Source organism: Bradyrhizobium sp. Bra64 (assembly GCF_024519875.1).
Classification (GTDB): domain Bacteria; phylum Pseudomonadota; class Alphaproteobacteria; order Rhizobiales; family Xanthobacteraceae; genus Bradyrhizobium; species Bradyrhizobium japonicum_G.
Map to the genome: position 1 here is coordinate 57,268 of NZ_JALJRD010000004.1, position 111,815 is coordinate 169,082.

Here is a 111,815-nt window from a genome sequence, read left to right on the forward strand (position 1 = left end):
TGGCGAAGTGCATCATGCCGGCGGTCGCGAGCGCGCCGCTGATCGCGCCGACGCTCGCCGCGATCGCCACGACCGCTGCCATCGCCGACAGACGGCGCTTGCCGCCGGTCTCGCGCGGCTCGTCCGCCTTCACATGCGGAGCAAATTCTTCACGCTCCCAGGAGCGCTCCGACGGGGCCATGACGATGAGCTTGCCGGGCTTCGGCTCGGACTTGGACTCAGGCTTGGACTGAGCCTTGGGCTCAACCGCGAGCTGGGCACTGAATTTCGGCACCTCGATGCGGGGCGGCTGAACAGCGGGGGCATCCGCCTTGACCGGATCGGGCTTGGGCGGCGCCTCGTGGTCGGGGGCGATCGAGGGGGCCTCGATGCCGGCGGCGGCTTCGACGGCCTGCGGCGCGGTCGCAGCGACTTCAACGACGCCTGTATCCTGGGCAGCCTGCTCGGCCATTGGTTCGCTCACGGCTCAAATACTCCAGTCTGGGTTGACCTTTTGGTAACTTTCATTGCTTGCGAAATCCTTACCTGTGGACCCGCTTACCGAAATTTTAGGAACTCATCCGGGGCCGAATTTGGCCGGGAAAATGGAACCGGTGTGGCACCGTGCAACAGATTGTCAGCCGATGCTGCCCTGCGGGAGGCCGCCATCACCCAAGGGCGTTGCTTGCCTGAAGCAATTCCCCGGCTAACATGGCTTACCGTCCCGACAGGCAGAAAGCCCGGGGGTGCCAGGAGAGGCACGATGACGATCGAGAAGTGCATCAACACGTTTGATGTCGATGACGTCATCTTCGAGGAGGGCTCGACCGGCCGCGAGTTGTTCGTCGTGCTCGATGGCGAGGTCGAGATCGCCAAGATGAACGACGTCGGCAAGACCAGCATCATCAAGCTTGGCAAAGGCGAGTTCTTCGGCGAGATGGCCGTCATCGACGGCTCGGCGCGCTCGGCGACTGCGATCTCATCTGCGCCGAACACCAGGGTGATGAGGATCAACCACGCCCGCTTCGTCTATCTCGTCAGCCAGCAGCCGGCGTTCGCACTGATGGTGATGGACGCGCTCGCAAAGCGCCTGCGCGCCTCCAACGCGGTCACCTACAGGGCTACACAGCCATGAGCGACCGCAAGCCGACGGCCTTCCCGGTCCTGATGAAGAACGACACCTGCTCGCTGATCCAGGCGACCGATGACGTCTTTCAGATCCGCTTCTCCAACCGCGCGGCGAACGCCTATCTCGTGCGCGGCTCGGCGCGGACGATCCTGATCGACGTCGGCCTGTCGTCGAACTTTCCGGCGATGGTGGAATGCCTGAACTTTGCCGAATGCCCGCCCGAGAAGATCGACATGGTGGTGCTGAGCCACGAGCATCTCGACCATATCGGCGCCGCCTGGCATTTCAACGAACGCCGCACCTATGTCGCAGCCCATCGCCTGGCCGCCAACAAGATCATGCTGCGCGACGATTTCTCGATGCTGCGAAAGATGTTCAACGAGCCGAACATGCCGATCAACGTCGACATCTGGCTCGAGGAAGGCAATCTGATCGACCTCGGAAACTTCCGCCTCAACGTGATGTACACGCCGGGCCACACCTCGGCCTGCATCACGCTGTTCGACCAGGACAAGGGATTGTTGTTCGCCGCCGACACGTTGATGCCCGGCGGCGTGATGGGCGGCGTGTTCGGCTCCGGCAGCATCGCCGACTACATCCAGTCGCTGGAGCGGTTGAAAGGGCTGAACGCGAAGCTCCTGCTGTCAGGCCACGGGCGGCTGTCGGACACGCCGCAGGAGGACGTGCGCATCGCCATCGCGCGGTCGCACGGCCTCTTGGAAGACACAGCACAATTGTTCGACGCGCTTGATGCGCGCTCGAATTTCGAGCCGATCATGCAGTCGGTGCGGGACCTGAACAAGCTGGACGATTGAAACCGTCGTCCCGGCGTCAGAGAACCACAGGCGCATCCGGCAGCTCGTTCGGGTGAGACTCCTGCGGCGGGAAATACCGCGCCAATTCACGTGACACCGCCGCGATGCCACCCAGCACGCCGCGCTCGAACTGGCCGGACCTGAACTCGGCCTCCATCGCGCGGCAGATCGTCTCCCAGCCCTCGGCACTCACCTTCGCGTCGATGCCGCGATCGGCGATGATCTCGACGTCGCGGTCGGCGAGCAGGAGATAGATCAGGACGCCGTTGTTGTGGGCGGTGTCCCAGATGCGCAGATGCGAGAACACGTCGAGCGCCCGCTCGCGGGCCGGCTGGTTGCGGAACAGCGGACCGCCGTCGAGCGCGCCTTCGACGACGAAGCGGATCTGGCCGGAATGCGTGGTCTCGCTTTGCCGGATTGCCTGCTCTATGCGGCCCAGCACGTTTGGCGGAAACACCCGCTTGGCGCGCCAATGGTGATGAAGCAGATGCCTGCCGATTCGCCCGATGCCCATGACCTACCAGCTCCCCGAGGCGCCGCCGCCGCCGAAACTGCCGCCACCGCCGCTGAATCCGCCGCTCGACGACGATCCGCTGCTCCAGCCACCTCCCGAGGACCCGCTCTGCCACGAGCCTCGACGCGACGCTCCCGTGCCTGGTCCCATCGCCGAGAACAGGTCGGCGATGAATCCGATGATGAAGCCGAGGGCTCCGAGAGCGATGGCGAGCGCGAAGGAACCTAGAATGAGCCAGGTCAATGCTGCGACGATGCCCCCGGTCGCCAATGATCCGAGCAGCCGCCCCAGCATGGCCCGGAAGAATCCTCCGACGCCGATCGAGGCGAACAGCGTCACGATGAAGAGCGGCGCGATATCGTCCAGATTGCCGAAATTCACGCTGGGCGAGGGAACCGGCAGCGGCTCGCCGTCGATGACGCGGATCATCCGATCGACGCCATCCGAGATGCCGCCACTGAAATCGCCCGTTCTGAACTTCGGCGTGACGATCTCGTCGATGATGCGCCGCGAGGTGACGTCGGTGAGCGCGCCTTCGAGGCCGTAGCCGACCTCGATGCGAAGGTGCCGGTCGTTCTTGGCCACGACGAGGATCGCGCCGTCATCGACCTTCTTGCGTCCGATCTTCCAGGTCTCCGCAACGCGGATCGAGAACTGCTCGATCGTCTCCGGCTGTGTCGTCGGCACGATCAGGACGGCGAGCTGGCTGCCCTTGCGCGTCTCGAAGTCCTGCAGCTTTTGTGACAGCGCGGCGATGTCGCCGCTGGAGAGCGTGCCGGTCTGATCGACCACACGCCCGGTGAGCTGCGGCACCGCGACGTCGGCGGCCGCTGCGGACGCCCATATCAGGACGATCGCAATCAGGAAGCCTTTGATGGAGCGCATCGTCAGCCGACGGCGCTATTTCGAGGGCGCGGGCGACGGGTTGAAATCAACCTTCGGCGCGGTCGAGATTTCCTTCTCGTTCTCGACCGAGAAATTCGGCTTCTCCTTGTAGCCGAACATCATCGCGGTCAGGTTGCTCGGGAACGAGCGGATGGTGACGTTGTACTCCTGCACCGCCTTGATGTAGCGGTTGCGCGCTACCGTGATGCGGTTCTCGGTGCCTTCGAGCTGGGACATCAAATCCTTGAACAGCGCATCCGATTTGAGCTGCGGATAATTCTCGGTGACGACAAGCAGGCGCGACAGCGCGCTCGAGAGCTCGCCCTGCGCGGCCTGGAACTTCTGGAAGGCTGCTGGGTCGTTCAGCACCTCCGGCGTCGCCTGGATGCTGCCGACCTTGGCACGGGCATTGGTGACGCCGAGCAGAACGTCCTTTTCCTGCTGCGCAAAACCCTTCACCGAGTTGACGAGATTGGGCACGAGATCGGCGCGGCGCTGATACTGGTTCACGACCTCGGACCAGTTGGCCTTGATCTGCTCGTCCTCGCTCTGGATCGCGTTGTAGCCGCAATTGGTGAGGCTCAGCGAGGCCAGGGCCGCCAGCACGGTCAGTATCTTGCGCATCAAATTTCTCCCGGTGGAATCCGGTGCAAACTACCAGATTGAGTGCGCGTGGTGCCAGACATCTTGCGCCGGCGGCGCGAAAAGCAGCCGACTGACGCAAGCCTCTTGCCTATCCTTGGCCGACATAGTCAACTTAGCGGAACAACAAGATCAAACCGGAAACGCCAGAGGGAACGCGATGTCCTCGTTCGAGACCATCCTCATGGAGCGGCCGGAGCCGGCAATTGCCCGGATCGTGATGAACCGGCCCGATGCGCGCAACGCGCAGAACCTGCAAATGACCTACGACCTCAATGCCGCCTTCGACGAAGCGGTGCAGGACGACGCGGTCAAGGTCATCGTCCTCGCCGGCAACGGGCCGCACTTCTCCTCCGGCCACGACCTTCGCCCTGGTGGCAAGAATGCCGCAGGCGTCGATTTTCCACCGGTAGGAAATTGGGGCGGCTTTGCCGAGCCCAACGCCCATGGCCGCTTTGCGCGCGAGCAGGAAATTTATCTCCAGATCACGCGGCGCTGGCGCAACCTCGCCAAACCCACCATCGCCGAGGTGCACGGCAAGTGCATCGCCGGCGGACTGATGCTGGCCTGGGCCTGCGACCTCATCGTCGCCAGCGACGATGCGCAGTTCTGCGATCCCGTCGTCACCATGGGCGTTTGCGGCGTTGAATGGTTCGTGCATCCCTGGGAGCTTGGCCCGCGCAAGGCCAAGGAGTTCCTGTTCACCGCCGATGCCTGGAGCGCACAAGAGGCGCATCAGCTCGGCATGGTCAATCGGGTCGTGCCGCGTGCGGAGCTCTCGGCGTCCGTGCTGGAGCTGGCGCGCAGGATCGCATCGAAGCCGTCATTTGCACTGAAGCTGACCAAGGAAGCCGTCAACCGCTCGGTCGACGTGATGGGCCAGCCGGCCGCGATCGACCAGGCCTTTGCGCTGCATCAGCTCTGTCACGCGCATAATCTCCAGGAGTTCGGCATGGTGGTCGATCCGTCCGGACTGCATCCCTCCGTGCGCAAGCCGCCGGCGGCCGCGGAGTAGCGCCATGGACCTCAATCTCAGCGACGAGCAACGGCTGCTGCGCGAAAGCGCGGAACGCTTCGTGGCCGAAAGCTACGATGCCGATCACCGCCGCAAGATGGCGAACGATCCGCTCGGCTTCAGTCCTGCGGTGTGGAAGCAGTTCGCCGAGCTCGGCTGGCTGGCGCTGCCGATACCTGAAGAGCTCGGCGGGCTCGGCGGCGGCGCGGTCGAGATCGGCATCCTGATGGAGGCCTTTGGGCGCGGGCTGGTGTCGGAGCCCTACATCGCGACCGTGGTGCTCGGTGCCGCCTTGATCGAGAAATGCGGCAACTCGATGCAAAAGCAGGCGAGCCTGCCGAAGATCGCAGACGGATCGTTGAAGCTCGCATTCGCGCATTCCGAGCGCACCGCGCGGTTCGATCTCGCCAAGGTCGCAGCGACCGCGAACAAGACCGCGCAGGGCTGGCGGCTTGCCGGCAGCAAGATCGCGGTGCTCGACGGTCATGCCGCCGACGAGATCATCGTCTCCGCGCATATCCACGATCATCAGGGGCCGTCGGGACGGATCGGCCTGTTTCTTGTGCCAGCGACGGCGCCGACCCTCGTCGTCAGCGACTATGAGCGCCTCGGCGGTGGGAGGGCCTGCAATATCGAGCTGGCGGACGTGCAACTGCCGGGGGATTCTCTGCTCGGCAACGGCAGCGACGCGTTACCAGCGATCGAATGGGCGATCGATCGCGCCATCGCCGCGCTCGGTGCGGAAGCCGTCGGCATCATGCAGACGCTGCTCGACACCACGCTGGAATACACCAAGATCCGGAAGCAATTCGGCCGGCCGCTCTCGGCGAACCAGGTAATCCGCCACCGCCTCGCCGACATGGCGATGCAAGTGGACGAGGCGCGATCGATGGCGTTGCGCGCAGCGCTGAAGGCAGATAGCCCGCCGGTCGAGCGGGCGCGAGCGGCCTCGGGCGCGAAAGCGAAGATCGGAAAATGCGCGCGCTTCGTCGGCGAGCAGTCGATCCAGCTCCACGGCGGCATGGGCGTCACCGAGGAGCTCGAGGTCGGCGCCTATTTCAAGCGCCTCGTCGCCTTCGACACGCTGTTCGGCGGCAGCGCGCATCATTATGGCCGCCACGCCCGGCTTGGCCGCATCACCATTCCGGCCTGACCAGAGGATCGCATCATGGACCTGTCGTTCAATGCCGAGGAGCGCGCCTTCCAGGACGAGGTGCGCGGCTTCATTGCGAAGAATCTCAACGACGAGATGAAGCGCGCGACCGCACTGACGCCGTCGGTGTTCTCCGACCCTGACATCGGCATGGCCTGGCAGCGCGCGCTGCACAAGCAGGGTTGGGGCGCGCCGGGCTGGCCGGTCGAGCATGGCGGGCCGGACTGGACGCCGGCGCAGCGCTGGATCTTCGAGACCGAATCCGCACGCGCCGGGGTGCCGAACGTCAACGTGATGGGCGTGAAGATGGTGGGGCCCGTCATCATCGGCTTCGGCTCGCCGGAGCAGAAGAATTTCTATTTGCCGCGAATCCTGTCTGGCGAAGACTACTGGTGCCAGGGCTATTCCGAGCCGGGCTCCGGCTCCGACCTCTCCTCGCTGAAGACCCGCGCGGTGCGCGACGGCGACGACTACATCATCAACGGCACAAAAATCTGGACCACGCACGCCCACCACGCCAACCGCATGTTCGCGCTGGTGCGCACCAGTGACGGGCCGCGGCAGCAGGACGGCATCAGTTTTGTCCTGATCGACATGAAGACGCCGGGCATCACCACGCGGCCTATCCTCACCATCGGAGGCGACCACGAGGTCAACCAGGTGTTCTTCGACGACGTCCGCGTGCCCGTGGCCAACCGCGTCGGCGAGGAAGGCAAGGGCTGGACCTACGGCAAATATCTGCTCGAGTTCGAGCGCGGCTCGGGGATTGCGTCAGCGAAACTGCGCGAGGGGCTGAAGGCAATCGCGGAGCTCGCCGAATCCGACCTGACCGGCCGCGCGATCGACAGCCCCGACATCGCAACGCGCATCTCGGAGGTCGAGATCGACATCGACGCGCTGGAGATGACGGAGCTGCGCGTGCTCTCGGCGCTGCAGACCGGGCAGAATCCCGGCGCGGTGTCGTCGATCCTGAAGCTGCGCAACAGCGAGATCCGTCAGGCCGTAACGCGGTTGGGCGCCGATGTGATCGGCCACGACGCACTCGTCGTCGAGCCGATGCGCCCGCTCTACAAGCTCAACCACGAGCCGGCGATGCCGGAGGAGATGCTGACGGTGGTGCCGGAATATCTCAACGGCCGCGCCTACACGATCTTCGGCGGCACCTCGGAGATCCAGCGAGACATCATTGCGAAGATGATGCTGGGGATTTGACGGGATACGCCTCTCTCCTTCGTCATTGCGAGGAGCCCTTGCGACGAAGCAATCCAGAATCCTTCCGTGGAGGGACTCTGGATTGCTTCGCTGCGCTCGCAATGACGTCGTGGCAATAGCGCGGGCCCGGATTTCGCTGCGCTCCATCCGGGCTACACGCCGCGTAACTAACCCGCCGCCCTCGCGTCCCTGATCGCCTTCCAGATCTTCTGCGGCGTGAGCGGAGTGTTGAGCTGGGTGATGCCGAGCTCGGCGAGCGCGTCCATCACGCCGTTGGTGACGCAGGGCGGACCGCCGATGGCGCCGGACTCGCCGCAGCCCTTGGCGCCGAGCGGGTTGGTGCGGCACGGCGCGGAATCGTCAAGCGTCACCTCGATCGGCGGCACGTCGTCAGCGCGCGGGATGCAGTAATCCTGGTAGCTCGCGGTGAGGAGCTGGCCATCGGCATCGTACGAGACGCCCTCATACAGCGCCTGGCCGATGCCCTGCGCGACGCCGCCATGGATCTGGCCGGTCACCAGCATCGGGTTCACGGCGACGCCGACGTCATCGACCGTGGTGTAGCGCACCACCTTGGAGACGCCGGTCTCCGGGTCGATCTCGACCTCGCAGATATGCGTTCCGTTCGGCCAGCTCGGCCCATCCACCTCGCCTTCGGAATCGACGCTGAGCCTGGCGCCGCTCTCCTTCTCGGCGAGATCGAACAGGCTGATGCGGCGGTCGGTGCCGACCACGGTCAGCATGCCGCCCTGATATTCGATGTCCTCGACCGACGTTTCCAGCACGTTCGCCGCCTTCTCGCGCGCTTTCTGGATCATGTCGTTGGAGGAGACCGCAACCGCGGTGCCGCCGACGAACAGCGAACGCGAGCCGACGCTGCCAAAACCCATGGCCAGATCAGTGTCGCCCTGGACCACGTCGATCTTGTCCATGGCAATTCCGAGCGTGTCGGAGATCATCTGGGTGTAGGTGGTCTGCAACCCCTGTCCCATCGCCATGGTGCCGGAATGAAGCACGACGCGACCCTGCGAGGTCGCATGCAGGCTGACCTTCTCGGTGTGAGCGCGGCCGCCGGTCCATTCGATATAGGAGGTGAGGCCGCGTCCGTAGAGCAAGCCCTTCTTCTTCGCGGCCTTCTTGCGCGCGGCAAAGCCGTCCCAGTCCGCAAGCTTCACGGCGCGGTCGAGCATGTGGGCGAAGGCACCGGAATCGTAAACCTGGCCCGCCGCGTTGGTGTAGGGCAGCTGCGCCGGCTTGATGTAGTTCGCTTTCCGGATCGCGCGCGGGTCCATGCCGATTTTTCGCGCGGCGGCATCGAACAGGCGCTCGACGATGAACACGGCCTCCGGCCGGCCGGCGCCGCGATAGGCACCGACGGGCGCGGTGTTGGTCATCACCGACTTCACCTCGAAATGCACCAGCGGCAGGTCGTAGACGCCGGTCTGCACGAACGGTCCGAGCACCAGCGGAATGATGTTGGCTGCGCCTGAGGAATACGCGCCGGTACAGCCGATCGACTTGACGCGATAGGCCAGCACCTTGCCCTTCTCGTCGAGCGCGAAGGAGGCGGTGGAGGTCAGATCGCGGCCATGGGTGCCGCCGACGAATTCGTCGGTGCGATCGCCGCGCCAGCGGATCTTCCTGTTCAGCTTGGTCGCGGCATAGGCGACGATACCGTCCTCGGGATAGAGGTTGGTCTTCTGGCCGAAGCCGCCGCCGATATCGCCGACCAGCACGCGGACGCTGTCCTTCGGGCGCTTCAGCACGGCTTCCGCCAGCACGTCGCGGGTCGAGGCGGGCGTCTGCGACTGCACGTGCAGGAGGAGCCGTCCGGACGTCTTGTCGATCTCGGCAATGGTGGAGCGCGGCTCCATCGCCGACGGCACGAGGCGCTGGCTGACGAGGTCGAGCTCGACCGTATGCGCCGCGCTGGCAAAAGCCTCGTCCACCTTGGCGGCGTCGCCATAGCTCATCGCGCCGACGATGTTGTCGGGCGCCTCCGGCCACACTACGGGCGCGCCGAGCTTGACCGCCTCGACCGGATCGACCACCGCCGGCTGCACGTCGTATTCGACCACGATCGCTTCGGCCGCGCTCTGCGCTTCCGCGCGAGAGGCCGCCACCACCGCCGCAATCGCCTCGCCGGCGTAGCGCACGACCTCGTGGGCCAGCAGGCGCCGCGGCGGCACGGTCATCGGCTTGCCGTCGGGGCGCTTGAAGATGCTCAGGGTCGGGATGGTGCCGATATCGTCCTTGACGAGGTCGGCGCCGGTGTAGATCGCGGTGACGCCGGGCATCGCGGCCGCCGCGCCGGTCTCGATCGAGACGATCTTCGCGTGGGCATGCGGCGAGCGCAGCACGTGCAACCACAGCGCGCCATCCTCCGGCTTGTCGTCGATGAACTGCCCCTTCCCGGTGAGCAGCCGCTGGTCTTCCAAACGCCTGACGGGCTGCCCCGCTCCGAAACGCAAATTGCCGGGAAGAATGTTCATTCCGCTGGGTCCTCGAGGTCTCTTGAAATGCGGCAGCCTTTTAGCGGATCGAGGCAGCCGAGACCAGCCGGGGTTTTAGGCGGCATATCCACGATTTCGTCATGCCGGATGCGCTATGCAAGCTCCAGCAGCGCCGCTTCCACCACCTTGCGCGCATCGGCCGTCAGGGCCGCCTGCGGAGGGACGGGGTCGCCGACGTCGTAGCCCTGGATCGCCAGCCCCGCCTTGATGCAGGCGGCGAGGTTGAAGCGGGCGAAGGCCTCGTTGATGCGCCACAGCCTGCGCTGGAGCGCCATGGCCTCGTCCCAGCGGCCGGCCTTGCACAGGTCGTAAAGCGCGACGCTCTGACGCGGGACGATGCAGGCAGGTCCCGCCATCCAGCCGAGGCCGCCGATCAGCATCACCGCGGCGGGGATGTGGGCGGAGGCCGAGAACACGCGCAAGGCATCGCCGCAGCGGTTCATGATCGAGAGCAGCCGGCCGGTGTTGGTCGAGGCATCCTTGATGTAGCCGATGCGCGGATGCCCGGCGAGGCGCGCGATGATGTCGAGCGTCAGATCGGAGCGCTGGAATTGCGGATTGGTGTAGATGACGACGGGGATATCCACCGCGTCGGCAATGCTGCGGAAGTAGGATTCGACCTGGGCATCGGCGAGCGGAAAATAGGCTTCCAGGATCGCCAGGATGCCGTCGGCGCCGAGCTTCTGGTACGCTTTCGCCTGTGCGACCGCATCCGCCGTCGTGGTCGCGGCCACGCCGGCGACAACCGGCACACGTCCCTTCGCCGCCTCGATCGTGGTCTGCACGATCGCCGTGCGTTGCACGGCGTTGAGATAGGCGAATTCGCCGGTCGAACCGAGCGGCGTCAGCCCGTGCACGCCGGCGCCGATCAGATCGTCGCAAAGTTTTGCAAGTACGTTCGTGCGCACCGTGCCGTCGGCATCGACGGGCGAGACGAGATAGGGGAAGACGCCGTGAAAATCGGACATGTCAGGTGTGGATCCCGGAAACTGGCTGAGCGCCTGACCGGTATTACCAACGCTCGCGCCCGCGATCAAACCCCGATCAGGCGCACCCGCGTGCCCCAGGGATCGATCGCCTCAACGCCATTCGCGAGCGCCGTGACCTTCGCGCCGCCCTTGCGCAGGCGCTCCTCCTGGGCGGCGAGCAGATCCGGCTTCGCCGTCACCAGTGAGAACCAGGCGAGGCCGGTTGCCTGATCGTCGCGTTGGCCGGCGCCCTGGCTCTGCCAGACGTTCATGCCGAGGTGATGGTGATAGCGGCCCGACGACAGGAACGCGGCGCCGTTGCGCTTGCGCGTCGGATCGAGGCCGATCGTGCCGTGATAGAAGCTCTCGGCCTGCGCGAGATCGCCGACGCGCAGATGCATGTGACCGATGCGCAGACCGTCCGGCGCCTTGGCGTAGTCGGCGACGCGCGTGTTGGTCAGCGACAGCAGGTCGGGGATGTTGAGCTCGTCGGTCGCCATCTTCACGCTGCCCTCGCTCCACTGCCATTGCGAGGGATCGCGGTCGGCATAGACCTCGATGCCGTTGCCTTCGGGATCGTCGAGATAGACGGATTCGCTGACGAGATGATCGGCGAAGCCCGACAGCGGCACGCGATGCGAGGCCGCATGCACCAGCCAGCGCGCGAGGTCCTTGCGCGTCGGCATCAGGAAGGCGGTGTGGTAGAGGCCGGCGGCGTCCCGCGGCTCGATTGCGGCGTCGGGGCGGGCCTCCAGCACCAGCAGCGCGATGCCGGCCGTGCCGAGCGTTGCGGCCGCAGCCGAGCGTTGCATGACGGTGAGTCCGATCACGTCGCGGTAGTAGCCCGCCACCTTGTCGAGATTCTTCACCCGCAGCGTCACCATGCCGACCCGCATCGGCGTACGGCTGGCATAGGTCGGCCCCCCGCCCTGCGGCATACCCTCGGCGCGCGCCGCGGCCGCGGCCATCGCCAGCGAGGTGGCGCCGGCGAGTTGAAGCATGGTGCGGCGGGTGAGGTCGATGGTCATCAATCGGGGCTCGCTGGAAACGCTTGAGCGCCGTGCGGCGCAGTGTCGGCCGATTGCTACACGTTCCCGTGAGCGCCTCCCAATCACATGTTCGTCGGCCGTGGTCTTACGGATCAGCTTGCTTGGCCATTTTTCCTGGCCATTTTCCTGGCCATGCGGCCAGTTACGCGATCGGCCGCGACATCCCAGATTGAGGACAACTTACAGGAGCCAGCCATGACCGACCCAACTCCTCTGTCCTCACTGTCGTCCGCTCTCGCGGATGTGGTGGCCCGCACCGCACCGTCCGTCGTCTCCGTGCACTCGCACCGCTCCCGCGCGACCGGCTTCGTCTGGAAGCCAGGCCTGATCGTCACTGCAGACGAGGCCCTGGCTGACGAGGGGGAGGTCGAGATCGGCCTCCCTGACGGCGGCACCGCGGCCGCAACGATCGCCGGCCGCGACCACACGACCGATATCGCGCTGCTGCGCATCGATGCCGGCCCCGCGCCAGTCAAGCTGGCCGCCACCATCCCATCCCTTGGCGCGCTGTCGGTCGTGGTCGCCACCCATCGCGACGCGCCGAGCGCCGCGCTCGGGATGGTGTCGCTGTCCGGCAAGAGCTGGCGCAGCCTGCGCGGCGGCGACATCGACGCGCGGATCGAGCTCGACGTCCGCCTGCGCTCCAGCCAGCAGGGCGGCCTCGCGCTCGATGCATCGGGTGAAGCTTTCGGCATGGCCGTGCTCGGCCCCAGGCGCGTGCTGGTGATCCCGACGGCGACAATCGAGCGGGTCGCGGCCCAGCTCGAGACACGCGGCCGCATCGCACGCGGCTATCTCGGCCTCGGGCTCCAGCCGGTGCGGCTCGACGACGGAATCGGCGCGATGGTGATGAACGTCGACAAGGCCGGACCTTCGGCCGCGGCCGGCATCCGCCAGGGCGACGTCATCGTCGCGGTCAACGACCAGAAGCTGTCCGGCGTACGCGCGCTGTCGCGCACCCTGGGTCCGGCGAGCGTCGGCGCGGTGGTCGATGTCGCAGCGCGTCGCGGCGGCGAGCCGGTCAGCTTCAAGGTCACGGTCGGCGAAAGGCCGGAGGCGTGAGCGAGGACGAGACGAAGACGCCGGAGATCGTGCTGTCGCTTGAGATCGACGATCCCGCCCTCGCCGACCGCCTGGCGACGCTGCTCGGCAATGTCGCCGGGCTTCGCCTTGCCGCGCCCGGCGAGCAAGCGGCTGCGACGGTCGTCGCCCGCGACGCGCGCACCATGCCCGACGACATCGCGCTGACGCAGCGCGAGCTCGACGTGCTGGCGCTGATGGCCGAGGGCGGCTCCAACAAGATGATCGCGCGTCAGCTCGGCATCTCCGTGCACACCGTGAAGTTTCACGTCGGCTCGCTGCTGGACAAGCTCGATGCCACCGGTCGTACCGATGCGGTGGCGCATGCCGCGCGCCGCGGCGTGATCGAGCTATGATGTCGCCGGGAAGGTGAGCTGGACCGTGAGGCCCGGCGCATTGTCGTGCAGCGCGATCTCTGCGCCGTGGAGGCCGGCAACGGCGGCAACCAGGCTCAAGCCCAGGCCGTTGCCCGGGGTATAGCGGCTCTGTTCGAGCCGGTAGAAGCGCTTGAAGACGTGATCGCGCGCCTCAACTGGAATGCCCGGACCATCGTCCGCGATCGCGATCGTCGCCCCGCCACCGGCGCCGGCGCCGCGACAGGTCACGGTGACCTGCCCTCCCGTCCGCCCGTGCTTGATCGCGTTATCGACGAGATTGGCGATCGCGTCGAACAGAAGGTCGCGATCGCCCGTGATCGCCACCTCGCGGTCGCCGCCAAGGCTGAGCCGCGTCGCGACCTGTTCGGCTGCGGCATCGTAGAGCTCGACGACCTCGCCGGCGACCTCGGCGAGATTGAGCGCGCGAAAGGCGCTCCTGCGGGCGCGGGTCTCGATCTCCGAGATCCGCGTGATGGAGGCGAACATGCCCAGCACGGCGTCGAGATCGGCGATGGTGTCGCCGATCAGCGCCGCATCTGCCTCGCCTGCGCGCGGGGCATGATAGGCCTTCTCCAGCCGGCCCCGCATGCGTGTCAGCGGCGTGCGCAGATCGTGAGCGACGTTGTCGCTGACCTGCTTGACCTCGCCCATCAGCGTCTCGATGCGATCGAGCATATGGTTGAGGTTTTCCGCCACGCGGTCCCACTCGTCGTGGCTGCCGCGCAAGGGGATGCGCCGGTCGAGACCGGACAGCATGATGGCGCGGCTGGTGGCATTGATCTCCTCGATCCGCCCGACCGTCCGGCGCGTCACCAGCACGGCCGCCAGCCCGGCGAGCACCAGGAGCAACAGGGCGACCGCGACCATCGCAAGCTCGATCATCGCGGTGAAGCCGCCGTGATCGCCGGCGTCACCGACCCGGCTCCGCACAAAGGCAATGGTGCCGAAGTAGACATACGCCATGATCGCGGCGACGATCAGCCCGAACGCCGCGATCGCGATCAGCGCGAGGCGGAAGGTCGAGGAGCGGAGCGTCTTAACCAGGAGCACGGAGGCAATATCCGATGCCGCGGATGGTGTGGATCAACGGATAGGCCTGGGCATCGTCGACCTTGCGGCGGACGCGTCCGACATAGACGTCGATGATGTTGGTGGAGGGATCGAAATGCAGGTCCCAGACGTGCTGGAGCAGCATCGCGCGCGAGACGACGCGGCCCTCGTTGCGGACGAGATATTCGAGCAGCTGGAATTCCCGCGGCAGCAGCGGGATTTTGCGGCCGCGGCGGCTGGCGTTGCGCGCGATCAGGTCGATGGCGAGGTCGCCGACCCGCAAGATCGTCTCCTTGGCGACGGTCTCGCTGCGGCGGCCGAGCGCCTCGAGCCGCGCCAGCAATTCGGTGAAGGAAAACGGCTTGACGAGATAATCGTCACCGCCGGCGCGCAGACCCCGCACGCGATCATCGACCTCGCCGAGCGCGGAGATGATCAGGAACGGCGCGGCGATGCCGTCGTCGCGCAATTGGCGCATCACGGTGATGCCGTCGATGTCAGGCAGCATGCGGTCGATGGTGATCACGGCATAGTTGCGCGCGATGCCATGACTCAGGGCTTCGCGCCCGCTGGCTGCGAGATCGACGTCGTAGCCGGAGGTCGTCAGCTCCTCGACGAGCTGGCCTGCGGTTTCCGGATCGTCCTCGACGACCAGGATGCGACGGTGGCCTCCGGTCATGGCAAACTCCCCGCGACGATCGCCACCAGACTATCCCGTTCCGGGGCTGAGCGGAACCGCCCGATGGCGATCGCGACAATGGTGCGGTACGGCGATGCGACTACCAGTAGTCTCCGCACACATTGACCCATTGCAATCCATAGGGCGTCCAGCTTCTGCGCCAGCAACCATCATTGTAGCCGGCGTAGTAATAAGGCGCGCCGAAGACGGCGAAACGGCGCAAGTGATGGTGATGGAAGAAGGCGTGGTGGCCGTGCCAGCCGACGCCGGCGAAGCCCGGCCCGATCGCGGCATGAGAGAACCGCGCGCCGCCAAACGCCGGCCCGCCGACATGGGCGAAGCGCGCACCACCCATACCGCCGACATGCATGCCACCAAAACCGCCCGCGTGCATGCCGCCGCCGAAGCCGCCGTGGCCGCCGCCACCGAAACCACCACCATGGCCGCCGCCACCGCCTCCACCGCGGGCGAGAACGGGCGAAGCGACTGCCAGCGTCGCAGCCACGGCCGCCGCGACGATGCCCGTGAGAAGCCTTTTGTGCATCGGAAGATCCTCCTTGTCGCGGCGACAGTCTCGCCGCTCCAGGGGATCAGATGAGGAAAATGCGCCTCACCTTCAACTTACAAATGCGCCAGATTCTGACGCGCGTGTTAGGGACGCAGGCTCTCTCCTGGTCATTGCGAGGAGCCCTCGCGACGAAGCAATGACGACGTGGATAGAACTCTCTAGATGTCGAGCAGCTCAAGGCGGGGAGAGTCTGCGACCTCTCCCCGCAAAGAGCAGGGAGAGGCTAAAAGCTCACGCCCGCTTGCCGCCGTTCTTCTCGGCCGCGCGGCGCAGGGCTTCGGCGAGGGCGCCGCCGCCGGAGGATTCCGGCTTGCGCGGGGCCGACGAGGTCATGCGAGCGGGGTTGCGCGAATTGTTGTCGCGCTCCATGCCGGGGGCGTCCTTCTTGGCGCCGACCTCGTCGTCGAGGCGCAGCGTCAGCGAGATGCGCTTGCGGGCGACCTCGAAGTCCAGCACCTTGACCTTGACGATGTCGCCGGGCTTCACCACCTCGCGCGGATCCTTGATGTAGGTCCTGGACATCGCCGAAATGTGCACGAGCCCGTCCTGGTGCACGCCGATGTCGACGAAGGCGCCGAAGGCGGCGACGTTGGTCACGGTGCCCTCGAGGATCATGCCCTTCTTGAGATGCTTGATCTCCTCGACGCCCTCCATGAACACCGCGGCCTTGAACGCCGGACGCGGGTCGCGGCCGGGCTTCTCGAGCTCGCGCAGGATGTCGGTGACGGTCGGCAGGCCGAAGGTCTCGTCGACGAAATCCTTCGGCTTCAGCGTGCGCACGATCTCGCTCGAGCCGATCAGCGCCTTGATGTCGCTCTTGGTGGCCGCGAGAATCCGGCGCACCACCGGATAGGCTTCCGGATGCACGCCGGAGGCGTCGAGCGGATCCTCGCCGCCGAGGATGCGCAGGAAGCCCGCGCACTGCTCAAACGCCTTGGGTCCGAGCCGCGGCACCTCCTTGAGTGCCTTGCGCGACTTGAACGGGCCGTTGGCGTCGCGGTGCGCGACGATGCTCTGCGCCAGGCCGGAGCCGACGCCCGACACGCGGGCGAGCAGCGGAGCCGAGGCGGTGTTGACGTCGACGCCGACGGCATTCACGCAGTCCTCGACCACCGCATCGAGCGACTTGGCGAGCTTGGCCTGGCCGAGGTCGTGCTGATACTGGCCGACGCCGATCGCCTTGGGCTCGATCTTGACGAGCTCGGCGAGCGGGTCCTGCAGCCGCCGCGCGATCGAGACCGCGCCGCGCAGGGTGACGTCGAGACCAGGCAATTCCTCCGAGGCGAAAGCCGAGGCCGAATAGACCGACGCACCGGCCTCCGACACCACGATCTTGGTCATCTTCAACTCGGCGAGGCCCTTGACGAGATCGGCCGCGAGCTTATCGGTTTCGCGCGAGGCGGTGCCGTTGCCGATAGCGATCAGCTCGACGCGATGCTTGAGCGCAAGCTTGCCGAGGATTGCAAGCGACTCGTTCCACTGCCGCTGCGGCTCGTGCGGATAGATCACGGCGGTATCGACGACCTTGCCGGTCGCGTCGGTAACGGCGACTTTGACGCCGGTGCGGTAGCCGGGATCCAGACCCATGGTGACGCGGGTGCCGGCCGGCGCCGCCAGCAGCAGGTCGCGCAGGTTCGAGGCGAACACGCGCACGGCCTCGGTCTCGGCCGCATTCCACAGCCGCATGCGCAGGTCGATGTTGAGATGCACCTGGATCTTGGTGCGCCAGGCCCAGCGGACCGTGTCGACCAGCCAGCGGTCGCCGGCGCGCTTGAGATCGGCGATGCCGAACCGCTTCATGATCTTCAGCTCATAGGCGCTCGGCACGCCCGGCGGCGGCGCCTCGGTCTCGGCCTGGATCTGCAGATCGAGAATCTCTTCCTTCTCGCCGCGGAACATCGCCAGGATGCGGTGCGAGGGCAGTTTCGTCAGCGGCTCGGAAAACTCGAAATAATCGGCGAACTTCTCGCCCTCGGTCTTCTTGCCGTCGCGCACCTTGGAGGCCATGCGCGCATTGGTCCACATCTCCTCACGCAGCACGCCGATCAAATCGGCGTCCTCGTCGAAACGCTCGACCAGGATGGCGCGGGCGCCGTCGAGTGCGGCGGCGGCGTCGGCGACGCCCTTCTCGGCATTGACATAGGCCTCGGCCACGACCTTCGGATCGTTGCCGGACTCTGCCACGAGCTGGTTGGCGAGTGGCTCGAGGCCGGCTTCCTTGGCGACTTCCGCCTTGGTGCGGCGCTTCGGCTTGAACGGGAGATAGATGTCTTCGAGGCGCGCCTTGCTATCGGCGGCGAGAATGGAGGCTTCCAGCGCGGCATCGAGCTTGCCCTGCTCGCGGACCGATTCGAGGATGGCCTTACGGCGGTCTTCGAGTTCGCGCAGGTAACCCAGGCGCTCCTCCAAGGTGCGCAATTGCGCGTCGTCGAGCGCACCGGTCGCTTCCTTGCGGTAGCGGGCGATGAAGGGAACCGTGGCGCCGCCATCGAGCAGCGTCACCGCCGCCTCGACCTGCTCCGCCCCGACCCCAAGCTCCTGCGCAATCTTCTGGTTGATATTTGCCACGCGCGAATCCCTCTATCCAAGCACGCAATGCGGGGACGAACCACCGGCTGCGGGACGCCGCTTATGGACCAACCGGGGTTGATTCATCAAGGTGCGGCGCGCAACCGTCGACAGGGGATTTTTTGTCGCCCAGATGCGATCTCGCCACAATCGTGGATTTGCCGCCGGCGGTCATTATGTTCTTGTCCCGGACGCGCTGCAACGCTCTTGCATTGCGACGCAGAGCCGGGATCCAGAGGCGCCACTGTATGCGGAGACGTGGGCCCCGGCTCTGCGGCGCACCGTCGAAGGGACGCTGCGCCGCGTCCGGGGCACGAGAACGCGAATGGAAGCGCTCGCGTGTTTTGCTCGTCGGGCAGCGCAAGGGATTGTGAGAGACCATCGCTTGCACCTTGACAGCCGCCTCCGTTCGACGACTGTTTGCTCCGCCGGACCACCGAACTCCACGCGAGGACTCCAATGCGGACTTCATCGGTCGGCGTCTTCAAGATCGCCACAAGGGGACCCGGCGACGTTTCCGGCCTCATGGCCATGATCGGCTCCGGCGAGATCGAACCGGCATCGATCCTGGCGATCCTCGGCAAGACCGAGGGCAATGGCGGCGTCAACGACTTTACCAGGGAGTATGCGGTGGCAGCGCTGTGCACGGCGCTGGCGCCGCGGCTCGGCCTTTCCGCGCACGAAGTCGAGCAGCGCATCGCCTTCGTGATGTCGGGCGGCACCGAGGGCGTGCTCAGCCCTCATATCACCGTGTTCACGCGCAGCGAGGTCGCGCAACGGCCGCCAGGCATCTCGGGCAAGCGCCTGAGCATCGGCATGGCGCACACCCGCGATTTCCTTCCTGAAGAGCTCGGCCGCGCCGCCCAGATCACGGAGACGGCGAAAGCCGTGAAAGCCGCGATGGAGGATGCGGGTATCACCGAAACCGCCGATGTCCATTTCGTGCAGATCAAGTGCCCGCTGCTCACCAGCGAGCGAGTCGAGGCGGCAGCCGCGCGCGGCCACAAGACGGCGACGACGAGCGCCTACAGCTCGATGGCCTATTCGCGCGGCGCCTCGGCGCTCGGGGTTGCGGTCGCGCTCGGTGAGGTCGCCTCCGACATCCAAGACGACGACGTGCTGCGGCGCTACGATCTGTTCTCCTCAGTTGCGTCTACGTCATCCGGGATCGAGCTGATGCACAACGTCGTCATCGTGCTCGGTAACTCCGCGTCGTCGGCAAGCGGGTTCGAGATCGGGCATTCCGTGATGGACGACGCCATCGATGCAGCGGCGGTGGTGTCGGCGCTGAGGAGCGTCGGGCTTGGCGTCCAACTTGGCGTCGCGCCGCAAGCCGCCGCGGGCCGCGAGCTCGTCAACATCTTCGCCAAGGCCGAAGCCTCGCCTGACGGCAGCGTGCGCGGCTTCCGCCACACCATGCTCGAAGATACCGACATCAGCTCGACGCGCCATGCCCGCGCCGCCGTCGGCGGCTTGATCGCGGGCCTTGCCGGCACCGGCGCGGTCTATGTTTCCGGCGGCGCCGAGCATCAGGGGCCGGCGGGCGGCGGGCCGGTTGCGGTAATCGCGCGGCTGCCCTATTGACGCGGACCTCTCCGCCCGGCGCAACCCTGCCCCTCGCGCCGGCTCAGTTGATTCACGCGGGCCCTTGCGAAAAAGGTGGAGCCGCATCTCAAGGGATTTTGACTTCATGACTTTGCCGATGAGCTGGAACGAATGGGCGCAGCACGATGGCGTGGGGCTGGCGGCGCGCGTCCGCAAGGGAGAGCTGACGGCAAAGGAATTGGCTCGCCAGGCCGCCGCGGGCGTTGCCAAGGTCAATCCGGCGCTGTCGGGCGTGGTCGAGCTGTTCGAGGACGTAATCGCCGACCCCGCCAAGGACGGCGCCAATCTCGCCGGCCCGTTCGCCGGTCTGCCCTTCCTGATGAAGGATCTGGGACCGACCATGAAGGGCCGGCTCCAGGAGATGGGCTCGCTGCTGATGCGCGGCAATCGCGCCGCTGCCGACACGTTCCTGACCGGTAAATTCCGTCAGGCGGGGCTCAACCTGATCGGACGCACGACGACGCCGGAATTCGGCGTATGCAGCTCGGCGGACAATCCCGCCGTCTATGTCACGCGCAATCCCTGGGACACCGACTACACCACTTGCGGCTCGTCGGCCGGGAGCGCCGCGATGGTGGCCGCCGGCGTGGTGCCGATCGCGCACGCGACCGACGGCGGCGGCTCGATCCGCATTCCCGCCGGCGTCAACGGCAATATCGGGCTGAAGGTTTCGCGCGGCGTGTTCTCGCTCGCGCCGCACATGTCCGACCTCACGGGCCTGGTCTCGATCCAGGGCTGCCAGTCGCGCTCGGTTCGCGACACCGCCGCCTTCGTCGACCACGCCCGCGGGCCTGCGCCCGGCGAGTTCATGCCGTTCTGGACCACGGCTCAGCCCTATTCCGAGATGATCAAGCGCGACCCGGGCAAGCTCCGGATCGCGCTGTCGCACAGCTGGGGCGACTACACGGCGACGCCGCACATCGCCGCCGAGCTGGAGAAGACCGGCCGCTTCCTCGAGGGCCTCGGCCATCACGTCGACTACGCGCTGCCCGAGCTCGATTTCCGCGCCGCGTTCGAGGCGCAGACGACCTGCTACATCTCGAATTTCGCCGTGGTGATCTCCAACATGCTTGCCGCGCGCGGACTGGAAAAGCCGCCGGAAGATCTCATCGAGCCCATGAACATCCGTATCTGGGAAGCCGGCCGGCAGACGAGCTTCGCCGAGCGGGCGAAGATGCAAGGCGTGTTCAATACGACCTCACGCGGTTTCGGCGCGTTCTTCGAGCAGTGGGACGTGATCCTGACCCCGATCACGGCGCTACCGACGCCGAAGGTCGGCACCAGGGAATACCTCACCATCTCCGACAATCCCGACGTGCTCGACTGGTTCGGCAATCTCTGGCGCTTCTTCGCCTTCACGCCGCTCGCCAATCTCTGCGGCATGCCCGCGATCTCGATGCCGATGGCGACCCACGAGCACGGCCTGCCGCTCGGCATCCAGGCGATCGGCAAGCAGGCCAATGACGGCCTGTTGCTGCAACTCGCCGCCCAGATCGAGCGCGCGCTCGACGGCAAGTGGAACGGCGGCAGGAAGCCGAAGGTGCATGTGAGCTGAGCGAGTTGATCGCATTGACTTGCGATCGCGCCGCCTGCCTCAATTCTTGACCGCCGGTATTTCCTCCTCCGCCGGCTGCTGCCGCCCCTGCTGATACATCGCGAGCGCCTTGTCGAGAGCCTCGCGCAGCGCCAGCGCCGCGGCCACGCTGCAACGTAAGTGCGCGGTCTGGACCACGTCGACCCTGACGGCGGCGCCGACCGGCATCAAGAGGTTCGCCGCGAGCTCGATCTGGATCGCGCCGTTGTGGTGGCCAAAGCAGGACGCGCCGTCGAAATAGATGATCGGCGCCCGCTCCGAGCTGGAGCTCGAAATGGTGACGGGCCCCTGGCTGGTGGCGGGCGTTTCGGGGTCGGCCATGAGCACTCCTTACAGCTAGTCGAGAGACGATGCGCTCACCATCGTTGCTTCGGCCCGCCCTGTCGAGGCTAAACCGCCCCGGCGGGAGCGCCCTGCCACGCGCAGTCGGGGTTTTGCGCGGCGCCCGCCACTGGTCTAGAACGTCGTCATGTCCACATCACCAACGCCCACTCCACCCGCCACGCTCCCGTTCGAGGAACTCGCCGAAGCGATCAAGGGCCGCCGCTCCGATTACGGCCATATCAGCGGGCTCCAGCTCGACCGCTTCGCGCCGGCCGAGGCCTGGTCCAGCCTCCCCTACCGGCCCGTCTTCGTCGGCGACACCGAGACCGGCGTGCTGCATGGCGGCGTCGTCACCGCGATGCTGGACGAAAGCTGCGGCATGGCGGTGCAACTTGCGCTCGACGGCACGCGCGCCATCGCAACCCTCGATCTGCGGATCGACTACCAGAAGCCTGCGACGCCGGGTCTCGCCATCAAGGCGCATTCGGTCTGCTATCGCACCACGCGCTCGATCGCCTTCGTGCGCTCCACCGCCTACCAGGAGTCCGAGGACGATCCGGTCGCGACCGCGACCGCCTGCTTCATGATCGGCGCCAACCGCACCAACATGCTCGCGGACCGCAGAATGGATGCGCGCAGCATCCCGACGCTGGAAGCGCCGGAGGATCAGGACGGCCCGTTCGCGAACAGCCCGTTCGCGCGCTGCCTCGGCATCCGTGTCAACGACGACGGCACGCTGACGATGCCGTTCTCCCCGCAGATCATCGGCAACCCGATCCTGCCCGCGATCCATGGCGGCATGACCGGCGCCTTCCTCGAGACCAGCGCAATCGTCGGCGTGGCGCGCGAGCTCGGCGTCACCGCGCTGCCGAAGCCGATCGGCCTCACCGTCAACTACTTACGCTCCGGCCGCGCACTCGACACTGTTGCCAATGTCTCGATCGTGAAGCAGGGCCGGCGCATCGTGGCCTTCGAGGCGCGGGCCTGGCAGGACGATGCCAACAAGCCGATCGCCACCGCTTTCGGCCATTTCATGCTGCGCCCGACGCCCGGAAGCGACGAGGAATAGGCGTATTTTCCCTTGACGGCCGGGGGCCGGGCCACAACGATAGCGCGTTCCCGCGAGAGGTATTGGGTTGCGGCATCCGCTCGACATTATCGCCATGTTCGCCGCGCTCTGGCTGCTGGCGTCGATGATGCTCGACGCGCTGACGCCGAAGGAGCTGACGGCGGTGATGATCGGCATCGCCATCGGACCCGCCATCGTCATCACCGCCGTATTCTACTATCTGCGCTGCCCGCGCACCGATTTCGCGGTGATGTTCGCAGCGCTCTGGCTGATCTCCGACATCGCCATCGCGTTCATCTCGCCGACCCAGCTGCCGCATTTCCTGATCGCGCTCGGCTTCGTGCCGGCCCTGCTGATCGGCATCGTGCTGCACTGGCAGCGCTTCCAGCGCCGCCACGAACGGCTGCCGCTGCCGTCAGCCAAACGCAGCTAGAGCATGATCCGGAAAAGTGTGACGCGATTTTCCGAAAAGATCATGCTCAAGATAAAAAGCTAAAGCACGATGACTTGATCGCGCATTAGCGCGGCAGCAAATTCGTCTTCGCTAGATCGAGCACCTCGTCGCCGCGGCCGTTCATCACCGCGCGCAGCACCCAGAGGCTGAAACCCTTGATCTGCTCCGGCGTGATGGTCGGCGGCATCGACAGCTCCTGCTTGGCGGTGACGACGTCCAGCAACGCCGGTCCGTTGTGGGCCAGCATCTCCTTCATGGCATCCGGGAGTTCGCCGGGATCCTCGACGCGCTTGGCGAAAATACCCATCGCGCGCGCCATCGCGGCGAAATCGGGATTCTCCAGATCGACATTGGTGTCGACGAAGCCCGCCGCCTTCATCTCCAGCGCGACGAAGCCGAGCACGCCGTTGTTGAAGACGACGATCTTCACCGGCAGCTTCATCTGTGTCAGCGTAATTAGATCGCCCATCAGCATGGTGAAGCCACCGTCGCCGGAGAGCGAGATCACCTGCCGGCCAGGCTGCGCGGCCTGCGCGCCGATCGCCTGCGGCATCGCATTGGCCATCGAGCCGTGCACGAACGAGCCGATCAGCCGGCGGCGGCCGTTCATGTCGAGATAGCGCGCGGCCCACACTGTGGGCGTCCCGACATCGGCGGTGAACACGGCATCCTCGGACGCATGGTCGCTGATGACTTTCGCAAGATATTGCGGATGGATTGGCTTGGCTCCCGGGGTTCCCCTGGCAAGCGAGTCCAGGCCTTCGCGCGCTTTCCTGTAATGCGCGACTGCATCGTCGAGATGCTTGCGCTGCGTCTTCTTCCTCAACAGCGGCAGCAGCGCCTCGATGGTGAGCTTGACGTCGCCGACGAGGCCGAGATCGATCTTGCAGCGCCGCCCGAGATTTTCCGGACGAATGTCGATCTGCACGATCTGGCAGTCGGTCGGGAAGAACTGCTTGTAGGGGAAATCAGTGCCGAGCATCACCAGCGCGTCGCAGGCGTGCATGGCGGCATAGCCCGAGGAAAAACCGATGAAGCCGGTCATGCCGACGTCGTAGGGATTTTCGTATTCGACATGCTCCTTGCCGCCGAGCGCATGCACGATCGGGCTCTTCAGGGCTTCCGCAAGCTGCATCAGCGGCGCATGCGCGCCGGCGCAGCCGCGGCCGCAGAACAGGGTGATCCGCTCGGCGCCGTTCAGCAGTTCCGCGAGCGCCTTCAGCTCACACGCCTGCGGCACGACCTTCGGCGCCGACAGCGCAAGGCCGCGTGTCGTCGATAGCGCGCGCTTCGGGGGGCTACGGAAAGCGACGTCGCCCGGCATGGCGACGACGGCGACGCCGCGCAGACCCACGGCCGCGCGGATCGCATTCTCCAGCACATAAGGAAGCTGGCTCGGGTCCGAAACCAGCTCGCAATAATGGCTGCACTCGCGGAACAGGTTCTGCGGGTGAGTTTCCTGGAAATAGCCGCTGCCGATCTCGGCCATCGGGATCTGCGCGGCGATCGCCAGCACGGGCACGCGGCTGCGATGTGCATCGAACAGGCCGTTGATCAGATGCAGATTGCCCGGGCCGCAGGAACCGGCACACACCGCAAGGCTCCCGGTCATCTCGGTCTCGCCGGCAGCAGCGAAGGCCGCGACCTCCTCATGCCGGACATGGATCCATTCGATGGTGCCGCGGCGGCGCAGCGCCTCGGTGAGGGCGTTCAGGCTATCCCCGACGATGCCGTAGATGCGCTTGACGCCGGCCTGTTCGAGCGTTGCCACGAACAGATCGGCTACGTTGTTGATCGCCATGTCGGTCTCCTGATCTCGCGAGTGCGGCAAGATAGGATAAAGCGCGACCGTGACGGCATCACGGCTTGTTTATTGCGGGCTCAGTCTTTCGCAATCGCCCGATCGTAGGCCGCAATCGTCAACTTCGCGCGAGCGGCAACATCCGTTGCCGTCATGCCGGGCTTGTAGAGGTTGGAGCCGAGCCCGAACGCCGTCACGCCGCCCTTGATGTACTCCGCAAAATTCTGGTCTGAGACGCCGCCGACGGCGGCGATCATCACACCGGCCGGCAGCACGGCGCGGATCGCGGCGATGCCGGACGCGCCGAGCACGCTCGCCGGAAAGAACTTCAAGCCCGATGCGCCGGAGCGCGCCGCAAGCAGCGCCTCGGTCGGCGAGAACACGCCCGGCAGCGTCACCATGCCGTGCTGATGCGCGCGCGTGAGCACCTGCGTATCCACATTCGGCGACACCATGAGCTTGCCGCCGACATCGTTGAGACGATCGACATCCGCGGCGGTCAGCACCGTGCCGGCGCCGATCAACACGCCGGCCGGCGCCAGTTTCGCAGCGGTGGCGATCGAGCGGAATGGATCGGGCGAGTTCAGCGGGATCTCGATCGCGGTCATGCCGGCCTCGATCAGCACGCCGACGATGGCCTCGGTCTCCTCCGGTTTCACACCGCGCAGGATCGCGACCAACGGACGCTTCATCGGCGGAAAGGGAATGCTCATCTCAAGGGTCCTTCTATGTGGTCCAGATCGACGCAGCCGCCATCGACAGGCCGCGGCGGACCGCTTCATCCGCATCGACCGGCTGCACTGCGACCGACAGTGCCTCGAAGGCGTGCTGGTACAGCATCGCGAGCCGCCCCGAGGCAATCAGCGTGATGCCGGATTTCGGCACAGCGCCGGAGAGCCCGGCCGCCAGTTCGACACCGATCAACGTGCCCGACAGCGTCTCACGCGCTGCAGCCGGCGTGCCGCCGAACAGAAGCTGACGCGACCGCGCGCCGAACAGGAGATTGGCCGCGAAGGCAGGCGCCTTGAATGCAGCAATTACCGCCGCCTTGAAGCTCGTGACATCTTCGGCATCATCGGCGCCGGCGACCGCGAGCGACAGAATCGTCTCGCGCGAGACCACGCTGAAGAGTTCACCCGTCATGAACGTGGAAAAGCGCTCGACCGTGCCGTCGGTCACCCGCACCCATTTCGAATGCGTGCCGGGCATGCAGACGAGCGCCTCGCCTGCGGCATCGAGACCGAGCGCGCCGAGCAATTGCGTTTCCTCGCCGCGCATCACGTCAGGCGCGCCTGCATCGCGCTGGGCGATGCCGGGCAGGATGCGGATGTCGCGCGCTTCGCCCGGCACGCGCGCTGCCTGCTTCAGGACGGCAGAGAGTGGCGCCGGCGTGTCGACATAGCCCGCCTCGACCCATCCCGTGCGGGCGCCGGCCATGCCGCAGACGAGAACCGGCAGATGGCCCGGCGCATCGACGGCGGCAAGATGCGATTGCAGCACAGCAGCGAAGCCGGCCTTGGCCGCCGCCAGCATGCCCTCATCGCTGCGGCGCTCGGCCAGCACCTGACCGGTGCGATCGACCAGCCAGAGCCGAAAGCTGCTGGTGCCCCAGTCCACCGCGACATAAGCGGGTTCGGTCATCTCGAAACTGTCCTCGTCTCATCGACAAGACACCGTCTCGCGACAATGAGACGAGGCCTTGCAAATCCGCCCCGGGATATCGGCTATTGCCGCCACAAACCAGCGATTTCTCACCGGCCCGAGGGGCACTCCGCGCTGGCACACGGCTTGCTCAAGTGTCCCCGCTCACGTCCGTGAACCGCGCAACAAGACGCGTCAACATCAGATGAGGAAACCATGGAGATCGGGTATTTCACGATGCCTTCGCATCCGCCGGAGTGCGGCCTGAAGGAAGGAAACGACTGGGACCTGCAAGTCATGCGCTGGCTCGACGAGCTCGGCTATCTGGAGGCCTGGGTCGGCGAACACCACACCGCACCCTGGGAACCCAATCCCACGCCGGATCTCCTGATCGCGCAGGCGCTGATGCAGACCAAGCGCTTGCGCATCGGACCGGGCGGCTTCCTGCTGCCCTATCACCATCCGGCCGAGCTCGCCAACCGCGTCGCCATGCTCGACCATCTCTCCGAGGGCCGGCTCAATTTCGGCGTCGCGGCCAGTGGCCTGCCGAGCGACTGGGCGATGTTCAACGTCGACGGCATGAGCGGGCAGAACCGCGACATGACCCGCGAGGCGCTGGAGATCATCCTGAAGATGTGGAGCGATCCCGCGCCCTGGACCTACAAGGGCAAGTTCTGGACGGTGACCAAGCCGGACACGATGTTCGACTTCCTCAAGCCGCACATCAAGCCGCTGCAGGCGCCGCATCCGCCGATCGGCGTCGCCGGGCTCTCGAAGAACTCGGACACGCTGAAGCTTGCCGGCGAGCGCGGCTTCATTCCGATGAGCCTCAACCTCAATCCGGCCTATGTCGGCAGCCATTGGGACTCGGTCGTGGCGGGCGCCGCCAAGACCGGCCGCAAGCCGAACCGGCAGGACTGGCGGCTAGTGCGCGAGGTGTTCGTCGCCGACACCGACGAGGAGGCGTGGAAGCTCTCGACCGGCGACATGATGGGCCGGATGATGGGCGAGTACTTCCTGCCCCTGCTCGGCCATTTCGGCTTCAAGGACTATCTTAAGCACGCGCCGGACGTGCCCGACAGCGACGTGACGGTCGAATATTGCGCCAAGCGGAACTGGATCGTGGGCTCGCCCGCCACCGTCGCCGAGAAGATCGAGAAGATCTACGAGGAGGTCGGCGGCTTCGGCGTGCTGCTGGTGTTCGGCTTCGACTACAAGCACAAGGCGGAAGCCTGGCATCACTCGCTGTCCCTGCTGAAGAACGAGGTGCTACCGCGCCTGAAGCATCTCGGCTCCGCGCGCAAGGCGGCTTGACCGGAGGCGGGTGCGGCGCGATCGTGCCGCACCCGCAACATTTCGGAGATTTCGGCGTGAGCGTCGACGCAAAGGATTTCAAGCAGGCGATGCGCCAATGCGCCGGCGCCGTCGCGCTGGTCACGGTCGGCGCCGAGCACGGCAAACGCACGGGACTGACGGTGACGTCGGCCTGCTCGCTGTCGGACAATCCGCCGTCCCTGATCGTCTGCGTCAACCGCAACGCCAGCGCCCATGCGCGCATCCGCGAGGAAGGCGCGTTCGCCATCAACTTCCTGCACGAGGATCATGCGCTGCTGGCGCTGACCTTCAGCGGCCAGAAGGGCGTCAATGGCGACGACCGATTTGCGTTCGGGCAATGGACGCGCGGGACCACCGGCGCACCGGTACTGACCGACGCCGTCGCCGCCTTCGACTGCATGCTGGCGCAGGAGTTCGAGACCGCGACGCATTCGATCTTCGTCGGTGAAGTCCGCGGCGTGTCGTACGGGGCGGAAGCGACCCCGCTGATCTATCTCCGCAGCAGCTTCCACACGCCGCGCGAGATGCGCGGCACCGTGACGGTCGGCGACCTCGATTCGCGGCATCTGAGCTGGAGCGATTTCTCCTAAAGAACGGCGCCTACTGCGCCGCCTCGATCTTCATCGCTTTGATCTTGCGATACAGCGTGGCGCGGCTGAGCTTCAACGCACGCGCTGCCTCGGCGACCCGGCCGCCGTGCTTGCGCAGCGCCTCTGCGATCGTCGCGCGTTCGGCCGCTGCGAGATCGGGCTCCGCTGCTCTTCCGCCGAACGGCGGCAGATCGAGGTCGGCGTCGGTGATGACGCGATCCTCGGCCGTGCAGCCGGCGAGCCGCAACACGTGGCGGAGCTGGCGCATGTTGCCGGGATAGGGATAGGCCGAGAGCAGCGACCAGGCCTCGTCCGAGAGACGGCAGTCCGGCGCTTCCTCGCGCGCGATCTGCCGGATGATATCGTCGCGGTCGACACGTTCGCGCAACGCCGGGAGCCGCACCTCCATGCCGCGCAGACGGAAATAAAGGTCGGCGCGGAAGGCGCCCTCCTCCGCCATGCGGCCGAGATCGCGATGGGTGGCGCTGATCAGGCGGATGTCGACCGGCACGGGCTTGAGCGCACCGAGCGGCCAGACCTCGCGGTTCTCCAGCACGCGCAAGAGGCGCGTCTGCAGCGCGATCGGCATGTCACCGATCTCGTCGAGGAAAAGCGTGCCGCCGTCCGCCTGCACGATCAGGCCCTTCGAGCCGTCGCGCCGCGCGCCGGTGAAGGCGCCGGCCTCGTAGCCGAACAGCTCGGCATCGATCAGGCTTTCCGGCATCGCCGCGCAGTTCAGCGCCACATAGTTGTGGCGCGCGCGATTGCTGGCGGCGTGAATGGCGCGGGCGAACACGTCCTTGCCGACGCCGGTCTCGCCATGCAGCAGCACCGGCAGATTGTGATCGCCGATGCTCCGCAGCCGCTTCACGCTCTTGATCAGCTCGGGATCGCGACCGGCAAGCCGATGCAGCGCGTCGAAGCGATCGACAGCGACGTCACGATGCTGCGTGGACGGCCGTACCCGCAGCGGCGGCGCGACATGGCCGTGCCCCAGCGGACTGCCGTCGGCCCGGCGCAACGCGACGATTTCGTCCGCGTTACGTGCGGGGTGATCGAACTTGATGTAGCGTGACAGATCGATGCCGGCTGCGATCAGGCCGTCGGTGAGGCCCAGCAGAGCGCGCGCCGATCGGCAGGCCCCGACGATGCGGCGATCGTCGTCATAGGCGAGCAGACCGCTTCCGCCGTCGCCCGGCACGGTGGCGATCCAGGCGTTGCGGAAATGACCGCGGAAGATCACGCCCTCCATCCGCCGCGTCGCCTCCATCGTCACCGCGAGCGCGAGCTGGTGCGCGGCCCGCTCGAGATCCTCGCGGCAGGAGGTGATGTTGATGGCGCCGGCAAGACGTCCGGCCTGGTCGAACAGCGGCGCCACCGCACAGGAGAACATGTGCCACTGCGCACGAAAATGCTCGTCGCGATGCACCAGGATCGGCTTCTGCTCGGCAAGCGCCGTGCCGAGCCCGTTGGTCCCCTCAAAGGTTTCGGCAAAGTTCGAGCCGGTATAGATCTTCCAGTCCATGAACATCTTTGCGTCGGCCTCGCCCGGCAGACGGCTGAACAGCATGGTTGCGTTGACATCCGCCAGATTGACGCAATAGCCGGCGTCGCGCAGCACGCGGGCGAGGTCGTCGAGCTCGGGGGTAACGAGCCTGATCGTCTCCTCCATCGGCTCGGCAACATGCCGGACCTCCGCCTCGGTCAGCGTCTGCGGCGGGCCCTGGCGGGCGGGGTCCAGCTTGTGGCTGATCAGGCAGCGCCGCCATGAATCGGCAATGCGCGAAGAGGCATCGACGTCGGCCACCTGGTTGGCGACGGACAAGACACGGGCGACATGGTTCGAGGCCGAAAGGCTGGCCATCGCGGACGTCTCCACCCTGTATTATTGTGCAAAGTCTGGCACCACAGGCGGGGATGTCAATCGGGAACCGAAAACGCGGCTATTGCTGCACTGCGCTCACCACGTGTCGATGCAGGGCCGCTTCTTCTCCGTCCGCACGGGCGGCTTCGGCACAGACCTTAGCCCCGCCATGATCCAGCGCCGCGTTTCCGCGGGATCGATGACGTTGTCGATCTCGAACACCGAGGCGATCGAGACGGCCTTGCCGTTGGCATAGAGCTCGGCGACCTTGTTGCGATAATAGGTCTCGCGCTCGTCGGGATCGGCGATCGCTTCCATCTCCTTGCGGAAGCCGAGGCGGACATAGCCTTCGAGACCCATGCCGCCGAACTCGCCGGTCGGCCAGGCCGCGGTGAAGAACGAGGCGTGGAAGCCGCCGCCGATCATCGACTGCGCGCCCAGCCCGTAGCCCTTGCGCAGCACGATGCCGAACAGCGGCACGGTGAGGCTCGCGCCCGTGACGAACATGCGCGAGACGTGACGGACGATCGCGGTCTTCTCGGCCTCGGGGCCGACCATGAAGCCGGGCGTGTCGCAGAGCGAGACGATCGGCAGATCGAACGCGTCGCAGAGCTGGAGGAAGCGCGCCGCCTTGTCGCCGGCATCGGCATCGATCGCGCCGCCGAGATGACGTGGATTGTTGGCGATCAGGCCGAACGGCTTGCCCTCGATCCGGATCAGCGCGGTGATCATGCCGACGCCGTAGTCGCGGCGCAGCTCCAGCACGGAATCCTTGTCCGCGACGAGATCGATGACGCTGCGGATGTCGTAGACGCGCAGGCGGTTCTCGGGGATCGCGCGACGGAGCAGGCGCTGGTCTGCGGCGTGCCACTCTGTCACCGAGCCCTGGAAATAGGACAGGTATTTTTGCGCAGCGCGCGTCGCCTCCTCCTCGTCCTCGACGAGAATGTCGATGACGCCGTTCGGTGACTGGAACGAGACCGGGCCGACCTCCGCCGGATGATAGACGCCGAGGCCGCCGCCCTCGATCATGGCGGGGCCGCCCATGCCGATCGAGGCATTTTTCGTGGCGATGATCACGTCGCAGCAGCCGAGCATCGCGGCATTGCCGGCAAAGCAATAGCCGGAGACGATACCGATCACGGGCACGAGACCCGACAACCTCGCGAACTGCACGAAGGACGGACCGTCGAGGCCGGTCATGCCGAGCCGATCGGTATCGCCGGGCCGACCGCCGCCGCCCTCGGCGTAGAACACCAGCGGCACGTGCCAGTCTTCCGCGAGCGTCAGCATGCGGTCGATCTTCTTGTGGTTCATGTGGCCCTGCGTGCCCGCGAGCACGGTATAGTCATAGGCCACGACGATGCAGCGCCCGCCGTCGGGACCGAACTTCTCCGCGTTGACGGTCGCGACGCCCATCACGAGACCGTCGGCCGGGGTGTTCTTGACGAGATCGTCGAGCTTGCGTCGGCGCCGCTGCGCCGCGATCGCGAGGCTGCCATACTCCATGAATGAGCCGTCGTCGACGAGCTGGGCGACGTTTTCGCGCGCGGTGCGCTGGTTGGTGTTGCGGCGGCGCTCGACCGAGGCCGGGCGGTTCTCGTCGAGCGTGTTGGCCTGGCGCGCGATCATCTCGGCGAGATCGGGACGGATGTGATCCAGATCGATGTCGGCTTCCGCCGCTGACTGATCAGCTGCGACGTCGAGCGGCTCGAGGTAGAGGATCGGCTCGCCGTGCAGCAGCGTGACGCCGTCGCCGGCGACGAGCTTCATGACGCGGCCGCCCTGCTCCGCCATGACCAGATGTTCCATCTTCATGGACTCGATCACCGCGAGCTGCTGGCCCGGGCGCACGATCTCGCCTTCCTTCACCTGGATGGTGACGACGGTGCCTTGCAGGGGTGCGGCAATCATCACCGCGCCTTCGGGCACCGCTTGTGCGACGTGAGCTTCGGTGCCGTGACCGCCGCTTCGTTCGGTCGGGGCGAAGAAGAGCGGTTTGGCCGCGCCATCGGCCGCCTCGACCAGCTTTGCAATGTTGCGATCGATGAAATCGGTCGCGATGCGGTTGGTCCTGAAATCTGGATGCGCGAGCACCGCCTGGAGGAAGGCGATGTTGGTGACGACGCCGTCGATCCGGAACTCGCGCAAGGCGCGCGAGGCTTTGGCCACGACGTCATGCCAGGCCTCGCCCGGCGTATGCACGATGACCTTGGCCAGCAGCGAGTCGAAGGCAGCACTGGTCTTGTAGCCGGCGTAGCCAAAGCTATCGACACGGACGCCCGGCCCCGACGGCGGTTCGAACACGGCCAGCACGCCGCCGGTCGGATGGGTCGCACCCGTCTCATCCAGCGTTTCCATGTTGACGCGGAGCTGCATCGCAAAGCCGCGCGGCTTCGGGATGGACCCCTGCGCCAGGCCGAGCGAGGCCAGCGTTGCGCCGGCGGCAACCGCAAGCTGGGCGCGGACGAGGTCGAGCCCGAGCACCTCTTCGGTGACGGTGTGCTCGACCTGGAGCCGTGGATTGGCCTCGATGAAGGCAAAGCTGTCGTCAGCGGCGCCGTCGACCAGGAACTCGAACGTGCCGAGATTGTCGTAGGACGCGGCCGCGGCAAGCTGCTTCGCTGCCTCGATGATGCGTCCGCGCAGGGAATCGCTCAGCGACGGGCTCGGTGCCACCTCGATCAGCTTCTGGTGCCGGCGCTGAATGGTGCATTCGCGTTCCCAGAGATGAGAGATCGCGCCATGGCGATCGCCGATGATCTGCACCTCGATATGGCGCGCCTGCCGGATCAGGCGCTCGGCATAGACGCCGTCGAAGCCGAATGCCGCCTTGGCCTCGGACCGGCAGCGCGCATAGGCCTCAGCGAGATCGGCGGCGCTCTCCACCACGCGCATGCCGCGGCCGCCGCCGCCGGCCATCGCCTTGATCACGATCGCCGCGTTGCTGCCGAGCGAGGTGAAGAACGCCGCGATGTCCTCCAGCGAGGAAGGGCCGCTGGTGCCGGCGATGATCGGCACACCGCAGCGCTTTGCCAGTTGCCGTGCCGCAACCTTGTCGCCGAACAGTTCGAGCGCCGCGGCTTTCGGTCCGACGAAGGCGATGCCTGCGTCGGCGCAGGCCTTTGCGAACGCAGCGTTCTCACTGAGGAACCCGTAGCCGGGATGCACGGCGTTGCAGCCGGATGCCATTGCCGCCTTGACCACGGCCTCGATGTCGAGATAGGCCCGCGCGCCGCGGCCGGGGATTTCGACCGCTTCATCCGCAACGCGCACATGCAGCGACAGCGCATCATCCGCGGGGTGAACCGCGACCGTCGCGATGCCGGCATCGGCTGCCGCACGCGCGATGCGGATGGCGATCTCGCCGCGATTGGCGATCAGGAGTTTTTTGAACGACATGCAGCGTCTCCATGCCCGCGAGCCGGGGCGCGGGTCGACAGGCCCGATAGTTCTGCTTCGTCACTTTAGCCGAGGCCGTCAAGGGCAAGAACGCCGGCCACGATGACCGCTCCCGTCGGCCGGAATATCAATCGGCCGCGCGCGAGGTGATGAGGCGAATAATCCGCGCCACGGCACACGGGATCGGCGCGACGACGGGGACATTGAACATCGGCTGAAGCTGGCGCGCGGCTTCGCCCAGCGGCCCGCCGCCGATGACGACCGCCCCGGCACCATCGAGGGCGATGCAGGCCTCGACCGCGCCGGCAAGGGCTGCGCGTAGCCGCGCCGGATCGCGCATCAGCTCTTGCGGATCGCCGTCGGCGAAACGGGCGCCGGTGTAGCGCGCTTGCAATCCCAGCGCGTCCGGCAAGGCGTCGATCTTCGCCCTGAGCATTGGCGTCGTGGTCGCCACACCGAAGCGGCGGCCGTTCTCGGCGGCTGCCAGCATCGAGGACTCGCCGATGCCGACCGCCGGCAGCTTCACGCTGGCCTTGATCCCGGCCAGGCCGGGATCGCCGAACGCCGCGACGATGATGCCGTCGCATGCGTGCCGATGTGCCTGCGCGATCTCCAAGACTTCAGGCGCAGCCGCGTCCAGCGCATCCGGCGTCACGATCATCGACGACGCCCGCGTTGCCGTGGCGCCGACGACGTCGAAACCGTCCGCGGCGGCGGACGTCGCAATGGCGACCATCATCGCTGTGGTCGCCTCGGTGCTGTTTGGATTGATCAGGAGGACGCGCGCGCGCCCACGGAGGTGTTGGCCCATCCCCCTGCTATACTAGGCCGCCCGCACTCCCGCAACGAAGGTGCTGACCTCGTTTTCCAGCGATTGCAGCTTCTGCGACAGCCGGCCGCTGGACTGCAGAACGAGGCCGGCGACCTGGCCGGTTTCCGCAGTGGCGTCGGTGACGCCCGAGATGTTCTGCGAGACCTGATCGGTGCCGGCGGCCGCCTCCTGCACGCTATGGGCGATCGCCTGCGTCGCGGCGCCCTGCTCCTCGACCGCGGCCGCGATCGACGAGGAGATCTCGTTGACCTCCATGATGGTCTTGCGAATGCTCTCGATGTTGCCGACAACCTGATTGGTTTCGGCCTGGATCGCGGTGATCTGCGCACCGATCTCGTCGGTCGCCTTTGCGGTCTGGCTCGCCAGCGACTTGACCTCGCTCGCGACCACGGCAAATCCCCTGCCGGACTCGCCCGCACGTGCCGCCTCGATGGTGGCGTTGAGCGCGAGCAGATTGGTCTGCGAGGCGATCTGGTTGATGAGGTCGATGACCTCGCCGATCTTGTGCGCGGCCGCGGCCAGCCCCTGCACGGTATCATTGGTGCGCTGACCGTCGGCGGCGGCCTTGTCGGCCACGCTCGCAGCCTGTGCGACGCGCTGGCTGATCTCGGTGATCGAGGACGACAGCTGCCCCGCGGCGGAGGCCACCGTCTGCACGTTGCTCGAGGCCTGCTGGCAGGCGGTGGCGACGATGCTCGCGCGATCGGTCGCCTTGTTCGCGGTCTCCGACATGCCCTGCGCGGCCTGCTGCATTGCGCGCGCTTCGTTGAAGACCTCGCGGACGACGGCCTGAACGCTCGCCTCGAACTTGCCGGCAAGGTCGGTCATGGCCTTGCGCTTCTCCTCGTCGGCCCTCTGCTTCAGTTCCTGCTGCTCGGCATGCATCCGCCCCACCGCCGTCGCATTGTCCTTGAACACGGCGAGCGCCTTGGCGAGCCCGCCGACCTCGTCGCCGCGGCCGGTGTAGGGCACTTCGAACGCGCCGTCGCCCGCCGCGAGGCGCTCGGTCAGCGCGGTGATCCTGGCCAGCGGCCGGGTGACGCTGCGGCCGATCACGAAGGAGGCGCCGAGCACGAGCGCCAACACCACGAGGCACACCAACGCGAAAGTCATCGCATCCTGACGGAAGACGGCATCGACGTCGTCGAGATAGATGCCGGTGCCGATGATCCAGCCCCAGGGCGCAAAGCCCTTCACATAGGAGATTTTCCCGACCGGCTGGTCGAAGCCGGGCTTCGGCCAGAGGTAGCTGTAGAAGCCCGCACCCTGCTTGTTGACGACGTCAACGAAGCCCGAGAACAGCCGGTTGCCCGTCGGGTCCTTCATGTCCGAGAGATCCTTGCCGTCAAGCTCGGGCTTGATTGGGTGCATGATCATCTTCGCGGCCATGTCGTTGAGCCAGAAATACTCGACCTTGTCGTAGCGCAGGCTTTTGATCTCCGCGATGGCGGCGGCCTGGGCCTTCTCGCGCGGGAGTTTGCCCTCGCTCTCGAGCTTCTGGTAATGCGCCAGGATGCCGTAGCCGACATCGACCATATGCTGGGTCTTGGCCTGGCGGTCGGCGATCATCTGTGCGCGCAGGGTCGAGAGCGCGATCGGCGCGAGCGCGACCATGCCAAGGAGGCTGATGCCGACGATCAGGACCAGCTTGAAACTGATGCGGGAGAAAAACATCGATGCTCGCAGAATTGGAAGGGTGATATGCAAGTTTATCCCACGCCCCTTAGCAAAGCTTTAAGCATTCGGGTTCCCGGCCTCCGCAAATTGCGGCGGGGATGCTGCCGTCCTACTGCGCACGGCGCCATAGGCTCGCGAAGCCGGATGCATCCGAGATGCGAGTTCTTCAAAACTAGAAGAGCTCGATATCGCCCCTCCGGGCGTTGACTTGCAGGAGGCTCTGGCGGAACGATCGGCGCAGATCATCAGCGCCAGCTGTGGCGTGAGCGCAGCCGGAGGCCAGAGGCTCAATGCATCAATCGACATCGACAGGGTCCCTCGACCTTCCCGCGCTCGGCGCGGCGGAGCGGCTCTTCATCTGGGGATTTCGGGCCAAGGCCTGCGGCGGAAGCGCCGTTCCGACCGCGACCGACATCCAGCAAGTGTACGACCACTTTCGCGTGGGCGATGCCGTGCCCTCGCTGGAATCGATCATCGAGATCTTTGCCTGCACGGCGCATACGGCCATCGAGGTGCATTGCCCGACTTGTCCGCGCATGTCCGACAGCGAGCACGGACTGTTGCGGGCGATCGCCGCGGCACAGCAGCAGCGTGTCGACGTCGCGCGCGAGCAGTTCGAGTCCTGGCTGCCGCCGGTCGGCGCCGACTGGGCTCTCGCGCCTGTGCGCGGGCTTGCAACGATCTTCCGCATGGCGGGTCTCATCCTTCCCGACCGGCACGTTCCGTCTTTCGATCATGAGCGGACGATGGCGATGAAGAACTGGCTGGTCGGCAGCCCCACGTTGCACTGACAAGGGCGTTCATGATGCAGGATGCATGCGGCCTTGTGCCTGTCACGGAAGCCGGCCAGCCGCGGCACTGTCCGCTCCAGACCGCACTGTCGTCGCGTCCATGCGTCGAGAACTACGATGATTTTTGCCGCATCGCGCTGTCGCTGCTCCGGTTCATCGGCGCGGCCTATGCGACCGGCGCTTCCGACTGCTGGGAGGCTGCCTATCGCTTCGCCGACGAGGCGCCTGATATCGCCGACAGCCCGCTGCTGGTGGCGCGGGCTGCCGCGCTGGTACGAATCCTGCGCAGCGGCCGGCCGTGCGAGCTGTGCTTCATGCCGCCGTCGTGCCGGCGCCTGTCGAAGGACGAGGCGGAGTTGATGCGGCTGTTGGCGGTCGCGCGCAGCAGGCAGCCTGGCGAGCTCAAGTCCGTGGTCTGCCAGTTCGTCGGCAACGAGAACGAGATTGCAACGACGCAGGCCTTCGACGCGCTTGCCTGCTGCTGATGCTTCGATGGGTTCTACTCGCATCCAGATCCGTCTTGCGACCTAGCGGGCCTTCTTGTCGAGCATCAGGTCGATCGTGTGGGCGGCGATCTTGCGCAGCTGAGCTTCGTCGCCGAAGGCACGTTCGATCACGGCGAGACCGCGCGTCACGGTGATGATGTGCAGCGCTGCTGCCGCGGGATTGCCGCTGAACTCGCCGCGCACGGCGCCCGCCGACAACGCGTCCTGAACCAGGGTGGTAATGCGCGAGATCAGGCTGGCGAAAGCCTCGCGCGCGTCCTCGTCGAGCCCCTCGCCTTCGACCGCGCCGAGCTCCATCAAGCCGCGCGTGGTCGGACACCCCCGCGGCGGCGAGCCCGAGCGGAAGTTCGTGATGGTGAGGTCGAAGAACGCGGCGAGGCGCCTTCGCAACGAGCCCGCGCCTAGCGCCTTTTGCAGAGCCAGGAGATATTCGCCGGCATAGCGTTCATAGGCCTGGAGGAACAGCGCCTCCTTGCTGCCGAAGGCATTGTAAAGGCTGCCGCGCTGAACACCGGCGTCGCGGGCGATGTCCGACAGCGACGTGCCGCGCACGCCCTTGCGCCAGAACTGGTCGAACGCGATGCGCAGGACATCGTCGTGGTCGAATTCGCGCGGCCTCAACGTTTGCTCCACTGTCCGGCAATGCCGGGCTTTCACCATATTTGACACGATGTCAAAAACATGGTTTCTGGACATCGTGTCAAAAATCAATCGGGATTGATAGCCCGTTTTGTCGATGGGCCGAACCGCCGGCACGGACCATGCGTCCGGCCGGTCGGGCCCGCATGCAAAGGGATCAGCTCATGCCTCTCCTCCACATCTCGATGCGCGCGGGGAAGCCGGACGCCTACCGGCAGGCGATCCTCGACGGTCTCTATCGCGCCATGCGCGAGGCGCTGAATGTGCCCGAAGGCGACGAGTTCATGACCATCAGCGAGCTTGCGCCGGCAAACTTTCGCTGCGGCAACGCCTACGGCGTCGAGCGCAGCGACGACGCCGTGCTGATCCAGATCACCATGTTCGCCACACGCACCGCCGAGCAGAAGAAGGCCCTGTACCGGCGGATCGCCGAGCTGCTCGGCGAGAGCCCGGGCATCCGGCCCGAGGACGTGTTCGTGAACGTGCTCGACGCGCCGGCGGAGAACTGGTCCGTCGGCCACGGCCTCGCGCAATTTGCGTGAGTTTGCCGGGCCTCCGAACATCCTCTTGAGAATTGCCGGCCGGCAGGGTCTGATAGGCCGCGGAGTAGACCTCCGCCGAGCCGAACCCGGGACCTGAACGGCATGACCATGTCGGTCGAGCAATTGTGGAGTGCGCGGGGAACCATCCGTCGCGCGCTTCGATCTACCCAACGCGCGAAGCTTTGCCACCGCGTTCTGCAAGATCTGCAGCAGCCCGATGCCGCATTTGACCCGCAGCGGGCGCGAAGCGATCATCCACGCCGGCGCGTTCGACGAGCCGCTTGGTGCGACACCCGACCGGCATGTGCAGTGGACCTCGCGCGCGGAGTGGTACGTGCACGGCGATGCGCTGCCGGTCGAGGGTTGAAGCGTCGCGCGATTTGACCGGGCACATCGGCAATGGCGTGAACTGCGCTACTCATTCCGCAACGCACGCCGCCATAATCTCGTCGAGCTCCGCCTTCGGGAGCACACCAAGCTCGGCGATGAAGACGATCCGCGCGCGCGGCACGCCCGGCGTCGGCGCCTCGCCCGGAGCGAGCGTCGCGCGGCCGGCGGCGAATTGAAACACCATCTGGCGTCCGGGCTGCTCGACCGTCTCAAGCAAGCCTTTTGCGCGGGCGAGTTTTGGAGCAAGGCGGCCGATGGCCTGCTGCAGGCGAGGCAGCGAGAGCGGCTGGTCCGAGGTCCAGCTCAATGTCTCGAAGCGCTCCTCTGCCGGCCGCCGCGGTCCCGGCTCGCGTAACGCGGGCGTACGATCGGCGATCGCGGGGAACAGCAGCGCGGACGGAATCTCGCCGTGCTTCGCATCGACCACCACGGCAGGGACGCGCTGCGCGCGAATGGCCTCGCGCATCCGCCCAGCCGCACCCCCGCCCGCCAGATCCAGCTTGCTCAATGCCACGATATCGGCGACTCGCAATTGCGAGCGCTGGAGCGCATCGTCGAGGGCAGCCGTCGGCGTCGCTGCATCCATCACGCACAGCACCGTCTCCAGCGGCGCCTCGCGCAGGATCACGGGATCCATCAGATTGCGGACGATGTCGGCGGGATCGGCGACGCCGCTGGTCTCGATAACGATATAGTCCGGCTTCGGATCGCGGCGCAGCAGCGTCGAGAGCGTGCGCAAGAGATCGCCTTCGAGCGAGCAGCAGATGCAGCCATTGGCGAGACTGACCACGCCGTCGCTGGCGCCCGCGATCAGCTCCGCATCGATGTTGATCGCGCCAAAATCGTTGACGATTGCGGCGATCCGCCGTCCCTCCGCGTGCGCCAGCAGATGGTTGACGACCGTGGTCTTGCCCGCCCCCAGAAAGCCCGTGACCAGGAGAACGGGGACCGGCATGGGTCAGCCCTCGACGACGGGGCGGCGCACGGGGCGGCCGGGGCGCGCCGCCACGTCCAGCACGCCATCGGTGATGAGCGGCTGGCCGCTGACGATCAGATGCCGCACGCCCTCGGAGGGGCGGTTCATCGCCGTGAAGGTCGCGCGATCGCTGAGCTTCTCGTAGTCGAACACGACGATGTCGGCATCGGCGTCCTTCGCGAGCTTCCCCTTGGCGCGCATCGCGGGTGTGCTCTGCGACAGGATCTCCGCGGGGATCAGCGCGCATTTGCGCACGCCTTCGAGCAGCGACACTGTCTTGCGCTCGCGCACCCATTCGCGGATGAATTTCGTGAAGCAGCCGGCCGAGCGCGGATGCGAGGTGGCATCATCCGGCAGCGGCCAGGCATCGCCGGTGTAGGTCTTGCCGTCCGACGTCGTCCACGGCATCGCGTCGGACGCGATCGCGCCGCCGGGATAGAGCACCGACATGTCGAGCAGGTCGCGATGATGCGCATTGTTCTCGGTGTCGAGGATGTGCCAGAGCACCAGCGATGACGGCTCGTCGGCCTGGGCCTTCAGCAGCTCCTCGCGATCGCGGAAGCGGTGCCCGTCGGTCACGCGCTGCACCGAATCGTAACCGGTGCCGTTGCGCTCGACGAATTCGGGGTCGCTGAAGAAGGCCGCCGCCAGCACGGTCGAGCCGGTGCCATAGGGATAGGCCTCGACCGTGATGGGCAGGCCTTGCGCCTGCGCCTTCTCGACCAGCACGCGGCAACGCTCGATGTCGGTCTTGCTCGACGAATTGAAATGGCAGATGTGCATGTGCGCGCCGGTGGCGCCGGCATAGCCGATCAAGCGGATATAGGCTTCCGCCGCGCTCTCGGGATCGACCCGCGACATGTAGGCGACGTGGGTGAAGGTCGGCACGTCCTGCTTGGCCGCGAGCTGGCAGACCGCGGTCAGCTCCTGCACGCCGGCGCCCGGCGCGTAGGCGTTCAAGATGCCGATGCCGATGCCGCCCTCGCTCAGGCCGCGCCCGAGCCGCTCAAGAATGCCGGCCACTTCCGTATCGCTCGCGACGTTGTCCATCCAACGGCGATCGCGCATCGCGTTGCCGAACGCCTCCAGCGAGCTCTCCGCATTGGAACCTGTCATCGCGCCGATGCGCGCAAAGGCCCAGTTGGTGGCGGCGCCATAGTTCAGCACGCGTCCCTTCCTGGCCTGGCGCTCATACCAGGACCCGACCGGCAGCACGCCGGCCTCGAGATCGAGCGTCGTCGTCACCCCGTCGAAGGCCTGCATCCGGTCGGCAGGGATCGACTGGCCGTGCGCGTGCAGATCGATGAAGCCGGGCGCGACCACGAGGCCGGTGGCGTCGATCACCCGCTCCGCGCCGCCAAGCGAGGCACCGACGGCGGCAATCCTGCCATCCACCACCGCCACATCGCCAACCGCGTCCATTCCGCTCGCCGGATCCACCACCCGGCCGCCAGAGATCACCAAACCGCTCATGTCGTCACTCCAAAAAGCAGAAAGCCAGAACCTCCAAAGGCCCGGCAGCAGCTTTGGAGGGAGCCGGCCGCATCGCGCACCGTCCCGGCGCGCATAGTGCAGATTTTGGAGGGAACGACCACCGCCGCCGATGCCGATGCAGCATGCTCACACGGGAGGTCGGTTTGCACATCGTTTGGAAACATGCGCTCGCGTCCTCGCGGCAAGTTTTGCCCGAGCTTTGCTTTCTCGCTTCATCCCCTCGCGAAGAAAGGGCGCAGGGAAGACCGGGCGCCGGCTGGCACCCACAAAACCCCCATGCTGAACAGATGCACACGCAATGCACAGGGGAGACACAGGGCAGCCGAGACCAGGCCTTCCCTGCGCGATGGTTTGACGGCCTATGCCGCGCTCTCCCGGGAGCCGAGTTCGTTCTGGCCTCCCTCACCCTTGCGAAATGCACGGCACCGCGCCGGTTGACGCAATGACGCCTTCGCAAAGGCTTGACCGTAGCAACGACGGCCAGGACCACACGGTTTCGCCGTACGCAGGCCTCCTGCTTCGCCTAAGGCTTCAGGACATGGCCCTGCTTCGCCAGAGGCTTCGCGAGGTTTGAGCGCCGTCCGTCGATGCGGTTCGTGCCGTGCTCACGAGATTCATCTCGCCCTGCACGCTACGCTCCGCCTTTAACGCCGCCCGCGTCCACCGCATTCCAGCCCGCGTTCGTGACGACGTACGACCGCCCCTTTTGTGGGCTGGGATGAGCGAGACATACGACAAATCCGAATTTCGGTAAAGTGGAATATTTTCGCGACGGCTACTTGACAGCAAATTGCCGTGTTTTGTCTCACCGGCATGCACCCCGGATCGAGCGCATTAAGCGCGAGGAAATGCCCGTCACAGCCGACACCGCGCTGCGGCTTCGGAAAATTCTTCACGTGCAGCCGGGCATTCAAAACCTCCGGACCCGAAGGTCCGGAGGTTGCGCGTCGGAGACGCCGTTCGCTCAGTTCTGCCGGTGAATGGTGATGGTGACGCGGCCGCCGCCGAGGGCGGAGTTCACGGCGTTCTCGGCTTTGGCGAACTCCGAACCGATCCATTTCGCGGCCGAAGACACTTCGTGCTTGATCCAGCTGAACAGGCCGGCAGCAGCAACGCCGTCGAGTTCGTCGATGGACAGTTCGCGGCTTTCAAAGCCGATATCGTCAGGACGTTTCATGTTGGTCTCCAGTTGGTGACGCGGGCCATCCGCGATCACGAACAGGATGCGCGCAAACCTCCGATGAGAGCTGTGACGACGATCACCTCGGTCGCAACAGGCGAAGAATGTCGTTCCTGTCGCCGGCTGTGAGACAGCATATGAAGAAGGGCGTGGCTGGAGACTCGCCTGAGGCAATCCTTCGAGACGCCCGCTTGCGGCGGGCCCTCAGGATGAGGTCGCGTTTTGCGGCGAGAGTCTGGCACCAGCCAAAAGGATAGAGATCAACGCTCGATGGAGCCTGATGGCGCTCCCTAGGGGAATCGAACCCCTGTTTCAGCCTTGAGAGGGCCGCGTCCTAACCGCTAGACGAAGGGAGCGTGAGGGCTAGCCAATAACCTCGAAATTTGTCCGCCGCAAGGACCCGAACCGCCCTTTTACGGCTCATTGGCAAATTTCAGCTTCCCGGTCGGCTTCAGCGTGTGGGCGTCGAAGGTGCGGATCTCGGTGACCCCGCCGATGTCCAGCGTGACCACGAGCCGGTCGCCGGCGACCCCGGTCGAGACGATCCTGGCGCCCTTCGGCAGGGTGGCGGTGACGTCGCCGACCGGCTCGGCCGCCCTTCCCTCCGACTTGAAAAGGCGGTAGCCCACCGCGATCAGGACGGCGCAGATTGCCAGCGCCGTCGTCAACCCCGCGATCAGCATCATCCGCCGCACCCGCGCGAACAGCGCGGCCTGCTCGGGGCTCGGTTCGGGAACAGCGGTATCAGACGTCGTCATGGAAAACTCAGGCTCAGCGCAAAGGTTGGAGGTCGTGGTCGGCGGCGACGAGGGCTCGGCCCGGCTCGACCGCGTGCTGGCGGCGCACCTTTCCGACCTGTCGCGATCGAGGCTGAAAGCCCTGATTCTGGCGGGCGCGGTCAGCCTGAAGGCCACCGCGGTCCGCGACCCCGCTTATCACGTCACTTCGGGCGATACGATCATAATCGACGTGCCGGAGGCGGCCCCGGCGGAGCCCAAGGGCGAGGATATCGCCCTCGATATCGTGTTCGAGGACGACGACATCGTCGTCCTCAACAAGCCGAAGGGGCTGGTGGTACACCCCGCGGCCGGGCACGAGACCGGGACGCTGGTGAACGCGCTGATCGCCCATTGCGGAACTTCGCTCTCCGGCATCGGCGGGGTGCGCCGGCCGGGGATCGTGCACCGGCTCGACAAGGACACGACCGGGCTGATGGTGGTCGCCAAGAACGACCTTGCGCACGCCTCGCTCACCGCGCAATTCGCCGACCACGGCCGCACCGGAGCAATGCGGCGCGGCTACATGGCCTTTGCCTGGGGCCTGCCGGGCCGCCATCGCGGCACCGTGGATGCGCCGATCGACCGCCACCCGCATGCGCGCGAGAAGATGGCCGTGCGCCAAGGCGGCCGCGAGGCCGTCACGCATTGGGAAATCCTGGAGAGCTTTGCTGGGCGCGACGGCAAGCCGATCGCTTCACTGCTCGCCTGCGAGCTCGAGACCGGACGCACCCACCAGATCCGCGTCCACCTTGCCCATATCGGCCATCCCCTGATGGGCGACGCCGTCTATGGCCCGCACTTCAAGACCAAGGCGAACCATCTCGGCCCAGAGTCGCAGGCGGCCTTGACGGCGCTGGGGCGGCAGGCCCTGCATGCCTATCTGCTGGTATTGGAGCACCCGAGAACCGGAGAATTACTCCACTGGGAGGCGCCTCTGCCGGAGGATTTGCTTCTCCTGCAAGGCGCTCTGAAAGCGGCGCTATGACGCAGGGGCTTTAAGAAAAGCGTTACATTACAAAAAGTTATAGCTGCCACACGGGGACGTGACGTCAGCAATCCTTCCCTTTTCGACCCCCTTTGGGGTATATTGCGCCTGCGTTGGAAATGACCAACGCGGAACATCGCAGCTACGGCCGGCTTTAACACAGCGGTCGTCTGCCTGGCCCGCCGCTATCGGGGGCCTGAACCTTTGGAGGGCTTCAGTATGGCCCGTACCGCTGCTTTGCCGGTGCTCAATGGAGAATCCGGCCTTTCTCGCTACCTCGCCGAGATCCGCAAGTTCCCGATGCTGGAACCCCAGCAGGAATACATGCTCGCCAAGCGTTGGCGTGAGCATGACGATCGCGACGCGGCGCACCAACTCGTCACCAGCCATCTCCGTCTCGTGGCCAAGATCGCCATGGGCTATCGCGGCTACGGCCTGCCGATCTCCGAGGTCGTCTCGGAAGGCAATGTCGGCCTGATGCAGGCGGTGAAGCGTTTCGAGCCCGAAAAGGGCTTCCGCCTCGCCACCTACGCGATGTGGTGGATCAAGGCGTCTATTCAAGAGTACATCCTGCGTTCCTGGTCGCTCGTGAAGATGGGCACCACCGCGAACCAGAAGAAGCTGTTCTTCAACCTGCGCAAGGCGAAGAGCAAGATTTCCGCGCTGGACGAAGGCGATCTCCGCCCCGACCAGGTGAAGATCATTGCCAAGCGCCTCGGCGTCACGGACCAGGACGTGATCGACATGAACCGCCGCCTCGGTGGCGACGCGTCGCTCAATGCTCCGATCCGCGACGACGGTGAAGCCGGCGAATGGCAGGACTGGCTGGTCGACAACACGCCCAACCAGGAAGCCATGCTGGCGGAGCACGAGGAATATGATCACCGCCGTGACGCCCTGAACGGCGCCATGGGCGTGCTCAACCCGCGCGAACGCCGCATCTTCGAGGCCCGCCGTCTCGCCGATGAGCCGATGACGCTGGAAGACCTTGCTGCCGAGTTCGGCGTGTCGCGCGAGCGCGTCCGCCAGATCGAGGTCCGCGCCTTCGAAAAGGTGCAGGCCGCGGTCAAGGGCACCATCGCAAAGGCCGAACAGGCCGCGCTGGAAGCCGCGCTGTAAGAGATTGGCGGATCGAAAGAGACAAGAAGCCGGCGGCAACGCCGGCTTTTTTGTTTGAGGTGTGACGCGTTTGTTCGAGGTGTGACTTGCAGCATGTTCGCGCAGGCGCGGGCCAGGCATCTTGAACCCTTGTCGCCGGTCAACGACCCAAATGAGAGCGACCAGCACCGAGCAAACGGATACACACCGTGGCGATCATCCTGCAATCCACCGTCGGCGGCTTCTCCGCCCAGTTCATGCGCAAGCTGCCGCTGGTCGAGCAGGCGATGCGCGAGCACGGGCTCGAACCGTCGGAGTTCGTGATCTCGAAGGACTACGCCTCGACCGCGACGATCCCGATCATGGGCCCGTTCTTCTTCAACTACAGTGTCTTCTTCGGCGAGGAGAAATTCACCGTCACCGAGCCGAACGACATGGTGTTTCTGGATTACTTCTTCAAACGCGTGCTCGCGGCAGACGATCCGCCGGGGCTGCCGCGGCGACCGGGATTGATCCGGCGGTTTTTCGGATGGATGGCGCAGCCGGTGTAATTGACGCGCATCGTCCCCGCCCCGCCCCGCTTGCGGGGTGAGGGAGCGCGGCCTCTATTCCCCCCAGGTCCTCGCCAGGGTCGCAAGCCAGCAGCCTTCGCAATAGCGCGCATCCTTGTAGTCGATCCAGTTGTGCGCATAGACGTGGTCGAGCGGGATGCCGTAGCGCGCGCGCAGGACCTGGACCAGGATCTTCCATGCTGCGACCTGCGCCTCGGTCGGGCCTGCCGTGACATCGGGATAGTTTCCGGCGAACTCGACGCCGATCGAGTTGTCGCGCACGACCTGGCGATAGGTCGATCTGTTGTCGATGTACTTGTTGTCGTTGCGGTTGGCGCCGTCGCCATGGGTCGGCACCAGATTCTCCGCGACCGCCCAATAGACCGTGCCGTCGGTCTCGACCCAGAGGGTGACGCCGCGGCGCGTCGGGTTCTTCGATTGCTCCTGTGCGCCGCCGCGGGCCGAGCCCGCCGGTCCCTCGGTCTGGTGCACGATGATGTTGCGCCAGGGCCTTGCGCTGGCGACATCGCCCCATGGCGCCAGCCACACCATCTTCAGGCCGGGAATGTCGGGCGTGCCGGAGCCGCGCGCGAGTTTTGCGAGCCCGGCGTCCGTTGCGGCGGCGGGTGCGATCAGGAAGGCGGCGAAAAGCGCCGCGAGCAGGCGAGACATCATCATGCGGGTCCAGTGCGGACCCGAGCCTAGCACGCCATCAAGCGAATTTGCGTGCGGCCTTGCCCGGCCCGATCGGCTCAGGCGAGAGCGGCGGCGCCGGATCGTAGACGGCAAAGTCGTTCTTGCCGTTCTTCTTGGCGGCGTAGAGGGCGTGGTCGGCATGCGCGATCAGGCGGTCCGGAAACTGGCCGATGTCGCGATCCCACTGCGCGGCCCCGATCGAGATCGCGATCGGGATGTCCTTGCCATTGCAGGCCGCGGCATCCTGGCGGCAGACCTCGAGCACGCGGCGGGCGATCGCGGCCGCCTCGCGCAAGGACGACGACGGCAGCACGACGCAGAACTCGTCGCCGCCGGTGCGGGCCAGCATGTCGCCGGGCCTTAAGCGGGTCTGCGCCATCAGGGTGAAGTGCTGGAGGCAGGCATCGCCCGCGGCATGACCATGGGTGTCGTTGATGTTCTTGAAGCCATCGAGATCGATCACCAGCAACGAGAACGGCTCGCCGCTGCGCTCCGAGCGGGCGCATTCTTCGCCGAGCCGCTGCAACAGATGCCGCCGGTTGGCGACGCCGGTGAGATCGTCGAGCAGCGCGAGGTCGGCAACCTCGTTGCGCAGGCGGTCCATCGCCATCAGCAGGAAGCCGAAATTGAGCGTCATCGACAGGAACAGGAGGCCGAGCACCATGACGGCGTGGCCCTGGCTGCCGGCGACGGCCGAAAAATCCCCGCCAAGCAGATTGCCCACCACGCGGGCCACGAAGATCCCGATGATGGTGAGGATGACGATGCTGGCGAGCCAGGCGCCGGGACTGACGCGGCCGTCCTGTGGCGACAGCAGAAGCCGCAATGCCAGCAGCAGCGGAACGGCCTGCCCAAGCGTGTAGAAGGTCATGCGCAACTGCATCTGGTCGAAGACGAGCAGGAAAAACGCGGTGCCGCCGACGCTCAGGGCAGCCGTCGCAATCATCATGCGCCAGGCCACCGGCCTGCCGTAGAAGCGCTGAATGCCCATCGCGGCGAAACAGCTTGCGGCGATGATGCCGGCTCCGCCCAACAGGAGCGGCACCGGGGAGGTGACGAACAGGCGGACCAGCGCGGCCATCGCGCCGGTCGCGCCGACGAAGGACGATGCCATCCAGAACCGGGCGGCCGCGAATTTCGGATAGGAGCGCGTCACGTAGGCCCAGATCAGGCCCAGCGCCAGGAAGTTGACGACGAACACGGTCCAGAGTGTCGGCACGTTCAGCATGGCGCGTGCGGTACGCGCAGCCGCGCGCTCCCCGTCCCTTGCAGCCGTCCGTCCATGACCCCGTCCCCGTTTTCTTGCGGGGAACAATGCGGCCGGCGCGCTTAACGGAGTCTCACCGCGTTGCTCGAAAACGCGCCCTTGGTTTTGGATTCATGAACGACTGCGCCGTTGTCGGATCGTTAGGCATGTCGGTGGCGATGGCGCTGCGACGCGGTGATGCGGATTCGCGGGCGGAAAATCACCCGAAAATGCATCTGAGCTGTGGATAACGCGATGACACGGATATGACAGCGCGGGGCAGAAGCGCGCGAATCTGCTGAGCTTGCCGCTGAGGATGTTGCGAGGCTGGCCCTCCGCCGAGCATCCCTCGTGTCGCGTTTAACCATGAACCCTTGAGAGGATACTATGGCTAAGAAAGCGAAGAAGGCGACGAAGAAGAAGGCGAAGAAGGCCAAGAAGGCGAAGAAGAAGTAACGAGGCTTCTTTTTCTTTGCCCGGGTGGAGCTCGCTCCGCCCGGGCGTCGGGTAGGTCCATGAGCTGGAAGATGGCGGGCACAAGGCCCGCTTTTTTATTGCCTACCGCTCGGCGAAAGCGAGCTTGGCGCCAAGGGCGGCGAAGCCGGCGGCAAAACTACGGCGCAGCCAGGCCATGACGCGCGGACGGGAGATGACGCGCTCGCGCACCGAGGCGGCGCAGAGGCCGTAGACCACGAACACCGCGAACGTCATCGCCATGAAGGCGCCGCTCAATTCCAGCATCCGCGCCAGCACATGGGGCTCGTCCGCGGCGATGAACTGGGGCAGGAAGGCGAGGAAGAAGATCGACAGTTTTGGATTGAGGATATTGATCAGGAAGCCGGTGACGATGACCCGGCCGCTCGACCGCTCCTTGATCTCGCCCTCGACCGCCAGCGCCCCGGTCTCGCGCAGCGCCTGCCAGGACATGTAGAGCAGATAGGCGACGCCGCACCATTTCAGCGCGGCGAAGGCGAGCGCGCTGGTATGGAGCACGGCGGCGAGCCCCAGCATCGCGGCCGTCATGTGCGGCACGATCCCGAGCGTGCAGCCGAAGGCGGCAGCGATGCTCGCACGCGAGCCGCGCGTCAGCGCCGCGGCCAGCGTGTAGAGCACGCCGGTGCCGGGCGAGGCGACGACGATGAGCGAGGTGAGCAGGAAGGACAAGGTCATCGGCGGACCTTATCATTGCGCCTCCCGGCAAGAAAGTCGGCAAGAGAACCGGCAAGAAGGGGGCCCCGCAGGCTCGCCTTCAGGACAGCTGCGCGATCTCGGCCTCGCGCAGCACGTCGAGCGGCGCCCACGGCTTGGCCCAGAATTTCGCACCGGCGGGCAAGGGCTGCATCAAGGGGCGGCCCGAGGTGACGACGACGTCGAGCCGGGGATTGCGGTCCTTGGCGACATGCGCGAGCTCGACCCCGTTCATGCGCCCTGCAAGCTGCACGTCCGTCAGCATCAGGCAGAGCGCGCCCGCGTCCTTGTCGAGGATGCGCTCGGCGGCCTCGGCACTTTCGCACTGGATGACCAGGTAGCCGCTCTCCTCCAGCAGAAGACAAAGCATCTCCCGCTGCATGGCATCGTCCTCAACGATCAACGCAGTGGCACGAAATGGTTCTGCCTGGCCCATGGCGGCTCCAATGCTGCTTGAGTAGCGTAAGTTAAGGAGCCAATTCGCCTCCGGTTCGGTTCCATTTTGAAAAAATGTACATCATAGTTCCACGCGAACGGCTTGACGGGGGGAGATCATGACTGCGATTCGCGGCGCCGCCGCCATTACCGGAGCCGCAAGCGGCATCGGCCGCGCGCTGGCGATCGAGCTTGCGCTACGCGGCTGCGATCTCGCGCTTGCGGACCGCGACGAGGCCGGGCTGAAGACGCTCGCCGCCGAGATCGGCCAGGGACCGGACAAGGCCCGCAAGTTCAGCGTGCACCGCGTCGACGTCGGCGAGCCCGGCGACATCGCAGAGTTCGCACGTGAGGCGACGATGGCGCATCCCTCGCTCGGCATCGTCGTCAACAATGCCGGCGTGGCGCTGATGGGCTCGTTCGAGGAGATCGACCAGGCGCAGATGGACTGGCTGTTCGACATCAATTTCTGGGGCGTGGTGCACGGCACGCGCGCCTTCCTGCCGCATCTGAAGACGATGGAGGCGGCGCACATCGTCAACCTCTCCTCGATCTTCGGCATCATCGCGCCGCCGGGCCAGTCGGCCTATGCGGCGGCGAAATTCGCGGTGCGCGGCTTTTCCGAGAGCGTGCGGCACGAGCTTGCGGTGGCGGGAAGCTCCGTAAAGCTCTCGGTCGTGCATCCCGGCGGCGTCGCCACCGCCATCGCCCGCAATTCGCGCACCGGCGTCGGCGTCACCGACAATGCGCGCCGCGCGCAATCGATCGAGCGGTTCGAGAACGCGGCCAAGACCACGCCGAGGGACGCCGCGCTACGCATCATCAAGGGCATCGAGAAAAACGAGCCGCGCATCCTGATCGGCAACGACGCCCGCTTCATGGACCTGCTGCAGCGTTTCCGTCCGGGAACGTACTGGGCGCCGCTGCAGCGACGGCTGGAGAAGATGACGAAGGGGGCGGCGCAATAGCTCAGTGACGCGGCACTGTTTCTGCTCGCCATTGCGAGAAGCACAGCGACGAGCGGCCTGGTCTCACTGCCCTGCCAGCCGATCCGCAAAATAGCCGATGGTCTTGCGGTAGATCACTGCCCTGTTCCATTCGCGCATGGCCTCGAAATTGGCGGTGCCTTCGCCATAGGGCTGGCCCATCTTGAAGCCGCTGGTGTGGAGCAGGTTCGCGGTCGAGGCGAGCACGTCGGGAACGCTGTGGCGGAGATCGACGTGGCCGTCGCCGTCGAAATCGACGCCGTATTTGATGTAGGACGACGGCAGGAACTGGGTCTGGCCGATCTCGCCGGCATAGGCGCCGATCAGGTCGCGCAGCGGAAGGTCGCCGCGCTGCACGATCTTGAGCGCTGCGAGCAGTTCGCCCTGGAACAGCTCGGTGCGGCGGCAATCATGCGCCAGCGTCGCCAGCGTGCGGATCACCGGCAGCTTGCCGATGTCGCCCTTGCCGAAATCGCTCTCCAGCCCCCAGATCGCGACCAGGATATAGCGCGGCACGCCGAACTGCTGCTCGATGCGCGAGAGCAAGGCTGCGTGACGCTGGAGCAGCGCTCGGCCGCCATTGATGCGGCCGGGACCGACGCGGGTCGAGACATACTGCTCGAAGCTCTTGTTGAAGGTGTAGCGCTGGCGCCGGTCGAAGGCGAGCACCGCGCCGTCCTGGGCGATGCCGCTGAAGGCCGCGCTGGTCACGCCCGCCGAGACGCCGGCGGCCTGCGCTTCCGAGGTCATGCTGGCGACAAAGCTGTTGAAGTCGCCGCCGCAGCGCGCGGCCTGCGCCGATCCGCCGGCCAGACAGACGATGAAAGCGGTGGCCGCAGCGTATCTCAGCATGTCGAGCGATCTCCCAAATCCTAGTGCAAAGCAGCGCGCGCGATCATGCCCGGGAAAGCGGCGACCGTCAAAGCGGCACGCTTGATCCGCATCAACGTGTCTCACGCCCTGCCTTCTAGATTGAGCAAGACGGCAGAGCCGCCCAGGAGACTAGCCGATGACCGGAATTACCTTGAACGCCGAGCAGATTCGCAACGCACCCGCACCGGTGCGGCAATGGATCGAGCAGGAGGTGATCGCCTCGCTCGGCCTTGCGCCGCGGACGCCTGCGGCCGCGCCGCCGCAGGCCGCCCATCTCGTCGCCTGTCGCGTGGAAGACATCGCCGGCGTGCTTGAGCACATCCGCGGCATGCTTCCCGCCGTGAACGTGCTGCTCGAGCTCGGCCGTCCCGGCATCAGCATCGGTCAGCCCGCGGTGATGACGTTCCGCCTGATGGACATCCTGCATCACACCCGCCTGCAGGACGTCAGTCAGGTCATGACCTGCCTGGAGATGATCAACCAGGCGCTGACCGAGGTGCGGAAAGATCCGTCGGCCCGGTTTTGCGGCTTCGACAATGAGGGCCACTGCCTGATCGCACCGCAGACCCAGGCCAGCATCGCAACGCTGTGGCAGACCATCATGGAACGCCAGCAGGCGGCGCAGGCGCACGAGCCAGGCAGCCGGATGGCACCCGCGGCTTGAAACCGGCCGCGGCTTTCCGGGCAATCGGCAAGGGAATGGGCCATCGGTGAGAACCGGCGGCGTGGTGCAGGCGACTAACGTCTGCGCCCCGTTTCCTCAACCCACAGAGAGTGCCAATGCCCGCGCCGCGAAACAGCCCCGGATCGCTCGTCCTTGCCGCCCTGCTCTCCCTTCTCGCCGTCATCACAGCTTCCGCGCAGACGCGCGATGTCGTAGGCAGCCGCGACTATCCCGGTATCGGCCGGTTCGCCGGCAGCGTCATCACCGGCTACGTGATGAAGGATTTTGACGCGGCACGGATGCAGGCGGCGCCCTTCAAGGACGGCCAGCCGACCGACGCGCGGCGTCTCGAGGGCCGCGTCTTCCGCATCGCCTATCGCACCAATCCCGGCCCCTCGATCCTGGAGGTTTCGCGCAATTTCGAGACCCAGCTTGCGAAGGCCGGCTTCGAGACGTTGCTGGCGTGCGACACCGATGCCTGCGGCGCCATTCCGTTCACGGAAAGCATCGACACGCTGCCGGTGCCGCAGATGTGGGTCGACGGCTTCAACTATCGCTATTTTGCCGGCCGCAAGACCGAGGGCGGGCGCGAGACCTATTCCAGCGTCATCGTCAGTCAGAACAACCAGGATATCACCGCGCAGGTCACCGTCGCCGAGCTCGGCGCCATCGCCAACAAGATGGTCGATGCCCCCGCGATGGCCAAGGGTCTTGGCGAGACCGGTCACATCGCGCTCTACGGCATCTATTTCGACACCGACAAGGCCGTGCTCAAGCCGGAGAGCCGCCCGACGCTGGAGCAGATCGCAAAGCTCCTGATCGGCCAGCCGCAACTCAACGTCTTCATCGTCGGCCACACCGATAGCCAGGGCGCCTATGAATACAATCTCGACCTGTCGAAACGCCGCGCCGAAGCGGTCGCGGCCGAACTGGTGAAGAACTTTCGCATCGCGCAGACGAGGCTGCGCACCGCCGGTGTCGGATTGCTGGCGCCGGTCGGCTCCAATGCGACCGACACCGGCCGCGCGCTCAACAGGCGGGTGGAACTGGTGGCGCCATAGCTCCTGCTTGTCATTGCGAGGCGCGCGACTTCTCCGCCGAGAGCGAAGGCGGAAGCCGCGATCTGCAACGCGCAATTGCGCATCGCATGGAACTCGCTCGTGCATTGGAACACAACCTGTGCACGCAGACGGGAAGACATGCAGGAAAATGCGCTTTTCGACAAAGCGCGCACCTGTCGCTGCATTGCGAGAGCAGCACACATGAACAAGTGATTTGGCCTTCCAATTGAAATGCGCGGCCCGCATCGCAACTGGATATCGCGATCGCGCATATCTGATGCGCTCGCTGCGACATCAGCGCTTCCGCATTTATCTTGCCACGGCATGGCTCGAGTTATAGTCTTCTATTCTAGGTTGTCGCCCCGCCAGCCCCGGGCGACGCTGGAAGACCAAAATAAACGGCGGGCTTTCGCGGCCCGCCGTTTATTCGAGGAAGGGCCGCGCCGGACCTACGTGGCGCACGACGCTTTCCATCTTGCAAGCCGACATCGTCGATCGATCCCGCCGCGGCCGGGCGCGCCGCGCCCACAATGCGCAAAGCCATTTGACTATGGCGCCCTGATCGACGAAAAGCCGCCATGGCCAAAAAACCCGGAACCAATCCCAAGGGCGAATTCGCCTTTTTCAACGTCTTCTATGAAGACGGCTCCCAACGCTCGAACCGGCGCGTGCCTTCCGAGCTGCTAGGCGGCCTCGACGGCGACGAGCCCGCGCGCGGTTTCATCATGGAGCAGGACCGCGAGATCGCCGAAAAATCCGGCCGCCCGCCGCTGGAGATCAAGGAACTCGAACGGGTCGGCGCGAAGAAGAAATAGGCTCCGCCCGCCGGCGAGACACGCGAAGCGACAGCACAAAGAAAAACGGCGGGCACAGGCCCGCCGTTTTCGTTGGGATGGATGCCCGGGTCAGGCCCGGGCATGACGATCCGAATTAATTGTCCAAGAAGCTCCGCAGCTTCCGCGACCGCGACGGATGCTTCAGCTTCCGCAGCGCCTTGGCTTCGATCTGACGAATACGCTCGCGCGTCACCGAGAACTGCTGGCCGACTTCCTCCAGCGTGTGGTCGGTGTTCATGCCGATGCCGAAGCGCATGCGCAGCACGCGCTCTTCGCGCGGGGTGAGCGAGGCGAGCACGCGCGTGGTGGTCTCGCGCAGGTTCGACTGGATCGCGGCGTCGATGGGCAGGATCGCGTTCTTGTCCTCGATGAAATCGCCGAGATGTGAATCCTCTTCGTCACCGACGGGCGTTTCGAGCGACAAGGGCTCCTTGGCGATCTTGAGGACCTTGCGGACCTTCTCGAGTGGCATGCCGAGCTTCTCGGCGAGCTCTTCCGGGGTCGGCTCACGGCCGATCTCGTTGAGCATCTGGCGCGAGGTGCGCACGATCTTGTTGATCGTCTCGATCATGTGCACGGGGATACGGATGGTGCGGGCCTGGTCGGCGATCGAGCGGGTGATCGCCTGCCGGATCCACCAGGTGGCGTAGGTTGAGAACTTGTAGCCGCGGCGGTACTCGAACTTGTCGACCGCCTTCATCAGGCCGATGTTGCCTTCCTGGATCAGGTCGAGGAACTGCAGGCCGCGGTTGGTATATTTCTTGGCGATCGAGATCACGAGACGGAGGTTGGCTTCCACCATCTCCTTCTTGGCCTGACGGGCTTCGCGCTCGCCCTTCTGCACCGAGTGCACGATCTTGCGGAACTCGATGATCTCGAGGCCGGTCAGCGCAGCGAGCTGATGCACCTCGTGGCGGAGGTCCTTGATCCGGTCCTTCTCGTGGTGGACGAAATTCTTCCAGCCCTTGGCCGAAAGCTTCGAGACCCGGTTGAGCCAGCGCGGATCGAGCTCCGAGCCGGTGTAGTTGCGCAGGAAGTCCTCGCGCGCGACGCCGTGGCTGTCGGCCAGGCGCATCAGGCGGCCCTCATGCGAGACGAGGCGCTTGTTGATGTCGTAGAGCTGCTCGACGAGTGAGTCGATACGCGCCTGGTTCAGGCGCAGCGACTTCACCTCGACGATGATCTCGTCCTTGAGCTTGCGGTATTTGCGCTCCTGGTGCGGCGAGAGCGAGGGCCCGTGCGAGGTGCTCTCGAGCTGGTTCTGGATGTCCTGCTCTTGCAGCTTGCGCAGCTTCTTGTAGCTGTCGGCGATCTTGTCGAAGATCTCTACGACCTTCGGCTTGAGCTCGGCCTCGATCGCCGCGAGCGACATCTGGTTCTCGAACTCGTCGTCCTCGTCCATGTCGGCTTCGGCGGCGGACTCCGCAGGATCCTTCTCGGCTTCGCCGGCATTGCCGGGCGCGGGCGCGGCGCGGAACGGGGTCGGCGACGGCGGCGCGGCGGGCGGCGCCACATGCGCGGGCGCTGCACCCGTGGCAGCGGCCTGTCCGCCTTCGGCCTGGGCTTCACCGTTCTCGCCGTTGGGACCGGCGATCATCGCATTGTTCATGCCGGCCTTGGCGTCGGGGCCGGCATAGGTCGCTTCGAGATCGATGATGTCGCGCAGGAAGATCTTGCCTTCGTTGAGCTCGTCACGCCAGATGATGATGGCCTGGAAGGTCAGCGGGCTTTCGCACAGACCTGCGATCATCGCCTCGCGGCCGGCCTCGATGCGCTTGGCGATCGCGATTTCGCCTTCGCGCGACAGCAGCTCGACGGTGCCCATCTCGCGCAGATACATCCGCACGGGATCGTCGGTGCGCTCGCCCGGCTCGCTCTTCTTGACCTCGGTGACGGCCTTCTGGGTGACCTCGACGAGCTCGTTGTCGGTCTCGTCCTCGCCGCCCTCGTCCTTGTCCTCCTCGCCTTCGCTATCGTCGGCTTCGGTGACGTTGATGCCCATGTCCGAGAGCATGGACATGATGTCCTCGATCTGCTCGGGGGAGGTCTGGTCGGACGGCAAAACTTCGTTGAGCTGATCGAAGGTCACGAAGCCGCGCTTCTTGGCCTGCTTGATCATCTTCTTCACTGCCGCGTCGGACAGGTCGAGCAAGGGCGAGGGCGCGTCCTGGGAGTCCTTCTCCGGCGCGTCCGCTGCCTTGTCGTCTTTTTCCTTGTCCTTCGCCTGCAGCGTCTTTGCCTTGGTGGCCATCCATTGCTCCTAAACGCGCTTCATGCAGGACGTTCGCCGCTGCCTGAATTCACTTGAACCTGTTGCCCGACGCTCTCGCTTCGGCAGCTCTCGACACGGAAAGGGCGGCGCGCATATCTCTCGCCACCCCCAAACTTTCTCTCGCCGGAATTGCCTAACGCTTCGTCAGCCTCTTTGTCGCAGCGGATGCAGGTGTAGTGCCAACAGCGATTGCGCGGATTCATTCCTGACGCGTCTGTTCTGCCTGCGGCCGCCTGGTGGCCAAAGTGCTACAAGACCGTTAAGCCTCGATTAACCCTGTTTTTGCCGCCAAACCTTGGATTTGGCGAGTCTTTTAGCGGTTCCGGCCCCGGCCGTCCGCATGATTCTTTCATCACACGCTCTTCTGGAACCGGCCCGATAGCTCGCCAAAACCCTCGATCAGGGCTTCGGTGCCGTCGACCTCGGCCAGCCGCGCCTTGACGTCGCGCAGCCACGCCAAATTGGCCTCGCTGGGGTCCTCCCCCAAGGCCAGCTCGGCGTCCTTCAACTCTCTAAGTAGTGAATGGTATTGCCGATGCAAGGCAACCAGCTGGTGCCAGGTGGAGAGAACGTCGTCCTGCGCCGCGCCCTCGCGGGCCCCCCACACCGCCGCGGTCGTGATACCGTTCTCAACCCTCTGAAGAACCTGAGAAAACCCGCCCTTGTCGAGATCGCCGCGCATCTTCTCGGCGCGTTCGCCGGGGTCCGGCGAATGGTGATGGTCGTTGGCGAAGGCGGCGATGATGCCCGCCCGCAGCTTGTGGGCCTCGGGATGGGCCAGCTCCAGGGCCGCGACTTCCTCGAGGTGATCGTGCAGCAGCCAGGGGTGGTTGATGAGGCACTGCAGGATCAGGGCCTCCCGGCGCGAGATGGCACTGCGCTGGCCGCGCATGATCGGGCTCGCGGCAAGCTGGGGGCTCGCCGCCTGGTAGGGGCCGGCGGGTATCTGGATCGGACCAGGCGCGCCGCGGCCGCCGAATCGATTCGCTGGTCCGCCGCCACGGGGCTGGAACGGACGGCCCCCGGAATTGGGCCGGAAATTGCCACGGCCGGCGAAGCCGCCGCGCCCGCTCTCCGGCGCGAACGTGCGCTGAAGCCGCTCGGCGAGATCCTGGCGATAATAGCGCCGCACCACCTCGTCGCGGATGCCGCCCGCGAGCTCCTTGATGCGCGCCTCCAGCGCCGCGCGGCGTTCGGGAGTGGCGAAGTTGCCGCCCTCCAGCTCGCGCGACCAGAGCATGTCGGCAAGCGGGCGCGCCGCCGCGATCACCTCTTCCATCGCGCCGCGACCGCCGGAGCGCACGAGATCGTCGGGGTCCTGCCCTTCCGGCAGCAGCGCAAAGCGCAGGCTCTTGCCGGGGCTGAGGAACGGCAGCGCAAGGTCCGCCGCACGATACGCGGCCTTCTGACCGGCGCGGTCGCCGTCAAAGCAGAGGATCGGCTCGTCCGCCATCTTCCAGAGCAGTGCGAGCTGGTTTTCGGTGAGCGCAGTGCCGAGGGGCGCCACGCTGCCGGCAAAACCCGCGGTGACCATGGCGATGACGTCGACATAGCCCTCGACCACGATCAGCGCGCTGCCGTCATGGGTCGCTTTGCGCGCGGTCTGGTGATTGTAGAGATTGTCGCCCTTGTGGAAGAGCGGCGTCTCGGGCGAGTTCAGATATTTGGCCGGAACGTCCTTCTCCAGCGCGCGCCCGCCGAAGGCGATGACGCGGCCGCGCATGTCCGTGATCGGAAACATCACGCGGTCGCGGAAGCGATCGTAGGGCACGGGGATGTCGTTGCCGGCGACGAGCAGCCCGGTCTCGACCATGTCGTCGACGGAGATTCCGAGCTGGCCGAGATGCTCCTTGAGCGCGAAGCGGTCGGGCGAGGCATAGCCGAGGCGAAACTGCAACTGCGTCGCCGGCGAGATCGCACGGTCAGCGAGATAACCGCGTGCCTTGGCACCGAGGCGCGAGGCCAGCGTCTCCGCAAAGAATTTTGCGGCAAGATCCATGACGTCATGCAGAGACTTGCGCCGCTGCTCGTGCCGCGCCGCATCCGGCGTCACCGCCGGCAGCGGCAGGCCGGCCAGACTGGCGAGCCGCTCGACGGCTTCGGCAAACGGCAAGCCGTCGGTTTCCATCACGAAGGTGATGATGTCGCCGTGCTTGCCGGAGGAGAAGTCGTGGTAAAAACCCTTCTGGTCGTTGACGTAGAAGGACGGCGTCTTCTCCTGCTGGAACGGCGACAGCCCCTTCCACTCCCGCCCCGCCTTTTTCAGCTTGACGCGCTTGCCCACGACTTCGGACACCGAAAGCCGGGCGCGAAGCTCGTCGAGGAATTGTGGCGTGAAGCGCATGATGCTGATTTCTGGGCTGAGTCGGCATTATGGCCAACCGGATAGGCATATAGGGATGGCCCTCGGAAATACGAAGCATGTGTGGCTTCTCCCGGCTATTCACAGGTCGAAAGTTTCGACGGAAAGCTTGAACCCGGCCCGGTTCCACGCTTCGATAGGGCATGTTCAGGACCTTTCGAGGCGGTCAGAGCGGGGGCTGGCGCATCACCTCGATTTCGCCCGTGACGGGCGAGCCCCTGCCCTTCATGCCAGCGCTGTCGGTCACCGACAGCGAGGCCATCGCGTTGCCGCTGGTGCCCTCGCGCAATGCCTGGCGGCTGGTCGGCGCCGCGAGCAGCTTGCGCTACACTGAGCGCGCCGAGAAGCAGCAGCTGGTGGCCGTCCAGGCCGGCCTCGGCCGACTGGAGGCAACCAGCGCGGCGCTGATCCCGATCCGCAAGTCGCAGGCCTGGTGGGAGCTCACCCAGGAAGAGCGCCGCAGGATCTTCGAGGACAAATCGCATCACATCGCGAGCAGCCTGCGCTACCTGCCCGCCATCGCCCGCCAGCTCTATCACTGCCGCGACCTCGGCGGTCCGTTCGATTTCCTGACCTGGTTCGAATTCGCCCCCACGCACGCCTCGCTGTTCGAGGAGCTGGTCGCGATGCTGAGGCGGACCGAGGAGTGGACCTATGTCGAGCGCGAGGTGGATGTGCGCGTTGTGAAGGAAGTGCTGTCGGCCTAGTGATCCAGGAAACGACCGGACTCGATGACGGGCAGGTCAATGACGGGCCAGTTGTAGACGTAGGTCCAGGCTTTCTCGGTGGCCCCGTCCGGCAGCGTCACGTCGATCAGCTCGCGCAGATATTCCGTCGGTTCAGGAAAGCCCTCGCCGCAGGCTTCGTACATGTCGAGCTCGCCCAAGAGTTCGTCGCCCGCGCGCAGGTGAAAGAGCTCGCCGTGCACGCGATCGGACGGCGCCTCGGACAGCAGCAATCCCGGATAGTGTTTCACCAGGACGAGCCGGCCGCGGCAGGTCGCCTCCCCGAGGAAGTCCGCATGCGCCGCGAGCAGCCGCGCCATCGGATGGTCGAAGCCGCGCATCAGGGTGCCGTAGACGAAAAGGCGATCGGAGGTCATGGAGCTTGTTATCCCGCGAACGGGCGCCCATTCAAGCCGTCTTCGCAATAGTGCTTTGGGGCCCCATGCTTTATAGCCTAGCGGATCAGTGCTGCTTCGACAGGCAACCCCGTATGGATACAGACGCAACAGGCGCGCTATCTCAACTGCTCGGCGAGGGCGAGGCCCATCCGGTCCATGAAGTCAACACGGCCGGCCAATCGCCCTTTCTGCTGACCTCGGATCATTACGGACGGATCCTGCCCCGCGCGCTCGACGATCTCGGCGTCGCAGGCAGCGAGCTGACGCGGCACATTGCCTGGGACATTGGCATTGCCGGCGTCGCCGACCGGCTGGCAGAGATGCTGGATGCGCATTTGATCGCGCAGCGCTACTCGCGGCTGGTGATCGATTGCAACCGCCCGCCGGCCGCCGTGAGCTCGATCCCGTTGATTTCCGAAGCAACCGCGATCCCGGGCAACGAAGGGATCACGGAGCAGCAGCGCACCGCAAGGCGCCGCGAAATCTTCGAGCCCTATCACGGTCGCATCGAGGCCGCGATCGACCGCCGCCTGCACGACAAGAAACCGACGGTGCTGGTGTCGCTGCACAGCTTCACGCCGGTCTATGCCGGCGTCGCACGCCCCTGGCACATCGGCGCACTCTACAATCGCGACACCGTGCTGCCGCAGCTGCTGCTCAGGCACCTCCGCGCCGAGGGCGATCTCGTCGTCGGCGACAACGAGCCCTATGCCGTGAACGACCTCACCGACTACACCATCCCCGTCCACGGCGAGGCCCGCGGCCTCGTCAACACCGGCATCGAGATTCGTCAGGATCTGATCGCCGACCAGTCCGGCCAACAGCAATGGGCCGAGCGGCTGGCGCGGATCTTTGCGGAGATCGAGGTGGAGCTGCGGGCGGCGAGGCTGGTCGACTAGCTCCCCCGTGTCGCGACGAACATCGCGAGCGCGGCGAAGATCGCGGCAATGCCCCACAGCACAAAGGCAATGCGGCCAGCGCCGCCTGTATCGAGCGTTGCCTCGGCCGGGTTGTCGGGATTGACGCGAACCTCGACGGTCGCGCCGTCCTGGTAGCGCGACATCAGCTTGCGCAGCATGTCATCAGAAGCCGACGGCGTACCGGCAGCGACGCGCGCGCATTCATTGGTGTAGCTGACGTTCTGATAGAGGTAGGTGTAGGTCACCCGCTTGCCGAACATCTCGGTGCCCCGCGCCTCGCCAGGTTCGCTGGCCTCGCGATAGTCCTCGATCCCCGACAGCTTGATGGTGCCCGGCACCACCGGCCAGCGCGTCGCCATCGACGCCTGCCGGTGCACGGCATACCCCATCAGCGCGATGACGAGGCCGAACGCGGCAAAGGCGACCACGAGGCCGGCGAGATCGGGCCGTCCGACGTGGTGCGCGAGATAGGCATAAGTCTGGTTGAGGCCGAAGGCCGAGCCGAACACGATGGCAAGCACGACCACCGTGCCGATGCCGAGGCAGCCCCACAGCCCCTTGGGAAGGTCGCGCTCGAGCACGGCCTGATCGGGATGGCGAGGATTGTAATAGACGGTGACGATCGTGCCGGCGGGATATTTCGCGAGCTTCTCGGCGACCTGAAAATTGCCGAGGTCCTCGCCGATCGAGATACGGTTGCAGCGCAGCTTGCGGCCACCGACCGAATATTCGTAAGTCACGTTCGCAAAGTTGCGGCTTTCGAGGCGAGAGCCTCCCTCGCGATCGTCGTCGAAAACCTTGACGTCGCGCAATTCGGCGACCGAGGTCATGACCTTGCCGGGCGTTTGCGGCCAGTTTCGCGCCTCGCGCACCTGCCAGGTCTTGACGATGGCGGCGACCAGGATGAGCCCGAGCGGTGCGAGCAGCATCGCATAGACGAACCATGGCAGATCGGGCACGGGCAATTCCTTCGTCGGCGGCAATGTCAGATTGGACGCATTGCCGCTGCGAAGGGTTCAAGCCGGACCGGCTTTGGAGGGGTTATTTTGCCCGGGTCAGCGCCAGCCAGATGCCGCCGCCGATCATGAAGCCGCCGGAGATGCGCGACATCATCCGCGTGCGGCGGGCTGAGAAGAATTTTCGCGCGCGCCCGGCGGCGATGGCGTAGAGCGCGTCCGTCATCACCGCGGTGACCATGAAGGTGGCCCCGAGCAGCGCGACCTGAGGGAAGTGGTCGCGGTTCATGTCCATGAACTGCGGGATGAAAGCGCCGAAAAACACCAGCACCTTCGGGTTCGACAGCAGCACCAGGAAACCTTGCAGGAAGAACCCGCCGCGCGGCGGCGCCGGCGGCTCGTCGACGTTGACGCCCTCGACCGGCGCCCAGATCAGCTTGATGCCGAGCCAGACCAGATAGGCGGCGCCGGCAAAGCGTACCCAGTCGAACCAGTAGCCCATGGTTGCCATCAGCGAGGTCAGGCCGACCGCAACGATGCCGATGACGATGGCGAGGCCGGCCTGGGCGCCGGCCACGTTGGTCAGCGCCGCGCGCGTGCCGTGGCGTAGCCCGTTGGCGATGACGAGCGTGACGATCGGACCCGGCAGCAGCGCGAGCGCGATGCAGGCGGCGAGGAAGGCGAGATAGGCTTGCAGGGACATCATGGTGAGGACTCGCTGAGGGCGGTTTGGAGCATTAATGCATGGCGGAGGCGGGAACGGAAGACGTCACCGCTGCAAAGCGCGGGCTGATCAGATCGACATCCGCAACACCCATATTGCGTGCGCCAAAAACGCCATCTTGACATGCAACCTTTTAGTTGCCTATTATCGCAGCCATGGATGAGGTCTTCAAAGCGCTCGCCGATGCGTCACGACGGTCGCTGCTCGACAGGCTTCATGCCAGAAACGGCCAGACGCTGAACGAGCTTTGCGAAGGCCTCGCGATGACGCGCCAGGCCGTTACCAAGCACCTTGTCATCCTCGAGGAGGCCAATCTTGTCACGACCATCAGGCATGGCCGCGAGAAGCTGCACTATCTCAACCCGGTGCCGATCCATCAGATCGGCGAACGCTGGATCAAGAAATTCGAGCGCGGCAAGCTCGCCGCGCTCAGCGAGTTGAAACGCCAGCTGGAGAAGCGCGATGAGTAAGCCGGAGTTCGTCTATGTCACCTACATCGAGACCACACCGGAGAGGCTTTGGGAGGCGCTGACGTCGAGCGAGTTCACCCGGCAATACTGGTTCGGCGCCGAGGTCAGGTCGGACTGGAAAATCGGCTCCCCCTTCGCGCTGCTGCTGGAGGGCGAGATCACCGATTCCGGCGAAATCCTGGAAGCCGATCCACCGCGGCGGTTGTCCTACAGCTTCAAGCACCAGAAGTACGAAGAGCTGCGCGGCGAACCGATCTCGCGGGTGGTCTTCACCATCGAACCGTTCGGCGCGCTCGTGCGTTTGACCGTGCTGCATGACGGCTTCGTCGAAGGCGGGAAGTATCTCGGGGCCGTCTCCAATGGCTGGCCGGCGATCCTGTCCGGGCTCAAGAGCCTCCTGGAGAGAGGCAAGGTGCTCGCCATCCCGCGCACGGCGCTCAACAAGGGATTCGACGCAAAATGAACCTCGATCAATTCAAGCCGCTCACGGTCTACACCATCTACATCGCTTCAACGCCGGAGAAGGTGTGGGAAGCGCTGACCTCGGCCGAGTTCAGCCGCCAATATTTCTTCGGCAATGCCGTGGAGGTGGAGCCGCGACTTGGCGGCGCGTTCATCGTCCGCACGCCGGATGGCGCCCCGCACATCAGCGGCGAGGTGCTCGCATACGATCCGCCGAAAAAGCTGTCGGTGACCTTCAACGTCAACTGGCCCGAGCTGATCGAGAAGCTCGGACCGACTCTCGTGACCTATGACATCGAGCCGGCCGGCGACGCGGTCAGGCTCACCATGAGCGAAGGCCACGACCGGCCGCTCAGCGACGCCATCCTTTCCGGCGGGCGTTCGGGCTGGCCGGCGATCCTGTCGGGGCTGAAGAGCCTGCTGGAGACGGGGAAGGCGCCGCAGATCAAGATGGCGCCGCCGACGCAGATGCTGGCGGCACTGAAGGCGATGGGGATCAAGACGCCGTAGCGGCTGGAATCTGCGACCTCATCGCTTCTTCTTCACCGGCGGCTGAATCTCGTCGATCTTGCGACGGCAATCCCCTTCCGAGTCGTGCGGACCCGAGACAAAGGTCCCGCTGACCTTGATCGCGTACCAGCCCGACTCTACGCCGAGCCGAACCGCTTCATCTGTCTTGACGTGCCGTGGGGAGAGAGCTTGGATCGGTAGAGCTTCCATCGGGTGCTTTCGGTTGGCGTTCGATCTCATATCGAACCGCTGTGGGATTGTTCAGGCATCCGCGGCATGAGCCTGCCGCGTTCGACTCACCACTGGAGACGTCGCGATGAGTCGGCTCCGCCGGTGCGGGAAATGAGCCGTTTCACGTCGAGCGCATGTCGTCGTGGCGCCGCGTGCGCAGAGACGACCGATCTTTCCGGCATTGCCGCACCGTGCGCGCAATCGCCGCAATTAGCTATCGTTTTCTCGCCCCCGCCGCGCTTTTGACGCGCCAGATGCCACTCTCGATCGAATAAGACCGTCGACGTCTTGTGTTCGACCGCTTCGTAGCCATGTTAGGAGCTCAGCCAAGGGAAAGTCGTTCGCATGAAGCTCCGCGTCGGGTTCGAGATGCTGTACGAGTTCCCGCAACCGACGCCCATGATCATGGTGCTGGGCACGCACTTCACGCGCGCCTCCGATGTCATCGTGCCCGATCTGCTGACTACCAGCCCCTCAGTGGTTATCAGTCCCTATCGCGACCTCTTCGGCAATTGGTGCAGCCGCATCGTGGCGCCGGCCGGCAACTTCCGCCTTGCCGCCGATGGCGTCGTTCGCGACAGCGGCCTGCCTGACCCGGCGTTTCCGAACGCGTTTCAGCACGCCGTCGAAGCACTGCCGACCGACACGCTCGTCTATCTGCTCGGCAGTCGCTACTGCGAGACCGATCGCCTGACGGATATCGCATGGAAATTGTTCGAGCAGACGCCGCCGGGCTGGGCGCGGGTCCAGGCGATCTGCGATTTTGTTCATCGCCGCATCACGTTCGGCCATGAGCATGCGCGGGCGACCAAGACAGCCCGGGAAGCTTACGATGAAGGCAAGGGCGTGTGCCGCGACTATGCCCATCTCGCGATCACGTTCTGCCGCTGCATGAACATCCCGGCGCGTTACTGCACCGGCTATCTCAGCGACATCGGCACACCGCAGCCGTGGGCGGCCGGAGATTTCGCGGCTTGGTTCGAGGCCTTCATCGGTGGAAGCTGGCACATGTTCGATCCGCGCAACAACACGCCGCGGATCGGCCGGGTGCTGATCGCGCAGGGACGCGATGCCGCAGACGTTCCGATCACCCAGACCTTCGGCCCGAACACTCTGCTCAATTTCAAGGTATGGACCGACGAGGTCAGCTGATGACAGACGGCACAGCGACCCTCGACGCGGATGAATTTGCCTCGTTAGCCGAGGTCGGCAAGGGCAAGGCGCAACGCGAAATCCCGCAGGTGCATGGCGAGCGTCTGACGGGCCTCGGTTATGCGATCAGGCGCCTCGGCGAACTCGAACTCACCTCATCCGGCGTTCGCCGCCTGGCAACGGGCGCATAGAACGCGGCCGGTGCGTCCGGCTCCCCGCTTACGCCACCGGCACCACCAGGCGCCGATAAAGATGCCAGGTCGCGTGCCCCAGCACGGGCAGCGTCACGACCAATCCCAGAAAATACGGCAGCGCCGAGACGATCAGCAGCATCACGATCACGGCGGCCCACGAGATCATCGGCAGCGGGCTCGTCACCACCGCGCGCACGCTCGTCACCATCGCCGTGACGAAATCGACCTCACGATCGAGCAGCAGCGGAAACGACACCACGGTCAGCGCAAACAAAACCAGCGACAGTGCAGCGCCGACCGCGTTGCCGATCGCCAGGAACAGCAGGCCCTCGTTGGTCGTCAGGACCACCGTCATGAATTCCTGGAGGTTCGAGAACGAGGCATGCAGCCCGAGCAGCAAGGCGATCAGAAGCCGCACCTGGTACATCCAGATCACGAAAACGAACAGCGTGACGAAGGCCATCCAACCGATCTCGCTGCGTGAACGTATGGCGGACCAGATCGCGCCGGGCGAGACCGGCTCGCCGCGCTCGCGGCGCCGGCTGACCTCGTAGAGGCCGATCGCCACGAACGGCCCGATCAACGCAAAGCCGGCCGCAAGGGGATAGACGAGATAGACCATGCCGAACGCGGTGAGGCACAGCATGATGACGATGCCGCCGGCCGCGTAGAGCGCACCGAAGCAGAGACCGTAAAACGGCAGCGCCTGGAAATCACGCAGGCCCTCGACCAGCGCTTCGGCGATGTCGGTCGCCGCAACGGGACGCACCACCGGATCGACCTTGCCCGAAATGGACATCGGCTCCCTCCTCATCTGCCGCCGCGATCTCCGTCGCACGCGGATCGACCTCCATGTTAGCGCCTCTCTCCGGCGCGCGCACGCGCGAGTTGATCGCCGACAACGGTATTCCGAAGCCTCCGCCGCGCGCCCGGGGAAAACCACCGCACCGGCGCCGGCGCTCCCTTCAGGAGGCTCAACCGTGATGCACACGGCGCGAAATCTTGCACGCCAGGGGCTTTTTTCGGCCCCGAGCCTATGGACTGAACGGATGGTGGTACCGCAAATTGGGTCTTTGAATGAGCATTCGCGATGACCGGAATGGACCGCCCGACCGATGAGCTTGCGTACCCGGCTACTGATACTCGTGATCGCGGCCATGCTGGTGCCGGCAAGCCTCGTCGGGCTGCGTTTCATGCAGAACAGGACCAGCGAAATCAACGCCGCCCTGGCCAATCTGGCGGCGTCGGCTGACGAGATTGCAAGCGATCTGAGCGAAAAGATTCAGGGCACCGCCCAGCTTCACTATGGGCTGGCCCGTGCGCGCGACCTCGACACGCGCGACAAGGCGGCGTGCTCGGCTTTCCTCTCCGATGTCCGCGAGGAATATCCTCAGTTCACCGGCATCCTGACCATCGATCCGGACGGCAGCCTGTTCTGCGACTCGCTGCGGACCAACCGCACCCTCGATCTGAGGGATCGCGCCTATTTCAAGCAGGCCCTGGTTTCGCACGGCGTCGTGCTGGAGCCGGTCTTCGGCCGGCTGACCGGAATATCGGTGCTCCAGATCGCATATCCGGTGCGATCGGAGGCAGGCGCGCTGAAACTGATCCTGCTCGCATCGTTCAATCTGCGCAAATTCGCCGAGTACCACCACAAGCGGCTGCTTGGCGAGAAGGAGGTGCTGCTCATCGACGGCAAGGGGACTGTTCTCGTCGCCCCCTCGGGAGCGGGCTGGGCCGAACCCGTGGGCGCGTCGATTGCAGGATCCGACCTGCTGCGCTTCGCGACAGCTCCGGGTCAGAAGGCGTTTCAGGAAGTGACCGATCGCGAGGGCCGAACGCAGGTCTGGGCCGTCGCCCGCTCGCCTTCGACCCGTGACGCCGGCCTCTACGTCCTGGTCGGACGGTCCAAGGACGGACTGGTCGCGGCGGCGAACCGCCGGCTCCACGAGGACATGGCGATCCTCGCGGTGGCCTCGCTGCTGCTGCTGGCCGGCGTATGGATCCTCGCCACCGTGAGCGTCGGGCGCCAGGTCGGGCGGCTCGCCACCATGGCGAAGAGGCTTGGGCTCGGCGATCTCAGCGCGCGAATTCCTCTTCCCCATCCGCGCGGCGAGCTCGGCGGATTGATGACCCTGCTCAACGGCACCGCGGAGTCGCTCGAGCAGCAACGCGCGGCCATCGCAGACCTCAACCAGAAGCTCAGCCAATCGCAGAAGATGGAAGCCATGGGCCAGCTCACCGGCGGCGTGGCGCATGATTTCAACAATCTCTTGACCATCATTCTCGGCAATTCAGAGCATCTCGCCGACAGGCTGGCGGGGAACAAGGAATTGCACCGGATCGCCGGCGACATCGCGACCGCCGCCGAACGCGGCTCCGACCTGACCCGGAGCCTGCTCGCCTTCGCGCGCAAGCAGCCTCTGAGGCCGCGAGACATCGACATCGGCGAGAAGGTTCACGAGATGGAGCCGTTGTTGCGCCGTCCCTTGGGCGAGCACATCGAATGCAGCTTCGCGCTCGAACCGCAGGTGTGGCCGACCAGCGTCGATCCCGGCCAACTGACGACTGCGCTGCTCAATCTCGTGCTCAACGCGCGTGACGTCATGCCGCTGGGCGGCAGGCTGACCATCGCGGTGCACAACGCCTCGCTCGGTGAATCCGACCTCGACGTCAACGGCGAGCCGCGCGCCGGCGACTATGTCATGGTGGCCGTGACGGACACCGGCAGCGGCATGACCGCCGAGGTGGCGAGCCGGGCGTTCGAACCGTTCTTCACGACCAAGGAGGTCGGCAAGGGGACCGGGCTCGGCCTGAGCATGGTCTACGGGTTTGTGCGGCAGTCCGGCGGCGTGGTGCAGATGCAGTCCGAGCCGGGACAAGGCAGCGTCGTCAGGCTGTTCTTTCCCCGCCTTGCAACGCCGCGAAGCGAGCCTTCGTCGCCCGCCAAACGGATCGTCGCTCCCGACGGAAGCGAGACCATTCTCGTCGTCGAGGACGACGACATGGTTCGGGCCTATGTCGAGAACGAACTGAAAGCGCTCGGCTACCGCGTGATCGCGGCGTCGAACGGCCCCGCAGCCCTCGAATTGTTGCGCGGCTCCGGGGATATCGACCTGCTGTTCACCGACGTCGTGATGCCCGGCGGCATGTTCGGGCCCGAGCTTGCCAGGCAAGCAACCCAGCTGCGGCCGGGGCTCAAGGTGCTGTTCACCTCCGGCTACACCCAAAATCCCGTCAAGGCGCCCGACGGGGCCGGCGACGCCCGCGTCCTGACCAAGCCGTTCCGGCGACGAGACCTCGCCGCGGTGCTGCGATCAGCACTATCGGCGCCGTCGCGCTAAGCCTGCGCCGCGGGACTGTTGGTCAGGAGTGCGACGCGAGGAGAAGCGCCGCACCAAGATTGGCGACGAACAAAGCCGCGTCGATGACGAAGATCCTGAGCATCGGGCCCTTCAGCACGGGCCAGTAAGCCACCCCGACGCGCCCACCGCGCATCAGGACCGGAAGGTTGTAGGCGAACTGGCTGAAATGGCAGGCGGCAAAGAACAGGAACAGCACAAGCTGCGCCTCGACCGGCTGGAAGAAAAGCGGACGAGCGGTGAGAAGATAGAGCGACAGAAGCCCGATCGGCAGGTTGATGCCGCCCAGAAAGGCTACGCTGGCCGCCAGGGTCGGCGCGATCGGATTGCCGCGCTCTTCGCGCGGCAGCAAAATCTTCAGTGTGTTGGCTTGCGCAATGCTGAACTGGATGAATGCGCCGCCGAACCAGAGCGCGTTGAGGAGGAGGACGAAATCCGAAAGGTGCATGCCTATTTTCCGTAAAAAGCTTCGCTGCGGACCACGCGGCCCGCGTCGTCGAAATCCATGAACTCGCTGGCGCGCGTGTCGCCGAGTCCCACCACACCGTCAGGCGCGCGATCAACTCGTCCCAGCTCCAGCTCAGGATCTTCAGGTCTGCGCTCTCGATGTGGCCATAGGCCTCGCGCCAATAGGCGCGGATGTTGTCGGCGCCGGTGACGACAGGAGAGCCGGTCAGAGACAGCGCCAGAGGGCTGCGCATCTGCGCATCGTCGGCAAAATGCGCGACGACCGCGTCGATGTCGACCCGGCACCAGCTCGCGCACCATGCCGCGGCGAAGCGTTCGGCGGCCCCGCGGTCCATTTTCTGTACGCTCTTGTCCTGTCCGCCCATGGCGCGGCCCTCCCCCAGATCGTTGCCGGAGAGTGGCAAAGCGCGCACCTCATGTCAACCATGTTGACTTGAGACTTGTCAATTGTTGTCGGCTATCGCTTCCATCACGGCCATCCAGGCCACTGCGCCTCGCGTCCCGACGCGATCGAACGCATCGCGCATGACCTTGCGCTCGTGGTCCGACGCCGTTTGCTCGATACGCTGCCCCGTGGCCGTCAGGCGCAGCAGCTTGGAGCGATGCTGCTCGGACGACCGCTTCGACGTCAGGAGCTTGCGCTCCAGCAGGAGATTGAGCGGCCGGTTCAGCGCTTGCTTGGAAATGCCGAGGGTCTCGATCAGCGAGCCGATCGCGATGTCGGGCTGTCGCGCCACCACATAGAGGATGCGATGGTGCGGGCGCGACAGACCCTGCTTTGTCAGATAGTCGTCGGCCTCCAGCGTCATGCCGCGCCAGCCGTAGTACATGAGCTCCAGCGCCGCATCGAGATCGTGCAGCTTCTTCAGCGAAGCGCGGTGAAGGCCCGCGGCTTGAGACATCTTTGGCATTGTCAGAAGCTAACCCCTCGCCCGCAGCTCGCGCCGCAGCACCTTGCCGGTCGCCGTCATCGGCAGCGTCTCGGCGAACGCCACGAAACGCGGATATTCGTGGGCGGCAAGCTGCACCTTGACGAACTCCTGGATTTCGCGCGCGAGTGCGTCGCCAGCCGCGAAGCCCGGGCGCAGCACGATCCAGGCCTTGATCGATTCGGTGCGGATCGGATCGGGAATACCGACCACCGCCGCCATCGCCACCGAGGGATGCTTCATCAGCGTGTGTTCGATCTCGGAGGGACCGACGCGGTAGCCGGCGGTGGTGATGACATCATCCTCGCGGCTGACGTACCAGAAATATCCGTCTTCATCCTGCACGCCGAGATCGCCGGTGAGCAGGCATTCGCCGGCATATTTCTTCGCCGTCGCCTCGGGATTTCGCCAGTATTCGAGCATCGTGCACGGGCACGGCTGGCGCACGCCGATGATGCCGCGCTGGCCGCGTGGCTGCTCCTCGCCCTTGTCGTTGACGATGCGGACGTCGAAGCCCGGCGTCGCCTTGCCCATCGAGCCGGGACGGATCGGAAACAGGTTCGAGTTGCTGCCGATCACGAGATTGCACTCGGTCTGACCGAACACTTCATGCGCATCGATGCCGAAGGTCTCCCGAACCCAGCCGAGCAGTTCGCCGCCGAGGGATTCACCGCCGGTAAAGATGCTGCGCAGCTTGACGCCGGAATGCTTCACGCCGGCCTGCCGCATCAGCTTCAGCGCCGTCGGCGGCAGGAAGACGTTGCGCACACCGAGATCGGCCATCATCTGCATCGCTGCCTGCGGCTCGAATTTGCGCGCACGGTGACCGACCAGCGGAATGCCGTGGTACCAGAATGCGAACAAGCCGTTGACGAGGCCGCCGATCCAGGCCCAGTCCGCCGGCGTCCACATCAGATCGCCGGGGCGCGGCAGGAAGTTGTGGCACATCTCGACATTGGGGAGGTGACCGAGCACGACGCGGTGCGCATGCAGCGCCCCCTTGGGATTGCCGGTCGTGCCTGAAGTGTAGATGATCAGCGCGGGATCGTCGGCGGAGGTGTCGACCAGGGCGAAGTCGGGCGATGCGGCCTTCACCGCATCCCAGAACGATTTCGTGCCCGCAGGCGCGCGCTCGCCGACGATGTAGACGTTCTTCAGATCCGGCAGACGATCGCGGATCTTGGCGAGCTTCTCCCAGCCGCCCTCGTCGGTGACGATCGCCTTGGCCTGCGAATTCGACAGGCGGAATTCCAGCGCGTCCTCGCCGAACAGCGCGAACAGCGGAATCGAGATCATCGCCGAACGAAACGCCGCGATATGCACGATCGGCAATTCCAGCGATTGCGACAGGAACACCGCGACGCGGTCGCCCCGGGCAAGTCCATCCGCCTTCAGCACGTTGGCGAAGCGGCGCGACATTTCCGCGACCTCGTCGAAGGAAGTGCGCGTGGTGGCGCCGTTCTCGTCGACATAGACCAGCGCGAGCCGGCCCGTGCCGTCGGCGTGACGATCGCAGCAGGCTTCCGACATGTTGAAGCGCGCCGGAACGTCCCAGCGGAAGTTGCGATAGAGCTCGTCGTAGGTCTTGGCTTCGGTGAGCATGGACCAGATCCTATCGTACGGTCGCGAAGAACTTGCGGACATCGCGCACGAACAGCTCCGGCTGCTCGAATGCGGCGAAATGGCCTCCCTTCTCCATCGCGCTCCAATGCGTGATACGGGAAAAGTTCGGCTCCATCCAGCGCCGTACCGGCGTGATGATCTCCTTGGGGAACACGGCAACCCCGGTCGGCACGGTGACCTTCGGCGTGGTGCGGCGCTTGCCAAAGCTTTCCCAATAGAGCCGCGCGGAAGAGGTCGCCGTCTGCGTCGCCCAATAGAGCATGACGTTGTCGAGCAGCTCGTCCTTGTCGAAAATGTTCTCGGGGTGGCCATTGCAATCGGTCCAGGCCCAGAACTTTTCCAAGATCCAGGCCGCCTGCCCGCTCGGCGAATCCGTCAGGCCGTAGCCGAGCGTCTGCGGCCGCGTAGATTGCTGCTTGGAATAGCCGGAGTCGAGATCGACATAATGCTTGAGCCCGGCGAGCGCGCGCTTCTCCTCCACCGTCGGCTCGCCCTCGACCTTGGGCGCCGCGTTGAAAGCGAGCGTGATGTGGATGCCGGCGCAATGCCCGGCGTCCTGCGCGCCGAGCGAGGTTGTCACGGCCGAGCCCCAGTCGCCGCCCTGCGCGCCGTAACGCGCATAACCCAGCCGGTCCATCAGCCTGGCCCAGGTCGCGGCGATGCGGTCGACACCCCAGCCGGTTGTCCTGGGTTTTGCCGAGAAGCCGAAACCCGGCAGCGACGGACAGATCACATGGAAGGCGTCCGCCGGATTGCTGCCATGCGCGGCGGGATCGACCAGCGGCGCGATCACTTTCTGGAATTCGACGATCGAGCCGGGCCAGCCATGGGTGATGATCAACGGCAGCGCTGATGGTTCTTTCGAACGGACGTGCACGAAGTGGATGTCGAGCCCGTCGATCTCGGTCGTGAATTGCTCGAAGCGGTTGAGCTTTACCTCTCGCGCGCGCCAGTCATAGCCATCAGCCCAGTAACCGCAGATCTCCTGGATCCATGTCAGCGGCGCGCCCTGGCTCCAGTCGTCGACCAGCTCCGCCTCCGGCCAGCGCGTGCGGACGAGGCGTGACTTGAGGTCGGTGAGGATGTCGTCGCTGACGGCGATGCGGAACGGCTTGATGACGGTCATCGGTTGCTCCCGATTTATCTATCGGGAGAGAGTAGACCGAACGGGCGCCGCTTCAAAGGTGCCCCCTTCCCCCCACTAGGGGAACGGGGACGAGCTCAGCCAGTCAACGCAGCTTTCACGAGACCGGATGCTTTGCCGAAATCCATCTGCCCGGCGTATTTCGCCCTCAGCACCGCGATCACCTTGCCCATGTCCTTCATGCCGGCTGCGCCCGTCTCCGAGATCGCATCCGAGATCGCCTTCTTCACCTCGTCATCCGCCATCTGCTTCGGCAGATACGCCGAGATCACCGCGATCTCCTCGCGCTCCTGCGCGGCGAGCTCGGCGCGGCCGCCCTTGTCGTAGAGCTCGACCGATTCCTGGCGCTGCTTGATCATCTTCTGGAAGACGCCGAGCAGGTCCGCATCCGACAGCGGCGGCTTGCCGCTGCCGCGCGCTTCGATGTCGGCGTTCTTGATGGTCGAATTGACCATGCGCAGCGTGGACAGCTTGCGCTCGTCCTTGGCCTTCATGGCCTCCTTGACCGCATTGTTGATGTCGTCGCGCAGCATGATCGTGATCCCTTCGAATATCCGACGCCTGATCTAGGCCGTTCGCGTCCCTGAGACAACCGGGGGTCCCAGCCATTCGACCAGCGCCCGCACTGTCGCCTCGGGCTGCTCCGGTTGCGGCAGGTGCCCGCAATTCTCCAAAATGACGAGCTTTGCACCGGCGATGCCCTCTACCATCTCCTTCGAGAACGCGTTGGAGATGGTGTTGTCCGCATCGCCTGTCAGCACCAGCGTCGGGCATGTGATCGTCGCAAGCGTGGGCCGCGAATCCACCCGCGCGATGATCGCGGTCTGCTGGCGGAGATAGCCTTCGACGCCGACGTCCTCGCCCTGCTCATCCACGAGCCGGCGAATGCCGGAATCGTCGCGGCGGGAGGGATGCACGAGCTCCGGAAACATCTCCTCGCGCGCGGCACGCAACTCGCCGCGCTTCGCTCGCTCCATCAGGCTGCGGCGGCGCAGGGTCGCTTCCGGCGTATCGGGCCGGGCTTGGGTGTTGATCAGTGCGAGCCTCAAAACCCGCTCGGGCGCCTGGCGCATGATCTCGAACGCGATGTAGCCGCCCATGGAATGGCCGGCGAGCGCGAAGCGCGGCGGCGCCTCGCTCAGAACGCGGCGGGCGATCGCCGCCATGCTGTCGTCGCGGATATGGTTGGCGACCATCACGGGGCCAAAACGCCAGAGCGCCGGGATGACCGGGGCATAGATCCGGGCCGAGGAGGCAAGCCCCGGAACCAGCACGATCGGGGTGGTCTGATCCATTATTGCCTCTCAAGCCCCGGAATTTGCCGGAAATTATTCTGCAGAGCTTTAAGTGCCGGGCGGGAGCTGTCAAATATGCAAAAACGCATGTGAATCGGCGCTTCTCCGCTTTGACGCCGGCGTCCGCTGGGACTATGAACCGGGCTCATGACACAACATGACAACGATCCCGCTTGGCCGGACCACAAACCGACCGCGCTGTTGGTGCTTGCCGACGGCACGGTGCTCGAAGGCTTTGGCCTTGGCGCCGAGGGCCACGCCGTCGGTGAGGTCTGCTTCAACACCGCGATGACCGGTTATGAGGAGATTCTCACCGATCCCTCCTATGCCGGCCAGCTCATCACCTTCACTTTCCCGCATATCGGCAATGTCGGTACCAACGAGGAAGATATCGAGACGGTGAACATGGCCGCGACGCCGGGCGCGCGCGGCGTGATCCTGCGCACCGCGATCACCAATCCCTCCAACTACCGCGCCACCAAGCATCTCGACGCCTGGCTCAAGGCGCGCGGCATCATCGGCCTCTCCGGCATCGACACGAGGGCGCTGACCGCGCTGATCCGCAGCAAGGGCATGCCCAACGCCGTGATCGCACACGCCAGGAACGGCGAGTTCGACCTGCATGGCCTCAAGGAAGAAGCGCGCGAATGGCCGGGCCTCGAGGGCATGGACCTCGTGCCGATGGTCACCTCCGGCCAGCGCTTCACCTGGGACGAGACACCGTGGCTCTGGGACAAGGGTTTTGGCCGGCAGGACAAGCCTGAGTTCAACGTCGTCGCCATCGACTACGGCATCAAGCGCAACATCCTGCGCCTGCTCGCCGGCGTCGGCTGCAAGGTGACGGTGGTGCCGGCGACGACCTCGTCCGAAGACATTCTGGCGATGAAGCCGGACGGCGTGTTCCTGTCCAACGGTCCGGGCGATCCGGCCGCGACCGGCAAATACGCCGTGCCTGTGATCCAGGACGTGATCAAGTCGGGCACGCCGACCTTCGGCATCTGCCTCGGTCACCAGATGCTGGGCCTCGCCGTCGGCGCCAAGACCAGAAAGATGCATCAGGGCCACCACGGCGCCAATCATCCCGTCAAGGACGAGACCACCGGCAAGGTCGAGATCACCTCGATGAACCACGGCTTTGCCGTGGACGAGAAGACCCTGCCGAAGGGCGCGACGCAGACCCACATCTCGCTGTTCGACGGCTCCAATTGCGGTATCCAGCTCGACGGAAAACCGGTGTTCTCGGTGCAGTATCACCCCGAGGCTTCACCCGGTCCGCGCGACTCGCACTATCTGTTCCAGCGCTTTGCCGATCTGATGCGGCAAAAGAAGAGCGCGTAAGGCGCTCTCGCGAGAGCACTTCCACGACAAAAGCCCGGGTCCGCCCCGGGCTTTGTCATTTTGGCGCGCGCCTAGCGCGAGGCCGGAGCGACGGAGGAACGTCGCTTGACGACCTTCGTTGATTCAAACTATTCCGCGCAGGAGCCCCGCCATGGCCGTCGTCCGCGACAATGCCGAGCCACTCGCCATCGTGTTCGAGGATGACGGGCTCGTGCCGAACAACGTTCTCCCCTTCCTGGTCTATCAGGGCGCGGTGAAGCTCGATTCCACGCAGCCGGAAGAGACGATCGAGAGCCTGTTCGAAGCGAACGGCTGGGGCGGCACGTGGCGCAACGGCGTCTTCGACTATCTGCACTATCACGCGACGGTGCATGAGGTGCTCGGCGTCGCGCGTGGCAGCGCCCGTGTTCGCTTCGGCGGCGATCATGGCCAGGAGCTGGAGATCAAGACGGGCGACGTCGCGATCCTGCCGGCCGGCACGGGACATCAGCGCATCAAGGCGAGCGGCGATTTCTGCGTGATCGGTGCTTATCCACCGGGCGCGAAGATGGAGATCACGCGAGCAACGCCGGACAACCATGCCAAGGCGCTGAAGACGATCCCGAAGGTCGCGCTGCCGCCGGCCGATCCGGTCACGGGCAAGGATGGGGCAATGATGCGCCTGTGGCGGTAGTGAGTCGCGAACGCCAGCTGCACACTCCATCGTCGTCCCGGCGAAGGTCGGGACGACGATGCTGATGCAGTCCGACTACGCCTCGTTGCCGCCTTCCTGGCGCGTGGCTTCGAACAGGAACCAGGTGCGGCGCTCGGTCTCGTCGATGAAGTTTTCGAGGATGCTGGCGCTTGCGACGTCGCCGGCGTCATCGCAGACCTCATGCGCCTTGCGCATCGCGCCGGCGACATGCTTGTTGTCCTGCATCAGCTCGCGCAGCATCTCGCGCGGCGGGACGTAGTCCTCGTTGTTGTCCTTGATGGTCTGGAGCTTCGCGACCTGGCCGATCGACTTCAGCGTGGTGCCGCCGATCTTGCGGACGCGCTCGGCCAGCTGATCGGTGGTGGCGAAGATCTGGTCGGACTGCTCGTCGAGCAGCAGATGATAGTCGCGGAAATGCCGGCCGCTGATGTGCCAGTGGAAATTCTTGGTCTTCAGATACAACGCGAAAGCGTCGGCCAGAAGCACGTTGAGCGCCTCCGAGACCTTCTTGACCCCATCAGGTGCAAGATCGGTAGGCGTGTCGAGATCGGGCGAGACCTTGGTCGGGGCTTTGCTCACGGGAAACCTTCCTGTTAGGACGCGGACATTGACGGCGCGCTGCCGCACCCCTAACGCAATGCGGGCAGCGTCGGTTCCTCTGCCGGAACCGTCTGGCCGGGGGCCTTCGGATACCATGGACGATTGGATCGATTATTACGACTCGACGCATACGATCTATGTCAGCAAGCTGCATCGCGACCTGCACTTCCAGATCATTGCGCGGGACATCATCGCCTACATCTCCTCGCCCGAGGCGACCGTGCTGGACTATGCCTGCGGCGAGGCGCTGTCGGCGACCCAGGTTGCATCGGCTTGCGGCCAACTGATCCTCGCCGAGCCTGCGCCCGGCGTGCGCGGCCGTCTGATTGCGCGGTTTGCCCCGAATACAAAAATTCGTGTCCGCTCGCTCGACGACGTCCGCAAGATGCAGGACCAGTCAATCGATCTCGTCGTGATGAACTCGGTCGCGCAATACATGGCGCCGGAAGAGCTCGATGCCGCGCTCCTCAACATCCGGCGATTGTTGACGCCGTCCGGCAAGCTGGTGCTCGGCGACATCCTCCAGCCTGAGGTCGGCATGTTCAGGGACGTCCTGGCTCTGCTCAGCTTCGGCCTGCGTCACGGCTTTTTGAAAGATGCGCTGATCGGGCTGATCAGCACCGCGCTGTCGGATTACCGTCATCTGCGCACGCGCATCGGACTGCAGCGCTACAGCGAGGAGGAGATCACCGCCAAGCTCAAGGCAGCCGGCTTCGCGGTCCAGCGCGCTCAGCGCAACATCGGCCACAATCGCTGGCGCATGACCTTCATCGCGCGGCCGCCTCTGGTCCGTTAAGCATAACGACTGCCTGGGATGGCCTGTCGCACCCCCGATCGGTAATGATCGCTGCGGCCCGGTGGCGGAAGCGTCTACGCGAGGGCGGTGCATCGCTCTTTATCCTGGTTCAAATCCAGGCCGGGTCTCCAGCCTTCGCTGGCTCCGCCAGCTTCGGCCAGGCGAGCCGTATCGTGGCGAAGGCTGCCTCGACGAAGCACGCCGGGCGTAGTCGGGCGTTGGCGCGCAATCGTCCCAGCCTCAACCCGCGGCAGTCACCTCGCACTCCGACAGCAGCTGAAGCCGGTCGGCATCCTTGCTCGCCGAGTTGATGACGGCATCGAGCAGACCGGGAAAACGCGTGTCCAGATCCTCCCGGCGCAGCCGCATGAAGCGGTTGGTCCCCGCGACGCGCGTCAGCATCAGGCCGCATTCGCGCAGCTTGGCGAAGTGGTAGGCGAGATTCGATTTGCCGGCGAGCCCGCTGAAGTCGCCGCAGCAGAGCTCGCTGCTGACACGTTCCTGCTGGGCGAGCTGGTACACGATCGCCAATCGGATCGGATCGCTCAGGCAATCCAGAACCATCGGCAGCTCGATCTGCTCGCGGGTGGGGTGGAGAGGTGTACGGCTCATGGTCCGAGAATCATAGCGAACTGGCCGGAATGTTCAATAGTTCTTGAACCAATTGACTCCTGACCTTTCGCATACAATAGTTCAATAAACGTTGAACATGAGGATAGATTCAATGAGCGTGCTCTGGCTGGCCCTGGCCGCCTTCGCGATCGGTACGGAAGGCTTTGTCATTGCAGGGCTTTTACCGGCGATCGCCACCGACCTGTCGATTTCCGTCCCCGCAGCCGGACAGTTGGTCACCGCCTACGCCCTGACCTATGCGGTCGGATCGCCGATCCTGGCGGTGACGCTGAACAATATCGACCGCCGCACCGTGCTGGCCCTGGCGCTGTCCACGTTCATTGCCGGCAACCTCGCGGCGATGGTGGCCTCCAACTACGCCCTGTTGCTGGCTTCGCGCATGCTGATGGCCCTGGGTTCAGGCCTGTGCATGCCGACGGCGCTCGCGGTGTCCGTGGCGGTCGCCGCGCCGGAACGGCGAGGCCGTGCGGTGGCGCTGGTCACCTCGGGCCTCACGGTTGCGACCGTCATCGGCGTTCCCCTCGGCAACCTCGTCGGCAGCCTTCTCGGCTGGCGCGCGACCTTTGCCATGGTCGCCCTGATCGGCGCCGTTGCGCTCGCCGGCCTGCTGCTTGGCCTGCCCCGCGGCCTGCCGCGCAACACGGCTTCGCTCGGCGAACGGCTGGCGGTTGCGCGTCACAGCAATGTCCTGATCGCCCTTCTGATCACGATTTTATGGGCGCTCGGCGGCTTCACCGTGTTCACCTATTTCGCGATCCCGCTGCGCAGCCTTGGCTTCGATGCCTCGCAGATCAGCCTCGCGCTGCTTGTGTTCGGCGGCGCCGCCGCAATCGGGAACATGCTCGGCGGCGTCCTTGCCGACCGGCTCGGCACGCTCGCCACCGCAGGCATCGGGCTCGCCGGCATGGCCGGCGCGCTGATCCTGCATTCGCTGGTCCTGAAGCTGATGCCTGCACAGGCGCATTATGCGGTGCTGGGCGCGATCTTCCTGTGGGGCATCTCGGGATGGGCGTTCTATCCGGCCCAGGTCGCCAGCATCATCCGGATCGAGCCGCAGGCCTCGATGATCGCGCTCTCGCTCAACGCCTCCGCGATGTATCTCGGCTTCGCCGTCGGCGGGGCCCTGGGGGGCGCGGTGCTGGCCACCCTCTCGTCCGACGACCTCGGCTGGATCGGCGGAACGAGCGTTGCCGCCTCGCTGCTGGTGCATCTGGCCCGCGGCTGGCAGGCCCGGCCAAAACCGGTCAAAATTGCCGGTTGATGGGTGTTTTTCGGGGTTTCGCCGCCCCGAAAACTGGTCTAAGACCCACCCGCGCGCAGGGGAGACCACCGCGCTCTCGGCCAAAGGGACGCGCAGCAAGCGCGCCCTTTTTTTGTGCCCAAATTCCACTTCGGCGAGAGTTGATGCCCAAACGTACAGACATCACCACCATCCTGATCATCGGCGCCGGTCCCATCGTGATCGGCCAGGCCTGCGAGTTCGACTATTCGGGCACCCAGGCGGTGAAGACGCTGAAGGAAGAGGGCTATCGCATCGTCCTCGTCAATTCCAACCCGGCCACCATCATGACCGACCCGGAATTGGCGGATGCGACCTATATCGAGCCGATCACCCCCGAAATCGTCGCAAAGATCATCGAGAAAGAGCGCCACGTCATTCCCGGCGGCTTCGCGCTGCTGCCGACCATGGGCGGACAGACCGCGCTGAACTGCGCGCTGTCGCTGCGCCGGCAGGGCACGCTGGAAAAGTTTGACGTCGAGATGATCGGCGCGACCGCCGACGCGATCGACAAGGCCGAGGATCGCCAGCTGTTCCGCGAGGCCATGACCAAGATCGGGCTCGAGACGCCGAAGTCGCGGCTCGCCAACGCCTCCGAACTGAAGAAGTCCTTCCGCGACAAATACCAGGCCGAACGCGCGAAGGCGTCGGGTGCCGCGCTCGAAGAGCTCGAGCGCCAGTGGACACTCGGCGAAAGCGACCGCCGCAAGCGCTATCAGGAATATGCGCTCGGCCAGGCGCTGATGGCACTGTCCGAGATCGGCCTGCCCGCGATCATCCGCCCCTCCTTCACCATGGGCGGCACCGGCGGCGGCATCGCCTACAACAAGGAAGAGTTTCTCGACATCATCGAGCGCGGTCTCGACGCGTCTCCGACCAACGAAGTGCTGATCGAGGAATCCGTGCTCGGCTGGAAAGAGTACGAGATGGAGGTCGTGCGCGACAAGAAGGACAATTGCATCATCGTCTGCTCGATCGAGAACCTCGATCCGATGGGCGTGCACACCGGCGATTCCATCACGGTGGCGCCGGCGCTGACGCTGACCGACAAGGAATACCAGATCATGCGCGACGCCTCGCTGGCGGTGCTGCGCGAGATCGGCGTCGAGACCGGCGGCTCCAACGTGCAGTTCGGCGTCAATCCCGAAGACGGCCGCATGGTCGTCATCGAGATGAATCCGCGCGTGTCGCGCTCCTCCGCCTTGGCCTCGAAGGCCACCGGATTTCCGATCGCAAAGGTCGCCGCCAAGCTCGCGGTCGGCTACACGCTGGACGAAATCGCCAACGACATCACCGGAGGCGCGACGCCGGCCTCGTTCGAACCGACCATCGACTACGTCGTCACCAAGGTGCCGCGTTTCGCCTTCGAGAAATTCCCCGGTGCCTCCACCACGCTGACGACGTCGATGAAATCGGTCGGCGAAGTCATGGCGATCGGCCGCACCTTCCAGGAAAGCCTCCAGAAGGCGCTACGCGGGCTCGAGACCGGTCTCACCGGCCTCGACGAGATCGAGATCGAAGGGCTCGGCCGCGACGACGACAAGAACGCGATCCGCGCCGCGCTCGGCACGCCGACGCCGAACCGGCTGCTGCAGGTCGCCCAGGCCATGCGGCTCGGCTGGTCGAACGAGGAGATCTTCAACTCCTGCAAGATCGATCCGTGGTTCCTCGGCGAGATGCGCGGGATCGTCGACATGGAGGAGAAGGTCAGGAAGAGCGGCCTGCCCGGCAACGCCTTCGGCATGCGCACGCTCAAGGCCATGGGCTTCTCCGATGCGCGGCTCGCGGTGCTCGCGGAGACGACGGAGGCCGAGGTGACGGCGAAGCGACACGCGCTCGGCGTTCGCCCCGTCTACAAGCGCATCGACACCTGCGCGGCCGAGTTCGCTTCGCCGACCGCCTACATGTACTCGACCTACGAGGCGCTGTTCGCAGGTGCGCCCGCGGACGAGAGCACGCCGTCGGACAAGAAGAAGGTCATCATCCTCGGCGGCGGGCCGAACCGCATCGGCCAGGGCATCGAGTTCGACTATTGCTGCTGTCACGCCTGCTTCGCGCTGCATGACGCCGGCTATGAATCCATCATGGTCAACTGCAACCCGGAGACGGTGTCGACCGACTACGACACTGCCGACCGGCTCTATTTCGAGCCGCTCACCGCCGAGGACGTGCTGGAGATCATCGCCAAGGAGCGCACCAACGGCACGCTGCACGGCGTGATCGTGCAGTTCGGCGGCCAGACCCCGCTGAAGCTCGCGCGCGCGCTGGAAGCGGCCGAAGTGCCGATCCTCGGCACCTCCCCCGACGCCATCGACCTTGCGGAAGACCGCGACCGCTTCAAGCGCGTGCTCGACAAGTTGCGGCTGAAGCAGCCGAAGAACGGCATCGCCTATTCGGTCGAGCAGGCGCGCCTGGTCGCAACCGATCTCGGCCTGCCGCTGGTGGTGCGCCCGTCCTACGTGCTCGGCGGCCGCGCGATGCAGATCATCCGCGAAGAGAACCAGCTCAGCGACTATTTGCTCGGCACGCTGCCGGAGCTGGTGCCGGCCGACGTCAAGGCGCGCTACCCGAACGACAAGACCGGGCAGATCAACACCGTGCTCGGCAAGAACCCGCTGCTGTTCGACCGCTATCTGTCCGACGCGACCGAGATCGACGTCGACTGCCTCTGCGACGGCAAGGACACCTTCATCGTCGGCATCATGGAGCACATCGAGGAAGCCGGCATCCATTCCGGAGACAGCGCGTGCTCGCTGCCGCCGCACTCGCTCGATGCCGCGATGATCGGGGAGCTGGAGCGGCAGACCCGCGAGCTCGCGCTCGGCCTCGACGTCGTCGGCCTGATGAACGTGCAATACGCGATCAAGGACGGCGAGATCTACGTGCTCGAGGTCAATCCGCGCGCCTCGCGCACGGTGCCCTTCGTTGCCAAGGTGGTCGGCACGCCCGTTGCGAAGATCGCCGCGCGGATCATGGCCGGCGAAAAGCTCGCCGACTTCAAATTGAAGAAGCCCGACTTCAAGCATGTCGGCGTGAAAGAATCCGTGTTTCCGTTTGCCCGCTTCCCCGGCGTCGATACGGTGCTCGGCCCCGAGATGCGCTCGACCGGCGAGGTCATGGGCATCGACAGCTCCTTCGCAGTGGCGTTTGCCAAGAGCCAGCTCGGCGGCGGCACGCGGGTGCCGCGCAAGGGCACGGTGTTCGTCTCGGTCCGCGAGAGCGACAAGACGCGCATCGCCGAGGCCGTCCGCCAGCTGCATTCGCTCGGCTTCAAGGTGCTGGCAACGTCGGGCACGGCGCGCTTCCTGACCGACCAGGGCATCCCGACCGAGAAGGTGAACAAGGTGCTGGAGGGCCGGCCGCACATCGTGGACGCCATCACCAATGGCGACGTCCAGCTCGTCTTCAACACCACCGAAGGCCCGCAGGCGCTCGCCGACAGCCGTTCGCTGCGGCGCGCGGCCCTCTTGCATAAAGTGCCGTATTACACCACTCTTTCCGGGGCCGTGGCGGCCGCGCAGGGCATCCGCGCCTATCTGGGCGGGGACCTTGAGGTTCGGACTCTTCAGAGCTACTTTTCGGAAACCTGATCCGAGCGGAAGGCCAAGCCTTGAAGGGTAAGCCTTGAAGGGTAAGCCTCGAGGGGGACACCTTGAGGGGGAAGCCTTTTGCTAAGTGACTGGCGATGAAGCCACAATGGCCGGAGGAACTGTCCGGCCATGCGGTTGTTCTGTTCCGGCGCCAAGCCCACATAACATTCCGGCGGCGGCGTGTTCAGCCCCCGGAAACACTGACGAATCAAGGTTGCCGCGCCCTTTGTTTTTCTGGGCGCGCGGCCGAAGGACGAGAGAAGACATGGAAAAGGTTCCGATGACAGCGGGCGGCTTTGCCGCACTCGGGGAAGAATTGAAGAAGCGCCAGTCCGAGGACCGTCCGCGCATCATCGAGCACATCGCGGAGGCGCGCTCGCACGGCGATTTGTCGGAGAACGCGGAGTATCACGCCGCGAAGGAAGAGCAGTCCCACAATGAAGGCCGCATCGCCGAGCTCGAGGACAAGCTGGCGCGCGCCGACATCATCGACATCTCGAAACTGTCCGGCGACACCATCAAGTTCGGCGCCACCGTGACGCTGGTCGACGAGGACACCGAGAAGAAGGCGGTGTGGCAGATCGTCGGCGAGGTCGAGGCCGACGCCAAGAAGGGCCGCATTTCCATCACCTCGCCGCTCGCGCGCGCGCTGATCGGCAAGAAGAAGGGCTCGACCGTCGAGGTCAACGCACCCGGCGGCGCCAAGGCATACGAGATCACCAAGGTGGAGTGGCGGTAGGGATTTGTCGCTGCCGCGTGATGACGTTTTGGAAAGGCCGCGCGATGCGCGGCCTTTTTGTTTCGGCGTGTTCCTGAGCCTGAGGTGAACCCGCGCGCTCACCACTCGTCATTGCGAGCGCAGCGAAGCAATGACGAAGGAGGCCCTACCGTCTCCCCTTCACGTCCAGCGGCACCGCCGCCTCGTACTTCGAATTGTGCAGCACCAGCGAGGTCCGCACGTTGCGCACATGGGGCGCGGCGGTCAGGTGCGTGACGAAATCCTGGAAGGTCGCCATGTCGGGCGCGACGCATTTCAGGATGAAATCGACTTCGCCCGACAGCATCCAGCACTCACGCACCAGCGGCTCGGCGCGGACGAACTCTTCGAAGGCGCGCAAATCCGCCTCGGCCTGGCTGGAGAGATGCACCGCGGCAAACACCGTGACGTCGAAGCCGAGCTTTCGCGCGTCGAGGAGACCGCGATAACCGTGGATATACCCCTCCTCCTCCAGCGCCCGGACGCGGCGCAGGCAGGGCGGGGGCGAGATACCGACGCGCTTGGCCAGCTCGACATTGGTGATTCGACCGTCGGCCTGAATCTCGGTGAGAATTTTCAGGTCGATCTCGTCTAGGTTCCGCGACACGTGATTGGAACTCCTGGGCCTTTGCGACGGTATTGGTGGGTTTGTCGCAATCCTCATAGCGCAGACGCACCGCGCAGCGCAATTTTATTGCGCGTGCAGCGCAATCGAGTTTTGTTCCCTGTTGGAAAAATCCGCCGACAGGGAATGCAATTCTTGCATAGCTCACCAGAAGGCTTAGATTAGCTCTGATATTTCAGCGCCTCCGCGAGGCCTCCCGGCATGTTCCGCGCCCGCGCTGCAATCCCCCGTGAAAGGCGTCCGTCGAAATGTCCGCCCCTGTCCATGCAAAGGTCGTCATTATTGGCTCCGGCCCCGCCGGCTACACGGCAGCGATCTACGCCGCGCGCGCGATGCTCGAGCCGATCCTGATCCAGGGCATCCAGCCGGGCGGCCAGCTCACCATCACCACCGACGTCGAGAACTATCCGGGCTTCGCCGACGTGATCCAGGGCCCTTGGCTGATGGAGCAGATGGAGAAGCAGGCGCTGCATGTAGGGACACAGATCAAGACCGATCTGGTGATCAAGCTCGACACCTCGCAGCGGCCGTTCCGCCTCGCCTGCGATAGCGGCGACGTCTATCTCGCCGACACCGTCATCCTCGCCACCGGCGCCCAGGCGCGCTGGCTCGGGTTGCCGTCCGAAGGCAAATTCCAGGGCGGCGGCGTGTCGGCCTGCGCCACCTGTGACGGCTTCTTCTACCGCAACAAGGAAGTGTTGGTGGTCGGCGGCGGCAATACCGCGGTCGAGGAAGCCCTGTACCTCACCAACCATGCCTCGCAGGTCACCATCGTGCATCGTCGCGATCATTTCCGCGCCGAACGCATCCTGCAGGAGCGCCTGTTCAAGCACCCGAAGATCAAGGTGGTCTGGGACTCGGCCATCGACGAGATCTGCGGCAGCGAGAACCCGAACAAGGTCACCCATGTGCGATTGAAGAACGTCAAGACCGGCGCGCTTACGGACGTGAAGACCGACGGCGTGTTCATCGCCATCGGACACGCGCCGGCGACCGAGCTCGTGGCCGGACAGGTCAAGCTGAAACCCTCGGGCTATGTCGAGGTCGCCCCGAACTCGACCGCGACCTCGGTGCCCGGCCTGTTCGCCGCCGGCGACGTCGCGGACGAAACCTATCGACAGGCCGTGACGGCCGCCGGCCTCGGCTGCATGGCAGCCCTTGAGGCCGAACGATTCTTGGCCCTGCGCGCCAGCGAGCGCGCGGCAGCGGAATAAAGATCATGCCTCGAACACGCGACGGATTTACGGATATGGATTGGGACAAGCTGAAGGTGTTTCACGCGGCAGCTGAAGCGGGCAGCTTCACGCATGCGGGCGAGCAGCTCGGCCTGTCGCAATCGGCGGTGTCGCGCCAGGTCTCGGCGCTGGAGCAGGAGCTCTCGGTCTCGCTGTTCCACCGCCATGCCCGCGGCCTGATCCTCACCGAACAGGGCGATCTCCTGTTCCGCACCGCGCATGACGTCTTCATGCAGCTGCAGGCCGCGCGCGCCAAATTGACCGACAGCCGCGAGCGGCCGAGCGGCGATCTCAAGATCACCACCACGCCCGGCGTCGGCATCAACTGGCTGATCCCGCGGCTCGGCGAGTTCACCGCGCTCTATCCGGAAATCCGGATCTCGCTGATCGTCACCGACGAGGAGCTCGATCTCTCGATGCGCGAGGCCGACGTCGCGATCCGCACCCGCAAGCCGACGCAGCCGGATCTCATCCAGCGCAAGCTTTTCGCGATGGGCTTCCATGCCTATTGCTCGCCGGACTACATCAAGCGCTTCGGCACGCCGCGCACGCTCGAGGAGCTCGACTCCCACCGCATCATCACGCTCTCCGACGGCAACTTCGCGCCGCATCTTCAGAACCGCAACTGGCTGGTCGAAGCGGGGCGCAACGGCTCGGGTCCGCGCGAGGCCTATTTCAGGGTCAACAACATCCTCGGCCTCGTCCGCGCCTGTCAGCAGGGCCTCGGCATCGCCGCGCTGCCGGACTATCTGATCGAAGAACAGAGCCGCCTCGTACAGCTGTTCGGCGAATCGGATTCGATCCAGCTCGATACGTATTTCGTCTATCCGGAAGAGCTGAAGACGGTCGCACGCGTGCAGGTGTTCCGCGACTTCGTGGTGAGCAAGGCGCAGCGCTGGCCGTCCTGATTTCCGCATGACTGACATGCGGCTCCGGCGCTTGCTGCAAGCCGCGGGTCAAGCTCATACTGCTCGCACGCTGAGCCTTCGCGTTGCGCATTTGTCCCCCTCCTCCAGTGGCGCGGGAGTTCAGTAATCCCTCTTGGAAGGTGATTGTGTCGGCCTCACGTGGCCAATACCTTAAGCCGGACCCTCTCGGGTCCGGCTTTTTTTCTGTCCGATCGGGCTCTCGCCTTCCGCGTGTATTGACAGTTCCACGCATACCCCGCATCATTTGCAAATGATCACGAAGTCGTGCGCACTCGTTTCGAAAAAAGGCCCCCACCCGGGGACCTCGGATTTTTGCGCGCGCTAATACTGCCTTCGTCATCGCAGCAAATCTTCGAAAACCCCGCCGCCTGGACGGGGTTTTTTCATGTGCCTCCGTCTCAGGTTTTTCCCGAGAAGGAGATGGAACATGACCGGTCTACAAGATCATTTGCACGGCCTCTGGCTGCCGCTGGTGACGCCGTTTCGCGACGGCGCGCTCGACGAGAGGTCGCTGCGACGGCTGACGCGGCACTATTGCGGGCAGGCCGTCGACGGCTTCATCCTGGGCGCGACCTCCGGTGAAGGCATGACGCTGCGCGAGGCCGAACTCGAACGGCTCGCCGCCATCGTGCGCGACGAGATGGCCGGCGATCGCCGCAGCATTCCGATCTGCCTCGGCCTGTCGGGCGCGGACACCTCGCGGATGAAGGAGCGTCTCGACGAGACCGCGGACTGGCCGATCGACGGATATCTGATCGCGAGCCCCTATTATGTTCGGCCGTCGCAGCGCGGGCTGCTGGCGCATTTCGAAGCCCTTGCCGACCACGCCGCCTGGCCGATCGCGCTCTACAACATTCCCTATCGCACCTCGGTCAACATCACCAACCAGACGCTGCTGCGGCTGGCCGAGCATCGCAACATCGTCGGGCTGAAGGATTGCGGCGCGAGCCGCGAGCAATCCATCGCGCTGCTGCGCGACCGTCCCAAGAGTTTTCGCGTGCTGACCGGCGAGGACGTAAATTATCATGAGGCGCTCAGCGACGGCGCCGACGGCGGCGTCGTGCTGTCGGCCCATGTCGAGACCGCGACGTTCGCGGCGGTATATGCCGAGCTCAGGCGCGGCAACCATGACGCGGCACAGGCGCACTGGCACGAGGTTGCCGAGCTGACGCGACTGTTGTTCGCAGAGCCCAGCCCCGCACCGGCGAAGTACTGGCTGTGGCGGGCAGGCCTCATCGACAGCCCCGAAGTGCGCCTGCCGATGGTGGAAGTCGGCAGCGAGCTTGCCGCTACGCTCGATCGCGAGATCGAGCGGCGGATGCAGGTGGCGGCGTAGTTCATCTTACCCTCCCCTGGGGAGCCTCCAGGGGAGGGTAAGTGGATTCCGTGGTTAACCGGGCGCGAACGGCCTTCGCTGCTGCCGCATGGCGCGTCCACGGCTCGTTTACGCAATCGCGCCTATCGTTTGCGTTCGACGTCTTTCAAAAGGGGGAATGACCATGGGACAACGCATCCGCCCGACGGCGGCAGACATGTTCGCGCCCGCCGATCTCTTGCGGGGAATTCTGTTGGTGTCGTCGTTCGGGTTCTGGGCGGTGGTGCTCGGCCTGATGCCGGTGCTGGTGTTTCGGATCTGGCTCAGCTGACGCGCATCCCTTTCGGATGGTTAATCCGTGGTAGCACCTGTGTTCGAAAGCGCGCGAAACTGCGACGCGGAATTTTAAAACATCCTGCCTATCGTTCACGTCCATAAGCGAAGAAATCGCGGGGGCGTTTATGAATAGTCATAACGACATGGCGTCGCATTACGACGCCGGACAGCAGGGCTTCACCACCGAGGACATTCTCTGGGCCGCCGGCATCTGGTCGGTGATCCTCACGCTGTCGCCGGTGATCGTGTTCTACATGCTGATGGTGGCGTAACCACCATAGCTATCTCCAGAAACGTAAAACGCGCGGACGTCCGCGCGTTTTTCGTCCGGGGAATGATTTATGAAAATTATGCCGCCTGCTTGTGCATTGCGCCGGACGCCGACGCCGTGCCGCGAATAGCCTTCACTGAACGCTCGATCGCCGCCCACAGCCTTGCGATCTCCTGAGCCGCACGGCTCTCGGCCTGGTATTCCCGCGCGCCCTCGCCGTGGCTCAGCGCCATCAGCAGATCCGAACGGTTGGTGATCTGGCCGCCCCACACCGGAGCACGGAATTTCGCCAGCGCCTCGCGGGCGATGGTCACGATCGGGCTTTCGGACTCGTCGCGGCGCGCCGGCGCACCGTTGAGCACGACCGCGTAGGGCTTGCGCGCCGCACGGCACATCTGGATCGTTTCCTGCACCGCGTTGACGTCGAACACGCCGGGACGGGCGGGGATCACGACCATGGTGGCATTGCGGATGGCGTCGTCGACGACGGCCGACAGGTTCGGCGGCGTGTCGATCAACACCCATTCATAACCGTCGCGCTTGGCAGCGGAGACGATGCCGCTGACCGAGTTCACCGCAGCCTTGATCGGCGGTTCGTTGGTGCCACGCAGCTTGTGCCACAGCGTGAGCGAGCCTTGCGGATCCGCATCGACGAGCAGGATGGGCTTGGTCGCCTTGATCTGCGCGGCAAGATGTGCGGCGAGGGTACTCTTGCCCGAGCCGCCTTTACGCGATGCAAAAACAATAACGTTCATACCTTCGGCCTCCAGATTGACCCCAGGCCGTGAAAATGAATCAGCGCGCTGATTCGGGAAAGAAAAATTTACCGACAGTTGCCTCGCCGCCACGAAATAACAAGGCGTGTTGGCTTTTGAGTCACACTGCGTCGTTCGGCGCTCGACACGAACTGCAATGAAACGCCTTCCACGCCGGCCAATCGTGCGTTTTTTGAGCAGCCGGACCGGACAAGGCGGAATGCAACCTCGCCGCGCAAACCGTTTGGCGACTCTTTTCCATCGCGCGCGGTCGCAATTGTCGCAATTCCTGCGCGCCAGCCGCGCGAACAAAACGGGTCCGGTGGCTGTCGCGGGGCTGATGCCCGGAAACGCAAATGCCCGGGACCTTTGGCGCGACAACGCGCTTTTGCCCGGGCACGATGAGTTTCAGGCGAGGAACGCGGCGCGCGCCCGGCGCTCAGCCTTCGCTGGATTTCTTCTTCTTCGGCGCCGGCTTGGTGGTCTTCTTCGCGGCCTTGGGCGCGATGCTGGTGGGCTTGCCGGCGCGGGCCTCGCCCGGCTCCGGTCCCGGCCGGAAGAAGGCCCGGCACGGCGGCGAGAGCTGCGACTTCTTCTGGATCATGCAGGCGGTGATGGCATCGACGTTCGGTACGAACTCGCCGCACAGCCGCATCGCGTCCGGCGAGCAGGCCTGCTGTTCCTCCGGCGTGTAGGCAAAGCCCGCACCGGGGTGGATCAGGACGGCCAGGGCGATCCCCGCGATCGCAGCAGCCAAGGTTGTCTTAAAGCGGAACGCCGGCATCGATCCCCCCAAATGTCGAGTCGATGCGAATAGTGGGTGAACGGGCGTTGGTTGGCAACGAGGGGCGAGGCGAAAGGTCGGACGTGTGCGGTCTCGGCAACAGCCCCCTCCCCGGCCTCCCCGCAAGCGGGAGAGGGAGCGCACCTCTCCCTCCAGCAAAAAATGCGAAAACAACCCCATGCACAGTAGCCGGGGCACTGAGCGTCCCTGCGAATTTTCACGCCTGCGGATTTTACGAAATCAATTTGACCCGTCGGGCAAAACAGTGGCATGATGGCATGATCGAGGATGCGTGGGGTGGTCGGCTGTCTCCCCCCTTGAGGTGAGGGTCGCATGGCCACCGTATTGATCGTCGCGCCGGTGTTTGCGCTGATCGCGGCCGGCTACGCCGCGGTGCTGTTTCGCTTCGTCTCCGAGGCCGCGCACAAGGGCATCTCCGAATTCGCCTTCAGCATCGCCATCCCCGCGCTGCTGTTCCGCACCATCGTCGTGTCCGAATTCCCCGACGTCAGCCCCTGGCGGATGTGGGGCGCCTATTACGGCGCGCTCGCCATCATCTGGATCGCGGCGCTGGCGCTCTCGGCCCTGCTGCGGCAGCGGCGCGAGGATCGCGAGGACGGCGTCGTGTTCGCGATCGGCTCGGTCTACGGCAACATCGTGATGCTCGGCATCCCCATGACGCTCTCGGCGCTTGGCAACGAGGCCGCAGGCCCGATGTCGCTGATCCTGTCGGTGAACACGCCGCTGCTCTGGCTCTGCGGCATCCTGCAGATGGAGCTCGTCAGCCGCAAGCGGACGGGCTCGGTGCTGTCGGTGATCCGGCCCGTGCTCGCGGATCTCGCGCGCAATCCGCTGATGCTGGGGATCGCCCTTGGCGTGGTCTGGCGCTTCACCGGCCTTGGCCTTCATCCCGTCGTCGACAGGACGATCGAGCTGCTCGCACAAGCGGGATCCCCCGCGGCGCTGATCGCGCTCGGCATCAATCTGTTCCGGTTCGAGGTCAAGGGCGAGACGTTGAGCGTCGTCGTGATGAGCGCGCTCAAACTGCTGGCGATGCCGGCGGTCGCGTTCGTGCTCGCAAAACTGCTCGACCTGCCGCCGGTCGCAGCCGGCGTGATCGTGCTGTTCGCGGCGATGCCGACCGGCGCCAACGCGTACATCTTCGCGGTCCAGTATCAGCGGCTGGTGAACCCGGTGTCCGGCGCGGTGGCGCTGGGCACGCTGCTGGCGGCGGTGACGTTACCGGTGGTGGTCATGGTGGTGGCGGGTGTGAAGTAGCTGCTCGCTGTCCCTGCCTGGCGAGCTACGCCTGAATGCCCGGAAAATGACCGTCTTTTGGGGAAATGAAATTCGTTGGTCCGCGAGATGATCTCTGAAGCGCGATGGCTTGAAATGAGATGGCTTGGGATGAGATGGCTTGGGGACGAAGCCTCATCGCGCTGCGGTTCAGTATAAGCAACGGCGATTATATACTTGACACCACAAAGCGCAACCCCTAGATTTTGGTAAGTTCTAGGGGATTGGCGTCATGTCGCAGTTCAACGCACCGCACTTTCAGAGCCACGAAGCGGCCCGCGCCTATCTCGAGGCGATCCGCTGGGGTGCTGAGCGCGTCTGCCCGCATTGTGGCACGGTCGGCAAGTCTTACGAAAACAAGAAAAAGCCGGGCGTCTATCGTTGCGCTGCCAAGGAGTGCCGCAAGGACTTCACCGTCACCACCAAGAGCGTGATGGAAAGCAGCCACGTCAAGCTGCACGTCTGGTTGCAGGCATTCTACCTGATGGCTTCGAGCAAGAAGGGTGTCAGTTCGCACCAGCTCCACCGCGCCCTTGGTGTGACCTACAAGACGGCTTGGTTTCTGACCCACCGCATTCGCGAGGCGATGCGCGCGGGCGGCCTTCTGGCCCCACTGGGCGCTGGCGGCAAGGTCGTGGAAGTGGACGAGACGTTCTATGGATTTCTAGAAGGCCAGCCCAAGACCGGGCGTCGCGCGTGGTCGAATAAGAACGTCGTCTTGACGCTGGTTGAGCGCGGCGGCTCCGCCCGCAGCTTTCACGTTGACGGCGTGCGTGTTGGCGACCTGATGCCGATCATCCGCGAGAACCTGAGCCGCGAAGCTCAGTTGATGACGGACGAAGCGAACGCTTACAAATTCATTGCTGAGACTGATGGTCTCGACCATTCGACCGTCACCCACAGCAAGGACGAATATGTCCGCCGCGAAGGTGACAAGGTGATCTCTACGAACACGGTTGAGGGCTACTACAGCATCTTCAAGCGCGGCATGAAGGGCGTGTATCAGCACTGCTCTGAGAAGCACCTTCACCGCTATTTGGCTGAGTTTGATTTCCGCTACAGCAACCGCGTTGCGCTTGGCATCGAGGATGGAGAACGTGCGGACCTTGCCGTCAAAGGCGCGGCTGGCAAACGTCTGACGTATCGTCAATCTAACTAAGCGCGATCTCCGCCGGGTGATTAGAAGGGCGCTGCGGAAGCAGAAGAAATAGGACGAGGGATGACAGAATTTCTTCAGGTGCTCAGTTCGCTACGCGAGCAGATGCAAGCGAATCTCTCAAGAACCGATGTATTGCGCTCGCTTGTGTGGCCGATGGGCATACTCATGTCGGCGACTATCGGACTGGTCGTCGCGAAGGCCCCCGAGTGGTTACTTATAATATTTTCAATTCTATTTGTTCTAAGCATGCTTCTCTACGGGGCCTCTTATGTGTTCTGTTTGATCAATGATCGCGACGCCCTCCGCTCAGAGAAATACACGCTAAATAAGTTAGCAATTGAGCATGGCTTGTATGGCGACAGTCGGATCGGAATGATTGAGCCTGACAGTCGATCGTCAACCCCAAAACTAGCCGGACCGGCAGCGACTCCTACTGAAGGAGACGCGCGATGACCCGCAAATTTGTGGTGGCGACGGACACCATGGCTGAAAGTGATGTGAAGGAACTGCAATCTTACCTAACTGGGCATGGGTGGTGGAAATGGCTGCCTAGTTTTTGGCTGATTGCGGACACAACTGAAGAGCTAACGGCCGAATCGATTCGCGATAAGATCCATGAACTAGATCGGACTGTACGTGCGTGGGTTTTCGAAGTTGAACCAAAGACCTTTGCGGCCTTGACGAGGCAAGATTCGAAAGGTCGTGACGGCGTCGATTGGGTCAGAAACAACTTTATGGAGGAGTAGTGTTTTTAGCCCGCTTCTTCCTGATCTTCTTGCGGGCCGTGGGCTTGTCCTTAAGAGGCTTGGCTGGTGTGTTCAGGCCGCCCTTGAGGGCATCTAGGAACCGACGCTGAGCCTCCGCTTCACTATATCGATCATCTGGCGGGCGCTTGCTCATGAGATTCCTTGCATTTTTCCAAGGATTTACTATAGAAAGGGCGTGACGCCGTACCGGTGGATCAGACCAGTACAGCGCCACGCCTACTCTATGGTGGTTGCATTGCTCCCACCTCCTTTAAGGCCCCCGGGGATCTCCGTGACTCCCCCCAGGGTTAGTTACTGAACGGGCTTCGCAACCCATCCTGCCACCCTCGCGGTGACTGCCTCTTGCATCGGGACACACGGCCTTATGCAAGAGGGATTGAAGCGGCGGCCTTTGGGCCGCCGTTTAGCTGTTGAGATTCAAAAGATCAGAACCCCCGACGCGCCGAGATGGTTGGCCGCCATCGTCTCGACGCACAATCCATTTGTCCTTCTTGTCGAAGAAATGCTTTTTCGCGATGCACCGATAAACGGTCGGCATCACAAGATTGACGGCAACGCCCGGCCACCACCGATCATTTATACCGACCATGATCTCAGTGGAGGTAAGACCTTTCGCGCCACGCTTTTCTGCCTCGGCTAGCAGGATCAGGACCATCTGCGGGACGGTCGGAATATTCGGCGGCCGGGGAGCGCCACCGGTCGCGGGGACTTTGGGTCTCTGAGTGCTTGCCGCCATTAGCAGCGCGGCATTGCTGGTGCCTCCGCTGTATCGCGTCAAGAGGTCGGCGTTACTGATAGTGCCTGTTCCGATGACCTGAAGATTGTTGGAGAGCGGCGCTTCTGCCATTGGAGTGACCGAAGAAGTCTTCTCCTTCAGGCGCGCAATAACACGCGCGGCAATCTCCAGTTCTTCCTCTTCCTTGGCACGAGCGGCCGCCTCCGCGTCGAGACGTGCACGCTCCTCGGCTTCCCGCGCGCGGGAAGCTTCCATTTCTGCCTTGCGCCTATTGATTAGCGCGAGCGGATCAGTGTCATCGGTGTGGTTTACCATGTTCGCCTTATGGGCCTTGGGTCCATCAAAGGCAAGCTTCAGTCCACTAAACCGACTGGACTCCCACAGATCTGCGATCACGAATCCGTTACTAGCCCATACAACCTATAGTGTATGTGGTGTAAAGTATATAATCGCCTAAGCAACTGGTGAACGCGGTGTCGGGGGCGGTGGCGCTTGGGACGCTGCTGGCGGGGATGACGTTGCCGGTGGGACGGTGAGTGATCCGCTCAAGCAGCCCAGTCCACAATCGCGTCAATGAAAGTCCGAGCTTGTCGGATCGCATCCAGCCGCGTCGCACAGACACCGACCGACACGGTTCGGCCCTTTCCGACCGTCCACTGCCAACCGGACAAATAGCTTATTTCAACGATCGAAAAGCTGACGCCGCGATGTTCCACGGAGAACCTCCGCTGACATGATGCCGTGTCCAAAAAGCCTACTCCAAATGCTGAATATGGTCCAGCCAGCTGAGCCAACAGAGCTGATCTCGGCTGGCGCTCTCGGAGAGCTCGAAACGACCCGGCGAGACCAGGCATAGACGCTAACTTCGTCGTTGACCGTCGCCGTGGCGTACGCGCTCAAACTGCCGGCGATGCCGGCAGCCGCGTTCGTGTTCGCGGCAATGGGAGCGAACGCGTACATCTTCGCGGCTCAGTATCGGCGGCTGGTGAACCCGGTGGTCTGGAGCCGTTTGCGCTGGGGACGCTGCTGGCGGCGGTGACTCTACCGGTGGTGGTGGTGGTGGTGGCGCGGTAAGCCCGCTGCCACGATTTTGCCATTGCACGCAAAGGTAGCTATTATGGGATGACAGGCATCACAGGAGGCGGATATGGGACATCGCGAGGGAATGCTCGACGTCATCAAACGCGCTTACGCCGCGCGCGATGACGGTGACGTGGAGGGCCTGGTCGCGGCTTTTCATCCCGAGGGCCTGTTCACGTTGATGGGAGACAAGAGCACGCTCGAACTGACGGGAACTATGCAAGGGCACCCGACCCTGCGCGGGGCTTTCGGCCAATTGATTGCCGACTTCAGCTTCGAAAGCCGCGAAATTCTGGCTGAGTTGGTTGACGGGAATCGTGCCGCAATACATTCCCGCGCTCTCGTTCGACACCACCCAACCGGAAAGACTGCCAGCACCGAGATTCTCGACCTGTTCAGATTTGAGGATGGCAAAATCGCCGAGCTGATTGAGTTCGCGGACACGGCACAAATCAAAGCCATGATCTCCTGACGCGCGATGAGACTGGATTGAATCGTCCTCGCGCAGGGAGAGAAGCCCGGGATCCTCGTGCTCGAATTGCCGCCGGTCGCAGCCGGCGTGATCGTGCTGTTCGCGGCGATGCCGACCAGTGCCAACGCGTACGCGGTCCAGTATCAGCGGCTGTTGAACCCGGTGTCCGGCGCGGTGGCGCCGGGCACGGTGCTGGCGGCGGTGACGTTACCGGTGGTGGTCATGGTGGTGGCACGTCTGGCCGCCAGGCGCGTTCCGCTTCGGCAGGTCGCAACCCGCCGGATCAACGCAATCCCAGGAATGACAGAATTACGCCAACCACGACGACGAGACCGACGATATAGATAATTCCGTTCATGGCTCAACTCCTCAGCGTTGTTTGTCCCTGCCGTATGCAAACACCCCGGCCGCCGAAAAGGTCCGCCGCACCGATTGCCGATTTTTCCCGAACGAAGGAACGAATGGCCTCCCTGCCGCTTCTGAATGCGGGACTGTCTGGAACAAGAGGGATCGATGGGTGTCTGGCATCAAATCGCGAGTGCGACCACGACGATTGCATTTTCGATTTGCCTGTTCATCGCGTCGCAGACGTACGTGGCGTCCCGCTTGTCAGCTGCAGAACTCTCAACCTCGAACGTCCTGAAGCTGCGAAATGCGGGTTATCGCGTGCCGCACGGTCATTGAACCGGACCGGCATGCCGCTTGCGGTATCGCTGATCGTGGACGGCTAGGTGCGACCGGGTGATCGCGCGGCTCTGGAGACGCTGCGCATCCACCGTGCCACGATGCTGATAACCTTCAGGCCATGAGCCTGGCGACTGCCGAAAGGGTTATTGAACCCGCTGGCCCGCGCGCCAGGCCATCTCCCAGAAGTCTGCCTCGAGCCGGGTGGCTTCCTTGAAGATCGCAATCAGTTCTGCCTCGCGGGCCGGTGTGGCGTAGAGATCGGCGAGATGCTCCATGTGCGCCCGCGCCTTGGCAGCGACCTCCTGGTACGGCGCGCCGGCATACTCGGCGATCCAGACGCGATAGGCGTTCGTCGCAGCGTCCGCGAGGGGGAGCGAGGCGAGCCGCGTCGCGATCTCCGCGTACCCGATCACGCAGGGGGCCAGCGCCACCTTGAGTGCCAGCAGGTCGCCGCGCATTCCCGCGTCGAGCACGTAGCGTGTATAGGCCAGCATCTCGGCCGCCGGAGCGGCCTGTTCGAGGTCGGCCGGGGATAGACCCCATTCGGCACAGAGCTTCACATGCAGGTTCATCTCGACATCGAGGATGGCCGAAAGGCCCGCCGCTGCTTCACGCATGTCGGCAAGACTGGGCGACTTGTAGACCGCGAGCGCGTAGGCGCGCGCAAACTCGATGAGGAACAGATAGTCCTGAACGAGATAGTGACGAAACGCCGCTTCGGGGAGCGAGCCGTCTGCCAATCCGTTCGTGAAGGGATGCTCGGTGTAGGCCCGCCACTCGGCGGCTGCTGCTGTCTTGAGACGCTCGAAGAAACTCACGATCTTTTTCGCCCGGCTTTCTTGTTCATGAACGTCTTTGGCGAGCTACCGATAGCGCATTGCGGACTGAGGAGCTACGGCGACCACGGACACAATTGGCTCTGAGCAGCGTTGCGGATCGGGCACTCCCTGCGTCGAGAGTTTTGTGCACTGTTACCGTAACATGGCCCTTCTCGTGAGGACCCTCCTCAGGTGTACTTTCCGAGCTTTGACCGCTTGCTCCTTGTGGAGCTGTTGATCAACCTCAGCGCTTCCTCAATTTCGTTGAGACCACGCAACTGAAAGCGAGTGAAACCCGGGCGATCTGTCACCAACGTCAGAGTTGAAGGCATGAAGCTTTCTGCTTCACCGCGCACAGTCACAGATAGGGCCTGCACTCGAGGTTGGACGATCACGTACCAAAAATTGTCGGGCGTGTTGCTGAAATTGTTGCGCTCACCTCGCTTTAGGTCTCCGGGAGATACCTCGCGTACTTTGGTCAGAAGGGTGTGCGCGGCTTCACGCGCTTCACCCTTGAGATGGACATCGACCAGATAGCGGAAATCTTTGTCTCCAGGGCCCTGAGCGGCAAGAGCATCTACGCTCTCGCCCAGCGCTGTACCGCCGTCCACGTCTATCACGATGGTTCGAGCAGTTGTTCCGACGTTCAACAGAAGCACTTGCTCGGCCTGCACGGCTAACTCCTCCTTCTCCTCATCGAAGCGGGGCTTGATCACCATGAGCACGCTGGTTTTGCCTTTAGGAATGCTTGGGCTGCCAAACATGGTCAGGTGATGTGGGAGGACCCTTGTTATCCAAATTCCTTGAGATGCCTCGTGACTATCTGGGAAGACGATCTGCATTTTTAATCTCCTGAATGCACTGCACAGATCATCTAACAGATCAATCCTCCGCTGACAAGTCTCGCCAATCCTTTGCGCCCAATAAGGTGGCTCTCTAGTGCCCAACCTTGGGCCTGTCTCAGATGGGAGTAACGGTGACCGGCACAAAACCGGCTTTGAGCAGTTGCGGGCAGTCCCCGCGTCGAGAGTTTGGTGCACTGTCAGCGTAATTCCTCAAACTGCTGGCGATGGCCGGCCGCCGCCTTCCCCTGACCAAGCTGCTCGGTTTGCCTCCGACCGCGGCCAGCGTGGTCGTGCTATTCGCGGCGATGCCGACCGGTGCGAACGCGTACAACTTCGCGATGCAGTACCAGCCGCTGATGAACCCAGTGTCGGGCACGGGAGCTTAGCGCGCTGCTGGCCGCGGTGAGATTGCCGGCGGCGGTGACGATCGTGGCGCGGCTAACAGCTGTTACGGTGACCGCGCACAAAATTCGCAGCGTTGCGGATAGCGCGCCTGTCCTGCTGGATCGGGAGTTTGTGCACTGTCACCGTAACGGAATCTCCTCGACGACCCGAGCCCCTTCTCCGTCGCGAGGTAAGCGAGCGGCGTCGCGCCCGCCGAAGGCGCTTAAAGGCCTGCCGAGTCGGACGCTTCGTCCAGTTGTGGGTACTTTAGCTGCCTAATCCGCGGCTCGAATGCTTTCTTAAAGCGTGAGACTTGTTCGCAGAGCCATTCAAAATATTCGGGCCATTTGGTGCGGTCAGCGAGGTCAGCGGCGCGATCCAGTACGATGACTTTGTCGATTGCATTCGGATTCGGATTCCACTTCAGCGAGCTTCCTATCTCCGTCTCGATCTCAGCTTTCTGCGCTTCAAGCTGCGGCAGCGCTTCGGAAGCGATCCGATTGCTAATATACACCCGCACTCCAATTCGACTATCGGCCACACTGGCGATATTCGAGAGATGGACGTTGGCTCGTCCGAGCGCGACATTGAACCAATACTGAGGCCTCGCCGCTTGTGCCGACCCAACGATTTTCTTTGTAAGTAAAACTTCGCGAAAACCGGTCCAGAACTCTCCTTGCAGCTGGCGAGCCTCACTGACAGGGCCTGCATCTCGGACAGCCGTGGCTTGCCGCACGATTTCTGAGGGTTCACTGAGAACATTGAATTGAACAGCAGGCCGGGATTCGTCTATCCGCCAGAGTTGGAGTTCGACAGCGAATAGGCTCAGGTCGTTGCTAGTATGATCGTTCAGCCATTCAATTGCTTTGCGATGCTCGTCTGTAAACCGCTCGGCTATCCATACCACGGCTGAGGCATTTAGCGTGGCCGCGTAAGTAAGTACTTTGCCGAGATGATCGTGATCGGTCTTTCCAAATTGATTCTCGATAATTATGAACTCGCCCGATGAGCTCTTAGCCAAAATATCAGCTGAGAATGGACCGACCGGTACTTCGACTCCGGTAACTTCTAGTTCCATTCCGATAGCCGCGGCTAGCCGGGCAATATTCTCCGACTGAGCAAGCCAAGGAGTAAAGTCGCTATCTTCGAATTTCCAAACTTCGCGGATAACTACTCTTTTCAATGTCCCAAGTTGAGCGATCATCAAAATCCCTCGTGTAAATGTCGTTGATGCTGAACTGCGACCAGCATTTGGCTGGCCTGCCGCAACATTCAGAAGCCTCTAATTCGCAGATTCTTCAGCTGAAGCTGTTGTATGATTGCATCCAGACGCCCAGCGACGAACGCTGCATAGTCCGGTAGCGATGCCATAAAATGTCTCTCCGAAAGGTTGCATTCAAGGCGGAACCATCGTCCCGCGCAAGTGCTGTGGTTCCGCACATGGCGCATGAATGCGGGAGGGCTCCGCGCGCCTTGTTGGGTCTACCGTGTCGTGTCAGGCAATAGCCTGAGCGATCGAAGGTCCCCGCCATAGCTGGGTGCGCATCAATTTCCGCACGCTGGAGATGCGGCAAGATCCGCAACGCTGGTACAGTTGGGTGGGCTCGAACCACCGACCTCCTGTTCCACAGACAGGCGCTCTAACCAACTGAGCTACAACTGCATCCTTGCGAGCCGCCCGAAGGGCGCCCTTGAAAGGGCCGGTACCGAGGGGGGCTGGACGGGGCGGAAACTAGGTGCAACGGCCGTTTTTGGCAAGGCCGCAAACGGACTGAATCCACCCTCAAACGACGTTATTTCCAAAGGAAAACCCGGGCCGTGAGGCCCGGGTTTCAATAATTCAAACCAGCCAGCCGCTCAGGCGGCGGGCGGGTAGAGCTTGGCGGCAGAGGCCTTGATCGGCTCGGCGGCGGCGGTGGCCGCGCGCTGGGCGATCTCGGCGAGCTCCTTGGCCTGGGCCTGGAAGGTCTCGAGCTGCTTCTTGGAATGGCCGGTCCACAGCGCGAACGCGTCCTGCGGCGACTTCACGCTGAACAGCTCCTGGGTGAAGTCCAGATGGGCGGTGGTGTTGGCCTTCATGAACTCCATCACCTTGGCATTGTACTCGCTCGCGCCCTTGTGGGCGGAGGTGAACACGGCCTCGATGGTGCCGTTGTGGGTCTCGGCGGCGTCCTTGAACTTGGCATAGCTCTCGCGGGCCTGCGACACGCCCTTTTCGGCGAACGCACGCATCTGCTCGGGGACCTCGAACGGAATGATCGAGGCAGAAAACGGATCAGTCGCACCTGTCATGGTTGTCCCTCACGCTAATGGAAAAATGGAGTGAGCCTTCTGGCGCGCCCGCCGGCCAACCGGGCTGTGTCTTTGGCTGAAGAGTACTGGCCCAAGACCTGGCGGGTACGAAGACTGGAAACGCGAAACGAATGATGGCTCGCCCAACGCCCAGCACTATCGCTGCCTAACATGTCAACATTGTGCATCGCAACGCAGTTTGGGCGGCGTTGCGAAAATTAATCCCGGAGAGGATGAGGTTCCCGGCGGATGGAACCGGTGGTTGAGGTGGCGGGGTAGGGGTAATTGCTCGGGCGGCGACATCGTAAGTGCCCATCCTCCCCTTGAGGGGGAGGATCGGTCCGCATGGCGCGAAGCGGTATGCGAACCGAGGTGGGGTGACAGTCTTTCCGCAGAAGCGGTGCCCGAGGGGAGAGATTAACCCCGCCCCGCTCGCGCTTCGCGCGATCGACCCTCCCCCTCCAGGGGAGGGTAATGAGCAGCCCCCCGCGAATCCTGCGGATGCAGAGCGCCAGCGGCTTGCGGCGCCGGCCGGATTAAGGTTATCGCGGCTTTAGGGCCTCCCCTGTAGACCGGGGCCGTGGACCTGCCCGCGCCCGCGGGCGATACTAACCCTTTCTTAAGGCTGTCATTCCGGCAGCCTCGTACCCTGATGCGTGACAGCGAGACTTGAAGCCGGTCGGATGACGAGTTCGGATTTCCAGTTGCGAGGCGTGGGTGATCCCCGGCTGGCCGTGCACGCGACCTCTCCGCTGCCCGCCTGGCTTTGGTCGATCGACGGCACGCGCGTGCTGTGGGCCAATCCGGTCGGCGCAAGACTGTTCGGCGCAATCCATGCCGCGGCGCTGGCGGAGCGAAGCTTCGGCCCGGCCGACGGCCATCGCCGCCAGGTCGCCCGGCTCGCCCGCCAGCTGCCGGCGAACGGCGCCATCAGGCTCGAACGGCTGCGCGGCTTCGGCGCCCGGCTCGGCACGCTGATGACCTGCGGCTGCGCCCGGCTCGAGTTTGCCGATGGCAGCTCCGGCGTGCTCGTTACCGCGATGGACCCGAACCTGCGCACCATGCCGCTGGTCGAGCGCCTGCTTCGTCTCGTCGACGGCGCCAGGGTGCCGATGGCGGTGTTCGCGCCCGACGGCCTGTTCGTCGGCGCCAGCGAGGCCGCCCGTCCCCTGCTCGGCTTCCGCGATCTCGGTGAAGCCGGCCTCGAACAGGCGCGCAGCGACGCGCTCAGCTTCGGCCGCGCCGAGACCCCGATCGGCATCGGCCAGATGGTGCTGCAACGGGTCGGCAGCGGTGCCGATATCGGCCTGGTCGCGCTGATCGAGCCGGCCGCGCAAGCTGCAGCGCCCGCGCCTGGTGACGTCGAAACTGAAACTGCCGAAGACGTCGCGCGCGAAGAAACAACTCAGCCCGAGGCTGCGCCGCCCGCGCCTGCAGCCGCCGTGCCGGAGGATGTGCAGCCTGCGTTGGCGAACGAGGGTCCGTCCGAATTCGCGCTGTTCGACGCCTTTGCCGAGCCGGTCGAAGCGCCGGACGCAACCGGGACGCTCGCGCACCAATCGCCCGCGAGCGAGCCGGCGACGGAGATCGTGTCGATCCAGCAAGCGCTCGCCGGGACCGCCGGCAGCGCCCCGCAGACTCCGGTTGAAAACTCGCCGGAAGCCATTGTGTCGCCGCAGGCCGCGCCGATCATTTCCCGCATGGTCGAGCCGCCGTCGGGCCATGAAGAGCCGCCCGCACCGCGTCAGCATCCGCTGCGCTTCCTCTGGCAGATGGATGCGGAGGGCCGCTTTGCGCTGCTCTCCGAGGAGTTCATCAACCTGATCGGTCCGCGCACGGCCGCCGGATTCGGCCGCCTTTGGCAGGAGATCGCCGCGGAATTCGCGCTCGATCCGGACCGGCGCGTCGCAGAGGCGCTCGCAAGTCACGACACCTGGGCCGGCATTACCGTGAACTGGCCGGCCGACGGCGGCGAGCATCTGCCGATCGAGCTTGCGGGCCTTCCCGTCTACGACAGCGCGCGCAATTTCGCCGGCTTCCGGGGGTTCGGCGTCTGCCGCGATCTCGACGGCCTCAACCGGCTCGAGGCGCTCCGGCGTTTCGAGCAGCGCGCCGAGCCGCCGGCGCCGCAAGGCCTGTCCGCCGACATCGTCGAACCCGAGTCCGAACCGGAGCCTGAGCCCGAACCCAAGCTGGAGGCGCCGCCTCCGCCGATCGAGCCGCCCGAACCCACGCCTGAGCCTGAGCCCATCGCCGAACTGCCCGAACCCGCAACCGATGTGACTTCACACCCAACCGATCCGGAAGCACCCGTGGAAACGCCCCCCAATGTCGTGCCGTTCCGCCCGTCGGGCGATGTCAGATCACCCGGTGATCAGAGATCGCCGACGCTGACGCCGATCGAGAACAGCGCGTTCAACGAGCTCGCCCGGCAATTGTCCGAGCGGCTCGAACGCGATCGCGAGACGATCACAGCAAGCGCGATCGAGCCGCCGGCGGCCGAGATCGCCCCCGAACCGCCGGCGCCGGAGCCCGAGGCCCCGCACGCGCCGGCCGAATGGCTGACCGAGCCCGCGCCGCCCGCACGCGGCCACAGTACGCGCGACCGCGCGCTGCTCGATTTGCTGCCGACGGGCATCCTGATCTACCGCCTCGACCGGCTGCTCTACGCCAACCCCGCCTTCCTCGCGCGCATGGGCTATGCCAGCATCAGCGCCCTGGAGAACGCCGGCGGGCTCGATGCGCTCTATGTCGAGCCGGGCGTGTCCCCGGCCAGCAGCACGTCGCAGGCCGGCACGCCGGTGACGATCAGCGCGACGGTGGCGAGCGGCGAAGCGCCGCTGCCGACCACCGAAGCGCATCTGCACGCCATCGACTGGGACGGCGAGAGCGCGCACGCGCTGATCTGCGCATTGCCGCAGGCGCTTCCCGTGGTCGCCGCGCCCGTCACCGCCGAGACCGTCGTCGTGCAGTCCGTTGTCGCCCAGTCTGTCGTTGCCGAAACCATCGTCCCGGAATCGTTCCCCTACGCGCTCGAGCCCGAGGCCGGCGATGCCGACGCGGAAGATCTCGCCGCGATCCTCGACACCACGGCCGAGGGCATCGTCATGTTCGATGCCGAAGGCAACATCCACGCCTGCAACCGCAGCGCCGAGGCGCTGTTCGGCTATGACGGCGAAACGCTGATGCAGCAGAACCTGGTGACGCTGTTCGCGCCGGAGAGCCAGCATGTCGTCGCCGACTATCTCGAAAGCGTCAAGAGCCAGGATATCGCCAGCCTGCTCGACCACGGCCGCGAGGTGCTGGGACGCGAGAAGAAGGGCGGCGTCATTCCGCTCGCGATGATCATGGGCCGCACGCGGCCCGACGGCCCGAACTTCTTCGCCGTGTTCCGCGATCTCTCCCAGAGCAAGCAGGGCGAGAGCGAGCTGATGCGCGCCCGCCACCTCGTCGACGGCGCGGCCAATGCCAAGGCCGACATGCTGGCGCGGATCAGCCACGAGATCCGCACGCCGCTCAACGCCATCATCGGCTTTGCCGAGGTGATGATCTCCGAACGCTTCGGCACGCTCGGCAACGAGCGCTACGGCGAATACATGAAGGACATCCGCGCCTCCGGCGAGCGCGTCATCGCCATCATCGACGACCTGCTGGAATTGTCGCGGATCGAGACCGGCAAGCTCGACCTCAACTTCGCCAACCTCAACCTCAACGACCTGGTCGAAGCCTGCGTGGTGGTGATGCAGCCGCAGGCCAACCGCGAGCGCATCATCATCCGCACCTCGCTCGCCCATGCGCTGCCGCAGGTCAGCGTGGATGCGCGCGCGATGCGGCAGATCACGATGAACCTGATCTCGAACTCGATCCGGCTCGCCAGCGCCGGCGGCCAGGTCATCGTCTCGACCGCGCTGTCCGACCGCGGCGAGGTTGCCTTGCGCATCCGCGACACCGGCCACGGCCTCACCGAGCGCGAAGTCGCCGCCGCGATGGAGCCGTTCCGCACTCCGCCGCCAGGCGATGCCGAGGACAATTCGGCGCTGAGCCTGTCGCTGACCAAGGCGCTGGTCGAAGCCAACCGCGCCCGGTTCAACATCAGGAGCACGGCCAACACCGGCACGCTGATCGAAGTGGTGTTCGCACAGGCGCTGGCGAAGGCCTGAGGGCTTCAAATACGAACTGCGGGATAGACGAAGGCTTTCGGCCCCGCGCAATGACGAAGGGCACGGCTTGCGCCGTGCCCTTCGCAATTCAGACCTTGCGATCTCAGCTGTAGATCTCGAACAGCCCGGCGCCGCCCTGGCCGCCGCCGATGCACATCGTCACCACGCCCCATTTGGCCTTGCGGCGGGCGCCTTCCTGCAGCAGGTGGCCGGTGAGACGTGCGCCGGTCATGCCGAAGGGATGGCCGATCGCGATCGAGCCGCCGTTGACGTTGTACTTGGCCGGATCGATGCCGAGCTTGTCGCGCGAGTAGAGGCACTGGCTGGCGAAGGCCTCGTTGAGCTCCCACAGGTCGATGTCGTCGATCTTCAGGCCGGTGCGCTTGAGCAGCTTCGGGATCGCGAACACCGGGCCGATGCCCATCTCGTCCGGCTCACAACCGGCGGTCGCCCAGGCGACGAAGCGGCCGAGCGGCTTCAGCCCGCGCTTCTCGGCATCCTTGGCCTCCATCAGCACCACGGCGGCGGCGCCGTCGGAGAGCTGGCTGGCGTTGCCGGCGGTGACGAACTTGCCGGGCCCCTTCACCGGCTCGAGCTTGGCAAGGCCTTCCAGCGTGGTCTCGGGCCGGTTGCACTCGTCGCGGTCGACGACATAGTCGACGATGCTCTCGGCCTTGGTCGCCTTGTCGACGACCTTCATCTTCGTCTTCATCGGGACGATCTCGTCCTTGAACTTGCCGGCCTGCTGAGCCGATGCCATGCGGCGCTGCGATTCCAGCGAGAACTCGTCCTGGTATTCGCGGCTGAGCTTGTAGCGCTCGGCGACGATGTCGGCGGTGTCGATCATCGCCATGAAGATGTCGGGCGCGACCTTGAGCAATTCGGGATCGATCGATTCCTTCGGCGAGCCGCCGCCCGGGATCGAGATGCTCTCGACGCCGCCGGCGACGATGCAATCGGCCCCGTCCGAGCGGATCGAGTTGGCGGCCATCGCGATGGTCTGCAGGCCCGACGAGCAGAAACGGTTCACCGAAACGCCGGCCGTGGTCGTCGGCAGGCCGGCGAGCAGCGCGGCCTGGCGGCCGATGTTGGGCGCGCCGTGAGCGCAATTGCCGAGATAGCAGTCCTCGACATAGTCCTTCTCGACGCCGGCACGCTTCACCGCGTGCTGGATCGCGTGGGCCGCGAGCGACATCGGCGGCGTGATGTTGAACCCGCCGCGGCCGGATTTGGCGAGGCCCGTGCGCGCATAGGAAACGATGACGGCTTCACGCATTGTCTTCTCCCTTTTCGAACGATCTTGAACCCAGCGTTATCGCGCCATTGGTACACGAAGCTTGGAGAAAATATAGCGTCGCCTCGCGGCAAACAGAAACGCCGCCCTCGGATCAGGGCGGCGCTGTTCCGCGGGTCGGAATATGTCGGCGTCTCAGAACGTCAGCGCCTTGACCTGCTTGACCTGTGGCAGGGCCTGCACCTTGGCCAGCAGGTCCGCCGGCACCGCGCCGTCGACCTCGATCAGCGCGATGGCATCGCTGCCGGGCGCGACACGGCCGAGATGGAAGGTCGCGATGTTGATCTTGGCGTCGCCCAGGAGGCTTGCGAACTTGCCGATGAAGCCCGGCTTGTCCTCGTTGGTCACGTAGATCATCGACTTGCCGAACTCGGCGTCGACGCGGATGCCCTTGATGTCGACCAGGCGCGGCTTGCCGTCGGCATAGACGGTGCCCGAGACCGACCGCTCCTGCCGCTCGGTGGTGACCGTGACGGTGATCAGGCTTTCATAGTCGCTCTGCGCGGCGCGCACGATCTCGTCGATCTCCATGCCGCGCTCCTTGGCGACGACCGGCGCGGAGACGACATTGATCTCGCCCAGCATCGGCCGCAGCAGGCCCGACAGCACGGCTGACGTGATCGCCTTGATCTTCATCTCGGCGACGTGGCCCTCATAGGTGATCTCGACCTTGAGGATGCCGCTCTCGGTGAGCTGGCCCGCGAACGAGCCGAGCTTCTCGGCGAGCGCGATGAACGGCTTCAGCTTCGGCGCTTCTTCCGCCGTGATCGAGGGGAAGTTGACGGCGTTCGAGATCGCGCCGGTCAGCAGATAATCCGACATCTGCTCGGCGACCTGGAGTGCGACGTTCTCCTGCGCTTCGGTGGTGGAGGCGCCGAGATGCGGCGTGCAGATCACGTTGGGATGGCCGAACAGCACGTTCGCAGTCGCGGGCTCCTCGACGAAGACGTCGAAGGCGGCACCCGCAATGTGCTTGGCGTTGAGCGCATCGACCACGGCCTGCTCGTCGACGAGGCCGCCGCGCGCGCAGTTTATCAGGCGCACGCCCTTCTTCATCTTGGCGATCGCGGCTGCATCGATGATGTTCTTGGTCTTCTCGGTCAGCGGCGTGTGCAGGGTGATGAAGTCGGCGCGCTTGAGCAGGTCGTCGAGCTCGACCTTCTCGACGCCGATGTCCTTGGCGCGTTCCGGCGACAGGAACGGATCGAACGCGACCACCTTCATGCGCAGGCCGAGCGCGCGGTCGGCGACGATCGAGCCGATGTTGCCGCAGCCGACGACGCCGAGCACCTTGCCGGTGATCTCGACGCCCATGAAGCGGTTCTTCTCCCACTTGCCGGCCTGGGTCGAGGCGTCCGCCTGCGGAATCTCGCGGGCCAGCGCCAGCATCAGGGTGATGGCGTGCTCGGCGGTCGTGATCGAATTGCCGAACGGCGTGTTCATCACGATGACGCCCTTTGCCGTGGCAGCGGGAATCTCGACGTTGTCGACGCCGATGCCGGCGCGGCCGATCACCTTCAGGTTGGTGGCCTTGTCGAGAATCTTGGCGGTCGCCTTGGTCGCGGAACGGATCGCAAGACCGTCGTAATTGCCGATGATCTCTGCGAGCTTGTCCTTGTCCTTGCCGAGGTTGGGCTGGAAGTCGACCTCGATGCCGCGGTCCTTGAAGATCTGCACGGCAGCGGGCGAGAGCGCGTCGGAAATGAGAACTTTGGGCTTGGTCATGGGAATGTGTCCTTCACACCCTCCCCTGGAGGGGGAGGGTCGGCGCGAAGCGCCGGGGTGGGGTGAAGCTGCAAAAAGAAAATCGCCGGTGCGCCGTGTGGAGAGATCACCCCACCCCGCCGCACCTGGCGGTGCGTCGACCCTCCCCCTCCAGGGGAGGGTAAGAACTTACGCTGCTTTCGCTAGCGTGGCCTTGGTCTCGGCGAAGGCCCAGTCGATCCAATGCGTCAGGAGCTCGACGTCCCTGGCCTCGACGGTGGCGCCGCACCAGATGCGCAGGCCGGCCGGGGCATCGCGGTAGTAGGCGAAGTCGTAGCCGGCGCCTTCCTTCTCGACCAGCGCGACCAGCTTCTTGGAGAACTCGGCCTGCGCGTCCTCGGAGAGCGAGGTGATCGCGGGATCGGTGAACTTCAGGCACACCGAGGTGTTGGAGCGGATCGCGGCGTCCTTGGCCAGGAAGTCGATCCACGGCGTCTTCGCCTTCCAGTCGGCGAGCACCCTGGTGTTGGCGTCGGCGCGCCCGATCAGCGCCTTCAGGCCGCCGATCGACTTGGCCCAGTTCAGCGCGTCGAGATAGTCCTCGACGCAGAGCATCGACGGCGTGTTGATGGTCTCGCCGACGAAGATGCCTTCGTTGATCTTGCCGCCCTTGGTCATGCGGAAGATTTTGGGCAGCGGCCAAGCCGGCTTGTAGGTCTCGAGCCGCTCCACCGCGCGGGGCGACAGGATCAGCATGCCGTGCGCGGCCTCGCCGCCGAGCGCCTTCTGCCAGGAGAAGGTGACGACGTCGAGCTTGGCCCAGTCGAGCGGCTGCGCAAACGCGGCCGAGGTGGCGTCGCAGATGGTCAGGCCTTCGCGGGCAGAACTGATCCAGTCCGCGTTCGGCACGCGCACGCCGGAGGTGGTGCCATTCCAGGTGAAGACGACGTCGCTCTTGGGATCGACCTTCGAAAAGTCGGGGATTTCACCATAGGCCGCATTGAGCTTGGTGACGTCCTTGAGCTTCAATTCCTTGACGATGTCGCTGACCCAGCCCTCGCCGAAGGATTCCCAGGCGAGCGTGGTGACGGGCCGCGCACCAAGCAGCGACCACAGCGCCATCTCGACCGCGCCGGTATCGGACGCCGGCACGATGCCGATGCGATAATCGGCGGGCACTTCAAGCACTTCGCGCGTCAGATCGATCGCGAGCTTGAGCTTGGTCTTGCCGACCTTCGCGCGATGCGAACGGCCGAGCGCTGCGTCCTTGAGATTTTGGGCATTCCAGCCGGGGCGCTTGGCGCAGGGGCCGGAGGAGAAATGCGGCACGTTGGGCCGCGAAGCGGGCTTCGCTACAGTCATGATCTACCCTTCCAGATAGTAAGCCTCCCGTTGGGGGGAGGTGTCCCGCCGCGGCTGATACGGGAAACGGGAAGAGTCGTCAAGGAAGTTCCGGAGCCTCACGCGCGAGTGATGGCGCCTCCGGCGCGATATCAGGGGATTCGACCACGGCAAGCGCGTTCAGCAAGTCCGTGGCATCGCTGATCAATTGCGCGGCACGGCGTCGGCTGCCGACCTTCAAAATGCATTTGTCATTGGCCTGCACAACGTAGTCGTTGCCGACCTTGATCATCGAATAGCTTTTCATCGAAATCCCCGAACCGACCGAGCCCGGTTTCAGACGCAGCGGTAGCACCGTTCGTTCCTGGTTCCACGTGAACGACGGTTGGGTAGTTTACCCACTCTTAATACGAACGCACGCGCGATCCGAATGTGCTGATCGCGCAAGGCTCCCGCAGAGCTGCGTCAAAAGCGGACAGTCAAAAGCGGACAGTCATGCCGACGTGACTCGCAGTGAACCCAAGCCGCTTGTAGAAGCGCTGAGCATCGACTCGCGTCTGATGCGTCAACAGTTCGACCAGATTGCAGCCGCGCGCTTTCGCTTCCGCGATTGCCCATTGCACCAGCAATTCACCGATGCCGCGGCTGCGACAATCGGAAGCAACGCGAACGTCCTCGAGCAGGCCGCGGATACCGCCTTGCGAACTGATGCCTGGCAGCACCGCGAGTTGCAGGCAGCCGACCACCCTGCCCTCGCTCTCTGCGACTACGAGCGCGAGATTGGGATCGCGCTCGACCCGCTCGAACGCCGCGTAATAGACCGCAGGCAGCGGATCCTCCACGCGCTCGCGGGCGCGCCCGAGATGATCGTCGGCGAGCATTGCGATCATCGCAGGGACGTCCTCGCGACGTGCGGGACGAATGGAAACGGACTTATCGTTCATGCGAAAAGCTCCAGGCTCAACGCGCCGATGGAAGGCCGAGATAGGCCTCGGCTTCGCCGATCCAGCGGCGGACGGCAGCAAAGCGACCGAGATCGAAGCCGCCCTCATGCGCAACGCGGGTATAGGCGAGCAGCGACAAATCGGCGAGCGAAGCTCCCTCGCCCGCGAAGAAGCGGCTGCCGGAGAGATGCTGCTCCATGCGTTCAAGCGCCGCATAGCCGCGCTTGACCTTCTCGGGATCGAGATCCGCCGCGGCCTTGCCGAGATAGACGAGCTGGAAGCGGCATACCGCGATATAGGGCTCGTGGCTGTACTGTTCCCAGAACAGCCATTCGTCCATCTTGGCCGCAGCAAACGCATCGCGCGGAATCAGCGCGCTGTCGCGGGCGAGATAGCGGATGATGGCGTTGGACTGCGCCAGCGTGCGGCCGTCGTCGAGTTCGACGGTCGGCACCTGGCCGGCACCGTTCATCTTGAGGAATTGCGGCGTGCGGGTCTCACCCTTGCCGGTGTCGATCTCGACCCAGTGATAGGGCAGCGCGAGCTTGTCGCAGACCCATTTCACCTTCAGACAATTGCCGGAATTGGTATCGCCGTAGATCTTCATCGCCGTCGCCCCGCTCAGGGCGACAGAGCATCAGGACGGAGGAAACCTGTCAACCGGCGCCATGCGCGCGCGTCAGAACTTGTAGCCGAGGCCCGCGCGGACGGTGTTGATATTCGTGTCGATGCTGCTGGTGAAGCGGATGTATTCCCATTCGGCGCGCGCGAACAGCCCGCCGACGAGGTTGACGTCAACGCCAAGTCCAGCGGTGTAGCCGTAGATCATGTGGTTGTGCACGGTATCGTTGGCGGTCAGCGGCTGGAGGGTCGTATAAGCTCCGTTGATCGTGGCGCTGACCGCGTCCTCGACGAGCACGCTGCGCGAGATATCGGCCTTGCCGAGCGCGAAGCCTCCGAAGATGTATGGCAGGAAGCAGCCCCAGGCATACGCCGCGCGGCCGCGGAACGTCGCCATGTCCGAGATTGAAATTCCGGCCGACGATGTCACCCTGACATCGTGGAAGAAGCCGTCGCTGAGCGCGCTGCCACTGACAAGCTCCTTGGACGCTTGTGACGTGCCACCGAATGAGCCGTGCAGATAGCTCACCTCGAGGCCGAGGACGACATCGTCCCACTGGCCGTTATATCCGAAGAAGGCACCGTAGCCGCTCGACCGGGTCGACTGCCCGCCGAGGCCGAGATTCCAGTTCGCCACGTCCATCTGCTGGATAACGTTGTGGTCCAGCAGCGTGTCCAGCATCGTCTTGTTGCTGCCGCTGAAATGTTCGTCCGACGCGCCGTAGCCGCCCTGGGCGCCGAAATAGCTTCCCTGCCAATTGACGTTGGACTTGCTCAAGCC

The 111,815-nt window shown here is 64.8% G+C and carries 109 protein-coding genes and 2 tRNA genes (2 of these 111 only partly in view); 50 read left to right on the plus strand and 61 right to left on the minus strand.

Annotated elements, in window-relative coordinates; all coding sequences use genetic code 11:
• Positions 1-451, minus strand: partial view of a hypothetical protein gene (locus NR187_RS15190; RefSeq protein WP_211382407.1) — the 5' end (the start) only. The gene continues 518 nt to the left of window position 1, outside the view; only the first 451 of its 969 coding nucleotides appear in the window; the start codon lies at positions 449-451; its stop codon lies beyond the left edge, outside the window.
• Between the two features lie 291 nt (positions 452-742).
• Here NR187_RS15190 and NR187_RS15195 point away from each other — a divergent pair, with 291 nt between their 5' ends.
• Together NR187_RS15195 and NR187_RS15200 are read left to right on the plus strand one after the other, a co-directional pair.
• The gene (locus tag NR187_RS15195; protein WP_211381676.1) at positions 743-1,114 is read left to right on the plus strand and encodes a Crp/Fnr family transcriptional regulator; all 372 of its coding nucleotides are present in this window, start codon (positions 743-745) and stop codon (positions 1,112-1,114) included.
• Positions 1,111-1,923 (plus strand): MBL fold metallo-hydrolase, encoded by an 813-nt coding sequence (locus NR187_RS15200; protein WP_211381675.1) that lies wholly within the window; start codon positions 1,111-1,113, stop codon positions 1,921-1,923. Before NR187_RS15195 ends, NR187_RS15200 begins: the two co-directional genes overlap by 4 nt.
• Positions 1,924-1,939: 16 nt before the next feature.
• On the opposite strand, the gene NR187_RS15205 is transcribed toward NR187_RS15200, so the two are convergent.
• From NR187_RS15205 to NR187_RS15215, 3 genes are read right to left on the minus strand one after another with little or no spacing between them, the layout of a single operon-like run.
• Positions 1,940-2,437, minus strand: coding sequence for a TPM domain-containing protein (locus NR187_RS15205; RefSeq protein ID WP_211381674.1), 498 nt, complete (start codon positions 2,435-2,437; stop codon positions 1,940-1,942).
• Between the two features lie 3 nt (positions 2,438-2,440).
• On the minus strand, positions 2,441-3,322 hold the full coding sequence (locus NR187_RS15210) for a YgcG family protein (protein ID WP_211381673.1): 882 nt from the start codon (positions 3,320-3,322) through the stop codon (positions 2,441-2,443).
• Between the two features lie 15 nt (positions 3,323-3,337).
• Complete coding sequence (locus NR187_RS15215; protein WP_211381672.1) at positions 3,338-3,946, minus strand: LemA family protein; 609 nt, start codon at positions 3,944-3,946, stop codon at positions 3,338-3,340.
• A 178-nt stretch (positions 3,947-4,124) separates the two neighbouring features.
• Between NR187_RS15215 and NR187_RS15220 the strand changes: the two genes are divergently transcribed.
• Genes NR187_RS15220 through NR187_RS15230 form a run of 3 tightly spaced genes read left to right on the plus strand, consistent with a single transcriptional unit; the run spans position 4,125 to position 7,344 of the window.
• Positions 4,125-4,979: an enoyl-CoA hydratase gene (locus tag NR187_RS15220; RefSeq protein ID WP_256806962.1), complete on the plus strand. Its 855-nt coding sequence runs from the start codon at positions 4,125-4,127 to the stop codon at positions 4,977-4,979.
• A gap of 4 nt (positions 4,980-4,983) precedes the next feature.
• Complete coding sequence (locus NR187_RS15225; protein WP_256806963.1) at positions 4,984-6,132, plus strand: acyl-CoA dehydrogenase family protein; 1,149 nt, start codon at positions 4,984-4,986, stop codon at positions 6,130-6,132.
• A 15-nt stretch (positions 6,133-6,147) separates the two neighbouring features.
• Positions 6,148-7,344: an acyl-CoA dehydrogenase family protein gene (locus NR187_RS15230; protein ID WP_256806964.1), complete on the plus strand. Its 1,197-nt coding sequence runs from the start codon at positions 6,148-6,150 to the stop codon at positions 7,342-7,344.
• Between the two features lie 167 nt (positions 7,345-7,511).
• Here the strand turns inward: NR187_RS15230 and NR187_RS15235 are convergent, their stop codons facing one another.
• From NR187_RS15235 to NR187_RS15245, 3 genes are all read right to left on the minus strand, one after another.
• A complete protein-coding gene (locus tag NR187_RS15235) occupies positions 7,512-9,836 on the minus strand; it encodes a xanthine dehydrogenase family protein molybdopterin-binding subunit (protein ID WP_256806965.1) in 2,325 nt (774 codons plus the stop codon).
• 113 nt (positions 9,837-9,949) lie between these two features.
• The gene (locus NR187_RS15240) at positions 9,950-10,825 is read right to left on the minus strand and encodes a dihydrodipicolinate synthase family protein (RefSeq protein WP_211381667.1); all 876 of its coding nucleotides are present in this window, start codon (positions 10,823-10,825) and stop codon (positions 9,950-9,952) included.
• Positions 10,826-10,890: 65 nt separating this feature from the next.
• A complete protein-coding gene (locus NR187_RS15245) occupies positions 10,891-11,853 on the minus strand; it encodes a VOC family protein (RefSeq protein ID WP_256806966.1) in 963 nt (320 codons plus the stop codon).
• 216 nt (positions 11,854-12,069) lie between these two features.
• Between NR187_RS15245 and NR187_RS15250 the strand changes: the two genes are divergently transcribed.
• Both NR187_RS15250 and NR187_RS15255 read left to right on the plus strand, forming a co-directional pair.
• On the plus strand, positions 12,070-12,936 hold the full coding sequence (locus NR187_RS15250; protein WP_211381665.1) for a S1C family serine protease: 867 nt from the start codon (positions 12,070-12,072) through the stop codon (positions 12,934-12,936).
• A complete protein-coding gene (locus NR187_RS15255) occupies positions 12,933-13,310 on the plus strand; it encodes a response regulator transcription factor (protein ID WP_211381664.1) in 378 nt (125 codons plus the stop codon). Before NR187_RS15250 ends, NR187_RS15255 begins: the two co-directional genes overlap by 4 nt.
• On the opposite strand, the gene NR187_RS15260 is transcribed toward NR187_RS15255, so the two are convergent.
• The 4 genes from NR187_RS15260 to NR187_RS15275 form a co-directional block, all read right to left on the minus strand.
• A complete protein-coding gene (locus NR187_RS15260) occupies positions 13,305-14,381 on the minus strand; it encodes an ATP-binding protein (protein ID WP_256806967.1) in 1,077 nt (358 codons plus the stop codon). The genes NR187_RS15255 and NR187_RS15260 overlap by 6 nt on opposite strands.
• Positions 14,368-15,060, minus strand: a complete 693-nt coding sequence (locus NR187_RS15265) for a response regulator transcription factor (RefSeq protein ID WP_211381662.1) — start codon at positions 15,058-15,060, stop codon at positions 14,368-14,370. Before NR187_RS15265 ends, NR187_RS15260 begins: the two co-directional genes overlap by 14 nt.
• 100 nt (positions 15,061-15,160) lie before the next feature.
• A complete protein-coding gene (locus tag NR187_RS15270; protein WP_256806968.1) occupies positions 15,161-15,604 on the minus strand; it encodes a hypothetical protein in 444 nt (147 codons plus the stop codon).
• Between the two features lie 255 nt (positions 15,605-15,859).
• Positions 15,860-18,196, minus strand: coding sequence for a Tex family protein (locus tag NR187_RS15275; RefSeq protein ID WP_256806969.1), 2,337 nt, complete (start codon positions 18,194-18,196; stop codon positions 15,860-15,862).
• Between the two features lie 459 nt (positions 18,197-18,655).
• Between NR187_RS15275 and NR187_RS15280 the strand changes: the two genes are divergently transcribed.
• Positions 18,656-19,780: a ring-opening amidohydrolase gene (locus NR187_RS15280; protein WP_211381659.1), complete on the plus strand. Its 1,125-nt coding sequence runs from the start codon at positions 18,656-18,658 to the stop codon at positions 19,778-19,780.
• A gap of 106 nt (positions 19,781-19,886) precedes the next feature.
• Positions 19,887-21,356 carry an amidase gene (locus NR187_RS15285; protein ID WP_211381658.1) on the plus strand — a complete coding sequence of 490 codons (1,470 nt, stop codon included), beginning with the start codon at positions 19,887-19,889 and terminating at the stop codon, positions 21,354-21,356.
• Between the two features lie 39 nt (positions 21,357-21,395).
• Here the strand turns inward: NR187_RS15285 and NR187_RS15290 are convergent, their stop codons facing one another.
• Positions 21,396-21,716: a hypothetical protein gene (locus NR187_RS15290; protein WP_211381657.1), complete on the minus strand. Its 321-nt coding sequence runs from the start codon at positions 21,714-21,716 to the stop codon at positions 21,396-21,398.
• A 148-nt stretch (positions 21,717-21,864) separates the two neighbouring features.
• On the opposite strand from NR187_RS15290, the gene NR187_RS15295 reads away from it, so the two are divergent.
• Together NR187_RS15295 and NR187_RS15300 are read left to right on the plus strand one after the other, a co-directional pair.
• Positions 21,865-22,788, plus strand: coding sequence for a PaaI family thioesterase (locus NR187_RS15295; RefSeq protein WP_211381656.1), 924 nt, complete (start codon positions 21,865-21,867; stop codon positions 22,786-22,788).
• Between the two features lie 67 nt (positions 22,789-22,855).
• Positions 22,856-23,221, plus strand: a complete 366-nt coding sequence (locus NR187_RS15300; protein ID WP_211381655.1) for a hypothetical protein — start codon at positions 22,856-22,858, stop codon at positions 23,219-23,221.
• Positions 23,222-23,306: 85 nt separating this feature from the next.
• On the opposite strand, the gene poxB is transcribed toward NR187_RS15300, so the two are convergent.
• The 3 genes from poxB to NR187_RS15315 all read right to left on the minus strand — a co-directional run bounded on the left by poxB (position 23,307) and on the right by NR187_RS15315 (position 26,684).
• Positions 23,307-25,043, minus strand: a complete 1,737-nt coding sequence (gene poxB, locus NR187_RS15305) for a ubiquinone-dependent pyruvate dehydrogenase (protein ID WP_256806970.1) — start codon at positions 25,041-25,043, stop codon at positions 23,307-23,309.
• A gap of 80 nt (positions 25,044-25,123) precedes the next feature.
• Positions 25,124-25,756 carry a 2-dehydro-3-deoxy-6-phosphogalactonate aldolase gene (locus NR187_RS15310; RefSeq protein ID WP_256806971.1) on the minus strand — a complete coding sequence of 211 codons (633 nt, stop codon included), beginning with the start codon at positions 25,754-25,756 and terminating at the stop codon, positions 25,124-25,126.
• A gap of 13 nt (positions 25,757-25,769) precedes the next feature.
• Positions 25,770-26,684, minus strand: coding sequence for a 2-dehydro-3-deoxygalactonokinase (locus tag NR187_RS15315; RefSeq protein ID WP_256806973.1), 915 nt, complete (start codon positions 26,682-26,684; stop codon positions 25,770-25,772).
• A gap of 216 nt (positions 26,685-26,900) precedes the next feature.
• Between NR187_RS15315 and NR187_RS15320 the strand changes: the two genes are divergently transcribed.
• Positions 26,901-27,998: an LLM class flavin-dependent oxidoreductase gene (locus NR187_RS15320; RefSeq protein ID WP_211381651.1), complete on the plus strand. Its 1,098-nt coding sequence runs from the start codon at positions 26,901-26,903 to the stop codon at positions 27,996-27,998.
• Between the two features lie 56 nt (positions 27,999-28,054).
• Positions 28,055-28,609, plus strand: coding sequence for a flavin reductase family protein (locus NR187_RS15325; protein ID WP_211381650.1), 555 nt, complete (start codon positions 28,055-28,057; stop codon positions 28,607-28,609).
• Between the two features lie 10 nt (positions 28,610-28,619).
• Here NR187_RS15325 and NR187_RS15330 read toward each other — a convergent pair whose 3' ends face one another.
• From NR187_RS15330 to NR187_RS15345, 4 genes are all read right to left on the minus strand, one after another.
• Positions 28,620-30,473 carry a sigma-54-dependent Fis family transcriptional regulator gene (locus NR187_RS15330; RefSeq protein WP_211381649.1) on the minus strand — a complete coding sequence of 618 codons (1,854 nt, stop codon included), beginning with the start codon at positions 30,471-30,473 and terminating at the stop codon, positions 28,620-28,622.
• A 96-nt stretch (positions 30,474-30,569) separates the two neighbouring features.
• The gene (locus NR187_RS15335) at positions 30,570-33,875 is read right to left on the minus strand and encodes a carboxyl transferase domain-containing protein (RefSeq protein WP_256806974.1); all 3,306 of its coding nucleotides are present in this window, start codon (positions 33,873-33,875) and stop codon (positions 30,570-30,572) included.
• Between the two features lie 127 nt (positions 33,876-34,002).
• The gene (locus NR187_RS15340; protein ID WP_256806975.1) at positions 34,003-34,686 is read right to left on the minus strand and encodes an aspartate/glutamate racemase family protein; all 684 of its coding nucleotides are present in this window, start codon (positions 34,684-34,686) and stop codon (positions 34,003-34,005) included.
• A 12-nt stretch (positions 34,687-34,698) separates the two neighbouring features.
• Positions 34,699-36,381: a methyl-accepting chemotaxis protein gene (locus NR187_RS15345; protein WP_211381646.1), complete on the minus strand. Its 1,683-nt coding sequence runs from the start codon at positions 36,379-36,381 to the stop codon at positions 34,699-34,701.
• Positions 36,382-36,674: 293 nt separating this feature from the next.
• Here NR187_RS15345 and NR187_RS15350 point away from each other — a divergent pair, with 293 nt between their 5' ends.
• Both NR187_RS15350 and NR187_RS15355 read left to right on the plus strand, forming a co-directional pair.
• Positions 36,675-37,175 (plus strand): hypothetical protein, encoded by a 501-nt coding sequence (locus NR187_RS15350; RefSeq protein WP_256806976.1) that lies wholly within the window; start codon positions 36,675-36,677, stop codon positions 37,173-37,175.
• Positions 37,176-37,186: 11 nt separating this feature from the next.
• Entirely contained in the window at positions 37,187-37,660 is a 474-nt protein-coding gene (locus NR187_RS15355; RefSeq protein WP_256806977.1) for a hypothetical protein, read from the plus strand.
• Positions 37,661-37,702: 42 nt separating this feature from the next.
• On the opposite strand, the gene NR187_RS15360 is transcribed toward NR187_RS15355, so the two are convergent.
• A complete protein-coding gene (locus NR187_RS15360) occupies positions 37,703-38,302 on the minus strand; it encodes a TetR/AcrR family transcriptional regulator (RefSeq protein WP_211381643.1) in 600 nt (199 codons plus the stop codon).
• A 182-nt stretch (positions 38,303-38,484) separates the two neighbouring features.
• On the opposite strand from NR187_RS15360, the gene NR187_RS15365 reads away from it, so the two are divergent.
• Together NR187_RS15365 and NR187_RS15370 are read left to right on the plus strand one after the other, a co-directional pair.
• Complete coding sequence (locus tag NR187_RS15365) at positions 38,485-38,862, plus strand: tautomerase family protein (protein WP_256806978.1); 378 nt, start codon at positions 38,485-38,487, stop codon at positions 38,860-38,862.
• 217 nt (positions 38,863-39,079) lie between these two features.
• Positions 39,080-39,229 (plus strand): hypothetical protein, encoded by a 150-nt coding sequence (locus tag NR187_RS15370; protein ID WP_249128814.1) that lies wholly within the window; start codon positions 39,080-39,082, stop codon positions 39,227-39,229.
• A 51-nt stretch (positions 39,230-39,280) separates the two neighbouring features.
• Here NR187_RS15370 and NR187_RS15375 read toward each other — a convergent pair whose 3' ends face one another.
• The 5 genes from NR187_RS15375 to NR187_RS15395 all read right to left on the minus strand — a co-directional run bounded on the left by NR187_RS15375 (position 39,281) and on the right by NR187_RS15395 (position 43,660).
• Positions 39,281-40,207 (minus strand): GTP-binding protein, encoded by a 927-nt coding sequence (locus NR187_RS15375; protein ID WP_211381640.1) that lies wholly within the window; start codon positions 40,205-40,207, stop codon positions 39,281-39,283.
• A 3-nt stretch (positions 40,208-40,210) separates the two neighbouring features.
• Positions 40,211-41,701, minus strand: coding sequence for an amidohydrolase family protein (locus NR187_RS15380; protein ID WP_256806979.1), 1,491 nt, complete (start codon positions 41,699-41,701; stop codon positions 40,211-40,213).
• 985 nt (positions 41,702-42,686) lie between these two features.
• Positions 42,687-42,899, minus strand: a complete 213-nt coding sequence (locus NR187_RS15385) for a hypothetical protein (RefSeq protein WP_211381638.1) — start codon at positions 42,897-42,899, stop codon at positions 42,687-42,689.
• Positions 42,900-43,183: 284 nt separating this feature from the next.
• Positions 43,184-43,258, minus strand: a tRNA-Glu gene (locus NR187_RS15390).
• 57 nt (positions 43,259-43,315) lie between these two features.
• The gene (locus NR187_RS15395; RefSeq protein WP_211381613.1) at positions 43,316-43,660 is read right to left on the minus strand and encodes a hypothetical protein; all 345 of its coding nucleotides are present in this window, start codon (positions 43,658-43,660) and stop codon (positions 43,316-43,318) included.
• Here NR187_RS15395 and NR187_RS15400 point away from each other — a divergent pair.
• From NR187_RS15400 to NR187_RS15410, 3 genes are all read left to right on the plus strand, one after another.
• A complete protein-coding gene (locus NR187_RS15400; RefSeq protein WP_256806980.1) occupies positions 43,659-44,666 on the plus strand; it encodes an RluA family pseudouridine synthase in 1,008 nt (335 codons plus the stop codon). The two genes, NR187_RS15395 and NR187_RS15400, sit on opposite strands and share 2 nt — an antisense overlap.
• A gap of 219 nt (positions 44,667-44,885) precedes the next feature.
• Positions 44,886-45,785 carry an RNA polymerase sigma factor RpoH gene (gene rpoH, locus NR187_RS15405; protein ID WP_211381611.1) on the plus strand — a complete coding sequence of 300 codons (900 nt, stop codon included), beginning with the start codon at positions 44,886-44,888 and terminating at the stop codon, positions 45,783-45,785.
• 188 nt (positions 45,786-45,973) lie between these two features.
• Positions 45,974-46,315, plus strand: a complete 342-nt coding sequence (locus tag NR187_RS15410) for a hypothetical protein (RefSeq protein ID WP_211381610.1) — start codon at positions 45,974-45,976, stop codon at positions 46,313-46,315.
• Positions 46,316-46,369: 54 nt separating this feature from the next.
• Here the strand turns inward: NR187_RS15410 and NR187_RS15415 are convergent, their stop codons facing one another.
• The 4 genes from NR187_RS15415 to NR187_RS15430 form a co-directional block, all read right to left on the minus strand.
• A complete protein-coding gene (locus NR187_RS15415; RefSeq protein ID WP_211381609.1) occupies positions 46,370-46,993 on the minus strand; it encodes an N-acetylmuramoyl-L-alanine amidase in 624 nt (207 codons plus the stop codon).
• Between the two features lie 34 nt (positions 46,994-47,027).
• Entirely contained in the window at positions 47,028-48,239 is a 1,212-nt protein-coding gene (locus NR187_RS15420; protein WP_211381608.1) for a GGDEF domain-containing protein, read from the minus strand.
• Between the two features lie 576 nt (positions 48,240-48,815).
• Complete coding sequence (locus tag NR187_RS15425) at positions 48,816-49,427, minus strand: LysE family translocator (protein WP_211381607.1); 612 nt, start codon at positions 49,425-49,427, stop codon at positions 48,816-48,818.
• Positions 49,428-49,506: 79 nt separating this feature from the next.
• Positions 49,507-49,881: a response regulator gene (locus tag NR187_RS15430; protein ID WP_211381606.1), complete on the minus strand. Its 375-nt coding sequence runs from the start codon at positions 49,879-49,881 to the stop codon at positions 49,507-49,509.
• 118 nt (positions 49,882-49,999) lie between these two features.
• On the opposite strand from NR187_RS15430, the gene NR187_RS15435 reads away from it, so the two are divergent.
• Positions 50,000-50,848: an SDR family oxidoreductase gene (locus NR187_RS15435; RefSeq protein WP_211381605.1), complete on the plus strand. Its 849-nt coding sequence runs from the start codon at positions 50,000-50,002 to the stop codon at positions 50,846-50,848.
• Positions 50,849-50,911: 63 nt separating this feature from the next.
• Here NR187_RS15435 and NR187_RS15440 read toward each other — a convergent pair whose 3' ends face one another.
• Positions 50,912-51,718, minus strand: a complete 807-nt coding sequence (locus tag NR187_RS15440; protein ID WP_211381604.1) for a lytic murein transglycosylase — start codon at positions 51,716-51,718, stop codon at positions 50,912-50,914.
• A 157-nt stretch (positions 51,719-51,875) separates the two neighbouring features.
• Here NR187_RS15440 and NR187_RS15445 point away from each other — a divergent pair, with 157 nt between their 5' ends.
• The 3 genes from NR187_RS15445 to NR187_RS15455 all read left to right on the plus strand — a co-directional run bounded on the left by NR187_RS15445 (position 51,876) and on the right by NR187_RS15455 (position 54,279).
• On the plus strand, positions 51,876-52,403 hold the full coding sequence (locus NR187_RS15445; protein ID WP_211381603.1) for a hypothetical protein: 528 nt from the start codon (positions 51,876-51,878) through the stop codon (positions 52,401-52,403).
• A gap of 116 nt (positions 52,404-52,519) precedes the next feature.
• Positions 52,520-53,464 (plus strand): OmpA family protein, encoded by a 945-nt coding sequence (locus NR187_RS15450; RefSeq protein ID WP_211381602.1) that lies wholly within the window; start codon positions 52,520-52,522, stop codon positions 53,462-53,464.
• Between the two features lie 578 nt (positions 53,465-54,042).
• Positions 54,043-54,279: a hypothetical protein gene (locus tag NR187_RS15455; RefSeq protein WP_211381601.1), complete on the plus strand. Its 237-nt coding sequence runs from the start codon at positions 54,043-54,045 to the stop codon at positions 54,277-54,279.
• Between the two features lie 115 nt (positions 54,280-54,394).
• Here the strand turns inward: NR187_RS15455 and rpoD are convergent, their stop codons facing one another.
• On the minus strand, positions 54,395-56,551 hold the full coding sequence (gene rpoD, locus NR187_RS15460; protein WP_211381600.1) for an RNA polymerase sigma factor RpoD: 2,157 nt from the start codon (positions 56,549-56,551) through the stop codon (positions 54,395-54,397).
• Positions 56,552-56,924: 373 nt separating this feature from the next.
• Positions 56,925-58,916, minus strand: coding sequence for a DNA primase (gene dnaG / locus NR187_RS15465; RefSeq protein WP_211381599.1), 1,992 nt, complete (start codon positions 58,914-58,916; stop codon positions 56,925-56,927).
• Between the two features lie 161 nt (positions 58,917-59,077).
• Here dnaG and NR187_RS15470 point away from each other — a divergent pair, with 161 nt between their 5' ends.
• Entirely contained in the window at positions 59,078-59,641 is a 564-nt protein-coding gene (locus tag NR187_RS15470; protein ID WP_211381598.1) for a chlorite dismutase family protein, read from the plus strand.
• Here NR187_RS15470 and NR187_RS15475 read toward each other — a convergent pair.
• Positions 59,638-60,036 (minus strand): gamma-glutamylcyclotransferase, encoded by a 399-nt coding sequence (locus tag NR187_RS15475; protein ID WP_211381597.1) that lies wholly within the window; start codon positions 60,034-60,036, stop codon positions 59,638-59,640. The two genes, NR187_RS15470 and NR187_RS15475, sit on opposite strands and share 4 nt — an antisense overlap.
• Before the next feature lie 113 nt (positions 60,037-60,149).
• Between NR187_RS15475 and NR187_RS15480 the strand changes: the two genes are divergently transcribed.
• A complete protein-coding gene (locus NR187_RS15480) occupies positions 60,150-60,956 on the plus strand; it encodes an N-formylglutamate amidohydrolase (protein ID WP_211381596.1) in 807 nt (268 codons plus the stop codon).
• On the opposite strand, the gene NR187_RS15485 is transcribed toward NR187_RS15480, so the two are convergent.
• Together NR187_RS15485 and NR187_RS15490 are read right to left on the minus strand one after the other, a co-directional pair.
• Positions 60,953-61,936 (minus strand): DUF3592 domain-containing protein, encoded by a 984-nt coding sequence (locus tag NR187_RS15485; protein ID WP_256806982.1) that lies wholly within the window; start codon positions 61,934-61,936, stop codon positions 60,953-60,955. The two genes, NR187_RS15480 and NR187_RS15485, sit on opposite strands and share 4 nt — an antisense overlap.
• An 82-nt stretch (positions 61,937-62,018) precedes the next feature.
• On the minus strand, positions 62,019-62,639 hold the full coding sequence (locus NR187_RS15490; protein ID WP_085384410.1) for a LysE family translocator: 621 nt from the start codon (positions 62,637-62,639) through the stop codon (positions 62,019-62,021).
• Between the two features lie 173 nt (positions 62,640-62,812).
• Between NR187_RS15490 and NR187_RS15495 the strand changes: the two genes are divergently transcribed.
• Genes NR187_RS15495 through NR187_RS15505 form a run of 3 tightly spaced genes read left to right on the plus strand, consistent with a single transcriptional unit; the run spans position 62,813 to position 64,099 of the window.
• On the plus strand, positions 62,813-63,127 hold the full coding sequence (locus NR187_RS15495; protein WP_084809905.1) for a helix-turn-helix transcriptional regulator: 315 nt from the start codon (positions 62,813-62,815) through the stop codon (positions 63,125-63,127).
• A complete protein-coding gene (locus tag NR187_RS15500) occupies positions 63,120-63,590 on the plus strand; it encodes an SRPBCC family protein (protein ID WP_256806984.1) in 471 nt (156 codons plus the stop codon). The genes NR187_RS15495 and NR187_RS15500 overlap by 8 nt, the downstream gene beginning before the upstream one ends.
• Positions 63,587-64,099: an SRPBCC family protein gene (locus tag NR187_RS15505; RefSeq protein WP_211381591.1), complete on the plus strand. Its 513-nt coding sequence runs from the start codon at positions 63,587-63,589 to the stop codon at positions 64,097-64,099. The genes NR187_RS15500 and NR187_RS15505 overlap by 4 nt, the downstream gene beginning before the upstream one ends.
• Positions 64,100-64,117: 18 nt before the next feature.
• On the opposite strand, the gene NR187_RS15510 is transcribed toward NR187_RS15505, so the two are convergent.
• Positions 64,118-64,309, minus strand: coding sequence for a hypothetical protein (locus NR187_RS15510; RefSeq protein WP_249128809.1), 192 nt, complete (start codon positions 64,307-64,309; stop codon positions 64,118-64,120).
• Between the two features lie 366 nt (positions 64,310-64,675).
• Between NR187_RS15510 and NR187_RS15515 the strand changes: the two genes are divergently transcribed.
• Positions 64,676-65,482 (plus strand): transglutaminase family protein, encoded by an 807-nt coding sequence (locus NR187_RS15515; protein WP_211381589.1) that lies wholly within the window; start codon positions 64,676-64,678, stop codon positions 65,480-65,482.
• Positions 65,482-65,673, plus strand: coding sequence for a hypothetical protein (locus tag NR187_RS15520; protein ID WP_211381588.1), 192 nt, complete (start codon positions 65,482-65,484; stop codon positions 65,671-65,673). The genes NR187_RS15515 and NR187_RS15520 overlap by 1 nt, the downstream gene beginning before the upstream one ends.
• A gap of 28 nt (positions 65,674-65,701) precedes the next feature.
• Here the strand turns inward: NR187_RS15520 and NR187_RS15525 are convergent, their stop codons facing one another.
• The gene (locus NR187_RS15525; protein WP_211381587.1) at positions 65,702-66,475 is read right to left on the minus strand and encodes a DUF2189 domain-containing protein; all 774 of its coding nucleotides are present in this window, start codon (positions 66,473-66,475) and stop codon (positions 65,702-65,704) included.
• A 316-nt stretch (positions 66,476-66,791) separates the two neighbouring features.
• Between NR187_RS15525 and NR187_RS15530 the strand changes: the two genes are divergently transcribed.
• Entirely contained in the window at positions 66,792-69,020 is a 2,229-nt protein-coding gene (locus NR187_RS15530) for an ATP-binding protein (protein ID WP_256806985.1), read from the plus strand.
• Positions 69,021-69,042: 22 nt separating this feature from the next.
• Here NR187_RS15530 and NR187_RS15535 read toward each other — a convergent pair whose 3' ends face one another.
• The 6 genes from NR187_RS15535 to NR187_RS15560 form a co-directional block, all read right to left on the minus strand.
• Positions 69,043-69,486, minus strand: a complete 444-nt coding sequence (locus NR187_RS15535) for a hypothetical protein (RefSeq protein WP_256806986.1) — start codon at positions 69,484-69,486, stop codon at positions 69,043-69,045.
• Between the two features lie 463 nt (positions 69,487-69,949).
• A complete protein-coding gene (locus tag NR187_RS15540; protein ID WP_211381584.1) occupies positions 69,950-70,417 on the minus strand; it encodes a MarR family winged helix-turn-helix transcriptional regulator in 468 nt (155 codons plus the stop codon).
• A gap of 9 nt (positions 70,418-70,426) precedes the next feature.
• Entirely contained in the window at positions 70,427-72,037 is a 1,611-nt protein-coding gene (locus NR187_RS15545) for an acyl-CoA synthetase (protein ID WP_256806987.1), read from the minus strand.
• Positions 72,038-72,047: 10 nt separating this feature from the next.
• A complete protein-coding gene (locus tag NR187_RS15550; protein WP_256806988.1) occupies positions 72,048-73,184 on the minus strand; it encodes an epoxide hydrolase family protein in 1,137 nt (378 codons plus the stop codon).
• 95 nt (positions 73,185-73,279) lie between these two features.
• Positions 73,280-73,735 (minus strand): GatB/YqeY domain-containing protein, encoded by a 456-nt coding sequence (locus NR187_RS15555; protein ID WP_211381581.1) that lies wholly within the window; start codon positions 73,733-73,735, stop codon positions 73,280-73,282.
• A gap of 33 nt (positions 73,736-73,768) precedes the next feature.
• Positions 73,769-74,497, minus strand: coding sequence for an alpha/beta fold hydrolase (locus NR187_RS15560; RefSeq protein WP_211381580.1), 729 nt, complete (start codon positions 74,495-74,497; stop codon positions 73,769-73,771).
• Positions 74,498-74,644: 147 nt separating this feature from the next.
• On the opposite strand from NR187_RS15560, the gene carA reads away from it, so the two are divergent.
• A complete protein-coding gene (carA, locus tag NR187_RS15565; protein WP_211381579.1) occupies positions 74,645-75,835 on the plus strand; it encodes a glutamine-hydrolyzing carbamoyl-phosphate synthase small subunit in 1,191 nt (396 codons plus the stop codon).
• A gap of 151 nt (positions 75,836-75,986) precedes the next feature.
• On the plus strand, positions 75,987-76,508 hold the full coding sequence (locus NR187_RS15570) for a hypothetical protein (RefSeq protein ID WP_211381578.1): 522 nt from the start codon (positions 75,987-75,989) through the stop codon (positions 76,506-76,508).
• A 75-nt stretch (positions 76,509-76,583) separates the two neighbouring features.
• On the opposite strand, the gene NR187_RS15575 is transcribed toward NR187_RS15570, so the two are convergent.
• The gene (locus NR187_RS15575; RefSeq protein WP_211381577.1) at positions 76,584-77,108 is read right to left on the minus strand and encodes a Dps family protein; all 525 of its coding nucleotides are present in this window, start codon (positions 77,106-77,108) and stop codon (positions 76,584-76,586) included.
• A gap of 115 nt (positions 77,109-77,223) precedes the next feature.
• Here NR187_RS15575 and NR187_RS15580 point away from each other — a divergent pair, with 115 nt between their 5' ends.
• Entirely contained in the window at positions 77,224-77,925 is a 702-nt protein-coding gene (locus tag NR187_RS15580) for a class I SAM-dependent methyltransferase (RefSeq protein WP_211381576.1), read from the plus strand.
• Positions 77,926-78,165: 240 nt separating this feature from the next.
• On the opposite strand, the gene NR187_RS15585 is transcribed toward NR187_RS15580, so the two are convergent.
• Positions 78,166-78,537, minus strand: a complete 372-nt coding sequence (locus NR187_RS15585; protein WP_211381575.1) for a helix-turn-helix transcriptional regulator — start codon at positions 78,535-78,537, stop codon at positions 78,166-78,168.
• Between the two features lie 112 nt (positions 78,538-78,649).
• On the opposite strand from NR187_RS15585, the gene NR187_RS15590 reads away from it, so the two are divergent.
• The 3 genes from NR187_RS15590 to greA all read left to right on the plus strand — a co-directional run bounded on the left by NR187_RS15590 (position 78,650) and on the right by greA (position 84,166).
• Positions 78,650-79,819: an MFS transporter gene (locus tag NR187_RS15590; protein WP_211381574.1), complete on the plus strand. Its 1,170-nt coding sequence runs from the start codon at positions 78,650-78,652 to the stop codon at positions 79,817-79,819.
• A gap of 143 nt (positions 79,820-79,962) precedes the next feature.
• Entirely contained in the window at positions 79,963-83,427 is a 3,465-nt protein-coding gene (gene carB, locus NR187_RS15595; RefSeq protein ID WP_211381573.1) for a carbamoyl-phosphate synthase large subunit, read from the plus strand.
• Between the two features lie 265 nt (positions 83,428-83,692).
• Positions 83,693-84,166 (plus strand): transcription elongation factor GreA, encoded by a 474-nt coding sequence (gene greA / locus NR187_RS15600; protein WP_027534300.1) that lies wholly within the window; start codon positions 83,693-83,695, stop codon positions 84,164-84,166.
• Positions 84,167-84,311: 145 nt separating this feature from the next.
• Here greA and NR187_RS15605 read toward each other — a convergent pair whose 3' ends face one another.
• Positions 84,312-84,791 carry an Lrp/AsnC family transcriptional regulator gene (locus NR187_RS15605; protein ID WP_027547667.1) on the minus strand — a complete coding sequence of 160 codons (480 nt, stop codon included), beginning with the start codon at positions 84,789-84,791 and terminating at the stop codon, positions 84,312-84,314.
• A gap of 266 nt (positions 84,792-85,057) precedes the next feature.
• Between NR187_RS15605 and trxB the strand changes: the two genes are divergently transcribed.
• The 5 genes from trxB to NR187_RS15630 all read left to right on the plus strand — a co-directional run bounded on the left by trxB (position 85,058) and on the right by NR187_RS15630 (position 88,896).
• The gene (gene trxB / locus NR187_RS15610; RefSeq protein ID WP_256806992.1) at positions 85,058-86,023 is read left to right on the plus strand and encodes a thioredoxin-disulfide reductase; all 966 of its coding nucleotides are present in this window, start codon (positions 85,058-85,060) and stop codon (positions 86,021-86,023) included.
• Positions 86,024-86,028: 5 nt separating this feature from the next.
• A complete protein-coding gene (locus tag NR187_RS15615; protein WP_027534296.1) occupies positions 86,029-86,952 on the plus strand; it encodes a LysR family transcriptional regulator in 924 nt (307 codons plus the stop codon).
• A 448-nt stretch (positions 86,953-87,400) separates the two neighbouring features.
• Entirely contained in the window at positions 87,401-88,309 is a 909-nt protein-coding gene (locus NR187_RS15620) for a 4-hydroxy-tetrahydrodipicolinate synthase (RefSeq protein ID WP_256806993.1), read from the plus strand.
• A 163-nt stretch (positions 88,310-88,472) separates the two neighbouring features.
• Entirely contained in the window at positions 88,473-88,619 is a 147-nt protein-coding gene (locus NR187_RS15625) for a hypothetical protein (protein ID WP_211381570.1), read from the plus strand.
• A gap of 130 nt (positions 88,620-88,749) precedes the next feature.
• Entirely contained in the window at positions 88,750-88,896 is a 147-nt protein-coding gene (locus tag NR187_RS15630; protein ID WP_211381569.1) for a hypothetical protein, read from the plus strand.
• 76 nt (positions 88,897-88,972) lie between these two features.
• On the opposite strand, the gene NR187_RS15635 is transcribed toward NR187_RS15630, so the two are convergent.
• Both NR187_RS15635 and NR187_RS15640 read right to left on the minus strand, forming a co-directional pair.
• Entirely contained in the window at positions 88,973-89,650 is a 678-nt protein-coding gene (locus tag NR187_RS15635) for a ParA family protein (RefSeq protein ID WP_211381568.1), read from the minus strand.
• Positions 89,651-90,089: 439 nt separating this feature from the next.
• On the minus strand, positions 90,090-90,434 hold the full coding sequence (locus tag NR187_RS15640) for a hypothetical protein (RefSeq protein WP_211381567.1): 345 nt from the start codon (positions 90,432-90,434) through the stop codon (positions 90,090-90,092).
• Between the two features lie 333 nt (positions 90,435-90,767).
• Here NR187_RS15640 and NR187_RS15645 point away from each other — a divergent pair, with 333 nt between their 5' ends.
• The 3 genes from NR187_RS15645 (at position 90,768) to NR187_RS15655 (ending at position 93,635) form a co-directional block, all read left to right on the plus strand.
• On the plus strand, positions 90,768-91,712 hold the full coding sequence (locus tag NR187_RS15645) for an AEC family transporter (RefSeq protein ID WP_256806994.1): 945 nt from the start codon (positions 90,768-90,770) through the stop codon (positions 91,710-91,712).
• A 250-nt stretch (positions 91,713-91,962) separates the two neighbouring features.
• A complete protein-coding gene (locus NR187_RS15650) occupies positions 91,963-92,889 on the plus strand; it encodes an IS1595 family transposase (protein WP_256806995.1) in 927 nt (308 codons plus the stop codon).
• Between the two features lie 449 nt (positions 92,890-93,338).
• Complete coding sequence (locus NR187_RS15655; RefSeq protein ID WP_256806997.1) at positions 93,339-93,635, plus strand: hypothetical protein; 297 nt, start codon at positions 93,339-93,341, stop codon at positions 93,633-93,635.
• 424 nt (positions 93,636-94,059) lie between these two features.
• Here the strand turns inward: NR187_RS15655 and NR187_RS15660 are convergent, their stop codons facing one another.
• Positions 94,060-94,788, minus strand: a complete 729-nt coding sequence (locus tag NR187_RS15660) for a hypothetical protein (RefSeq protein WP_256806998.1) — start codon at positions 94,786-94,788, stop codon at positions 94,060-94,062.
• Between the two features lie 475 nt (positions 94,789-95,263).
• On the opposite strand from NR187_RS15660, the gene NR187_RS15665 reads away from it, so the two are divergent.
• The 3 genes from NR187_RS15665 to NR187_RS15675 all read left to right on the plus strand — a co-directional run bounded on the left by NR187_RS15665 (position 95,264) and on the right by NR187_RS15675 (position 96,292).
• Positions 95,264-95,431, plus strand: coding sequence for a hypothetical protein (locus NR187_RS15665; protein WP_256806999.1), 168 nt, complete (start codon positions 95,264-95,266; stop codon positions 95,429-95,431).
• A gap of 108 nt (positions 95,432-95,539) precedes the next feature.
• On the plus strand, positions 95,540-95,944 hold the full coding sequence (locus NR187_RS15670) for a nuclear transport factor 2 family protein (protein WP_256807000.1): 405 nt from the start codon (positions 95,540-95,542) through the stop codon (positions 95,942-95,944).
• 57 nt (positions 95,945-96,001) lie between these two features.
• A complete protein-coding gene (locus NR187_RS15675) occupies positions 96,002-96,292 on the plus strand; it encodes a hypothetical protein (RefSeq protein ID WP_256807001.1) in 291 nt (96 codons plus the stop codon).
• Positions 96,293-96,774: 482 nt separating this feature from the next.
• Here NR187_RS15675 and tenA read toward each other — a convergent pair whose 3' ends face one another.
• The 5 genes from tenA to NR187_RS15700 all read right to left on the minus strand — a co-directional run bounded on the left by tenA (position 96,775) and on the right by NR187_RS15700 (position 100,970).
• Complete coding sequence (gene tenA, locus NR187_RS15680; protein ID WP_256807002.1) at positions 96,775-97,449, minus strand: thiaminase II; 675 nt, start codon at positions 97,447-97,449, stop codon at positions 96,775-96,777.
• 188 nt (positions 97,450-97,637) lie between these two features.
• Entirely contained in the window at positions 97,638-98,291 is a 654-nt protein-coding gene (locus tag NR187_RS15685; protein ID WP_256807003.1) for a hypothetical protein, read from the minus strand.
• A gap of 610 nt (positions 98,292-98,901) precedes the next feature.
• Positions 98,902-99,882: a DUF4268 domain-containing protein gene (locus NR187_RS15690; protein ID WP_256807004.1), complete on the minus strand. Its 981-nt coding sequence runs from the start codon at positions 99,880-99,882 to the stop codon at positions 98,902-98,904.
• A gap of 382 nt (positions 99,883-100,264) precedes the next feature.
• Positions 100,265-100,341 (minus strand) — tRNA-His (locus NR187_RS15695).
• Positions 100,342-100,535: 194 nt separating this feature from the next.
• The gene (locus NR187_RS15700) at positions 100,536-100,970 is read right to left on the minus strand and encodes a phasin (RefSeq protein WP_211381542.1); all 435 of its coding nucleotides are present in this window, start codon (positions 100,968-100,970) and stop codon (positions 100,536-100,538) included.
• A 683-nt stretch (positions 100,971-101,653) separates the two neighbouring features.
• On the opposite strand from NR187_RS15700, the gene NR187_RS15705 reads away from it, so the two are divergent.
• The gene (locus NR187_RS15705) at positions 101,654-105,130 is read left to right on the plus strand and encodes a PAS domain-containing sensor histidine kinase (protein WP_256807005.1); all 3,477 of its coding nucleotides are present in this window, start codon (positions 101,654-101,656) and stop codon (positions 105,128-105,130) included.
• A 103-nt stretch (positions 105,131-105,233) separates the two neighbouring features.
• Here the strand turns inward: NR187_RS15705 and NR187_RS15710 are convergent, their stop codons facing one another.
• The 7 genes from NR187_RS15710 to NR187_RS15740 form a co-directional block, all read right to left on the minus strand.
• A complete protein-coding gene (locus NR187_RS15710) occupies positions 105,234-106,406 on the minus strand; it encodes an acetyl-CoA C-acyltransferase (protein ID WP_211381540.1) in 1,173 nt (390 codons plus the stop codon).
• A gap of 153 nt (positions 106,407-106,559) precedes the next feature.
• The gene (gene serA, locus NR187_RS15715; protein WP_211381539.1) at positions 106,560-108,149 is read right to left on the minus strand and encodes a phosphoglycerate dehydrogenase; all 1,590 of its coding nucleotides are present in this window, start codon (positions 108,147-108,149) and stop codon (positions 106,560-106,562) included.
• Between the two features lie 168 nt (positions 108,150-108,317).
• Entirely contained in the window at positions 108,318-109,490 is a 1,173-nt protein-coding gene (locus NR187_RS15720) for a phosphoserine transaminase (RefSeq protein WP_256807006.1), read from the minus strand.
• 79 nt (positions 109,491-109,569) lie between these two features.
• Positions 109,570-109,761 carry a hypothetical protein gene (locus NR187_RS15725; protein WP_249128802.1) on the minus strand — a complete coding sequence of 64 codons (192 nt, stop codon included), beginning with the start codon at positions 109,759-109,761 and terminating at the stop codon, positions 109,570-109,572.
• Between the two features lie 187 nt (positions 109,762-109,948).
• Positions 109,949-110,413, minus strand: a complete 465-nt coding sequence (locus NR187_RS15730; protein ID WP_256807007.1) for a GNAT family N-acetyltransferase — start codon at positions 110,411-110,413, stop codon at positions 109,949-109,951.
• A gap of 16 nt (positions 110,414-110,429) precedes the next feature.
• Entirely contained in the window at positions 110,430-111,020 is a 591-nt protein-coding gene (locus tag NR187_RS15735) for a glutathione S-transferase family protein (protein WP_256807008.1), read from the minus strand.
• 72 nt (positions 111,021-111,092) lie between these two features.
• Positions 111,093-111,815, minus strand: the 3' portion of a protein-coding gene (locus NR187_RS15740) for an outer membrane protein (RefSeq protein ID WP_211381534.1). The gene runs 102 nt beyond the window's last position; 723 of the gene's 825 nt are visible here — the last part of the coding sequence; its start codon lies off the right edge, out of view — the gene reads right to left on this strand; the stop codon is at positions 111,093-111,095.

Bases quoted from the DNA above. Each gene is read 5' to 3' on its own strand.
- poxB (WP_256806970.1), bottom strand. From the start codon at position 25,043: ATGGCGATCAACAACGTAGCCGATCTGTTCGTGGCAACGCTCGAACAG.
- NR187_RS15630 (WP_211381569.1), top strand. From the start codon at position 88,750: ATGAATAGTCATAACGACATGGCGTCGCATTACGACGCCGGACAGCAG.
- NR187_RS15450 (WP_211381602.1), top strand. From the start codon at position 52,520: ATGCCCGCGCCGCGAAACAGCCCCGGATCGCTCGTCCTTGCCGCCCTG.
- NR187_RS15700 (WP_211381542.1), bottom strand. From the start codon at position 100,970: ATGACAGGTGCGACTGATCCGTTTTCTGCCTCGATCATTCCGTTCGAG.
- NR187_RS15320 (WP_211381651.1), top strand. From the start codon at position 26,901: ATGGAGATCGGGTATTTCACGATGCCTTCGCATCCGCCGGAGTGCGGC.
- rpoD (WP_211381600.1), bottom strand. From the start codon at position 56,551: ATGGCCACCAAGGCAAAGACGCTGCAGGCGAAGGACAAGGAAAAAGAC.
- NR187_RS15290 (WP_211381657.1), bottom strand. From the start codon at position 21,716: ATGGCCGACCCCGAAACGCCCGCCACCAGCCAGGGGCCCGTCACCATT.
- NR187_RS15415 (WP_211381609.1), bottom strand. From the start codon at position 46,993: ATGATGATGTCTCGCCTGCTCGCGGCGCTTTTCGCCGCCTTCCTGATC.
- NR187_RS15525 (WP_211381587.1), bottom strand. From the start codon at position 66,475: ATGTCCATTTCGGGCAAGGTCGATCCGGTGGTGCGTCCCGTTGCGGCG.
- NR187_RS15225 (WP_256806963.1), top strand. From the start codon at position 4,984: ATGGACCTCAATCTCAGCGACGAGCAACGGCTGCTGCGCGAAAGCGCG.
- NR187_RS15245 (WP_256806966.1), bottom strand. From the start codon at position 11,853: ATGACCATCGACCTCACCCGCCGCACCATGCTTCAACTCGCCGGCGCC.
- greA (WP_027534300.1), top strand. From the start codon at position 83,693: ATGGAAAAGGTTCCGATGACAGCGGGCGGCTTTGCCGCACTCGGGGAA.
- NR187_RS15560 (WP_211381580.1), bottom strand. From the start codon at position 74,497: ATGGATCAGACCACCCCGATCGTGCTGGTTCCGGGGCTTGCCTCCTCG.
- NR187_RS15380 (WP_256806979.1), bottom strand. From the start codon at position 41,701: ATGAGCGGTTTGGTGATCTCTGGCGGCCGGGTGGTGGATCCGGCGAGC.
- NR187_RS15280 (WP_211381659.1), top strand. From the start codon at position 18,656: ATGCGGACTTCATCGGTCGGCGTCTTCAAGATCGCCACAAGGGGACCC.
- NR187_RS15705 (WP_256807005.1), top strand. From the start codon at position 101,654: ATGACGAGTTCGGATTTCCAGTTGCGAGGCGTGGGTGATCCCCGGCTG.
- NR187_RS15470 (WP_211381598.1), top strand. From the start codon at position 59,078: ATGTTCAGGACCTTTCGAGGCGGTCAGAGCGGGGGCTGGCGCATCACC.
- NR187_RS15385 (WP_211381638.1), bottom strand. From the start codon at position 42,899: ATGAAACGTCCTGACGATATCGGCTTTGAAAGCCGCGAACTGTCCATC.
- NR187_RS15370 (WP_249128814.1), top strand. From the start codon at position 39,080: ATGCCGCATTTGACCCGCAGCGGGCGCGAAGCGATCATCCACGCCGGC.
- NR187_RS15670 (WP_256807000.1), top strand. From the start codon at position 95,540: ATGGGACATCGCGAGGGAATGCTCGACGTCATCAAACGCGCTTACGCC.
- NR187_RS15625 (WP_211381570.1), top strand. From the start codon at position 88,473: ATGGGACAACGCATCCGCCCGACGGCGGCAGACATGTTCGCGCCCGCC.
- NR187_RS15580 (WP_211381576.1), top strand. From the start codon at position 77,224: ATGGACGATTGGATCGATTATTACGACTCGACGCATACGATCTATGTC.
- NR187_RS15500 (WP_256806984.1), top strand. From the start codon at position 63,120: ATGAGTAAGCCGGAGTTCGTCTATGTCACCTACATCGAGACCACACCG.
- NR187_RS15730 (WP_256807007.1), bottom strand. From the start codon at position 110,413: ATGAACGATAAGTCCGTTTCCATTCGTCCCGCACGTCGCGAGGACGTC.
- rpoH (WP_211381611.1), top strand. From the start codon at position 44,886: ATGGCCCGTACCGCTGCTTTGCCGGTGCTCAATGGAGAATCCGGCCTT.
- NR187_RS15350 (WP_256806976.1), top strand. From the start codon at position 36,675: ATGCATCAATCGACATCGACAGGGTCCCTCGACCTTCCCGCGCTCGGC.
- NR187_RS15340 (WP_256806975.1), bottom strand. From the start codon at position 34,686: ATGGGCCAACACCTCCGTGGGCGCGCGCGCGTCCTCCTGATCAATCCA.
- carB (WP_211381573.1), top strand. From the start codon at position 79,963: ATGCCCAAACGTACAGACATCACCACCATCCTGATCATCGGCGCCGGT.
- NR187_RS15435 (WP_211381605.1), top strand. From the start codon at position 50,000: ATGACTGCGATTCGCGGCGCCGCCGCCATTACCGGAGCCGCAAGCGGC.
- NR187_RS15720 (WP_256807006.1), bottom strand. From the start codon at position 109,490: ATGACTGTAGCGAAGCCCGCTTCGCGGCCCAACGTGCCGCATTTCTCC.
- NR187_RS15395 (WP_211381613.1), bottom strand. From the start codon at position 43,660: ATGACGACGTCTGATACCGCTGTTCCCGAACCGAGCCCCGAGCAGGCC.
- NR187_RS15345 (WP_211381646.1), bottom strand. From the start codon at position 36,381: ATGTTTTTCTCCCGCATCAGTTTCAAGCTGGTCCTGATCGTCGGCATC.
- NR187_RS15295 (WP_211381656.1), top strand. From the start codon at position 21,865: ATGTCCACATCACCAACGCCCACTCCACCCGCCACGCTCCCGTTCGAG.
- carA (WP_211381579.1), top strand. From the start codon at position 74,645: ATGACACAACATGACAACGATCCCGCTTGGCCGGACCACAAACCGACC.
- NR187_RS15420 (WP_211381608.1), bottom strand. From the start codon at position 48,239: ATGCTGAACGTGCCGACACTCTGGACCGTGTTCGTCGTCAACTTCCTG.
- NR187_RS15455 (WP_211381601.1), top strand. From the start codon at position 54,043: ATGGCCAAAAAACCCGGAACCAATCCCAAGGGCGAATTCGCCTTTTTC.
- NR187_RS15270 (WP_256806968.1), bottom strand. From the start codon at position 15,604: ATGCACAAAAGGCTTCTCACGGGCATCGTCGCGGCGGCCGTGGCTGCG.
- NR187_RS15615 (WP_027534296.1), top strand. From the start codon at position 86,029: ATGCCTCGAACACGCGACGGATTTACGGATATGGATTGGGACAAGCTG.
- NR187_RS15710 (WP_211381540.1), bottom strand. From the start codon at position 106,406: ATGCGTGAAGCCGTCATCGTTTCCTATGCGCGCACGGGCCTCGCCAAA.
- NR187_RS15555 (WP_211381581.1), bottom strand. From the start codon at position 73,735: ATGCTGCGCGACGACATCAACAATGCGGTCAAGGAGGCCATGAAGGCC.
- NR187_RS15375 (WP_211381640.1), bottom strand. From the start codon at position 40,207: ATGCCGGTCCCCGTTCTCCTGGTCACGGGCTTTCTGGGGGCGGGCAAG.
- NR187_RS15490 (WP_085384410.1), bottom strand. From the start codon at position 62,639: ATGATGTCCCTGCAAGCCTATCTCGCCTTCCTCGCCGCCTGCATCGCG.
- NR187_RS15355 (WP_256806977.1), top strand. From the start codon at position 37,187: ATGATGCAGGATGCATGCGGCCTTGTGCCTGTCACGGAAGCCGGCCAG.
- NR187_RS15645 (WP_256806994.1), top strand. From the start codon at position 90,768: ATGGCCACCGTATTGATCGTCGCGCCGGTGTTTGCGCTGATCGCGGCC.
- NR187_RS15240 (WP_211381667.1), bottom strand. From the start codon at position 10,825: ATGTCCGATTTTCACGGCGTCTTCCCCTATCTCGTCTCGCCCGTCGAT.
- NR187_RS15495 (WP_084809905.1), top strand. From the start codon at position 62,813: ATGGATGAGGTCTTCAAAGCGCTCGCCGATGCGTCACGACGGTCGCTG.
- NR187_RS15335 (WP_256806974.1), bottom strand. From the start codon at position 33,875: ATGTCGTTCAAAAAACTCCTGATCGCCAATCGCGGCGAGATCGCCATC.
- NR187_RS15365 (WP_256806978.1), top strand. From the start codon at position 38,485: ATGCCTCTCCTCCACATCTCGATGCGCGCGGGGAAGCCGGACGCCTAC.
- NR187_RS15440 (WP_211381604.1), bottom strand. From the start codon at position 51,718: ATGCTGAGATACGCTGCGGCCACCGCTTTCATCGTCTGTCTGGCCGGC.
- NR187_RS15235 (WP_256806965.1), bottom strand. From the start codon at position 9,836: ATGAACATTCTTCCCGGCAATTTGCGTTTCGGAGCGGGGCAGCCCGTC.
- NR187_RS15585 (WP_211381575.1), bottom strand. From the start codon at position 78,537: ATGAGCCGTACACCTCTCCACCCCACCCGCGAGCAGATCGAGCTGCCG.
- NR187_RS15515 (WP_211381589.1), top strand. From the start codon at position 64,676: ATGAAGCTCCGCGTCGGGTTCGAGATGCTGTACGAGTTCCCGCAACCG.
- NR187_RS15520 (WP_211381588.1), top strand. From the start codon at position 65,482: ATGACAGACGGCACAGCGACCCTCGACGCGGATGAATTTGCCTCGTTA.
- NR187_RS15475 (WP_211381597.1), bottom strand. From the start codon at position 60,036: ATGACCTCCGATCGCCTTTTCGTCTACGGCACCCTGATGCGCGGCTTC.
- NR187_RS15315 (WP_256806973.1), bottom strand. From the start codon at position 26,684: ATGACCGAACCCGCTTATGTCGCGGTGGACTGGGGCACCAGCAGCTTT.
- NR187_RS15690 (WP_256807004.1), bottom strand. From the start codon at position 99,882: ATGATCGCTCAACTTGGGACATTGAAAAGAGTAGTTATCCGCGAAGTT.
- NR187_RS15400 (WP_256806980.1), top strand. From the start codon at position 43,659: ATGGAAAACTCAGGCTCAGCGCAAAGGTTGGAGGTCGTGGTCGGCGGC.
- NR187_RS15510 (WP_249128809.1), bottom strand. From the start codon at position 64,309: ATGGAAGCTCTACCGATCCAAGCTCTCTCCCCACGGCACGTCAAGACA.
- NR187_RS15250 (WP_211381665.1), top strand. From the start codon at position 12,070: ATGACCGACCCAACTCCTCTGTCCTCACTGTCGTCCGCTCTCGCGGAT.
- trxB (WP_256806992.1), top strand. From the start codon at position 85,058: ATGTCCGCCCCTGTCCATGCAAAGGTCGTCATTATTGGCTCCGGCCCC.
- NR187_RS15505 (WP_211381591.1), top strand. From the start codon at position 63,587: ATGAACCTCGATCAATTCAAGCCGCTCACGGTCTACACCATCTACATC.
- NR187_RS15725 (WP_249128802.1), bottom strand. From the start codon at position 109,761: ATGATCAAGGTCGGCAACGACTACGTTGTGCAGGCCAATGACAAATGC.
- NR187_RS15285 (WP_211381658.1), top strand. From the start codon at position 19,887: ATGACTTTGCCGATGAGCTGGAACGAATGGGCGCAGCACGATGGCGTG.
- NR187_RS15570 (WP_211381578.1), top strand. From the start codon at position 75,987: ATGGCCGTCGTCCGCGACAATGCCGAGCCACTCGCCATCGTGTTCGAG.
- NR187_RS15620 (WP_256806993.1), top strand. From the start codon at position 87,401: ATGACCGGTCTACAAGATCATTTGCACGGCCTCTGGCTGCCGCTGGTG.
- NR187_RS15220 (WP_256806962.1), top strand. From the start codon at position 4,125: ATGTCCTCGTTCGAGACCATCCTCATGGAGCGGCCGGAGCCGGCAATT.
- NR187_RS15540 (WP_211381584.1), bottom strand. From the start codon at position 70,417: ATGCCAAAGATGTCTCAAGCCGCGGGCCTTCACCGCGCTTCGCTGAAG.
- NR187_RS15545 (WP_256806987.1), bottom strand. From the start codon at position 72,037: ATGCTCACCGAAGCCAAGACCTACGACGAGCTCTATCGCAACTTCCGC.
- NR187_RS15430 (WP_211381606.1), bottom strand. From the start codon at position 49,881: ATGGGCCAGGCAGAACCATTTCGTGCCACTGCGTTGATCGTTGAGGAC.
- NR187_RS15330 (WP_211381649.1), bottom strand. From the start codon at position 30,473: ATGGCCAGCCTTTCGGCCTCGAACCATGTCGCCCGTGTCTTGTCCGTC.
- NR187_RS15230 (WP_256806964.1), top strand. From the start codon at position 6,148: ATGGACCTGTCGTTCAATGCCGAGGAGCGCGCCTTCCAGGACGAGGTG.
- NR187_RS15535 (WP_256806986.1), bottom strand. From the start codon at position 69,486: ATGCACCTTTCGGATTTCGTCCTCCTCCTCAACGCGCTCTGGTTCGGC.
- NR187_RS15310 (WP_256806971.1), bottom strand. From the start codon at position 25,756: ATGAGCATTCCCTTTCCGCCGATGAAGCGTCCGTTGGTCGCGATCCTG.
- NR187_RS15650 (WP_256806995.1), top strand. From the start codon at position 91,963: ATGTCGCAGTTCAACGCACCGCACTTTCAGAGCCACGAAGCGGCCCGC.
- NR187_RS15640 (WP_211381567.1), bottom strand. From the start codon at position 90,434: ATGCCGGCGTTCCGCTTTAAGACAACCTTGGCTGCTGCGATCGCGGGG.
- NR187_RS15200 (WP_211381675.1), top strand. From the start codon at position 1,111: ATGAGCGACCGCAAGCCGACGGCCTTCCCGGTCCTGATGAAGAACGAC.
- NR187_RS15215 (WP_211381672.1), bottom strand. From the start codon at position 3,946: ATGCGCAAGATACTGACCGTGCTGGCGGCCCTGGCCTCGCTGAGCCTC.
- serA (WP_211381539.1), bottom strand. From the start codon at position 108,149: ATGACCAAGCCCAAAGTTCTCATTTCCGACGCGCTCTCGCCCGCTGCC.
- NR187_RS15550 (WP_256806988.1), bottom strand. From the start codon at position 73,184: ATGACCGTCATCAAGCCGTTCCGCATCGCCGTCAGCGACGACATCCTC.
- NR187_RS15425 (WP_211381607.1), bottom strand. From the start codon at position 49,427: ATGACCTTGTCCTTCCTGCTCACCTCGCTCATCGTCGTCGCCTCGCCC.
- NR187_RS15590 (WP_211381574.1), top strand. From the start codon at position 78,650: ATGAGCGTGCTCTGGCTGGCCCTGGCCGCCTTCGCGATCGGTACGGAA.
- dnaG (WP_211381599.1), bottom strand. From the start codon at position 58,916: ATGCGCTTCACGCCACAATTCCTCGACGAGCTTCGCGCCCGGCTTTCG.
- NR187_RS15265 (WP_211381662.1), bottom strand. From the start codon at position 15,060: ATGACCGGAGGCCACCGTCGCATCCTGGTCGTCGAGGACGATCCGGAA.
- NR187_RS15210 (WP_211381673.1), bottom strand. From the start codon at position 3,322: ATGCGCTCCATCAAAGGCTTCCTGATTGCGATCGTCCTGATATGGGCG.
- NR187_RS15635 (WP_211381568.1), bottom strand. From the start codon at position 89,650: ATGAACGTTATTGTTTTTGCATCGCGTAAAGGCGGCTCGGGCAAGAGT.
- NR187_RS15205 (WP_211381674.1), bottom strand. From the start codon at position 2,437: ATGGGCATCGGGCGAATCGGCAGGCATCTGCTTCATCACCATTGGCGC.
- NR187_RS15655 (WP_256806997.1), top strand. From the start codon at position 93,339: ATGACCCGCAAATTTGTGGTGGCGACGGACACCATGGCTGAAAGTGAT.
- NR187_RS15530 (WP_256806985.1), top strand. From the start codon at position 66,792: ATGAGCTTGCGTACCCGGCTACTGATACTCGTGATCGCGGCCATGCTG.
- NR187_RS15735 (WP_256807008.1), bottom strand. From the start codon at position 111,020: ATGAAGATCTACGGCGATACCAATTCCGGCAATTGTCTGAAGGTGAAA.
- NR187_RS15195 (WP_211381676.1), top strand. From the start codon at position 743: ATGACGATCGAGAAGTGCATCAACACGTTTGATGTCGATGACGTCATC.
- NR187_RS15685 (WP_256807003.1), bottom strand. From the start codon at position 98,291: ATGCAGATCGTCTTCCCAGATAGTCACGAGGCATCTCAAGGAATTTGG.
- NR187_RS15445 (WP_211381603.1), top strand. From the start codon at position 51,876: ATGACCGGAATTACCTTGAACGCCGAGCAGATTCGCAACGCACCCGCA.
- NR187_RS15480 (WP_211381596.1), top strand. From the start codon at position 60,150: ATGGATACAGACGCAACAGGCGCGCTATCTCAACTGCTCGGCGAGGGC.